This window comes from Roseateles sp. YR242, from assembly GCF_900109745.1.
Classification (GTDB): domain Bacteria; phylum Pseudomonadota; class Gammaproteobacteria; order Burkholderiales; family Burkholderiaceae_C; genus Roseateles.
The window spans coordinates 286473-386426 of the sequence record NZ_FOAV01000005.1 but is presented as its reverse complement, the minus strand read 5'-3'; the positions used below and the strand labels follow the sequence as shown (position 1 = coordinate 386426).

Annotated in this window: 122 protein-coding genes and 2 tRNA genes (1 of these 124 cut by a window edge); 82 read left to right on the top strand and 42 right to left on the bottom strand. The window is 65.2% G+C overall.

The genetic code is table 11. The features are described from left to right. Nucleotides 1-131: 131 nt before the first annotated feature. From BMY53_RS12995 to BMY53_RS12965, 8 genes are read right to left on the bottom strand one after another with little or no spacing between them, the layout of a single operon-like run. The gene (locus BMY53_RS12995; protein WP_143074060.1) at nt 132-1208 is read right to left on the bottom strand and encodes a site-specific integrase; all 1077 of its coding nucleotides are present in this window, start codon (nt 1206-1208) and stop codon (nt 132-134) included. Further along, the gene (locus tag BMY53_RS12990; RefSeq protein WP_092946887.1) at nt 1208-1468 is read right to left on the bottom strand and encodes a hypothetical protein; all 261 of its coding nucleotides are present in this window, start codon (nt 1466-1468) and stop codon (nt 1208-1210) included. The genes BMY53_RS12995 and BMY53_RS12990 overlap by 1 nt, the downstream gene beginning before the upstream one ends. Beyond that, a complete protein-coding gene (locus BMY53_RS12985) occupies nt 1461-1997 on the bottom strand; it encodes a hypothetical protein (RefSeq protein WP_092946886.1) in 537 nt (178 codons plus the stop codon). The genes BMY53_RS12990 and BMY53_RS12985 overlap by 8 nt, the downstream gene beginning before the upstream one ends. Continuing rightward, nucleotides 1994-2176 carry a Lar family restriction alleviation protein gene (locus BMY53_RS26805; protein ID WP_143074059.1) on the bottom strand — a complete coding sequence of 61 codons (183 nt, stop codon included), beginning with the start codon at nt 2174-2176 and terminating at the stop codon, nt 1994-1996. Before BMY53_RS26805 ends, BMY53_RS12985 begins: the two co-directional genes overlap by 4 nt. Continuing rightward, nucleotides 2166-2399 (bottom strand): hypothetical protein, encoded by a 234-nt coding sequence (locus BMY53_RS12980; RefSeq protein WP_255370174.1) that lies wholly within the window; start codon nt 2397-2399, stop codon nt 2166-2168. Before BMY53_RS12980 ends, BMY53_RS26805 begins: the two co-directional genes overlap by 11 nt. Then, nucleotides 2399-3523, bottom strand: a complete 1125-nt coding sequence (locus BMY53_RS12975) for a hypothetical protein (RefSeq protein ID WP_143074058.1) — start codon at nt 3521-3523, stop codon at nt 2399-2401. Before BMY53_RS12975 ends, BMY53_RS12980 begins: the two co-directional genes overlap by 1 nt. Before the next feature lies 1 nt (nt 3524). Further along, a complete protein-coding gene (locus BMY53_RS12970; RefSeq protein ID WP_092946883.1) occupies nt 3525-3752 on the bottom strand; it encodes a hypothetical protein in 228 nt (75 codons plus the stop codon). Nucleotide 3753: 1 nt separating this feature from the next. Continuing rightward, entirely contained in the window at nt 3754-4056 is a 303-nt protein-coding gene (locus BMY53_RS12965) for a hypothetical protein (protein ID WP_092946882.1), read from the bottom strand. Nucleotides 4057-4127: 71 nt separating this feature from the next. On the opposite strand from BMY53_RS12965, the gene BMY53_RS25940 reads away from it, so the two are divergent. Continuing rightward, entirely contained in the window at nt 4128-4328 is a 201-nt protein-coding gene (locus BMY53_RS25940; RefSeq protein WP_092946881.1) for a hypothetical protein, read from the top strand. Here the strand turns inward: BMY53_RS25940 and BMY53_RS12955 are convergent. From BMY53_RS12955 to BMY53_RS12880, 18 genes are all read right to left on the bottom strand, one after another. Continuing rightward, nucleotides 4319-4570, bottom strand: a complete 252-nt coding sequence (locus BMY53_RS12955) for a hypothetical protein (protein ID WP_092946880.1) — start codon at nt 4568-4570, stop codon at nt 4319-4321. The two genes, BMY53_RS25940 and BMY53_RS12955, sit on opposite strands and share 10 nt — an antisense overlap. Then, a complete protein-coding gene (locus BMY53_RS12950) occupies nt 4567-4749 on the bottom strand; it encodes a hypothetical protein (protein ID WP_143074057.1) in 183 nt (60 codons plus the stop codon). Before BMY53_RS12950 ends, BMY53_RS12955 begins: the two co-directional genes overlap by 4 nt. 5 nt (nt 4750-4754) lie before the next feature. Continuing rightward, nucleotides 4755-4883, bottom strand: coding sequence for a hypothetical protein (locus BMY53_RS26390; RefSeq protein WP_255370173.1), 129 nt, complete (start codon nt 4881-4883; stop codon nt 4755-4757). Further along, complete coding sequence (locus tag BMY53_RS12945; protein ID WP_092946878.1) at nt 4880-5659, bottom strand: hypothetical protein; 780 nt, start codon at nt 5657-5659, stop codon at nt 4880-4882. Before BMY53_RS12945 ends, BMY53_RS26390 begins: the two co-directional genes overlap by 4 nt. Next, complete coding sequence (locus tag BMY53_RS12940; protein ID WP_092946877.1) at nt 5656-5943, bottom strand: hypothetical protein; 288 nt, start codon at nt 5941-5943, stop codon at nt 5656-5658. Before BMY53_RS12940 ends, BMY53_RS12945 begins: the two co-directional genes overlap by 4 nt. Then, nucleotides 5940-6518, bottom strand: coding sequence for an HD domain-containing protein (locus BMY53_RS12935; protein ID WP_092946876.1), 579 nt, complete (start codon nt 6516-6518; stop codon nt 5940-5942). Before BMY53_RS12935 ends, BMY53_RS12940 begins: the two co-directional genes overlap by 4 nt. Next, on the bottom strand, nt 6515-7876 hold the full coding sequence (locus BMY53_RS12930) for a coiled-coil domain-containing protein (RefSeq protein ID WP_092946875.1): 1362 nt from the start codon (nt 7874-7876) through the stop codon (nt 6515-6517). The genes BMY53_RS12935 and BMY53_RS12930 overlap by 4 nt, the downstream gene beginning before the upstream one ends. 10 nt (nt 7877-7886) lie before the next feature. Beyond that, complete coding sequence (locus BMY53_RS12925; RefSeq protein WP_092946874.1) at nt 7887-8762, bottom strand: hypothetical protein; 876 nt, start codon at nt 8760-8762, stop codon at nt 7887-7889. Continuing rightward, nucleotides 8759-9622: an ERF family protein gene (locus BMY53_RS12920; RefSeq protein ID WP_092946873.1), complete on the bottom strand. Its 864-nt coding sequence runs from the start codon at nt 9620-9622 to the stop codon at nt 8759-8761. The genes BMY53_RS12925 and BMY53_RS12920 overlap by 4 nt, the downstream gene beginning before the upstream one ends. Nucleotides 9623-9704: 82 nt before the next feature. Then, nucleotides 9705-10613: a hypothetical protein gene (locus BMY53_RS12915; RefSeq protein WP_092946872.1), complete on the bottom strand. Its 909-nt coding sequence runs from the start codon at nt 10611-10613 to the stop codon at nt 9705-9707. A gap of 42 nt (nt 10614-10655) precedes the next feature. Continuing rightward, entirely contained in the window at nt 10656-10784 is a 129-nt protein-coding gene (locus BMY53_RS26385) for a hypothetical protein (protein WP_255370172.1), read from the bottom strand. Further along, nucleotides 10781-10903: a hypothetical protein gene (locus BMY53_RS26380; protein ID WP_255370171.1), complete on the bottom strand. Its 123-nt coding sequence runs from the start codon at nt 10901-10903 to the stop codon at nt 10781-10783. The genes BMY53_RS26385 and BMY53_RS26380 overlap by 4 nt, the downstream gene beginning before the upstream one ends. Then, nucleotides 10900-11253 (bottom strand): hypothetical protein, encoded by a 354-nt coding sequence (locus BMY53_RS12910; RefSeq protein ID WP_092946871.1) that lies wholly within the window; start codon nt 11251-11253, stop codon nt 10900-10902. The genes BMY53_RS26380 and BMY53_RS12910 overlap by 4 nt, the downstream gene beginning before the upstream one ends. Before the next feature lie 7 nt (nt 11254-11260). After that, complete coding sequence (locus BMY53_RS25935; protein ID WP_177200855.1) at nt 11261-11422, bottom strand: hypothetical protein; 162 nt, start codon at nt 11420-11422, stop codon at nt 11261-11263. Nucleotides 11423-12123: 701 nt separating this feature from the next. After that, complete coding sequence (locus BMY53_RS12900) at nt 12124-12495, bottom strand: hypothetical protein (RefSeq protein ID WP_177200854.1); 372 nt, start codon at nt 12493-12495, stop codon at nt 12124-12126. 21 nt (nt 12496-12516) lie between these two features. Continuing rightward, nucleotides 12517-12804 carry a hypothetical protein gene (locus tag BMY53_RS12895; protein WP_092946869.1) on the bottom strand — a complete coding sequence of 96 codons (288 nt, stop codon included), beginning with the start codon at nt 12802-12804 and terminating at the stop codon, nt 12517-12519. Between the two features lie 98 nt (nt 12805-12902). Beyond that, nucleotides 12903-13109: a hypothetical protein gene (locus BMY53_RS12890; protein ID WP_092946868.1), complete on the bottom strand. Its 207-nt coding sequence runs from the start codon at nt 13107-13109 to the stop codon at nt 12903-12905. 494 nt (nt 13110-13603) lie between these two features. Then, nucleotides 13604-14230: a helix-turn-helix domain-containing protein gene (locus tag BMY53_RS12880; RefSeq protein ID WP_092946866.1), complete on the bottom strand. Its 627-nt coding sequence runs from the start codon at nt 14228-14230 to the stop codon at nt 13604-13606. A gap of 84 nt (nt 14231-14314) precedes the next feature. Between BMY53_RS12880 and BMY53_RS12875 the strand changes: the two genes are divergently transcribed. After that, complete coding sequence (locus BMY53_RS12875) at nt 14315-14554, top strand: transcriptional regulator (RefSeq protein WP_092946865.1); 240 nt, start codon at nt 14315-14317, stop codon at nt 14552-14554. Nucleotides 14555-14565: 11 nt separating this feature from the next. Here BMY53_RS12875 and BMY53_RS12870 read toward each other — a convergent pair whose 3' ends face one another. Next, nucleotides 14566-14787, bottom strand: coding sequence for a hypothetical protein (locus BMY53_RS12870; protein ID WP_092946864.1), 222 nt, complete (start codon nt 14785-14787; stop codon nt 14566-14568). A gap of 70 nt (nt 14788-14857) precedes the next feature. Between BMY53_RS12870 and BMY53_RS12865 the strand changes: the two genes are divergently transcribed. The 35 genes from BMY53_RS12865 (at nt 14858) to BMY53_RS12705 (ending at nt 38846) form a co-directional block, all read left to right on the top strand. Next, the gene (locus BMY53_RS12865; protein ID WP_092946863.1) at nt 14858-15343 is read left to right on the top strand and encodes a phage regulatory CII family protein; all 486 of its coding nucleotides are present in this window, start codon (nt 14858-14860) and stop codon (nt 15341-15343) included. A gap of 10 nt (nt 15344-15353) precedes the next feature. Continuing rightward, nucleotides 15354-15638, top strand: a complete 285-nt coding sequence (locus tag BMY53_RS12860) for a hypothetical protein (protein ID WP_092946862.1) — start codon at nt 15354-15356, stop codon at nt 15636-15638. Beyond that, nucleotides 15638-16780 carry a recombination-associated protein RdgC gene (locus BMY53_RS12855; protein ID WP_092946861.1) on the top strand — a complete coding sequence of 381 codons (1143 nt, stop codon included), beginning with the start codon at nt 15638-15640 and terminating at the stop codon, nt 16778-16780. Before BMY53_RS12860 ends, BMY53_RS12855 begins: the two co-directional genes overlap by 1 nt. 100 nt (nt 16781-16880) lie before the next feature. Continuing rightward, nucleotides 16881-17102, top strand: a complete 222-nt coding sequence (locus BMY53_RS12850) for a LexA family protein (RefSeq protein ID WP_092946860.1) — start codon at nt 16881-16883, stop codon at nt 17100-17102. Next, nucleotides 17099-17488, top strand: coding sequence for a hypothetical protein (locus BMY53_RS12845; RefSeq protein WP_092946859.1), 390 nt, complete (start codon nt 17099-17101; stop codon nt 17486-17488). Before BMY53_RS12850 ends, BMY53_RS12845 begins: the two co-directional genes overlap by 4 nt. A 157-nt stretch (nt 17489-17645) precedes the next feature. Next, nucleotides 17646-19664 carry a DNA cytosine methyltransferase gene (locus BMY53_RS12840; RefSeq protein WP_092946858.1) on the top strand — a complete coding sequence of 673 codons (2019 nt, stop codon included), beginning with the start codon at nt 17646-17648 and terminating at the stop codon, nt 19662-19664. Continuing rightward, nucleotides 19661-19870, top strand: a complete 210-nt coding sequence (locus tag BMY53_RS25445; protein ID WP_143074055.1) for a hypothetical protein — start codon at nt 19661-19663, stop codon at nt 19868-19870. Before BMY53_RS12840 ends, BMY53_RS25445 begins: the two co-directional genes overlap by 4 nt. Continuing rightward, nucleotides 19870-20619, top strand: a complete 750-nt coding sequence (locus BMY53_RS12835) for a DNA methyltransferase (RefSeq protein WP_092946857.1) — start codon at nt 19870-19872, stop codon at nt 20617-20619. Before BMY53_RS25445 ends, BMY53_RS12835 begins: the two co-directional genes overlap by 1 nt. Next, on the top strand, nt 20616-20906 hold the full coding sequence (locus tag BMY53_RS12830; protein ID WP_092946856.1) for a hypothetical protein: 291 nt from the start codon (nt 20616-20618) through the stop codon (nt 20904-20906). Before BMY53_RS12835 ends, BMY53_RS12830 begins: the two co-directional genes overlap by 4 nt. Next, nucleotides 20903-21769, top strand: a complete 867-nt coding sequence (locus tag BMY53_RS12825; protein ID WP_092946855.1) for a hypothetical protein — start codon at nt 20903-20905, stop codon at nt 21767-21769. The genes BMY53_RS12830 and BMY53_RS12825 overlap by 4 nt, the downstream gene beginning before the upstream one ends. Then, nucleotides 21756-22421, top strand: a complete 666-nt coding sequence (locus tag BMY53_RS12820) for a DUF6475 domain-containing protein (RefSeq protein ID WP_092946854.1) — start codon at nt 21756-21758, stop codon at nt 22419-22421. Before BMY53_RS12825 ends, BMY53_RS12820 begins: the two co-directional genes overlap by 14 nt. Next, nucleotides 22418-22624, top strand: coding sequence for a hypothetical protein (locus tag BMY53_RS12815; protein WP_143074054.1), 207 nt, complete (start codon nt 22418-22420; stop codon nt 22622-22624). Before BMY53_RS12820 ends, BMY53_RS12815 begins: the two co-directional genes overlap by 4 nt. Continuing rightward, nucleotides 22608-23537 carry a hypothetical protein gene (locus BMY53_RS12810; protein ID WP_092946852.1) on the top strand — a complete coding sequence of 310 codons (930 nt, stop codon included), beginning with the start codon at nt 22608-22610 and terminating at the stop codon, nt 23535-23537. Before BMY53_RS12815 ends, BMY53_RS12810 begins: the two co-directional genes overlap by 17 nt. Further along, nucleotides 23534-23746 carry a hypothetical protein gene (locus BMY53_RS12805; RefSeq protein ID WP_092946851.1) on the top strand — a complete coding sequence of 71 codons (213 nt, stop codon included), beginning with the start codon at nt 23534-23536 and terminating at the stop codon, nt 23744-23746. The genes BMY53_RS12810 and BMY53_RS12805 overlap by 4 nt, the downstream gene beginning before the upstream one ends. Further along, entirely contained in the window at nt 23743-24243 is a 501-nt protein-coding gene (locus BMY53_RS12800) for a recombination protein NinB (RefSeq protein WP_092946850.1), read from the top strand. Before BMY53_RS12805 ends, BMY53_RS12800 begins: the two co-directional genes overlap by 4 nt. Beyond that, on the top strand, nt 24243-24416 hold the full coding sequence (locus BMY53_RS25930; protein WP_177200852.1) for a hypothetical protein: 174 nt from the start codon (nt 24243-24245) through the stop codon (nt 24414-24416). Before BMY53_RS12800 ends, BMY53_RS25930 begins: the two co-directional genes overlap by 1 nt. Further along, nucleotides 24413-24817 (top strand): hypothetical protein, encoded by a 405-nt coding sequence (locus BMY53_RS12795; protein WP_092946849.1) that lies wholly within the window; start codon nt 24413-24415, stop codon nt 24815-24817. The genes BMY53_RS25930 and BMY53_RS12795 overlap by 4 nt, the downstream gene beginning before the upstream one ends. Continuing rightward, nucleotides 24814-25491 carry a recombination protein NinG gene (locus BMY53_RS12790; protein ID WP_092946848.1) on the top strand — a complete coding sequence of 226 codons (678 nt, stop codon included), beginning with the start codon at nt 24814-24816 and terminating at the stop codon, nt 25489-25491. The genes BMY53_RS12795 and BMY53_RS12790 overlap by 4 nt, the downstream gene beginning before the upstream one ends. 666 nt (nt 25492-26157) lie before the next feature. Then, nucleotides 26158-26856 carry a DnaJ-like cysteine-rich domain-containing protein gene (locus tag BMY53_RS12785; protein ID WP_092946847.1) on the top strand — a complete coding sequence of 233 codons (699 nt, stop codon included), beginning with the start codon at nt 26158-26160 and terminating at the stop codon, nt 26854-26856. Next, nucleotides 26853-27032 (top strand): hypothetical protein, encoded by a 180-nt coding sequence (locus BMY53_RS12780; RefSeq protein WP_092946846.1) that lies wholly within the window; start codon nt 26853-26855, stop codon nt 27030-27032. The genes BMY53_RS12785 and BMY53_RS12780 overlap by 4 nt, the downstream gene beginning before the upstream one ends. Further along, complete coding sequence (locus tag BMY53_RS12775; RefSeq protein WP_092946845.1) at nt 27029-27493, top strand: hypothetical protein; 465 nt, start codon at nt 27029-27031, stop codon at nt 27491-27493. Before BMY53_RS12780 ends, BMY53_RS12775 begins: the two co-directional genes overlap by 4 nt. Before the next feature lie 56 nt (nt 27494-27549). Continuing rightward, nucleotides 27550-27849 (top strand): hypothetical protein, encoded by a 300-nt coding sequence (locus BMY53_RS12770; protein WP_092946844.1) that lies wholly within the window; start codon nt 27550-27552, stop codon nt 27847-27849. Between the two features lie 2 nt (nt 27850-27851). Continuing rightward, the gene (locus tag BMY53_RS25925; protein WP_177200851.1) at nt 27852-27989 is read left to right on the top strand and encodes a hypothetical protein; all 138 of its coding nucleotides are present in this window, start codon (nt 27852-27854) and stop codon (nt 27987-27989) included. Next, nucleotides 27986-28312, top strand: coding sequence for a hypothetical protein (locus BMY53_RS12765; RefSeq protein ID WP_092946843.1), 327 nt, complete (start codon nt 27986-27988; stop codon nt 28310-28312). The genes BMY53_RS25925 and BMY53_RS12765 overlap by 4 nt, the downstream gene beginning before the upstream one ends. A gap of 1164 nt (nt 28313-29476) precedes the next feature. Beyond that, the gene (locus tag BMY53_RS12755) at nt 29477-29788 is read left to right on the top strand and encodes a hypothetical protein (RefSeq protein ID WP_092946841.1); all 312 of its coding nucleotides are present in this window, start codon (nt 29477-29479) and stop codon (nt 29786-29788) included. After that, complete coding sequence (locus tag BMY53_RS12750) at nt 29785-30069, top strand: hypothetical protein (protein WP_092946840.1); 285 nt, start codon at nt 29785-29787, stop codon at nt 30067-30069. Before BMY53_RS12755 ends, BMY53_RS12750 begins: the two co-directional genes overlap by 4 nt. A 294-nt stretch (nt 30070-30363) precedes the next feature. Beyond that, nucleotides 30364-30918, top strand: a complete 555-nt coding sequence (locus BMY53_RS12745) for a helix-turn-helix domain-containing protein (RefSeq protein ID WP_092946839.1) — start codon at nt 30364-30366, stop codon at nt 30916-30918. Beyond that, nucleotides 30905-32179 carry a terminase large subunit domain-containing protein gene (locus tag BMY53_RS12740; protein WP_092946838.1) on the top strand — a complete coding sequence of 425 codons (1275 nt, stop codon included), beginning with the start codon at nt 30905-30907 and terminating at the stop codon, nt 32177-32179. Before BMY53_RS12745 ends, BMY53_RS12740 begins: the two co-directional genes overlap by 14 nt. A 4-nt stretch (nt 32180-32183) precedes the next feature. Continuing rightward, a complete protein-coding gene (locus tag BMY53_RS12735) occupies nt 32184-33611 on the top strand; it encodes a DUF4055 domain-containing protein (RefSeq protein ID WP_092946837.1) in 1428 nt (475 codons plus the stop codon). Beyond that, complete coding sequence (locus BMY53_RS12730; RefSeq protein ID WP_092946836.1) at nt 33595-34707, top strand: structural protein; 1113 nt, start codon at nt 33595-33597, stop codon at nt 34705-34707. The genes BMY53_RS12735 and BMY53_RS12730 overlap by 17 nt, the downstream gene beginning before the upstream one ends. Nucleotides 34708-34714: 7 nt before the next feature. After that, entirely contained in the window at nt 34715-34960 is a 246-nt protein-coding gene (locus BMY53_RS12725) for a hypothetical protein (protein ID WP_092946835.1), read from the top strand. Nucleotides 34961-35116: 156 nt separating this feature from the next. Next, the gene (locus BMY53_RS12720) at nt 35117-35857 is read left to right on the top strand and encodes a DUF6651 domain-containing protein (protein WP_092946917.1); all 741 of its coding nucleotides are present in this window, start codon (nt 35117-35119) and stop codon (nt 35855-35857) included. A gap of 30 nt (nt 35858-35887) precedes the next feature. After that, nucleotides 35888-36853, top strand: coding sequence for a major capsid protein (locus BMY53_RS12715; protein WP_092946834.1), 966 nt, complete (start codon nt 35888-35890; stop codon nt 36851-36853). Between the two features lie 59 nt (nt 36854-36912). Further along, the gene (locus tag BMY53_RS12710) at nt 36913-37386 is read left to right on the top strand and encodes a hypothetical protein (protein ID WP_092946833.1); all 474 of its coding nucleotides are present in this window, start codon (nt 36913-36915) and stop codon (nt 37384-37386) included. A gap of 26 nt (nt 37387-37412) precedes the next feature. Next, complete coding sequence (locus BMY53_RS12705) at nt 37413-38846, top strand: SGNH/GDSL hydrolase family protein (protein ID WP_092946832.1); 1434 nt, start codon at nt 37413-37415, stop codon at nt 38844-38846. A 4-nt stretch (nt 38847-38850) separates the two neighbouring features. On the opposite strand, the gene BMY53_RS12700 is transcribed toward BMY53_RS12705, so the two are convergent. After that, nucleotides 38851-39048 (bottom strand): hypothetical protein, encoded by a 198-nt coding sequence (locus BMY53_RS12700; RefSeq protein WP_092946831.1) that lies wholly within the window; start codon nt 39046-39048, stop codon nt 38851-38853. Between the two features lie 61 nt (nt 39049-39109). Between BMY53_RS12700 and BMY53_RS12695 the strand changes: the two genes are divergently transcribed. The 25 genes from BMY53_RS12695 (at nt 39110) to BMY53_RS25920 (ending at nt 57638) form a co-directional block, all read left to right on the top strand. Beyond that, on the top strand, nt 39110-39601 hold the full coding sequence (locus tag BMY53_RS12695) for a DnaT-like ssDNA-binding protein (protein WP_092946830.1): 492 nt from the start codon (nt 39110-39112) through the stop codon (nt 39599-39601). After that, nucleotides 39601-39960 (top strand): hypothetical protein, encoded by a 360-nt coding sequence (locus tag BMY53_RS12690; RefSeq protein ID WP_092946829.1) that lies wholly within the window; start codon nt 39601-39603, stop codon nt 39958-39960. Before BMY53_RS12695 ends, BMY53_RS12690 begins: the two co-directional genes overlap by 1 nt. Beyond that, a complete protein-coding gene (locus tag BMY53_RS12685; RefSeq protein WP_092946828.1) occupies nt 39957-40340 on the top strand; it encodes an HK97 gp10 family phage protein in 384 nt (127 codons plus the stop codon). The genes BMY53_RS12690 and BMY53_RS12685 overlap by 4 nt, the downstream gene beginning before the upstream one ends. Then, nucleotides 40337-40768, top strand: a complete 432-nt coding sequence (locus BMY53_RS12680) for a phage tail terminator-like protein (RefSeq protein WP_092946827.1) — start codon at nt 40337-40339, stop codon at nt 40766-40768. Before BMY53_RS12685 ends, BMY53_RS12680 begins: the two co-directional genes overlap by 4 nt. Before the next feature lie 70 nt (nt 40769-40838). Beyond that, the gene (locus BMY53_RS12675; protein WP_092946826.1) at nt 40839-41483 is read left to right on the top strand and encodes a phage tail protein; all 645 of its coding nucleotides are present in this window, start codon (nt 40839-40841) and stop codon (nt 41481-41483) included. A 52-nt stretch (nt 41484-41535) separates the two neighbouring features. Beyond that, nucleotides 41536-41862 (top strand): phage tail assembly chaperone, encoded by a 327-nt coding sequence (locus BMY53_RS12670; RefSeq protein ID WP_092946825.1) that lies wholly within the window; start codon nt 41536-41538, stop codon nt 41860-41862. 68 nt (nt 41863-41930) lie between these two features. Then, nucleotides 41931-42191 (top strand): DUF1799 domain-containing protein, encoded by a 261-nt coding sequence (locus tag BMY53_RS12665; protein ID WP_092946824.1) that lies wholly within the window; start codon nt 41931-41933, stop codon nt 42189-42191. 24 nt (nt 42192-42215) lie between these two features. Continuing rightward, nucleotides 42216-45371 (top strand): phage tail tape measure protein, encoded by a 3156-nt coding sequence (locus BMY53_RS12660; protein ID WP_092946823.1) that lies wholly within the window; start codon nt 42216-42218, stop codon nt 45369-45371. A gap of 1 nt (nt 45372) precedes the next feature. Then, the gene (locus BMY53_RS12655; RefSeq protein ID WP_255370169.1) at nt 45373-45729 is read left to right on the top strand and encodes a hypothetical protein; all 357 of its coding nucleotides are present in this window, start codon (nt 45373-45375) and stop codon (nt 45727-45729) included. Further along, a complete protein-coding gene (locus BMY53_RS12650; protein ID WP_092946822.1) occupies nt 45726-46184 on the top strand; it encodes a DUF1833 family protein in 459 nt (152 codons plus the stop codon). The genes BMY53_RS12655 and BMY53_RS12650 overlap by 4 nt, the downstream gene beginning before the upstream one ends. A 2-nt stretch (nt 46185-46186) precedes the next feature. Further along, nucleotides 46187-46588: a hypothetical protein gene (locus BMY53_RS12645; protein ID WP_092946821.1), complete on the top strand. Its 402-nt coding sequence runs from the start codon at nt 46187-46189 to the stop codon at nt 46586-46588. Continuing rightward, on the top strand, nt 46579-51189 hold the full coding sequence (locus tag BMY53_RS12640; RefSeq protein ID WP_143074052.1) for a host specificity factor TipJ family phage tail protein: 4611 nt from the start codon (nt 46579-46581) through the stop codon (nt 51187-51189). Before BMY53_RS12645 ends, BMY53_RS12640 begins: the two co-directional genes overlap by 10 nt. Continuing rightward, on the top strand, nt 51186-51470 hold the full coding sequence (locus BMY53_RS12635) for a hypothetical protein (protein WP_092946819.1): 285 nt from the start codon (nt 51186-51188) through the stop codon (nt 51468-51470). Before BMY53_RS12640 ends, BMY53_RS12635 begins: the two co-directional genes overlap by 4 nt. Next, entirely contained in the window at nt 51467-52213 is a 747-nt protein-coding gene (locus BMY53_RS12630) for a hypothetical protein (protein WP_092946818.1), read from the top strand. The genes BMY53_RS12635 and BMY53_RS12630 overlap by 4 nt, the downstream gene beginning before the upstream one ends. 9 nt (nt 52214-52222) lie before the next feature. After that, on the top strand, nt 52223-52876 hold the full coding sequence (locus BMY53_RS12625) for a DUF4376 domain-containing protein (RefSeq protein ID WP_092946817.1): 654 nt from the start codon (nt 52223-52225) through the stop codon (nt 52874-52876). A gap of 137 nt (nt 52877-53013) precedes the next feature. Continuing rightward, the gene (locus tag BMY53_RS12620; RefSeq protein ID WP_092946816.1) at nt 53014-53271 is read left to right on the top strand and encodes a holin; all 258 of its coding nucleotides are present in this window, start codon (nt 53014-53016) and stop codon (nt 53269-53271) included. Continuing rightward, on the top strand, nt 53258-53716 hold the full coding sequence (locus BMY53_RS12615) for a lysozyme (RefSeq protein WP_092946815.1): 459 nt from the start codon (nt 53258-53260) through the stop codon (nt 53714-53716). Before BMY53_RS12620 ends, BMY53_RS12615 begins: the two co-directional genes overlap by 14 nt. Further along, the gene (locus BMY53_RS12610) at nt 53713-54147 is read left to right on the top strand and encodes a dATP/dGTP diphosphohydrolase domain-containing protein (RefSeq protein WP_092946814.1); all 435 of its coding nucleotides are present in this window, start codon (nt 53713-53715) and stop codon (nt 54145-54147) included. The genes BMY53_RS12615 and BMY53_RS12610 overlap by 4 nt, the downstream gene beginning before the upstream one ends. Further along, on the top strand, nt 54144-54476 hold the full coding sequence (locus tag BMY53_RS12605; RefSeq protein WP_255370168.1) for a DUF7220 family protein: 333 nt from the start codon (nt 54144-54146) through the stop codon (nt 54474-54476). Before BMY53_RS12610 ends, BMY53_RS12605 begins: the two co-directional genes overlap by 4 nt. After that, nucleotides 54473-54913: a hypothetical protein gene (locus BMY53_RS12600; protein WP_092946813.1), complete on the top strand. Its 441-nt coding sequence runs from the start codon at nt 54473-54475 to the stop codon at nt 54911-54913. The genes BMY53_RS12605 and BMY53_RS12600 overlap by 4 nt, the downstream gene beginning before the upstream one ends. Beyond that, nucleotides 54906-55094, top strand: coding sequence for a hypothetical protein (locus BMY53_RS12595; RefSeq protein ID WP_092946812.1), 189 nt, complete (start codon nt 54906-54908; stop codon nt 55092-55094). Before BMY53_RS12600 ends, BMY53_RS12595 begins: the two co-directional genes overlap by 8 nt. Beyond that, nucleotides 55076-56275, top strand: a complete 1200-nt coding sequence (locus BMY53_RS12590; RefSeq protein WP_177200850.1) for a helix-turn-helix domain-containing protein — start codon at nt 55076-55078, stop codon at nt 56273-56275. Before BMY53_RS12595 ends, BMY53_RS12590 begins: the two co-directional genes overlap by 19 nt. After that, nucleotides 56272-56514 (top strand): hypothetical protein, encoded by a 243-nt coding sequence (locus tag BMY53_RS12585; protein ID WP_092946810.1) that lies wholly within the window; start codon nt 56272-56274, stop codon nt 56512-56514. The genes BMY53_RS12590 and BMY53_RS12585 overlap by 4 nt, the downstream gene beginning before the upstream one ends. Before the next feature lie 103 nt (nt 56515-56617). Continuing rightward, entirely contained in the window at nt 56618-56839 is a 222-nt protein-coding gene (locus tag BMY53_RS12580; RefSeq protein WP_092946809.1) for a hypothetical protein, read from the top strand. A gap of 682 nt (nt 56840-57521) precedes the next feature. After that, nucleotides 57522-57638: transfer RNA gene (locus BMY53_RS25920), tRNA-Pro, on the top strand. A 197-nt stretch (nt 57639-57835) separates the two neighbouring features. Here BMY53_RS25920 and BMY53_RS12570 read toward each other — a convergent pair. Both BMY53_RS12570 and BMY53_RS12565 read right to left on the bottom strand, forming a co-directional pair. Next, complete coding sequence (locus tag BMY53_RS12570; protein ID WP_092946807.1) at nt 57836-58606, bottom strand: substrate-binding periplasmic protein; 771 nt, start codon at nt 58604-58606, stop codon at nt 57836-57838. Between the two features lie 102 nt (nt 58607-58708). Beyond that, nucleotides 58709-59740, bottom strand: coding sequence for an acyltransferase family protein (locus tag BMY53_RS12565; RefSeq protein WP_177200849.1), 1032 nt, complete (start codon nt 59738-59740; stop codon nt 58709-58711). A 578-nt stretch (nt 59741-60318) separates the two neighbouring features. Between BMY53_RS12565 and BMY53_RS12560 the strand changes: the two genes are divergently transcribed. The 5 genes from BMY53_RS12560 (at nt 60319) to BMY53_RS12540 (ending at nt 68456) form a co-directional block, all read left to right on the top strand. Continuing rightward, the gene (locus BMY53_RS12560; protein ID WP_092946805.1) at nt 60319-61686 is read left to right on the top strand and encodes an APC family permease; all 1368 of its coding nucleotides are present in this window, start codon (nt 60319-60321) and stop codon (nt 61684-61686) included. Between the two features lie 102 nt (nt 61687-61788). Beyond that, entirely contained in the window at nt 61789-62229 is a 441-nt protein-coding gene (locus BMY53_RS12555) for a DUF2946 domain-containing protein (protein ID WP_143074051.1), read from the top strand. A gap of 309 nt (nt 62230-62538) precedes the next feature. Beyond that, entirely contained in the window at nt 62539-64848 is a 2310-nt protein-coding gene (locus BMY53_RS12550) for a TonB-dependent receptor (protein WP_255370167.1), read from the top strand. A gap of 107 nt (nt 64849-64955) precedes the next feature. Continuing rightward, nucleotides 64956-66116, top strand: coding sequence for a PepSY-associated TM helix domain-containing protein (locus tag BMY53_RS12545; RefSeq protein WP_092946802.1), 1161 nt, complete (start codon nt 64956-64958; stop codon nt 66114-66116). 132 nt (nt 66117-66248) lie between these two features. Then, on the top strand, nt 66249-68456 hold the full coding sequence (locus tag BMY53_RS12540) for a PhoX family protein (RefSeq protein WP_255370166.1): 2208 nt from the start codon (nt 66249-66251) through the stop codon (nt 68454-68456). 135 nt (nt 68457-68591) lie between these two features. Here BMY53_RS12540 and BMY53_RS12535 read toward each other — a convergent pair whose 3' ends face one another. Continuing rightward, complete coding sequence (locus BMY53_RS12535; RefSeq protein WP_092946801.1) at nt 68592-69716, bottom strand: acyltransferase family protein; 1125 nt, start codon at nt 69714-69716, stop codon at nt 68592-68594. 294 nt (nt 69717-70010) lie between these two features. Between BMY53_RS12535 and BMY53_RS12530 the strand changes: the two genes are divergently transcribed. Together BMY53_RS12530 and infA are read left to right on the top strand one after the other, a co-directional pair. Continuing rightward, nucleotides 70011-70223 carry a cold-shock protein gene (locus tag BMY53_RS12530; protein ID WP_092946800.1) on the top strand — a complete coding sequence of 71 codons (213 nt, stop codon included), beginning with the start codon at nt 70011-70013 and terminating at the stop codon, nt 70221-70223. A gap of 178 nt (nt 70224-70401) precedes the next feature. Then, entirely contained in the window at nt 70402-70662 is a 261-nt protein-coding gene (gene infA, locus BMY53_RS12525; protein ID WP_092946799.1) for a translation initiation factor IF-1, read from the top strand. 92 nt (nt 70663-70754) lie between these two features. Here infA and BMY53_RS12520 read toward each other — a convergent pair whose 3' ends face one another. Next, nucleotides 70755-71519, bottom strand: a complete 765-nt coding sequence (locus tag BMY53_RS12520; protein WP_092946798.1) for a DUF481 domain-containing protein — start codon at nt 71517-71519, stop codon at nt 70755-70757. 509 nt (nt 71520-72028) lie between these two features. On the opposite strand from BMY53_RS12520, the gene proV reads away from it, so the two are divergent. From proV to BMY53_RS12480, 8 genes are all read left to right on the top strand, one after another. Next, the gene (gene proV / locus BMY53_RS12515; protein ID WP_092946797.1) at nt 72029-73303 is read left to right on the top strand and encodes a glycine betaine/L-proline ABC transporter ATP-binding protein ProV; all 1275 of its coding nucleotides are present in this window, start codon (nt 72029-72031) and stop codon (nt 73301-73303) included. 19 nt (nt 73304-73322) lie between these two features. Next, on the top strand, nt 73323-74534 hold the full coding sequence (gene proW, locus BMY53_RS12510; RefSeq protein ID WP_177200848.1) for a glycine betaine/L-proline ABC transporter permease ProW: 1212 nt from the start codon (nt 73323-73325) through the stop codon (nt 74532-74534). A 375-nt stretch (nt 74535-74909) separates the two neighbouring features. Then, nucleotides 74910-75959, top strand: coding sequence for a glycine betaine/L-proline ABC transporter substrate-binding protein ProX (gene proX, locus BMY53_RS12505; protein WP_092946912.1), 1050 nt, complete (start codon nt 74910-74912; stop codon nt 75957-75959). 186 nt (nt 75960-76145) lie between these two features. Next, nucleotides 76146-76910, top strand: a complete 765-nt coding sequence (locus BMY53_RS12500; RefSeq protein WP_092946796.1) for a LamB/YcsF family protein — start codon at nt 76146-76148, stop codon at nt 76908-76910. After that, nucleotides 76910-78658, top strand: a complete 1749-nt coding sequence (locus BMY53_RS12495) for a 5-oxoprolinase subunit B/C family protein (RefSeq protein ID WP_255370165.1) — start codon at nt 76910-76912, stop codon at nt 78656-78658. Before BMY53_RS12500 ends, BMY53_RS12495 begins: the two co-directional genes overlap by 1 nt. A 22-nt stretch (nt 78659-78680) precedes the next feature. Further along, nucleotides 78681-80474, top strand: coding sequence for an acetyl/propionyl/methylcrotonyl-CoA carboxylase subunit alpha (locus BMY53_RS12490; RefSeq protein ID WP_092946910.1), 1794 nt, complete (start codon nt 78681-78683; stop codon nt 80472-80474). Between the two features lie 170 nt (nt 80475-80644). Further along, complete coding sequence (locus BMY53_RS12485; protein WP_092946795.1) at nt 80645-81328, top strand: hypothetical protein; 684 nt, start codon at nt 80645-80647, stop codon at nt 81326-81328. After that, nucleotides 81325-82446: a hypothetical protein gene (locus tag BMY53_RS12480; RefSeq protein ID WP_092946794.1), complete on the top strand. Its 1122-nt coding sequence runs from the start codon at nt 81325-81327 to the stop codon at nt 82444-82446. The genes BMY53_RS12485 and BMY53_RS12480 overlap by 4 nt, the downstream gene beginning before the upstream one ends. A 120-nt stretch (nt 82447-82566) precedes the next feature. Here the strand turns inward: BMY53_RS12480 and BMY53_RS12475 are convergent, their stop codons facing one another. The 9 genes from BMY53_RS12475 to BMY53_RS12440 form a co-directional block, all read right to left on the bottom strand. Further along, on the bottom strand, nt 82567-83907 hold the full coding sequence (locus BMY53_RS12475) for a cytochrome-c peroxidase (protein WP_255370164.1): 1341 nt from the start codon (nt 83905-83907) through the stop codon (nt 82567-82569). A gap of 10 nt (nt 83908-83917) precedes the next feature. Next, complete coding sequence (locus BMY53_RS12470; RefSeq protein WP_092946793.1) at nt 83918-86797, bottom strand: TonB-dependent receptor; 2880 nt, start codon at nt 86795-86797, stop codon at nt 83918-83920. Nucleotides 86798-86882: 85 nt separating this feature from the next. Next, complete coding sequence (locus tag BMY53_RS12465; protein ID WP_092946792.1) at nt 86883-87833, bottom strand: FecR domain-containing protein; 951 nt, start codon at nt 87831-87833, stop codon at nt 86883-86885. A gap of 10 nt (nt 87834-87843) precedes the next feature. Further along, complete coding sequence (locus BMY53_RS12460; protein ID WP_092946791.1) at nt 87844-88350, bottom strand: sigma-70 family RNA polymerase sigma factor; 507 nt, start codon at nt 88348-88350, stop codon at nt 87844-87846. Next, nucleotides 88337-88507: a hypothetical protein gene (locus tag BMY53_RS25915; RefSeq protein ID WP_177200847.1), complete on the bottom strand. Its 171-nt coding sequence runs from the start codon at nt 88505-88507 to the stop codon at nt 88337-88339. The genes BMY53_RS12460 and BMY53_RS25915 overlap by 14 nt, the downstream gene beginning before the upstream one ends. 214 nt (nt 88508-88721) lie before the next feature. Then, on the bottom strand, nt 88722-90023 hold the full coding sequence (locus tag BMY53_RS12455; protein WP_092946790.1) for a TRAP transporter large permease: 1302 nt from the start codon (nt 90021-90023) through the stop codon (nt 88722-88724). Further along, a complete protein-coding gene (locus BMY53_RS12450; protein ID WP_092946908.1) occupies nt 90014-90445 on the bottom strand; it encodes a TRAP transporter small permease in 432 nt (143 codons plus the stop codon). Before BMY53_RS12450 ends, BMY53_RS12455 begins: the two co-directional genes overlap by 10 nt. A gap of 170 nt (nt 90446-90615) precedes the next feature. Beyond that, nucleotides 90616-91620 (bottom strand): TRAP transporter substrate-binding protein, encoded by a 1005-nt coding sequence (locus BMY53_RS12445; protein ID WP_092946789.1) that lies wholly within the window; start codon nt 91618-91620, stop codon nt 90616-90618. Between the two features lie 74 nt (nt 91621-91694). Further along, on the bottom strand, nt 91695-92528 hold the full coding sequence (locus tag BMY53_RS12440) for an NAD-dependent epimerase/dehydratase family protein (RefSeq protein ID WP_092946788.1): 834 nt from the start codon (nt 92526-92528) through the stop codon (nt 91695-91697). A 278-nt stretch (nt 92529-92806) separates the two neighbouring features. Here BMY53_RS12440 and BMY53_RS12435 point away from each other — a divergent pair, with 278 nt between their 5' ends. From BMY53_RS12435 to BMY53_RS12425, 3 genes are all read left to right on the top strand, one after another. Then, nucleotides 92807-93901, top strand: coding sequence for an acyltransferase family protein (locus tag BMY53_RS12435; RefSeq protein WP_092946787.1), 1095 nt, complete (start codon nt 92807-92809; stop codon nt 93899-93901). A gap of 265 nt (nt 93902-94166) precedes the next feature. Continuing rightward, nucleotides 94167-96152, top strand: a complete 1986-nt coding sequence (locus BMY53_RS12430) for an OPT family oligopeptide transporter (protein WP_092946786.1) — start codon at nt 94167-94169, stop codon at nt 96150-96152. 115 nt (nt 96153-96267) lie between these two features. Beyond that, nucleotides 96268-96344: transfer RNA gene (locus BMY53_RS12425), tRNA-Arg, on the top strand. A gap of 16 nt (nt 96345-96360) precedes the next feature. Here the strand turns inward: BMY53_RS12425 and BMY53_RS12420 are convergent. Then, entirely contained in the window at nt 96361-97203 is an 843-nt protein-coding gene (locus tag BMY53_RS12420) for a hypothetical protein (protein WP_143074050.1), read from the bottom strand. Nucleotides 97204-97324: 121 nt separating this feature from the next. Here BMY53_RS12420 and BMY53_RS12415 point away from each other — a divergent pair, with 121 nt between their 5' ends. Further along, on the top strand, nt 97325-98068 hold the full coding sequence (locus BMY53_RS12415; protein ID WP_092946784.1) for an SOS response-associated peptidase family protein: 744 nt from the start codon (nt 97325-97327) through the stop codon (nt 98066-98068). A gap of 81 nt (nt 98069-98149) precedes the next feature. Continuing rightward, nucleotides 98150-99954: the 5' portion of an ATP-binding protein gene (locus BMY53_RS12410; RefSeq protein ID WP_092946783.1), read on the top strand. It continues 922 nt past the right edge of the window; only the first 1805 of its 2727 coding nucleotides appear in the window; it begins with the start codon at nt 98150-98152; its stop codon lies beyond the right edge, outside the window.

Below are 99954 nucleotides of genomic sequence, written 5' to 3'. Positions count from 1 at the left end.
CTGCTTTGGGAGCAGAGGGTCGCGAGTTCGAATCCCGCCGCCCCGACCATCTATCTCATTGAGCCGAAAGGGATTTTCCCTCTCGGCTCAATTCTTTTGTGGGCCGATTTGTCTATCGAATCGGGGTGTGTCTATCGCACCGCTGAAGTCCTCCGGGCCTTCTTCCGCCGGATGTAGTCCGCGGTCTGCTGCTCGGTGGTGTGGTCCAGCAGCGTATTCGCCCCAGTAATTCCTTCGCTCTCGTCCTTGTCGGTGGCCGCTTTTGCGCGCAGGTCGCGCAGCATGGTGGGCGGCAGATTGGCTCGTGCGCGGGCCTTCTGCCAGGCCGACGACAGCGCCTCATACGTCCATGGCGTTCCATCCATGCCGATGAACAGGTAGGGCGTCACCACGCGCTGGTGTGCACGCTTCTTCCCCGCCTGGGCGTCTTTGATGGCCTTGAGGCGTTGCACCACCGCCTTCAGCCTTGAGGTCCACTCCACGATCACCGGTCGCGATGTGCGCTCGGTCTTGTCCCGTCGCACGAAGATCCCGTCCGCACAGACGTGCGGTTCATCTGGCTGCTCCGGATCCCGCTCAGCGCGCAGGCGCAGAAGCACTCCCACGTCCGCCCCGGTGAGGAAAGCCATCTCCAGGAAGCAGGCCAAGGTGATGCCGGTGGGTGTTCGGCGGCCGTTGGCGCCATACAGCCCAGCGATCTTCACTCGCCTGAGTTCGCTGTCGGTGATGTAGCGCTCCCGCGGTGCACTGCCCATAGTCGGAATCGCGGTGACCGGATTGCTGCCTGCCTTTCGGTAGCCCTTTAGCTCAGCCAGTTGGAAGATGCTGCGCAGCTGTGACCGGAACAGGTCATGGGTTCGGGCCATCTCCTGAAACGGCTTGAGGAACTCGTAGCAGTCCGGGGTCTCCACCTCGCCCGCGTTCAGGTCCTTGAAGCTCTCGGCGATGACAGCGGCCCGGCGCTTCTCGTCCACCTGGGTCTTCGCCGCATGCTTCGACATCACTTCATCCTCCCACTCCGACACCAGCTTGGGCATGGCATCCGAGCGGTCGCGCTTCCCCATCTCGTCAGCCAGCTTGCGATAGAAGGCGGGTAGCCCTTCCGTGACGCGCGTGAGCGGCACCCACACCGGTTTCCCTTCCTTTCGGTTGAGCCAGTAATAGCGGCCATGCTTCTCTGTTGTTCCTCTCACTGGGCCCTTGCCCATCAACGGCTCCCCACCTTGCGCTTGCCGGCGACTACCGGCGGCTTGACGCGGCCCCGTGGCGGCGAGGAATTGCCGCTGCACACCGCCTCGAAGTGCGGGCGCTCCAGCACCACCGAACCCGCGCGGAGATATGCCCTACTGAAGCCCCGAGTGTGCAGCTCGCGCAGCTGGTCGGCGGCGCGCTTGTAACGCGTGAGGTCCACCAGCTCAGCCTGTGTGAGGGTCAGAGGAGGGCGCTCGCCCTTTGGTTGCTCATCCATTCTTGTCTCCCTGGGAGACGATCACCGCGTCACCAGTCTGGCCGTCCTCGCTATAAGCGCCCCCCGCGCTTCGATACTTTCTTTCCGGAATGCGCGAGCGAATCCAGTCGTACAGCCTCAACTTGGACCGAGCCTCTTCCAGCGCCGCCTTCACGTAGTCGGCCACGGCAAAGGGGTTGCCAATGGCCTCGATCCACAGGGGCTCTGTCGGGGAGCCAGCGGGCGCGATGCCAGCCGCCTCCCGGCACGCCGCGAGTTGCGATCTGTAGCCGTCGCGTTCTTGCTGCGCCTCATCCAGCGCCGCCAGCAGGGAGCGGATGGCCTCTGGGTTGCAGGCGGCGATGTGGCGGCCGATGGCTTCCTTTTCGGCGGTGCTCGACCACGGTCCGGTGACGTGCGCCCAGAAGTGGTTGTAGCCCTGCGCGTTCAGCGAGTAGACGAAGGCGTCTTGATTCTCGGCTGTTTGCCACGGCGCTTGCGGTGGCACGTGGCTGACCGCCTGGCGGATCTTGGTGATGTGGTCGGTCATCCTTGCCCTCCTTCAGGCATTGCAGCAGCACGGCGGTTCCAGGCTTCCGCTGTATCTTCAAGGTGCTGCGTGTCGGCGTCAGGGCCTTCGGCGCCGCAGCGGCAGCAGAACATGTGGTGAGCGCAATGGACGATGTTGATGCCGCCACAGAACGGGCACGGCTTCAGGTCAGTTCCCATCGCTGCCTCCCTGGGTGCGTTGCTTGGCCCGCTCCCATGCCTGGACTTCGCGCGGCGTCATGAACGAGTAATCGTCATTGCCACATGTGGGGCAGACGCTTTGCGTGACGCTGACGCCGCCCAGAGTGCCTGGCACCTTGGCCAGGTCGGTCTCGAAGCCCCGCCACTTGCAGCGGGTTCGGCCGCATCGGATCGGCGCAGTGCCGTATTGAGGTAGTGCCATCACTCGCCTCCTTGGGTGGAGCGGAGGGCGGCGGGGTATGGCACTGGCGGGGACCAGCCGCGCGTCCCCATGATCCGCACCGCCTCGTCCAACTGGCGACGCATGTAGTCCGCATCGGCTCGCGTCAGGATGGCCTCAGTCAGGGTCTGCAATGCGGGGAATGCATCCTGCTCACCCGTGAGCGCAGGGGCGGCGGTGTAGACCGGGTACACCTTGAGCAGCGCGTCAAGCTCGGCACCGTAGCCGGGCTTTTTGTTGCCGTGGGAGTAAACCGGCTTGTGCCCGCCACCCATAGCGGGCCACCACGTGATCCATCCTTCAATTGCCGGCCGTGCCGCCCGGGGTTGCGGGGTGGTACGAAGCAGAGCGGCGGCCTGGGTGCAGACTTCTGCGTCCAGGTGATCCCACGAGTGATTCCTCGTGTAGTTGATCGCCATCGCGGCCAACTTTGCAGCGATGACCGCCACCGGCTGTGCCGCCTGGGGTTGCGGGGTGGCGAGTGCTTCATCACTCAATTCCAGGAAGATTCGGCATTGCTCCGAAAGGCTGGGGCCAATGTCATCACCGTGATACGACAAAATTTCGCCGATCAGAGAAACCCCGTGCTTCAGACTAGATTGGATGGTCGGCATCTGGTCAGGCGTGCGCATGTCCGGCTCTTCCTTCGCTTCGGCAGGGGCGGGGGAGGCGGCCACAAGGGGGATCGATTCCGGATCGTCGGCATAGAGCCAGTCGGCCGCAGTCTCGACCGTTGCTGTGCCTGGTGAGGGCCCACCATCGGCCCACCAGGTCACAACATCAAGGCCGGCGGCCGAGTGCTTAAGCCACTCAAGAACCGACGCGCGCATGTCTCCCACGGGGAATCCGATGCGCGGCACCTGGCCCGGCTCGCGCGAGATGAAGAAATAACGGAAGCCACCGGCAGGCACTGCCTGCGCTGCCAGAGCGGCGCGGACCTGCTCCAAGGTAAATAGCGGCACGCTTCGCTCTGCAGGGCTCGCGACAGGGATTGAGAACGCGGTTGCGGTGTGCTCACCGTGGCTGAACTTCTCCAGGTCTGACGGATACATGTGAACGTTGGAATCGTCTTCCGTCAGCCCTGCGGCTTGTGTGGTGTCGGTCATGTCAGTCCTCAGCAGGCTCATGGGTGGCTTCAAAAATATCCGGCTTGCAGGGGTAGTGCTCGCCCTTCACGCCAGTGATGATCCAGTCGCCCGGGGTGACGATGTGTCCTCCCTCAAGCGTCGGACACCAGCCAAACGGAGCATCAGCCTTGAGGACTGCCGGATGGTCACCGTCCTTGAACCATTGCGCTGCTTCGATCACAACGGGCTTCTTGCGAAACTTGCTCATGTCATTCCCCTTTGATGCCGTGGGCGTGCTCGGCCCAGCGGACAGCCTTGCGCATGGTCTTGTCGGTGCACGGGCAGAAGGGGTTGTCTGTGCTGAACGTCTCTTTGCGCCCCGCCTCGATCTGCTCATCCGTCAGCGGCCCGCGCGCCTCTTGCTGGCGGTAGGCGGCGAGGGCGTCTCGGGCCGCGATCAGGCGAGCCCGGTCTTCGTTGCGCTCGTCCTTGGAAAGCGGAGTACCCGCCCGGCAATAGGCTTCATCCAGCCCCCGTAGCGCCTCCGCCAGTTGCTTCTCAATGGTGGTCATGGCTGCTCCTGTCGCCCCGGCGTCCGAGGCGGTTTGAATAGAATGGGCGATCAACTTCACTGGGGGTTTGTATGGACCAGGAAGGATGGGAGGCCGCAGTGATGGCTGAGGCCACGCCCAGCGGCAGATTTCGTCCGGTTCTCGTGATGTCGCGCGTTGATGGCGCCGAGGTGTCGGACGTTGCCGTTCCGTTGGAAGGTGAATACGACGACCGCCTGGCCGCCGAGGAGGCGGGGAAGGACGCTTTGGCCGCGATGGTTCGTCATTGCTGAGCGTCCTCGCGAAGTGCTTCATCAATTGCTTCGCGGAGCGCCAGCAGGCTCTCCCGGGTGTGGAGCGAGATGCTCTGAGCAGGCTCGTGCACACCCTCTTCCGTGGTTGCAGCCGAAGAGATGATGAGACCAGGCTGGCGGCGTGCGATGGTCGGCGTATCGGGCGCGTTGCGCCGCCAAGTCGCGACCAGTCCGTAAAAGCCCAGCACCTTGGCGCCGGTGATGAAGGGGTTCGCGCTCATCGCTGCTCCTGCTGCCCGGGCATTGCCCAGGCGCTTCGTGTGTCGATACGGTCCCCGTTGGCGAGGTAGAAGGAGGAGGTGTCGTCGTCCTCTTCCTGGTCGGGTGCGTGGGTGGGGAGGTCGTCGACTTCCTCCCAGCGGGGTTGGGCCTGGGCCCTGAGGCGTGCTCGGCGTGACATGGCGATCACCCGGCAATAGCGACCATGAGGCCACCTGCCAGAACCCAGCCCGAGTACTCCACCTTGAAGTAGAGGCCGGCCATGCCGAGAGCCACCAGCGCGATGGCGAGAATTGCCTGTACGACCTGCTTCATGCTGGCACCTCGGCGCTGGTCTTCAGTTGCGGGCGGGCGCTGTCGGCGGCGGCAGCCGCGGCGGCCTTGGCCTCAGCTTCCTTGCGTTGACGTTCATCGCTCTCGGCGTGCATCGAGGCGACAAAAGCCGGCAGAGGGTCGGTAGGCATGTCGTCATCGCGCATGGGCATCGTCAGGACCAGGAAGTTCGGGGCCGACGGAAAGCGCGTGAGGACAATCCCGCCGTCCTTATGGGTCCAGTGCCTGCAGCCATTGAAGCGGCTGTCAGCCGCCAACTTGGTAGCCCTGCCGATGGCTTCGACATACCGTGCAGCCACGCAGCCCTTGAGGCCCGGTTCGAGGCTTTCCGCCAGGCGTGGGATCACCCTGGAGACATCCGGAAAGTTCCCAGTGACATCTGGCGACCCCGATTGGATGAACGTCTCAAGGCCGTCAGCTTCGGACCAGTTTTTGAGCTCTTGCCCGACTGATTCGATGACCGTCAGGCGGTCATTCTTGAGACCGACGAATGCTGCGCGCGGCTTCTTCGCAGCTGCGATCAGACCCTTGCTGCAGGTGAAGATCCGGCGGCGGTCCGTGCGTCCTTCCTTGCAGTAGGCCGCGGCCAACTGGTGCCCGTTGGTGGCGGCCACAATTACGCCGCCGTCCGGGTGGGGCTCCACCGCGAAACCGTTCAGGTAGTAGCGGATGTCGTGCTCCGCGCGGAACGGTGCCACGAAGGCAAAGGCTCGGGCCGGGAAGAACACCGGCGGGTTGGTTTCGATGCTCGTGCTCATGCTGCCCTCCTTGCCTTGGTGAGTTCGTCCGCGATGGCCAGTGACCGCCGCCGGATGAATGCGGGGTCCCGGCCTTCCGTTTCGCCGTGGATGAGCATGCCGACCGTAGACACCAGCAGAGCGGCATCGTGGAACGTGGCGCCGATGGGCGCGGCCTGGTCGGCCGGGAGGATGGGCCCGTTGATGCCCTTCGGTGCACGCTGGGCTTTCACCGCCACCCAGACCGCCAGGAAGGAGATCAGGGTGTTGATGGACACCAGCAGGGCGATGGTGGTGGGGGTCATGCGGCACCGCCATTCAGTTGCTCGAAGCGCTGCAGGAAGGCTCGCTTCGCCTGCTCAGGCACCCAGGGGCGAATGCGGCGCTCCAGCGGCTCGATCCCTTCCAGCATCGTCCACACATGGCCTTCACCGGTGCGCATGAGGTCTCGCTGTTCGGTCTTCAGCAGAACCAAGTCGGCATGCTTGATGCACGGCGGCAGCTTTGCATCCAGACCGAAGCGAGTTAGCACCGCAGCTTCGACGCGTTTCTCGATCGCCTTGTAGTCCGGCAGCAGCATCTTGAGCGGCTTTGCAACGTCACCGATGAATGCCTCGGCGGCGTCGTGAAGCAGGCCCTCCAGCGCGAATGCCGGCGGAACCGTGTAGCTCACCAGCACTGAATGCTGGGCCACGCTGTAGAACTCCCGGCAGTGGCCGGTGAAGCGGCAGATGTTGGCCAGGCCGTGGGCGATGTCCTCAATGCTGAAGACCGATTCTTCCGGACGCTCGAAGCTGAAGTAGTTGCCTGACGCGGTCAGGATCGTGGGGCCGCGCACGCCGGCCACCAGGGCCGGGCGGTCTTGCAGGGCGGCGCTCATGCTGCCTTCCCCAGGCTCACCAGAACGCCGGTCTTCAGGAACCGATCGGATCCGATGTCCAGCAGCTTGATCAGGTCCGATCGCTTGAACAGCGTCGCTGCGCCGCGCTTCACCCCCACCAGGCCCAGAGAGGCCATGCCGGCGGCGTCGATCTTGAATGGGCGAATCTCGGCGTTGATGTCGTTCATCGTCAGCGTCGGCTCCTCCACCAGTTCGGCGGTCGGCTGGCGGACCTGGGTCACGGGCTCAGCCACCGGCACGATGGCGGGGCGCGCGGCTGCTTCTTCAGCCTGCCGGGCGGCCAGCGCTTCCGCTTCGGCGGCCTCGCGCTCGGCGATGTCTGCCAGTCGGGCGGTCTCCTCCGCTTCCTCGCGGCGCAGGGCGCCGGGCAGGGCGGCATTCAGGTGCTCCAGCACCAGGGTGTGCTTCTGCTGTGCTTCCTCCAGGCGGTCGCCGAATGTGTCCACGCTGGGGGCGTTGGAGCTGGCCAGCAGCACGGCGGCGTTGATCTGGGCCGATGCAGTCTGCTCGGTGAAGGTCAGCAGCCGATCAAACTCGGCGAAGCGAGCGGTGACGCGGGCGGCGAACTCCTCGGCCTGGCGCAGCTTGGCCAGCCGCTCCGCTTCAAGCGCGGCCTGTTGGGCGGAGATCTGACGCTGCTGCTCTGCCAGTCGCTCGGCGGCCTCAGCCTGCTCCCGGGCAACCCGGGCCTGCTCCTCGGCCACTTGGCGCTGGCGCTCCGCCTCTGCCTCCTTCGCCTCGGTCTGCTCCAGCAGGAACTTCAGGGAGGCGATGGTCTCGGCCCGGGCGGTCGCGGCATCTTCGGCGAACTCCTCCCAGGCGGCCGGGTCGATCTCGATCCCTTCCACGGCAGCCACAGCATTGCGGACCCTCTCTGAGGGCAGGCCCTGAGCCCGGGTGAGGCATGCGCGGATCTTCTCGATGGCGGACCGGTGGGCGGCCACGCGCTCCGCTTCGATACGGACCTTCTCGGCGCGGATGGCTTCCTTGCGGGACTCTTCCGCCTTGATCTGCGCATCGATCGGCTGCTCCAGCTCCAGGATCTCGCCGGTGATTCGCTTGGCCTGCGCGTCAATGACCTTGCCCATTTCCAGCACTGGCGCTTTGAAGGCTTGGCGCCTCTTCTCAAGGTCGTTGCGCAGCGTCACCAGCTCCAGGCGGGCAGCGCGGGCGGCCTTGTCGCCTGCGGTCGTAGTCAGGTCGAACTGCACGTCGGCGTGACGCTTTCGCAGGTCGACCAGGGCCGCTTCGGTCTTGCTGAACTGGACGACAGCCTTGCCGTCCGTGATGTCTGCGCGGTCGATCAGTTCGTCCGCGACTTCAATGGTTTCGCTCATTGGGTGCTCCTCAGAAGTCGTCAAGGGATGCGAGCGCTTCGGCCACAGGCTTGGGCGCGCGGATGGGGGTGGCGGGTGCTGCGGGCGCCTTCGGCTCTTCCCATGGCGCGGGGTGGCCCGCGGCGGCCATGGCGGCCAGCTCGGCCGGGTCGGCGTGGGCGCGGTCGAACTCGTCCACCACCTGGCGGTAATAGCGGCGCGCGGCCTGCACCTTGTCCTGGATCAGTGCCTCCAGCGCGCGGTCCCGCATCACCGTCCAGGTGGTCCAGCGATGGCGCTCGGCGATGTGGTCCACGAAGTGCAGATGCTGCGGTTCCAGGCCGATGTACTCCTCAGGCGTGCTCACCAGCACGTAGTCCACGCTCCAGGTCTCCGCGTCCCACAGCGCCATGTATCCACGCATCTGCCATTCGTAGCCGCTGTCGTAGCAGTCGGCCAGGACGATGGGCATGGACTCCATGGAGTAGGGTGCCTTGATGTCCCGGCCGTGGCCCAACGGGGCGTCGAAGATGTCGCATTCGCCGCTGATGAGGCCGTTGTTCCTGCGCTCGCCGTTCTTCACCAGCGGGCGGCCGGTCAGGCGGGCCAGCAGGGCGATGCACTCCTCCTCCACGGCGCGGCCCTTCAGGATCGGACGGGTCTCGATGTCCGCCGGCTCGAAACCGTAGATGGCCTCGCGCACCAGCTCGCGGACGTGAGTCTTACCGCCGGCCGACAGGCTGTGCCGGCGCGCGTGCTCCAGCAGCGCCTTCTCCTCGTCGGTGCGCTTCGTCTTGGCGATCACAGCCTTGACCTCGGGGGTCAGGTAGAGCGGGTCCAGGTCGGCGTTCTCCGGCTTCGCCATCAGGCGGCCGATGCTGCTGCAGCGGACGATGAGGTCGCTCATTGGGCCTCCCCGTCAGCGCGCCGGGCGGCCTTGCGCATGTCGCCGAAGTCCTTGCTGAGTTCGGCGCGGTCCGTATCCGTCAGCGAGCCCCACCAGGCGGTCAGCTTCTTCATGCCCTCCAGCGCGGCGGCGCGGCCGGCTGCGCGCAGCTCCTCGCCATGCTCGGACTCGGCCTCACCCTTCTGCTGGCGGGCATGCTTTGCCTCGTCGTCTTCGCCACCTGTGGGGGTGCCGGTGATGGCGAGCATCGACTGGCGCTTCAGGTAGGTGCAGGTCGACTGCGCGTTCTGGGTCGGGGAATTGACGCTCTGGGTGTCGGCGGGCCCGTCCAGCGCCAGTTCGTCGCGCCCGCCGGCTCGGTGCGTCAGGATGCAGACGACCCACACCCACGGCGTGCGGACCTCTTCCCCGTTCCGGGTCTCGGTCTTCGATCCGAACTCTTCCTTGTGGCGGATGCCAAAGCCGTGTTTTGCAAGCGCCGGCTTGATCAGGTTGCAGGCCACATCGAATTCGGCCTGGGCGAAGGAACCGCCGCGCCCACGGTCCACGTGCTTGGTCTTCGGGACAATGATGTTCTCGCCGGTGAAGCCCACGAACGCGGCCTCGAATGCGATCTCCTCGGCCCGCTTGATCTCCTGCTGCTGCAGCTCACGGTACCGAAGGTTCATTTGCATCAGGCGCTCCAAGCGCTCGATGTCCTTGTCTCCCGCCTCCATGGCGACCTGCAGCAGGTCTGCCGGCGTGACGGCAGCGCGCGGCTGGAGCGCTACGGCGGCGGTTTGTTGCAGCGCGGGCACCTGGGCGCCCGGCAGCGGCTGCAGTTCGAGCACGGGGCTCGCTTCCTGCGCGATTGCGTTCATTGCTCTCTCCGTTGAAAAAGGTGGGGCGGCCTTGGCTCCACGCGTCAGCGCTTCAAAGCCTCAGCGGCGCCCCGGTGAGGGGTCAGATATGGCAGTCCACGACCGTCAGCGGCGTGTCGTCCGGCAGCGCGTCCAACATCTCGTTCACCTTGGCGTTCCAGTCGGCCTGAGACTCGGCGTCGGTGGACATCCCGAACCAACCCATCTCGCCCTTTGCGATCCATTGCCCGTCTTTCACGACGGCATAGAGCACGGATGCGCGATCACGGGCCTGCTGTATGAATTGATCGCGGGGCGTCGCGTATTGATCAACGCTGTGGAGCGGATAGTCGAAGACCTTGCGCATGCCTTGAACGGCCGGCTGCTCACCGTAGGCGGCGCGTGCCGCATCGATGTTCCCTTTGTGCTCCACGTCTCGCATCTGGTCCCACGAGATCCAGGTCGCCTCGCCTCGCGCGGCTGCCGCTTTATCCCAGTCGGCGGCGGCTTCGGCGCCGGCCTCATCCCGCATGCCGCTGAAATCGACAGCCCCCTTCGTCGTAACGTCGGCACGTCCGGGTCCGCTATTGGCGCAGGAGCCCATGATCCCAGGGCGCCCAACTTCTCCATCGGCGCCATGACGCAACTTCAGGAAGCCACTCCAACGCCCGCCGACGACCCACCAGTCCCAAGTCTTGTTGGGGTTGGTCCGGTTCACTGCCTTCACCAGTTGTCCGCTCTTGACAATGGCGTAGCCGAACTTGTGTTCGCAGTCGTCACCCGCCTTGTCGACCTCCGATTCGTCGGCGACGATCTTGTCTTCGAGTCCGTGGTAGCCGAGAGCATCCTCCAGTGACAGAGCATCGTCACCAGTCATCAGCCCACGAATTTCTTCGGTGACATCGACGTCTTGGACGTACTCATCGTTCTTGCCCGTGCACTCGAATTCGTGATATGGCGCAAGTTGCTTCTCGACGTCATTGCCGATGACGAGGACTCCGAAATGACTCATGTGGTTCTCCAGTGATGTGATAGCGCCTCAGCGCCGGGTGATTCAGGTCAGCATTGCCGGCAGAGCCAGCATCAGGACGATCAGCAGAGCTGCAGCGAAGGTGCCGCCGATGCGGGTGAGGGATCCGATTGCTTCGGTAGCGATCGGGTCGAGGTGGTCGGGGCCGCTCATTTCGCTGCCGCCGTCAGCACCAGCACAAGGTGGGTGCCGAAGATGGTGCAAAACACGATGGCGAGGCCCAGACCCAAAGCGCGGGCGGCGCTCATCTCGTCACTGCGGCGGCGGGTCATGCAGCCTCCGGTGCGGGCGAGGTGGGGGCGGGGCCCACGCGGACGATCTGGCGCGGCCCGGAGTAGACGGGCAGGGCGGCGGTGCGCAGGATCCGCTCTTCCTCGATCTGCAGCGTGATGGCCCGCACGCGGCTGGCCTGCTTGTCCAGCGCGAGCTGCATCTGGTCCCGAGCCTGCTTGGCATCGAGCGCGCGCTGCAGGACCTCCAGCCTCTTGGTGTGGGACTCAGTCGCGGCGGCCTCAGCCATCAGCGCGTCGAAGAGCGCGCTCTGTTCGTTGACCAGGGTGATCTGCATGTCCAGCGTGCGCTTCTCGCTGGCGAGATCGTCTTGGAGGTTGGTGACTTCCATGACCGCCTCACAGAGCCGACTTGGCCGCGAAGTGCACCGCCTGAGCGCGGGCTCGGCGCGACGCCACACGGGCGGGCTTCGGCGCTACGATCAAAGGGAAGCCCAGCGGGTTCGCCCGGCGCTGTTGCTTGGCCTTCGCGGCGGCTTCGAAGCTGAGGATCTGTGCCATCTGGGTTCTCCTGAACGCGTTGAGGGATGCGTTGGGGAGAAATTTAGCGCAACGCTAAACAGTTGGCAATAGCGAAACGCTAAATTTTTGAGGGGGTAAAAACTATGAGATGGATGCGATGCCTTGTGCCGGTGGCGTTTGCCGCTTTGACACTCGGGGGCGGGGCGGCTCACGGCCAAGCCAAGGTCTTTGGGCTGGCCCTGGGCGAAAGGCTCCCCACGCTCCCGAGGTGCCCGGATGACGTTAGTCAACAGCCGAAGGAGATGTGCGTACGGTCGGGGGACGGTTGGACGTGGGTGGTGCAGCCGGCGGGGAGGTATCCGGCCTGGGCTGATTACGTTTCCATGCGGCTGTCGCTGGGGCCGTCACGCCGCGTTGATGAGCTGCTGCTTAGCTTGCACCCCGGCACAAAACCGGCGGAGGTCGTTGAAAGCCTCACGGCGAGGTTTGGCAGGCCAGTCTCTGCGCTCCAGGACCGGGATCTCCGCGTTTGGCGCTGGCGCGGCGAAGGGATCGCAGCGGGGCTCGTGTGTTCTTCCGGCTGTCGCCTGGAGTTCCAGTCGGCCGACGCGCTGCGGGAGCAAGAGGAGCGAGCTGCGGCAAAGAAACGGGTGGACCAGGGGCGTCTCACGACGCCTTGAATGCCTCCCAAGAATGAGAAAGCCCGCTTTAGGCGGGCTCAGTCTTGCGTGGAAGCTGACCTATGCGGCGCGTTTATGCGGCAGCTGGGGGGCGTCAGACAACCCCGATGCCGCTTCGTCGGTTGCCGGCGGTTCCTTTTCTTGGCGATGCGTCTCAGCGGCGCCGGCAAGAAGTTGCTTCATCTCTCCCTCAACCCAACGGCAGATGGCGTCGCGCATCAGCGGTTGGTACCCAACGCCATAGATCTCCGCGATGTCCTTGTACGCCTTGATCGTGCTGCGGGGGATGCGGATCGAGATCGCTTGAAGCCCAAGGGCCTCATCAATTTGCGCCTCAAGTTCTGCCGGCGCGCGTTTGGCGTGGGCCTTACTTGCACCGAGCTGGCCAGATTCCCAAGCCTCCGTGGTGCCTCGGATTGCTTCGTTGGTCATAACGGACTCCCATCCGGTTATTCACTTGCCCACTTCGTCATAGATGCTGATCGCATCTGCGTCGGCGGTGTACGCTGATTTCAAGTGGGCGTTTCCGTCAATGAAGATGAAAATGACCTTAAGTTGCCTTCCTTTGTTAGTGGGTGCAACGAACCAGAGAGTTGCTGGATCAGTCTGATGGTCTTCACGTCCATCAATTAGGTAAGAGCCGCACTTATTTTCAAAGGCCTGCTCCACCTCCCTACGCTCCACGTGGTGCTTGTCTCGAAGCTTCGTCAGGACAGATGCCGAGATGATCAGCGGAAGCATAGGACCCTCAGTGTATATACAAACTGCCAAGGCGGGCAATAGAAGCGGCGCCGGCATGGTTGATGTTTGCGAAGTTTTTGCGCTGTAGTTGACCGTTGTCAGGGTCGGCGGCGGCGGGGCGTTGGGGCGGGGAAGGTGATCGGCCCGTTCATCGTGAACGCGAAATTCTCAATGTTCCCCGCGATGGTGACGCCAGGCAGCTTGCCTGCTGCGTCCCGGATCTGCCGCTGGGCTCCCTCGTCTTTCACCTTGGACAGGATCTTGTCGATCACGTCGTTGCCGGTTGGCTGTTCGTTGCTGTGCATTGCTGTTTTGCTCCCATGAGCCCCCATGATCGCGAGGCCCCAGCAAACAGTGATGTAGGTGAAATCCCTAGTGCTTCCCATGTCGGGATTCTGGCGGCGAATCCGTTCACCGTACAAACTCGCCCGCGAGTATCAGAAGTAACAAAATTAAAACGGCGACGCGGAATAGGTGCTTGACCCACCAGCGGCGGTCATGCGCGCACCCTGAGCACACGGTGGAATGGGGCCAATTGAGCGTTCCGCACCCCTCAATCTTGCAGGCCACGGCCACGCTGGCTGGTGGCTTCTTCAAGGGGTGGTAGATGATGTCGCCCTCAGCAGTCATCGCGAACTGAGTGACTTCCGTCTGGATGGTGATGGGTGGGGGAGGGTACTTCTGGGGCATGGCACCACAGCATTGGCGCGAGGTGTCACTTTTATTAGTTCTCGCCGATGCTGCCTTACAGCTATCCCCCTTATGTGTGTGGCGTCATGGACACCACACCCCGATCAAATCACGCCCGCACAGGCTCTGTGCGTGCGGATTTCGCGCGAGCCTGAGCAACGCGGTCGGAATACACCCTATCTATGTGGTCCACGATGGTCTTCGGGTCCACAAGTTCACGCTCAAGGTGGAGTTCCGTCAGCAGCTCCACCGCTGCATCTCGCCAGGTCGGAATCGGTGAGGGGGCAGGAGCCACAGCCCCGCCTAATGCTTTCGTGGCGGCAGACCGTGCCAGGTTGCTGTCTGGATATTTAGCCAGCTCCTGGAGCACCACGCCAATGTGCGCGCGTTGCTCGGCCGACTGGCTGGTGAGCCAGGTCGCCAGGCCATCAATATCGATGATTCCCGCTAGCCCGGCCAGGGGCGCGGCGCGGCTTCCGACTTGCGCCCCTGTTTCCTCCATCACCACCGGCTGATCCATCCAACCTTCGGGTTTCGGGAACCGCAACTCAATCTCGCGAACGGTGCTGCGATCCATTGAGCGAGGCCGCCCGGTCTTGGAGTCCTTGGAGCCGTTGATCCATTGGCTGATCTGCGCTGGCGACTTTCCTATGCGCTCCGCCAGGGCCCGTTGGCTTCCCGCCTCATTCGCCAGTAGCTTGAGCCTGGCGCGATAGATCTCTTCGATCAGTTGCATCCCGGAATTGTTTAGCGGGTTGCTAACGGAAGGAATTCGCGTATCGCTATTGACAGAATTTAGCGCATCGCTAAACTTTAGCGCATGCACCTCTCCGACTTCTTCGCCCAGGAACATGGGGCCCAGGCCAAGCTGGCCAAGGCCACCGGAATCCCCGCCCCCCTCCTGAGCCAGTGGGCCTCCGAGGACAGGCCTGTGCCGCCGGTGCGGTGCGTCGAGATCGAGAGAGCCACAGGTGGTGCCGTAACGCGCCGAGACCTGCGCCCCAAGGACTGGCGCGAGATCTGGCCCGAGCTTGCGGACGCCGCAGAGCAGGCCGCCTGAGCCATGAACGCTCATCGCCTCAATTCCTGGACCTTGGCCATGTATTCCGCCGCGTACTCCTTCTCGACGGCCGTCTTGATGCGGCCGATCCAGAAGGACAGCGACGCCCCGGCCTTCTCCCATTCAGAGATCCCTCCCTCCTCAGATCCCATCCGCGTCTTGACGCCGCGGCTGCCTGAGGTTTTTCCCCGGGCCTGACCGCCCGGGGGTTTTTCTTCTTGCTCCCTGTCCATGGCGTGAATGGTCGGACAGGAGCGGCCTCGATTCAACGTTTTCCCTGCGAGCGAAACAACGGAGTCCCGTATGAACGTCACCCGAGCCCTCCAGCGTGCTGTGAAGGAATTCAAGCTGGGCACCAAGGCCTTGGCAGCAGCAATGAGCAATGGCCGAGACAAGATCATGAGTGACGTTGTCCTCATGGCGAAGGTCAATCCGGACCGGACCGATACCCACTGCAGCCCTCAAGAGATGCTCCAGATCATGGACATCACGGGCGACCACGGCGCCCTCTTCGAAATGGCCGAGGAGATGGGCTACGTCCTTCTCAAGAACCCGCTGGCGGGCCAGGAGCCGGGCGAGTGCTCGAAGCACCTCGTGTCCTGCATCAAAGAGTTCGGCGAGTTCGTGGAGACGGTGAGCAGTGCAGCGGCTGACAACGACATCACGCACAACGAGCTCAAGGACATCCACGGCCGGTGTGCGGACGCGCAGGCCGCGATCCTGAAGCTGCAGGCCTGGGCCGAGGCCCGCCACGAGCAATCCAAGCCGGCGCGTTTGCGCGTGGCCTGAGGAGGTCGCCATGTGCTTCGCTCAACGCAAAGAGGCCGTCTCGCAGTTCCTGGCACTGGACATGGTGCCGCGCGCTGACGCAGTCGTCGCCGTAGCCCATCAGTTCGGCGTCACCACCGACGAGGTGTGCGTGGCGATCGAGTCCGCAGCCGTCTGCCAATTCCTGTGGGCCCTCCGCGAGGCCGATGTGCCGCCGCGTGAGGTGCTCTACGCCACCGCCCGCCATTTCCGCTTCAGCGATGCCGACCTGCAGGCGGCCATCGACCGACACACCGAATCCGTGGAGGCCATCTGATGTTCAAGCAGCTCATTTTGTACCGCATCGGCGCCGACTGGTCGCCGAATGCTGATCTGTTCCAGGACTCGCTGGAGCGTGACTGCTTCGCGCCCTGTGGCGCCACGCAGGCGCTGTCGGCTGGCTGGGTGTCGCCGCGTGGAGAGGAGGGCGGCGCGCTGTTGGAGCAAATCGACGGACATTGGCTGCTGAGCCTGCGCCTGGAGAAGCGAATCCTCCCTGGCGCCGTGGTGCGCGAGGTGGCGGAAGAGCGCGCCGAGCAGTACTACGACGAGACCGGCCGCAAGCCGGGGAAGAAGCAGCTGGCGGACATCAAGGAGCAGGTGGTTCTGGACCTGCTGCCGCAGGCCTTCACCACGAAGTCGCACCTACGGGTTTGGATCTCGCCGGCCCTGCGGCTGGTGATGGTGGAGGCGGGGAGCATCAGCAAGGCAGACGAACTCATCAGCCTACTGATCAAGGCAGACCCGTCGCTGAACCTGCACCTTCTGCAGTCCGCTGAATCGCCAGCTGCGTGCATGGGCGCCTGGCTGATGGACGGCGTGCCGCCCGAGCACTTCGTGATTGACCGCGACTGCGAGTTGAAGGCCGCCGACGAGATGAAGTCGGTAGTGAAGTACGGCCGCCACAACCTGGACCGCGATGACGTGAAGGCCCACCTGATGGCCGGGAAGATGCCGACGCGGCTGGCGATGACCTTCAAGGAGCGGATCAGCTTCACGCTGACCGACACCCTGCAGATCAAGGGAATCAAGTTCCTGGACGTGGTGTTCGACGGCCGGGACAAGCCCGCCAAGGATGAAGCCTTCGACGTTGACATGGCCCTGGCCACCGGCGAGCTGTCGCAGCTGATCCCTGCGCTGATCGACGCGCTGGGTGGGGAACTGGACTTCGCGGGCCAGTCCCAGAAGGTCGCCGCTGAGGACGCGCCAAAGTCCGCGCCAAACCCGTCCCCATCGTTGGATGAGATTCTGAAGCTCGCCCGCGTGCGCGGTTATCTGACCCGCGCCATTCTGATGACTGCCTTCCAGATGGGCGAGAGCCGCGCCAGCACGGTTCTACACAACCTGATGGAGGTGGAAGTGATCTCACTCCCAGACGAGTCATTCAGGTTCCACCTGCTCGAAAGGGAGTCGCCATGACGCGCCTTCTTCACTGGGTGGCCGGCGCGATCACCGCGATCTGGCTTGGCATGAGCTGGCTGGCAGCCGAGCTGCTGGCCGATGACCTGGAGGACTGGGAATGACCGTCGCAGTCACCGACACCCAGGCCAAGGTGCTCGCGTTCATCCGCCAGTACCGCACCACCAACCAGATGCCACCCACCTGCGTGGAGATCGCTCGGCACTTCAAGTGGCGCTCCGTGAATGCAGCCCACGAAATCCTCCGCCGCCTGGAAAAGGCCGGCGCCATCCGACTGATTCCGGGCGTTCCCCGGGGCATCTTCGACCTGGAGACCGTATGAACGCCACATTTGCAGAGGCGACCACCGGCGTCGCCTTCGCCCTCACATTGTCCAAGCGGCAATGCAACACCCTTCTTCGCCTCAAGGCGCATGAGGACCGATTCGGCAAGCCCCAGTACGGCGCCACCTTCTCGCAGATCCGTGAGAGCGGCAGTTTCAATCCTGAGTCTCCGGCAAACATCAACATCGTTCAGGGTGACTCCCTGCGCGGGCTTCGGGACCGCGGCCTGGTGTTCTGGTTCACCAATCACAAGGGGGAGCCAAACGGCTTTGGCGGCCTGACGCGTGCCGGTGAGCTGATGGCTGAAGTGCTTCTGGAGGCTGGGATGACCATCCAGACCACCAACACTCTTTCGGTTCTCAAGCGGCTGGAGCGTGCAGCATGAGCATCCCGACACCACGCGAGCCGGAAGACCGGTTCCGGTTCCCTGTCCCGGCGCCCGCACATGCCCCGGCGCTCGCCACCACCCCGCCCGCGCCCGAGTTGGTGACGTTGTCGCCTCCCTGTGCGCACTTTGCGCGTCCGCTGGGAGGCAAGCCCGCATGAAGCGAGACGCCTTCACGATGCCGCTGGACCTGGGCCGCGAGCTGATCATCGACAACTTCGCCGGCGGCGGTGGTACGTCCACCGGCTTGGAGCAGGCCTTCGGCCGTCCGGTGGACATCGCGATCAACCACGATCCTGAAGCACTGGCGATGCACGCCATCAACCATCCGCGCACGCACCACCTGTGCGAGAGCGTGTGGGATGTGAACCCGATCAAGGTCACGAAGAACCAGCCGGTGGCGCTGGTGTGGCTGAGCCCCGATTGCAAGCACTTCAGCAAAGCCAAGGGCGGCACACCGGTGGCGAAGCACATTCGCGGCCTTGCCTGGGTCGGGATGCGCTGGGTCGCGCTGACGAAGCCCCGCGTGCTGATGCTGGAGAACGTCGAGGAGTTCCAGGACTGGGGCCCGCTCATCATCGAAGCGGACGGCACCGCCCGGCCGGACCCCGCCAAGAAGGGCAAAACCTTCGAGTCGTTTGTCCGCCAACTGCGCCAGCACGGCTACGCGGTGGAGTGGCGCGAGCTGCGGGCGTGCGACGACGGCGCGCCGACGATCCGCAAGCGCCTCTTCCTGGTGGCGCGCCGCGACGGCCTGCCGATCCAGTTTCCGGACCACCAGTTCGGCAAGCCCACCTCCGCCGAGGTGCAGGCCGGGCGGCGGCAGGCTTGGCGCACCGCCGCCGACTGCATCGACTTCAGCCTCCCGGCCCTGAGCATCTTCGGCCGCAAGAAGGAGCTGGCCGAGAACACACAACGCCGCGTGGCAAAAGGTTTGTGGCGTCACGTGCTCACCAGTGCATCCCCATTCATCGTGGGGGTTGGGGGGCGAATGGGGCAGTCGCCGGAACGGAGCGTGGAGCAGCCGCTGCAGACGATCACATCGAAGGCGGATTCGTGCGTAGCTGCGCCGGTACTGGCGCCGTTCCTTGGTGACCAGTCGCGTCCGGCGGAGGGGCGTACTGCGGCGGCCAATGAGCCGATGCGCACCGTCTGCGCCCAGGTGAAGGGTGGTCACTTCACGGTGATAGCTCCGGCGCTGGCGCCGATGCGCGGCACCAGCGAAGCGCACATGGGCGGGCACAGCGTCGGAGATCCGCTGTCTACGGTTTCGGCGGGAGGTACCCATCACGGCCTGACCGGTGCACACCTGATCACTATCGGCTACGGCGAACGGCCTGGACAGGAACCTCGCACGCACCATGTCGGGCACCCGCTCGGAACCGTGGTGGCCGGGGGGATCAAGCATGCAGTCACCATGGCCCATCTGGTGGACATGGGGCACGGCGAAGGAAAGTGCGGCACGAAGCGTTTCAGCCATGGGGTGCGAGACCTGGGGGTCCCTCTCAACACCGTGACCGCCAGTGGCGCAACGAGTGCGCTCGTCGCAGCCTGCCTGGAGCAGGCCAATGGCGGCTTCTATGACGGTGACGGCCGGGCCGCGAATGAGCCGCTGAGCACCATCACCGCCGCCGGCAGCAACCAGCGCCTGATCACCGCCTATGCCGTGAAGTACTACAGCAACGGCGGCCAGTGGCAGGACCTGGATGACCCGATGCACACCATCCCGACCAAGGGCCGGATAGGTGTGGTTCAGACCATGCAGGTCCCGGCCGCCAGCCTGGCGCCCGAACACGCCGAGCGCGCCCGCCAGTGCGCCGACCTGCTGCACAAGTACCTGCCTGAGCACTTCGCAGAACCGGCCGAGATGGTCACGGTTCACCAGCGCGGCCAGTGGTGGGTGCTGGTGGACATCACCCTGCGCATGCTCAAGCCGCGCGAGCTCTTCAACGCCCAGGGCTTCCCGGCGGACTATGTGATCGAGGAGATCCCGGACCCGGCCCAGCTCTTCAAGGAAGGCATCCAGGCGGCCGATCCGCTCAAGGTTCCGCGCATCCCGTTGACGGCGACGGCCCAGGTGCGCATGTGCGGAAACAGCGTGAGCCCGCCTCAGGCGCGGGCTCTGGTGGAGGCCAATTTTCGTCACGAACACCAGATCTATCGGGAGGCAGCTTGAACGCATTCAGCACCAACTACGTCCCGGTCATGCCCGGCCCCACCGCCAAGGAGCGTGCCGCAGCCGTCACGAGTCGAAAGCTGGCTGCCATGAATCAGGCGAAGCTGGACCTGCACGGGCCATCTCCGGCGCCGACCCTTACGGCGGCCCAGAAGCAGGCCGGTCGGGACAAGGACCGCGCCATTCGCGCTGGAAGGAGGGTGTGATGGTCGAGACTGTGGTCATCGGTCGCGCCACGCTCATGCTGGCCGACTGCATGGAACTGTTGCCGGACTTCACGGATGGGTTCTTCGGCCTGGCCGTGACCGATCCGCCGTATTTCGATGGACCGAACAAGGCTGGGTACTACGGCAAGGGCTATTCGAGCCTCGGGGTCCCTCGGGCGAAGCACTACGACTCGCTGGAATCCTGGGAGATCCCGGGAGCAGAGTACTTTGACCATCTCAAGCGGGTGGCGCGCGACCAGATCATCTGGGGCGCCAACCACTTTGCCGACCGCTTCAACAGCGCGTCGCCAGGGTGGATCGTTTGGGACAAGGTCAACGGGGCGAGCAGCTTCGCAGACGCTGAGTTGGCCTACTGCAGCGCTGACGCTGCGGTTCGCATCTTCCGCTACGTGTGGAACGGCATGCATCAGGGCCAGTACGGCGGGGACAAGAGCCGGAACGAGTCCCGTATCCACCCCACGCAGAAGCCGGTGGCGCTGTACGAGTGGTGCTACGACCGATATGCACGTGCTGGACAGATGATCCTCGACACGCATCTGGGAAGCGGCTCCAGCGCCATCGCCGCCAACAACCGGGGCTTCGACTTCGTCGGGATCGAGAAGGACCCGGCCGTGTTCGCCAAGGCCTGCGAGCGGGTGGCCGCGGCCCTGCAACAGCGCCAGTTGTTCGAGATGGCAGATCAACCCCGGCCGGAGCAGGCCGACCTTCTGAGAGGGATCGCAGCATGACGCACGACACGGCAGAAACGTCCCTCCGCGCTTACTACGAGATCGCCCAGGTGGACCTCTGCGCCAGCGAGCGCAAGGTGCTGAAGGCGATGGTGGTGGGCCAGCTCTATACCCGCCGGCAGCTGGAGCAGCTGACCGGCATGCGCTCCGGTCCTGTGTGTGGCAGGGTGCACGCGCTCCTGGAGAAGGCCCTCATCGAAGTGGTGGGGGAGAAGCTGTGCCCGGAATCTGGCCGTCCGGTGGAGGCCTTGCGCCTGGTGGCCCAGCAACTGGAGCTTGCCCTGTGATCGTCGATCCCGATTTCCTGGACCACTGGCGCACCGGCTGGCTGGTGGATGAGTTGGGCGGCGACAAGTTCGCGCCGTTCTACCTGCTGCGCCTGTGGGGCCATTGCCAGACCCGCAAGGCCACCCAATTCACCATCCCGCCGCAGGGCGTGAAAGGCATCTGCAAAGCCGAGTGCAGCGCCGAGGACCTGGAGCGCGCGTTGATCACCTGCGGCTACCTCGCCCGCGTCGGTGACACCGTTGAGGTGCTGAAGTGGGCTGATCAGAACGCCTCTCTCATGGCCGCCTGGGACAACGGATCAAAGGGCGGAAGGCCGAAAAAGAACCCGCCAGAAACCCATGGGAAACCCATGGGAAACCCGCCGGCTACCGCTGGGCAACCCATGGGCAACCCAGAAGAAACCGATAAGACAAGAGAAGATAAGACAGGAGAAGAGGGGAACAAAACCCCCGCCGCTGGCGCGCCGGGAGCGAGTGCTTCGGGGCCTTCCGGCAAGGGCTACACGGCCGAGTTCGAAACCGCCTGGGCGGACTACCCGGCGCGGGCTGGTGGCAACAGCAAGGCCGACGCGTTCAAAGCCTGGGAGGCTCGCCTCAAGTCCGGCGCAACCGCCGAAGAGCTGACCGAGGGCGTCCGCCGATATGCCCGGTTTGTGGAGCTGTCACGCACCGAACCTCGGTTCGTCAAGCAGGCCGCCACGTTCTTTGGGCCTGGCCTGCATTACCAAGACAAATGGACGCCGCCAGTCGTTCCGGCTCATCACGTTGGTGGGGCGCAACCGCAGTCCCGTCAATCAGCCCTTGAATCCCGCAACGCCGCCACAGCGGCCCGAGTCCTGGAGAAGCTTCATGCAGCCGGATGAATACCCCAAGTTCCTGGAAGTCCTGACGGGCGTCCATGATTTCTACGGCAAGGACATGTCCGACTTCGCCGCCAGCCTGTGGATCGAAGCGATGAAGGCCTTCGAGCTGCAGCAGGTGACGAAGGCGCTGACCGGCCACCTCATGGACGCGGATCGGGGGCAGTTCATGCCCAAGCCTGCCGACATCGTCCGCCAGCTGCAGGGTACGCAAACAGACCGGGCCCTGGTGGCCTGGGGCAAGGTTTCGGCAGCTATCGGCCAGGTCGGCGCCTACAGCGACGTGGTGTTCGATGACCCGCTCATCCATCTGTGCGTGGTGGACGCTGGTGGCTGGCCCAAGGTATGTCGGACGACCTACGAGGAGCAGAGCTACCTCCAACACCGATTCTGCGAGGCGTATCGGGCCTACGCTCGCCGAGGAGAGTGCGGCGAATACCCAGGCCGCCTAACGGGCGCTGGGAGCGGCAGAGACGATTTTGCCAAGCGCGGCATGCTGCCTCCACCTCCGGTGTTGGTCGGGGACAAGGACCTGGCCCGGCTGGTGTTGTCCGGTGGGACTGTCGCCCGGCTCGCTGCAACGGTGGCTGTGCTGACGCTGCCAGACCTGCGCCCGGCGTCGAACGACCCGCAACAGCCAGGGAGGGCCGCATGAGCATTGTCTTGAACCCGTGCATGGGTGGCTGGTGCCAGCTCCGTGAGGAGTGCGCCAACTACCACCAGTCGGCAGTCATGGTCATCGGAAAGCCTCACGACCGTCTATGCGTCAAAGGTGAGGACGGTGTGTCCGAGATCGCCATCGTCAAGCCCATCAGTCAAATCGAACTTGAGGACCAGCGCTATGGAAAAGCAGCCTGACCACCGGACACGACGCTCCCCCGAGACCCTGAATCGGATCATCGCTCCGCTTGCTGGGCGACCCCAGGGTGTCACGGCCAAGGAACTGATGGCGGATGCCGCCATGGACCACGAGCGGGCCTATTCGTGCCTGCACCTGCGGTTGAAGTCCGGCATGTTGGTGTGCCGGCGCGGTACCGAGGGTGGCGGGGTGGTTACTCGGTTCTGGACCGATGCCGCGTTGGCCGAGGTCCACCAGTTCGAGGCCGCGCCCAGGTCCACCTTATGGGATTCCATCATCGCCAACCTGGGCCCCGCAGGATTGATCACTCAAGACCTTGCTGAGCTACTCAAGATACCAGCATCGCCGCTGGCGCAGGACTGCCTGAAGATGTTCAAGAAGGGCATGATCGGGCGCGCCGCGGATCTGTCCGCCTACGGCCGCCCGGTGTTTCGGTACTTCCGCACCCAGGATGAAGCGGACGCGTGGCAGCGGCTTCCTGGGAACTCGGTCACGGAGAAGATCAGGCTGCGCGACCTGGCTACGGCGGAGCGGCGGCGCGAGAGGCGGGCGGTGCCGCCCAAGCCGAAGCCCATTCGGTCGCTGAAGCCGGCCAAGCTGCCAAAGCCCCCCAAGGAGCCGGCGCCGCCGAAGGCGCCAAGGGTTGTCCAGCCCAAGGCCGCCGCGCCGGCCAAGGCGTCATTGCCGAAGGCGGCGAGGGTCCGCGAGCCGAAGGTCATTGCCACCCCGCCAGCCCTGCAGCCTGGCCAGCCCATCATCACCGAGCAGACCAAGATTACCCGCATCAGCACGCCGTTGGGCCGCTACGAGGTGGAAGGCAGCCGCGTGATCGGTGGCTTCGGCTCTGGGCGAATCGGTCACTACGACCGTCCCGCCAGCAACTGGGCTCAGGCCGTGGCGGAGGCAGCATGACCTACCCACGCAAGGAGATCCGCGAGTTCTGCCAGTCCAACCCGGGCGCCAGCCTGACGGTGGATGCCATTCAGAGGCGGTTCAACGTCACCGAGCGGGCGGCGCGCGCGATCGTGGCGCAGCTGCGCGATGAAGGCCTGCTGGCCAGGGTGGAGCCCACCTACATCGTGACCAAGCCCAGCAAGTATCCGCAGAAGGTGCCGGCATGATCTACGCCCGACTACCCAATACCTTTGAGGGGCACAGCGCAATCCTGCACGCGTGGAAGCAGATCAAAGCCATGCTGAGGCTGAACCAGCGGCCCATGATGCTGATCGCCTATGAGGAGCAGTCCCTCCAACAGCAGCACACCTACCACTCCGCCCTGAAGGACCTGGCCCGCGATTGCCTGCTGGGCGGAGAGCAGCGCGACGCCGAGACCTGGAAACGCTCCACCCTGGCGGCTTTCTATGAGGCCACTCGACAGGACCCAGAGTTCGCCCCGATGTGGCAAGCCATGGAGGTGGTCTCCGTGCCGAGCATGGACTGCGTGGGGTTCCATCTCTACAGCCCAAGGTCTCGCGTGTTCCCCCACCCGCTGGCTGGGGCCTACCTGGCGTTCCTGCACGAGACGGGCGACGCACGCGGGGTGAAGTGGAGCCCCACCAGCCTGGGCCGCCAGGAGGCTGCCAACGACGCCAGCGCTTCGCAGAGGGAGGCCGCGTGATGGCTGAAACCGAGAAGGAGCAGCGCACGCGCCTGGCCGCCGGCCTGTTGGGTTGCCAGCCGGCGCAGGTCCAGCACCAGGTCCGAGCCATGGACCAAGTCCAGCGCCAAAACCTCACCGACGCGGTGGACTGGGTGGCGGACTACGAATCAAACGAACGGGAGGCAGCATGAAACCACGATTCTTCAAAAAGCTGTGCAAACGCGCGGCGCCGCTCTGCATCGCGTTGGATCCGAACCTGAAGGGCATCGAGTTCGTGGTGCGTGAGAAGGGCGGTCATGACGGCTGGAATGGCGCAGGCTGTGGCGATGAAACTGCGGTGTTGAAGGGGACGCCCGGCTTCGGCGGCTTTTCTGGATACTACGAGCCGGAATGGTGGGATGACTCGGCGTGGTCGATGCTTTTCGATCAGGTGTATTGGGCGGTCGGAGAGTTCGACCCCAACGACGAGGAGTGCCCGTATCCGCGTTGGCCGGCGAGGATTGACCCACGCGACTGGCGGCAGGTGATCGCAGAGGCGGAGCGGATGATCCTCGCCAACGAGCGCGCGCCGGCGCCGGGGCCCTACGTATGAAGCGCAGCGTGCCGATGAAGCGAACACCGTTCAAGGCCCGGCCGCCTGAGGCTAGCCAGCAGCCCGGCAAGAAGCCGGTGAAGTGCAAGGCGCCCGGCTGCCAGAACCGGTTCGTCCGCCGCTCGATGACGCATAAGGCCTGTGGCCAGGAGTGCGCGGCCGTGCTGGGACGGCTGGCGAACGAGAAGGCGGCGGCGCGGGCGGCGTTGGAGGACCGCAGGCAGACCCGCGCACAGCTGGAGGACATGAAGACCGTGCCGCAGCTGAAGAAGGAAGCCCAGGCCGCCTTCAACAAGTGGGTGCGCCTGCGCGATGCGGGACGCCCCTGCATCTCTTGTGGCGCCCCACCACCGAACCTCACAAAGCTGCATGCCGGCCGGGATGCCGGCCACTACCGAAGCATCGGCAGCGCTGACCACCTCCGTTTCCACGAGGACAATTGTCATGCTCAATGTGTGAAGTGCAATCAGTGGGGTGCCGGGATGGCGGTGGACTATCGCCTGGGTCTGATCGCCCGCATCGGTGCAGCGCGAGTGCATGCGATTGAATGCAGTAATGCGGCAAACAAATGGACCCGGCATCAGTTGCGCGAGATCAGGGAGATTTATCGAGAGCGCACCCGTCTGATAGAGAAACGCTCGGCGAATGATGCGATGCTGCTGGACGCTGCTTAGGCCGAAGTGACAGATATTTGATAACGGCCTGATCCGCTTCAGGGTCGTTGTCGACTTGCGATTTTATGTAGTTGGAGACCGCAATATTAAGCACCGCCGTAGCGGCATCTCGCTGGTAAGAGTACGATTGTTTGGAACACTGAGTGGCGTCAGTAATTGACTCCCAGTGGGTGTTCCACTTGCCTCGTTCTTGTGCGATCGTACTCCCGGAAAGTGTCGCTAGCAGCGAAATAAGCTCCGTGGCCGCATCTGACCGCTCGGGCGGTATATCGGTGCGCTCAGTGCAGGCCTTATAGCCATATTCAATAGCCCCGATGAGATCCTCGTCTGCAAATGCGTTAACTGCCATGGGTAGGTGCTTCATTGGATAACTCCATTAATGGATGAGTCTCCACAATAAATCAATAGTTCAAGCTTTGAAAGAGGTGCAAAAAAGTCCCAATAATTGGTGTGTGATCACGTTGTGCATACCTCTGGAAGATTTGAGCGTCATTCAATGAAAGTTCTGGCTAAGGCTGCTTGCAATGGGCTGCCGTTGCCACCATAATGCGTGCGCGTCCCGCTACTACACACAAAGCAACAAGGCCGAAGCGGCGGCCCCTGGATGGGAATCCAATCCTTGGCTCTTCAATGAGTCGGGGCCGAATTCCGTACCTGTGGGACGCCATGAGCCTCACCGAAGAGCGATACGCTCGGGCCACCCGGTCCAGCCATCTTGAGGTAGCCGCCGACCAGCGCGGCGACATTGACAGCATCATTGCGGCCGGCGGCGCTGATTCACTCGGCGTCATCCTCGCGCGAGTCCGCGCTGAGTGGGACGGTCAGGCCGGCGAACTCGCCCTTTACCAGCAAGCCCAGGCTGATCAGCTGAGGCAGGCCCGCGAGCACGCAGACCTTGCGCAGCGAGCGAAGGACGACGATGTAGCTGCCGGCCACCGCGACGCCGTCGTATTCCACACCCAGCAGGCCCAGCGCGAAGCCATCACCGGCCGCGCCATGGTGATGATGAACATGCCGACGCTTCGGATCGCGAAGCAGGCGCTACTGGGCTTCGCTGTGAAGCAGGCACTGGTCAAGAAGATCAACACCGGCGACGACGCCGCGCTCTTCGCCATGCTGGGCAACGTCCTCGACACCTGGGTAGACCGCAAGTGCCACCACTGCGGCGGGCGCGGCTTCAATGGCGGGTACCGCCAGCCACAAGTCCACTGCCGCCCATGCCGAGGCACCGGCAATCGCCGCATGGCCACCCTCAGCGAGAACCCCAACCTCCACGGCTTCGGCCTGTGGCTGTTGAACGTGCTGGACTCCAAGGCCCAGGGGGCCATGGGGCAGATCAACCGCAAGACGAGGATCAACGCATGAAACGCTTCTTCGAGTGGGGCGCGGAATATTTCGTGGAATGTTTGGTGCTGATCGCTGCCATCGCGATCCTCCTGGCAGCGCTCTTGGGCGAAGGCCCCCGGGGGTTCTCGGCGGCCTGCAAGGAGGCGGGCGGGGTCCCGGTCCACGACGGTCGCCAGATGGTGTGCATCAAATGAGCGAAGGGACATGGCGCCAGGCCTTCGACCTGCTTTGCGACGAGCAGATCGGCTACGGCATGAGCCGTAAGGTGTTCAGCAGCAAGATCCTGCCGGACTGCGTGATTAAGGTGGAAGAAGCTGCCGGTCGGTTTCAGAACATCGTGGAGTGGGAGACCTGGAACCGCGTCAAGGGCACCGAGCACAGCCGCTGGTTTGCTGCCTGCCGCTGGATCAGCCCCAACGGCGCGATCCTCATCATGGAACGGACCAGGCCGCCGGCCCCGGGCGAGTTCCTGGACAGGATGCCGGCCTACCTGTGCGACTTCAAACGCACCAACTACGGCATGGCACGGGCGGAAGGGCGCCACCCGGGCGAACCCGGCAAGGATTGGCTCGTTTGCCACGACTACGGCACCAACCTGCTTTTCGAGAACGGCATGACCAAGCGCATGCACAAGGCGGAATGGTGGGACGCCTGAGACCACTCCACTGACCACCCAACACAACGCGCCAGCAGTGCGCATGAAAGGAAACCATGTCCCAACACTTGAATCTTGACCGCAGCCAGCGCGAATGTGGCGGCGAGGCATCCCGCCGCCTACTGGGTCCCGAAGGCTGGTTGGAGCCTGGCGTCACTTGCGCCAAGCCTGATCTGAAGACGGAGGTGCATCACCTGCTGAAGAACCACAGCGCCGCCGAGGTGGTGAAGGCCGTGATGCAGGAGGCCGCCCACCGGATCGAGGACGCGGAACGCCAGCAGAAACGGGCGACCGAGGATTACAACGGTGCCATCCTGCAGGCGATGAACAACAAGCCGCAGAACCGCGGCTGCTGATCATGCGCGACCTGCCTGCCAACATCTTCGCCGGCTGCTTCGTTGCAGCCATGTGTGTCTTCCTCCCGTTGGTGATCTTCTGCCTGCTGGTGGCGGAGGCGTGGCGGGCCCTGGTTTCCCATGCAAGGATGCCCAAATGAAGAACGGTCGCGCTCAGTGCAAAGACATACCGGATCGGCCCATACTTGAATTCCTCACCGATCTGGGCAGCTTCACCAGCCATGACGGACGTGTCGTGCGGTGGCGGTCGGCAATACACTTCAATCTGTCGCGCGACGACAGCTGCCACGCACCATCCGTGCGCGACGCGATGCCGCCCGATCTCCCGCAGCGTTTGGTACTAGCGAAAATGAACATGCTCATCCGCCGTGGCCTTGTGGACGGCTGCGCCTGTGGGTGCCGGGGAGACTTCCAGATCACCGAGAGAGGTCGTGCGATGCTGACGAACCAGGCGGCCGGATGACGACGCCACTAGATGAGTTCAGGGGGAAATTGGATGCTGAGGACCTTCAGTCCTTCGACGCATGGTGCGCTCGGCAGGCGGCGGCGGGGCGCGATCCACGGCAGATGAGCCCGGACTTCTGGCCGGTGCTCCCCAGTCAACTCCGGTCCTTCGCCAAGATCGCCGGGGTCGGTGACGAGGTCGCGGATTCCATCGTGGCAGCCACAAACCAACGCCCGAAACCCAACGATTGAGAAAAGCGTGCCGAAAGCGGAACGCTTTCAACACGACTCGAAAATGATCCGATAGAGTTCGCTCATTCCACCGCCAACCAGCGTCCGTGACGCTCAAGCCGGCAAGTCCGGCAGACACTAGAGGGATAGGCGCGTCTGAACACATAACCGCGACAGCCGGCCCTGCAGTTTGAGGGCGAAGTTCGGCACCAGGGGAAAAGCCTGCGGGGTGGCGCCCGCGAAGCCCCTGAAGTCTCGACAGCCCGAGCATCCGAGGAAGCGCAAGGCCAGCGCCTGCTTGCAGGACCGCGCCGATGACGGAGCCGGTGAGAGTACGCCTGACATGCTGCTGTCTGACACCCCGGAAAGACGGGGATCCTCAAGAAAGAGCGCGGCAGAGCAAAACTGCAACGGCCAGCGGGACCAGTCATCCGAGAGACTGCCGCCACTGGGGCGACCCAGGTACGAGAGGGCGTGATCCGCTCTTTTTCTTGAGGGTGTATGCGCAGGCTGATGCGCTGGAGAGCGTTGAGGACCCGCGAGCCTCTGTAATCGACATGAGTCCATGCCGGAGATCAGTACCGGCCACCCCCAACACACAAGCCCGCCCGGCTCACGCTCGGCGGGCTTTTCTCATTTCCCGATCAACGGGGGAGAGCTCCCTGCGCCCAAAGGGCTTCGGCCTGAGTGAAACATGAGACTGCCCCCGCCCATGAGGGTGGGCCAAGGGGCGGCACAGAAGGGCACACAGTAACTCCCCCACCCATTCACGCCACACCGTGGCAGCGGCCCCGCCGGATTCAAGTGGGAATTGGCGCCACCCCACGACTTGATCGCAATAGCCCTGCCGCAATGGCGCCGGACGAGAGTAACCGGCAACCTCAAAGCCCGGCCGCGTGACCTCGCCATCCGCGCGCACTTCATGAATCGGTCGCTTGTCGGCCGGGCACCTATGAACACACCCATCTTTGACCGCATCTGCAAGCTGGCCGAGGCGAGAAACCGAGGCTGGATCCGCGCCGGGGATGTCATCCCCTGCCGGGTGATCGCAGACGGGGTGGAGTTGACGGGTGTTCGCGCAGTTCACCGGAAGTCGGGGCGCCTCCAGGTGGTGGACAACCCGATCCGCCTGGACAAGCACCGCAAGCGTGTGCTGTTCCGGACGCTGCACGCAGGCCACATTGAACTGGTGCAGATCAAGAGTTCCGCTATGGCCAGGACCTCCAGCGGTGAGCCGCCGCGATCAGTTGAAAGAACCCGATGAAGAATCGTTCCGTCTTCCTGTCGCTCGCAGTCGCTGCCGTGGCTGCCATCTCGTCCGCTGTCCACGTGGTCGCCACGTCGGCGCGTGCCGTTTACCGGCTGGCGGTGGACTACCTGACCTTCCACGTCTTCACCGCCACCAGCATGGCGCCCGGCAAGGCCGAGGTGGTCGCCCCGACCGCCCACACGAAGCTGAAGGCCGCGGACCAGTACCGCATGCGCATGGCACGCCGCGAGACCCCGACGCTCACGGACAGCTGGCGGATGTGTCCGAGCATCTGACCGCTGGAACAGGAGCCGCCTCGTGCGGCTCTTTGCATTGGGCCCTGAAGGACCCAGCGCAAAGGGAAGCGCCCTTCATTCCACTCAGCAGACCAGTGGCCGGCCAGGCGCAAATGTGGCCGGATAGCTCCCGCGATGCGCTGCCCACCGGCCCGATGGCCGTCGCGCAAGAAACCTGCAAGGCAGCAGACAGCAGCACCCAGCGGCATGAAGCCGTAGAGCGCCGCCGGCGGGGAACCGCTGGAGCACGGACCTGATGGGCGCAACCCCGTCCGAAGGGAGAAGGAGTCGGACATGGGACGACCGAGCAAGCTCACCGAACAGCAGTGGGCGGAGATCCAGAAGAGGCTGTTGGCTGGCGAGAAGGCTGCCGACCTGGCCCGAGAGTTCAAGGTCAGCAAGACCCGGATTAGCGAACGCTTTTCCGAACGAAACGGAACGGTAAAAGCCGTTGCGAATCAAATAGTTGAGGCCGATGCGGCTCTGCGCCGATTGCCCGTTACGGAACAGATCGCCGCCCTGACGCTCGCCGACGAGCTGAAGGCGATAAGCAAGCACCTCGCCAGCGCCGCCAAGTACGGCGCCGCCACCGCGCACCGTCTGTCCGGCATCGCTCACGCCAAGGTGCAGGAGATCGATGACGCGGCTCCGCTGGATGACGAGAGCCGCGGTGCGCTTCGCGACGTGGCGGTCCTCACGAAGCTGGCGAACGACTCGGCAGAGATCCCGATGAGCCTCTTGCAGGCCAACAAGGATTTGGCAAAGGAGATCAACCAGCAGGCCAAGCCAATCCCGCAGCGCATCACTGTCGAGGTGGTGGACGCGAGCAACCCAGATGCCGAAACTTAACGTCCCCCAGGCCCAGTTCCTGCAGCTGGACCGAAAGTACAAGGCGCTGGTCGCGGGGTTCGGATCCGGCAAGACCTGGACGGGCTGCGCGGACCTGTGCAAGTTCGCGTGGGAGTGGCCAGGCGTCAATGGCGGCTACTTCGCGCCGACCTACCCGCTGATCCGGGACATCTTCTTCCCGACCATGGAGGAAGTGGCGTACGACTGGGGCTTAGACGTCGAGATCAACCAGGGCAACAACGAGGTCCACGTCTACGCCAACGGGCACTATCGCAACACGGTGATCTGCCGCTCGATGGAGAAGCCGGCCAGCATCGTGGGCTTCAAGGTCGGCAAGGCGCTGGTCGATGAACTGGACGTGATGGTCAAGGCCAAGGCGGAGCACGCCTGGCGCAAGATCATCGCCCGGATGCGCTACAACGTGGACGGGCTGCGCAACGACGTGAGCGTGACCACCACGCCCGAGGGCTACAAGTTCGTCTTCGAGCAGTTCGTCAAGCAGGTGCGGGAGAAGCCGGGGTTGGCGGCCATGTATGGGCTGGTGCAGGCCAGCACCTACCAGAACGCGAAGAATCTGCCGGCGGACTACATCCCGTCCCTGCTGGCCAGCTATCCACCGAACCTGATCAAGGCGTACATCCGCGGCGAGTTCGTCAACCTGGCCAGCGGCAACGTCTACGCCAACTTCGACCGGAAGCTGAACCACACGGACGAAGAGATCAAGCCGGGCGAGCCGCTTCACATCGGCATGGACTTCAACGTCATGAAGATGGCGGCCGGCGTGTCCGTGGTGAGGGGAGGGGAGCCACGGACCCTTGGCGAGTTGGCCAAGGTGCGCGACACCCCCGAGATGGTCAGGCTCATCAAGGAGCGATACCAGAGCAAGGGCCACAGCATCTCGGTGTATCCGGATGCCAGCGGCCAGAACACCAGCAGCAAGAACGCCAGCGAATCGGATCTGTCGATCCTTCGAGCCGGCGGCTTCAACGTGGTGGTGAACGGCACGAACCCTGCGGTCAAGGACCGCATCAACTCCGTCGAGGCGATCCTGCTGAATGCAGAAGGCCAGCGGCGGTGGAAGATCAACACCCGCCTGTGTCCGGTGACCACTGAGTCGCTGGAGCAGCAGGCCTGGGACGACAAGGGTGAGCCCGACAAGAAGACCGGCCACGACCACATGAACGACGCCAACGGCTACTTCATCGTGAAGAACTGGCCGGTTGTCCGGCGCGCCGCATCGTCCCACGCACTTCGCATGTGAGCCTATGGCACTCAAGGTCAACGAAACATCCACGCTGGTGGACGCCATGCGTAAGGTATGGCGGCTGGTGTCAGACCTCATGGGCGGCACCTCGACCATGCGTCGCGCCGGCCAGGCACGCCTGCCCAAGTGGCCCGGCGAGGACGACGACGCTTATTGCAAGCGCCTGGAAACGTCCACCCTGTTCCCGGCCTTCTCGGAGACTGTGGAGAGCCTGTCGGCCAAGCCGTTCTCAAAGCCCATCACGGTTGGTGACGACGTGCCGGAGGCGGTTCAAGGGTTCTTCTCGAACATTGACCTTGAGGGGCGCAAGCTGGACGTGTTCGCTCACGAGGCCATGGTCCAGGTGATGTCCAAGGGGCTGAGTGGCATCTTGGTTGAGGCGCCAAAGCGGGATGAGTCGGTACGCACGAAGGCTGACGAGGATGCCGCCGGCATTCGCCCGTACTGGGTGCTCATCAAGCCCGAGCAGATCCTGGGATGGCGCAAGCAAAAGGTCAACGGCGTCTGGAAACTGTCCATGCTGCGCCTGCTGGAGCAGGTGGAGGAGGCAGACGGGGACTTCGGTACGACCACCGTCGAGCAGGTCCGCGTCCTTGTGCCCGGCGCCTGGTCAATATATCGAAAGGCCTCGGCCCGTGGGCGTAGCGGCTGGGCGATCTTTGACCAGGGCCGCACCTCGCTTGACTACATCCCCTTTGCTGTGGCCTACGGCAAGCGGGACGACTTCATGTGCGGGTCGCCGCCTCTGCTGGAGGTGGCACACCTCAACATCAAGCACTGGCAGAGCCAGAGCGACCAGGACAACATTCTGCACGTCGCCCGGGTGCCGATCCTGGCGCGCACTGGGGTTGATCAGCGCATGGACGAAGACGGCCGGCTGCGGGCTGCGGAGTTCAAGGTAGGTGCAGGCACGCTGAACGACCTGCCGCAGGGCGCGGACTTGAAGTTTGTGGAGCACACTGGCAAGGCCATCGACTCCGGCCGCCAGTCTCTGCAGGACCTGAAGGACGAAATGCGCCAGGCCGGCGCTGAGTTCCTGGTGCTGGAGCAGCAGGTCGAGAAGTCCGCCACGCAGACCAGCTCCGAAGACTCGGTGGCCATGTGCAAGCTGCAGCGCATCGCCAACGGCCTGCAGGACACGCTCAACTCTGCCCTGCAGATGACGGCCGACTTCATCAAGGCAGGCGAGGGCGGCTCAGTCAAGCTGTTCTCTGACTACGGCGCCCGGACGATGGTGGAAGCCACCGCCCAGCTGCTGTTGACCTCAACGACGGCCGGCAAGATCAGCGATCAGACGTATCGGGATGAGTTGCGGCGCCGCGGCATCCTGTCTGCCGAGGTCACGGAAGAGGACGAGAAGGCTCGGCTGGAAGAGCAGGGCCCACCCCCGGGTAGCCTGACGGAGCCGGGCAATGGCATCGGCGAATGACTGGCTGGCAGATGAGGCCGTCGCCCGAAGCATCGACATAACGAAGTACTCCAACTGGCTGGCTGCTCGGCTTCTGGCGATCCTCAACAGGGCCGACGCCAGGTTGATCGCAGAACTGGAGGTGGCACTGGGTGACCTGGATGCTTCCAACTGGTCTGTGCAGCGCCTGGAAGAGCTGCTGAGCTCGGTTCGGACGCTTAACGCGCTGGTCTATGACCAGATGCAGCAGGAGCTCGTGAAGGACCTGAGGGGACTGGTGGAGACAGAGGTGGGGTTTCAGCGTGAGACGCTGACCCATCCGCTACCCGACACCCTGGCGGCGCGGTTCAACAGCGTGTCCATCGAACAGGTGCACGCTGCGGCCATGGCCAGGCCTTTCCAGGGGCGTCTTCTGAAGGAGTGGGCGGCCAGCCTGGAGAGCAACCGCATGACACGCATCCGTGACACGGTGCGGATGGGATATGTGGAGGGAAAAACGGTCTCTCAGATCGTCCGGCAGATTCGAGGGACCAGGGCCCAGAACTACCAGGACGGCATTATCGAGATCGACCGCCGGCATGCCGATTCGGTGGTGCGCACGGCGGTGGGACACACTGCCGGATACGCCCGGGACCAAGTGCTGGCGGCCAATGCGGACCTGCTGAAGGCTGAAGCCTGGCGGGCCACGCTGGACAACAAGACCAGCCAGCCCTGCCGCATCCGCGACGGGTTGCTGTACGAACCAGTGACGCACAAGCCCATCAAGCACAAGGTGCCATGGGAAGCTGGGCCCGGGCGGCTTCACTACTGCTGCAGGTCCTGCTCTTCGCCGGTGCTCAAGAGCTGGAAGGAGCTGGGCGGCGAGGATGTGGCGGACTGGACTCAGGGCCAGCGTGCCAGCATGGACGGCGCGGTGCCGGCGGATACCACGTACAAGGAATGGTTCGAGCGCCAGGGCGCTGATAGACAGGCGGAGATCCTCGGCCCAGCCCGGGCGAAGCTCTACCGCCAGGGCGATCTGCCGCTGGAGGCCTTCAGCAACAACAAGGGGCAGATGCTCACCCTGGAGCAGTTGAAGGAGCGGCAGCCAGCCGCATTCAAGGCTGCCGGCTTATGATTGCGGCGTGACGCTGAAGCTTGTGCCGCCCACCCCAAAGCCCGAAGAGACGCCCGCCGAGAAGGTGCGGCGCCGGGTCCGTGAGGCCGCGCCGCGCCATCAACTGGTTTGCCGCCGCTGCGGTGCCAGCGAGTTCATCGAGACGCGCGTGGGTGTCCAAGTCTCACCGGCCGGCAAGCCGGTGGGCGGCGCCAAGGCGCTGATCTGCCTTCACTGCTTCGTCAAACGAGGGGAGCGAGTAGAAGCCCCCTGACCACACCACAAGGCCCGCCCCGCGCGGGCCTTTTTCATTTCTGAGCCGCCCCAGGCAACTGCGGGCGGCTTTTTTCATGTCCAAAACGCGGATGCGGAGTAGGGCGGACCGTCCCGGATGGGGCACACCAACTGGCCGGATGGCCTCAAACGCACCATGAAACTCAAGCTCGACGACAAAGGCAATGTGGTTGTTCAGGACGGCAAGCCCGTCTATGTCAAGGACGACGGCAGCGAGGTCGCATTCGATGTGGTTGGCACCACCAACACCATCAGCCGCCTCAACGCCGAGGCCAAGGGCCACCGGGAGCGCGCGGAAGCCGCCGAAGGCAAGCTCAAGTCCTTCGACGGCATTGAGGACCCGGAGGCCGCGAAGAAGGCACTGGGCACCGTCGCCAACCTGGACGCCAAGAAGCTGATCGAAGCGGGCGAGGTCGAGAAGGTCAAGGGCGAGATCAAAGCCGCCTACGAAAAGCAGTTGGCGGATGCCAACAGCGAGACCGAGACCTTGCGGGGGCAGCTCCACGGCCACATGGTCGGCGGCTCCTTCACCCGCTCCAAGTTCGTGACCGAAAAGCTGGCCATCCCGGCCGACCTGGTGGAGGCGCGCTTCGGCAAGCACTTCAACGTGGTGGATGGGAAGGTCGTGGCGACTGATGCCAACGGCAACAAGATCTATTCGGCCTCGAACCCAGGCGAGCTGGCGGACTTCGATGAAGCCCTGACCACGATCGTCGGCGCCTATCCACAGAAGAACCAGATCCTGAAGGGTTCAGGCGCTGCTGGCGGCGGCTCGGGTGGTAGTGGTGGCGGCAAGTCTCAAACGAAGGGCGACTTCGGCGGCAGCAAGAGCGAACGCGTCGCTGCGATCAACGCCAAGTTCAGCCTTCCCTCCTAAAGCACCTCTCCATACCCTGAAAGGGACCCCATGCTCTCTCAAATGCAAGTCTTCAACGACTTCATCATGCCGGCGACCATCGAAACGCTGGCCCAGATGGTGGACAAGTTCAATGCCGCATCCAGCGGCGCCATTCAGCTGACCACTGAAGGCTTCACCGGCGACTTCCTGCAGGAGTCGTTCTTCGCCAGCATCCACGCAGCCCAGCGCCGAGTGAATCGCTACGGTGCGAATGCAGCAGCGACGGTGACGGACCTGAGCCAGCTCAAGTTCTCTGCCGTCAAGGTCGCCGGCGGCTTCGGTCCGATCCGCTTCGAGCCCTCGCAGCTGACGTGGCTGAGCAAGCCCACGGCTGAAGGTATCGAGGTGGCCAGCCGCAACTTCGCCGAGGCGATGCTGCGCGACCAGCTGAACACGGCCATCGCCGCTCTGGTGGCCGCGATCCAGAACCAGGCCGCCGCCACCAACGATGTCAGCGCAACCGCCGGCATCAGCTACAGCGCGTTGAACGGCGCGCACGCCAAGTTCGGTGATCGCTCCAGCGACATCGTGGCCAACGTGATGACCGGCGCGGTCTATCACAAGCTGATCGGCCAGAACCTGACCAACGCGCAGAACCTGTTCAAGGCCGAGGGCGTGACCATCGTGGACATCCTGAACAAGGCCGTGATCGTCACCGACGCCCCGGCCCTGTATGCCGCTGGCACGCCCAACAAGCAGAAGGTGCTGGGCCTGGCCTCCGGCGCGGCGGTGGTGTTCGACGGCGGTGACGTGATCTCGAACATCGAGACCGTCAACGGCAAGGAGCGCATCGAGACCACGATGCAGGTGGACTACACCTTCGGCCTCGGCATGAAGGGCTACACCTGGGACGAGGCCAATGGCGGCAAGTCGCCGACCGACGCGGCCCTGGCCACCGGCACCAACTGGGACAAGGTCGCGACCGACATCAAGCAGACCGCCGGCGTGATCGCCATCGGCGACGAAGCCAAGTAATCGGTTCCTGACCGCCACACAAGCGGGGCTTCGGCCCCGCTTTTTCATTTGAGGCCCACATGTCCCAAGAAAAGCACGCCATCTGGTACGAGCCGCACCCGGTCAGCCCCGAGCGCAAGGCCGCCATCCGCTCCTTCGGCTTCCGGATCCTGGATGCCGACTTCAAGCCCACCGACTACGAGAACCCCGACGTTCCCGAGCTGCAGCTGGCCCCCGAGCTCCGAAGCGATGGCCCCACCGTGGCTGAGTTCGTGGCTGCCGGCTACCTCGCAATCGACTACCCGCCCACCGGTTACACGCCGGTCAGCACGGCCGAAGAGGTGTCGCAGGTCATCGCGGACCAGCAGGCCCAGGTGCAGCAGGTCCCGGCAAGCGATGAATCCGCACTGGGCCAAGGCGCTGACGAAGCGCAGCAGGTCGAACTGACCGCCACCCAGATCAAGGACCTGCTGACCGCCAAGGGCATTGCCTTCAAGGGCAACGCGTCCCGCGAGTCGCTGTTGGAGCTGCTCAACGCCGCTCCCAACGCCTGACCCAACACCGCTGAGGTAGACCACCCATGCCCACCGTTTCTCAAGGCTCATCCCAGACCCTGAACCTCGGCCCGACCGACGCCTACAAGGTGAGCGTTGCAGACGGTGGCGAGGCGTATGTGGACCTTCTGGCCGGCGCGCCCGGATCGCCCTACCAATCGCCGCGCCTGCGCTCACCCACGGATTCCAGGCAGTTCGGTCCCTACGGCGTACCGGCCGTGGTTCGGGTTCGCTCACAGACTGGCACCACGACCTACGAGCAGGTCGGCCAGCAGCTGGCGCTGCGCCAGGACGCCGTCTCCAAGAAGATCACCAACTCGCTAGGCGAAGAGGTGGTGGTGAGCGGTGCTGCTGCTTCGAGCGGCGGCCCCATCGCAGCCTTGCGCACCTGGTATCAGGCGGTGGCAGGTCGAGACTACGCAGCCGCAAAGATCGTCGGCATCGGTGATTCCTGGATGGAGTACCGCACGGCCACGGCCTTCGGCCGCCAGTGGACGCAGCTGCTGCCCAAGCGCCTACGCGCCAAATACCCCACGGCCGGCATTGGCTCGGGCGGCGGCATCGGCTACGTGCCGATCCAGAACGTCAGCATCTTCGCGCCCTACACGAACCCCTGGGTTCTGGCGGGCGCGCCTGCTCAGAACTTCACCAGTGGCGGCCTGGGTCTCCGGTACAACATTTTTGGCGCAGCCGGGCAGACCGCAACCATCACCTTCACGGGCACGCATGCGGTCATTCACTACCTGAAGGCCTCCAGCACTCGTGTCGGCTACTACAAGGTGGACGGCGGGGCCGCGGTGACGTTCGAGACCAACAACGGTGCGATCTCTGACAACGGATACGTCACGATCGGCCCACTGGTCTCTGGCCAGCACACGCTTGAGGTGGGGTGGTCGTCTGGTGGCCAGGTCTACATCGCTGGCGCTGCGTTCTACGACGGCGATCTGAACGCCGGCATTCAGTTCTACGAAGGTGGCCATACGGCATTCCGGACGACGGACTACCTGGCCGTGCCCGCCCTGGATGCCCGCATCGCCACCATCGGCCCGCACCTGCTAATCATTGCCCTGGGCCAGAACGATTTCGCGCAGGGCGCCGGGCTGTTCATCAGCGCCGCCCAGTACAAGGCCAACCTGGAGACCTACATTGCCCGACTGCGTGCGGCGGGTGTGACGGCCTCGATCCTGCTCATGACCAGTGCGGACACCACACTGATCAAGAACGCAGGACAGACCAGCAACTGGTCCGACTTCGTGCAGGCGGCCAAGGACATCGCCGCCGCAGATACGGGCGGCCCTGGGGGTGCTTCGGGCGTGGCCCACATCGCCCTGTCCGACTCTGGCCGCATCCCAGCATCGCCTGGTGTGGCCGGCGGCCTGTGGGCAGATGCGGCGCACGGCGGCGACGTGATCCAAAGCTGGATCGCCGACATCCTGGTGCCGCCGCTGTCGATGGCCTGACTGATCAGCGCGGCGGCGCGGAAGCCGGCGGCGGAGGCGCCTCGGCCCTGGCCAGCTTCTCAGGGGGGTGCTGGCCGTAGCCCAGCACCGCCAGCAGGCCGACGAGGGCCGCGCCGATCAGCCCATGCCGCCATCCGAATCCTCCAAGCCACGGATCCACCAGTGGCTCCCGATCTTCAATCCCTGAATCGTTTTGTTGCATGCGCCGATTCTCATCGGCCGGCATCAGCAATCCCACCCCCTCGGGTGGGGGAGAAAGCCATATGGCCCTTATCGTGGAAGACGGCACCGGCCTGGCCGATGCCGAGTCCTACGCCAGCGTGGCGGATGCGGACGACTACTTCACCAAGCGCGGCAACGCGGCATGGCCGGTGATCACCACCGACAAGAAGGAAGCGCTGCTCCGCCAGGCCACGGAATGGCTGGGCGGCTACACCGGCCGCTGGGCTGGCTGCCGGGTGAAGACCACCCAGGCGCTGGACTGGCCCAGGTCCAGCGTGCGCGTGGATGGCGTGACGTTGGCCTACGACAAGGTTCCCGTCGCCCTGGTGCGTGCTACGTGCGAGCTGGCCGTGCGTGCCAGCGCTGCGACCTTGACCGCCGATGAGGGCGCCCAGGTGAAGAGCGAGACCGTGGGCCCGATCGAGACGGTCTACGCCGACGGCGCCCGCCAGCAAACCCGCTACCCAGCGGTGGAGATCCTGGTGGCCCCGCTGCTGCGCTCTGCAGGCGGCATTCGACTGGTGAGGGCCTGATGGGATTCGACTACGCCAAGACCGCGGCGACCGTGCTGCGCCTGCTGGCTCGCTTCGGCGCGCCGACCACTCTGAAGGTGAAGACCGGCCAGGTCTATGACCCGGCCACCGGCACCACCACGGCCACCGAGACAACCTACCCCTGCACCGCCTGCAATACCCAGGCGGAGCGCAGCTATGTGGACGGCACGCTGATCGGTGATGGTGCTCGCGTCTTCCTGGTCGCACCCCAGGGCATTCCCGAGCCCAAGCCCGGCATGAAGCTGGTGTGGCAGGGCGCTGACCTGGCGGTGACCATCTGCAAGCCCTTGGCTCCGGCCGGCGTGCCGGTGATGTACGAGCTGCAGGTGAAGGGATGAAGACCGGTTGGTCCGTCCCGCTGGACAAGCTGGTGGAGAAGACCAAGTTGGACCTGGAGACGGTGGCGCGCAAGACCTCGCTTCAACTGTTCAGCTCGGTGATCAACCTCTCGCCGGTGGATACGGGGCGATTCCGCGCCAACTGGAATGTTGCTTACGGGACGCCTGATCGCTCGGTCGGCCAGTTCACCGACGCCACCCGGGCCCAGACCGAGGCAAGCAAGGCCCTGACGCTGGAGCTGGGCGGCGTGATCTACATGACCAATTCGCTCCCCTACGCCAAGCGCCTGGAGCACGGTTGGTCCAAGCAGGCCCCCACCGGCATGGTCCGCAAGTCCGCGCTCATGTTCACCCGGTTCGTTAGGAAGAACTCCCGATGAGCAACAAGATCATCCGCGCCGCCTTCGAGACCCGGCTGGCGGCCTGGGCGGCGGCGCAGGTCCCGCCGATCCCGGTGGCCTATGAGAACGGGGGCGACTTCACGCCGCCTTCCGACCGATCCCGCTACGCCCACTGCTACCTGATGCCGGTGGATCTGGACACCCAGACCGTGGACATGAAGCACCTCGTGTTCGAGGGGCTGTTCCAGGTCACGCTGTTCATGCCAGCCGGTGAGGGCAATGGACCCACCGACGACCTGTGCGAAAGCCTGGCCACCACCTTCAGTCCCACCGCGCCGATGGTGCGCGCAGGCCTGCCGATCTTCATCACTCGACCCATGGGCCGCCGCAGTGGCGACCCGGAAGACGGCTACTTCGTCGTTCCTGTTTCCTGCGCCTACCGCGCTGACACCTACCCCAACACCTGAATCCCGCCCGTCTCGGGCATCGCACCAAGCCGCCTTCGGGCGGCTTTTTTCATTCCCGAAAGGCAATCCCATGGCTGTTTCTCTACCCAACGGCACCACCTTCGCGATGGCGAGCGGTTACGGCACCGCCATCGTCATGAGCGATGTGTCCAACGCGACCGAGGCTGTCGCCACACTCGCCGCCGGCCACGGCCTGGTGGTTGGCGACTACGCCGAGGTCACCTCGGGCTGGTCTCGCTTGACTGGCCGGATCATGAAGGTGAAGGCTGTGGCGACGAACCAGGTCACCTTCGCCAAGCTGAACACCTCGAACGTCAACAGCTACCCGGCCACACTCGGCGCCGGCACTGTGCGCAAGATCACCGGCTGGACTCCGATCCAACAGATCACCAACACCAGCAAGGACGGTGGCGAGCAGCAGTTCGTCACCTTCCAGTTCCTGGAGGCGGACTCCGAAGGCCGTATCCCGACCGTCAAGAGTGCGTCCGGCATGACGATTCAGATCGCGGATGACCCCGATTTGCCCGGCTTCGCGCTGCTGCAGTTGGCCAACGACGACCGCCAACCGCGCGCCCTCAAGGCGGCCCTGCCGAACACGAAGGAGATCCTCTACAACGGCTATGTGGGCTTCGATGACAACCCGTCGATGACGCCCAACGAAATCATGGCCTGCCCGATGACCCACTCGTTCGTCGGCCGCCCGCACCGCGTCTAAGCCACCTTGAGCCCGCCTGAGCGCGGGCTCTTTTTATTCCATAGGAGACCCTATGAGCACCCCAAAAGTCAGCCTTGATCCGAACCCGACCTTCCGCAAGGAAATCGTCATTCCCGGCCCCGGCGGCCAAGAGCTGAAGTTGGACCTGGAGTTCCGGCACCGCGACGTGGATGAGCTGAAGGAGTTCATTGCCGGTGAGAAGGCCGTGGGCCGCTCGGATGTCCAGTCGATCCTGGAAGCCGTGGCGAACTGGCACAACTGCACCGAGGAATTCAACGAAGCGTCAGTGGCCAAGCTGGTGCAGAAGTGGCACTCCGCCCCGGGCGTGATCGCCGCCAGCTACGTGCACGAGCAGACCGGAGCCCGGTTGGGAAACTGAGGGAGGCCGGCCGGCGCCGGTGGCTCGCGCCGCCGACCCCTGAAGAGTTGGAGGGTCTCGGCCTTGAGATGGAGGACGTGGCGGCGGACTACCAGGTCGTCCTGTGGCCCAGCACCATTGAGTCCTTCTACATCTTCACCAGCCTCGATGACCAATGGCTTTGCGGCCCGGCCGGCCTCTACGCCCTCAACGCCCAGTCGATCGAATCTGTCTTCCGCATGAAGGGCATTCCGCGCAGGCGGTGGCCGGAGCTGTTCGAGGACATCCGCGAACTGCAAGCCGGCGCAATGCAGGCCATGGAAGAGAACCGACCCAAGAAGCCCCAGTGATGGGGCTTTTCTCATTGGACACGCATGGCTGACGAAATCACCACCCTTGGTCTAGGCGTCGATACCTCACAGGTGAAGACGGCCCAGAAGGACCTGGACCAGCTCACCGGGCACGGCGACAAGGCCGCCACGATGGCCGAGGCGCTGGCCAAGGCCATGCGCGATGCCGGCCAGGCGTCCGCTGCCGCCATGGATCGCCTTGAGCGTGCCGTGCGCGACTCCACCACAGCCACCACGGCCCTGGCCGCTGCCATGGGCCGCACCCGGGTGGCGAACGAAGGTATGGCCGAGTCGTCGGACAAAGCCGCGTCGGCCGGCGACCGCCTGGTGGATTCACTTCGCGACCAGGTAGCCACCTTCGGCAAGGGCGCCGAGGACCTGCTCCGGTACCGGGCCGCTCAGGCGGGCGTGGCCGCCGAAGCGGCTCCGCTTATCCTGCAACTGGAGAACCAGCGCGCAGCGCAGCGCGATGCTGCAACATCAGCACTGGCGGAGGCCCAGGCCCAGAGGGAAGCCGGCCAGGCCAAGCTCGCCGCCCAGCGCCAGCAGGACAGTTTCCTGGATTCGTTGAAGACCCAGGCGGCGACTTACAAGATGTCCACGGCCGAGGCTCTGGCCTACCGGGCGGCGCTGTTGGGTGTTTCGGAGCAAGCGGCTCCGTACATCAAGCAGCTGGAAAGCGCGAAGGATCAGACGCGCAAGTTCGGCCAAGGCGCCAAGCTGACCGCGCAGGAGGCGCAGCAGCTCAGTTTTCAACTGAACGACCTGTTCGTTCAGATCTACTCCGGTGGGTCACCAATGACTGCGCTGGTGCAGCAGGGGTCTCAACTGAGCGGCACCTTCGGCGGGCTGAAGAACACCGCCGCCGCGCTGAGCACGGTGTTCACGGGAACGCGCCTGCTGCTGGGTGGGTTCGCCGCCGGCATCGGCGCGCTGGCGATGGCCTACTACCAGGGCGCCCAGCAAAGCGAGGACTTCCGCAAGTCAATCATCCTGACGGGCAACGCCGCAGGCGTGACCGAAGGGCAGTTCAACGCGATGGCCAAGAGCGTGGCCAACGCGGCGAACGTGAGCCTGGGGAGCAGCCGCGAGATCCTGCAGGGCCTGGTGAGCACCGGCCAACTGAACGGGGACGCGCTGAAGGCATCCGCCCAGGCGGCCCAGCTCTACGCCAAGGTCACCGGCGCCTCGAACGAGGAAGTGGTGAAGACCTTCGCCGGCTCCGCTGAAAGCGTGTCGCGCTTCGCGGCGCAGATGAACAAGAGCTACAACTTCCTTGACGCTGACCAGCTGAAGTACATCCGTCGCGCGGAGGAACAGCAGAAGGGCGACGAGGCCCTTGTGTTCGTCATGGGGAAGCTCAGCGAGCGGTTGGACGCGACAGCCAAGAACGTGGGGTACCTGGAGCGCGCGTGGAACTCAGCCAAGACTGCCGCCGGCAACTTCTGGGACGCGGCGAAAGGGGTGGGGCGCGCTGACACCACGGACGACCTGATCGCGGATGCAGAAGCTCGCCTGAAGGCGCTGGACAGCCGTAGGTCCAACAATCCCGCCGCCACTGCAGCACGCCGCGAGGCTATCGAGTCCGAGTTGGCGGCCCTGCAGAGGGTTAAGCAGGTCAGCGAAGAGACGGCAAAGCAACAGGCCGAGAGCGTCGAAACCCAGCGCGTCAAAGACACCCTGAACCTGCGCCTGGAGGCGTCGCTCAGTCGGCAAGTGAAGTGGGCGCGAGCGATTGATGATGCCAACAAGCTCGCTGATAAGGCCAACGCCACGCCTAACGAACGCAAGGCGCTGCTCAAGAACATCAACGACGAATACGACCCCGGCGCGCAGGCGGCGCGCTCGGCTTCGGCCGTCTCGGACATCCAGCGCAGCCTGTCGGCGCTGACGGCCTCCTACCAGGATGCCGAATCGGTCTTGGAGACCACCCGCCAGGCGGGCCTGATCAGTGATCAGCAGTACTACGACGCCAAGCGGGCATTCATCGACCTCTACCGCCAGGCCCAAGTGAAGGCGCTGGGCGACGAGAACGGGCAACTTCAGCAGTCGATGAAGCGGGACAACCTGACCACCGCCGACCGCTTGAGCCTGCAGGGCAAGATCAAGGACAACCTCGCGCAGATCAACGAGATCAACAACAAGGCCGCCGCATCCACGGTCAACCTGGGGATCCAGCAGAACTCCGCCGCCGCTGCGGCAAAGAAAGCCTACGCCGAGGCGCGACAGTCCGCTCAGGACTACCTCGACACACTGACGCGCTCGCAGGACCGCGAGCTGCAGCTGATGGGGGCCGGTGACAAGGCACGCCAGCGCGAGCAGGGCCGCAACCAGATCAGCGACCGCTACGACGACCAGATTCGCCAACTGGAGAACAACAAGAGCCTGTCGCAGATGCAGGGTCGGTTCGATTCGAACGCGCAAAAGCAGTACGACGACCAGCTGGCGCTGATCAAGGAGTTTCGCGAGAAGGCGCTCGGCGAGTGGGACAAGTACTACGACGCCCGCCTGGCGAAGGAAAGCGACTGGTCTGTGGGCGCCGGCGAGGCCATGACCAACTATGCGGCGAACGCCAACAACACCGCCGCCCAGGCCCAGAAGTTCTACGAAAACGCCTTCTCCTCGATGGAGGACGCGTTGGTGAATTTCGTGATGACCGGCAAGCTGGACTTCAAGTCTCTCGCGAACTCGATCATCAGTGATCTCGTGCGGATCATGATCCAGAAGCAGATCACGGGCATCTTTGGCGGTACCGGCGGCAGCGGGGGGGTGCTCTCGATGGCCGGAAGCTTCTTCCACGGCGGTGGCGTGGTCGGCACAGACTCTCCGGCCCGCACCCGCTCGCTGCCGGCATCCACCTGGGCAGGGGCCCCGAAGTTCCATAGCGGCATGCTGGCCTCGGACGAATACCCGGCCATCCTTCAGAAGGGTGAAAGCGTTCTGACGGCGGCTCAGATGCGCGCCATGGGCGCTGCGTCATCCAGCGGGTCCGGCGGTGACGTGAAGGTCGAGGTCTACAACCAGACCGGCAAAGCTGCGAACGCCGAAGCCACCACCCAGCAGCAGCCGGACGGCTCTACGCTCGTGAAGATCCTCCTGAAGGAGGTGGCCAACGACATGGCGTCGGGCGGCATCACGGCTCGCGCAACCCAGGGCCGCTTCGGCCTAAAGACCAACTGATATGGCCGCACTCCCTTCCTATGTCGGTGTCACGCTGGCCAACACCAGCGAGGACTTTGACCCCGAAGTCATCTCCACCCAGATGGAACGCGGCCTGGACAAGACCAGGCTCGGCAACACCAGGGTGGTGATGAAGGTCACGGTCGGCCTGCTCTTCAAGAGCCGGGCCGACACCGTGGCCTTCGATGACTGGTACTTCAACACCATCGGCCGCATCGGTTGGTTCGACTGGTTCGACTCGCGCTACCAGGTGACCCGGTCGGTTCGATTCGAGGGCGGGAAGCTGGGCGCCCTGACGCCTCTGGCTGGGCGCTTCGAGGTGGCCAGCCGCACCGCTGTTCTGGAGTTCCTGCGATGAGCCTCCGAGAGAACAATCAGCGCGTCACCAACCCTGGCGGCTCAATCGAACTGCTGGAGATCACGAACCCTGGCTTCTCGGAGCCGATGCGGATTGCCAACAACTCGGAAGACGTGGCCAGCCAGGGCGTGACGTACGTCGGCGTCAACTTTGGCTTCACCCTGCCGGAGGACGTGAGCGGCAGCGCCCCGCGTATGCAGCTGACGATGGGCAACGCCGGCACCAGCATCACCGATGAGCTGGAGCGCATCACGCCCGGGTCTATCACCATGGCCCGGCTGATCATCATCGACCGCAGCGAGCCGGACGTGCAGGAGAAGGTGTTCAAGATGCCGATCTCCAGCGTGGTGTGCACGCCGTCCGCCGCCACGGCCACGGCCGGGTGGGACGAGATCATGCGCCAGGCGGCCGTCAAGCAGATCGCCAACCAGCACACGCTGCCCGGGATCTTCTGATCGTGCGGGCCCAGGATCTCGACCGCTTCTGCGGTCTGCCTTACTGCGCGCGCTCGATGGACTGCGCGGACCTGTTTGTACTGGTCCAGCGGGAGCTGTTCGGCAGAGCCGCTGAGCTCGCCGGCACCCGGCCACGCCCACGCCGGCAGGCTGACCAGGCCGCCCAGTTGGTCGCCCACACCGCGGCCCTTGGTCGCCGGGTGGATGCGCCGCAGGACGGCGACGCCGTGTTGATGCTGGATTCCGGCCAGAGCACCCCGGGGCACATCGGCACCTACTTTTTCTTGGCATACGAACCGTGGGTGCTTCACACCTCCCACGTCATCGGCGCCAGTCGCATGCATCGCCTTCACGAGCTGCCGGCCTACGGCCTTCGTGTTGAAGGGTTCTACAGATGGAATTGAACACCGCAATGGTGGGCGGCGCCCCGGCTGAACTGCTGGACCCGCCGGCCCCTGGCCGCCTCATCGTCACGCCGCATCCGGTGCTGCTGGAAGGCCAGCGCAACGTCCCGGCGGATCTGCAACCAGGTGAGAGCCTGGAATCGTTCCTGGAACGCCACTTGGATGGCATCGGCTCTGGGGCGTGGTCCGTCTCCATCGGCGGGTATGAGGTGCCGCGTGCGCTGTGGTCCCGTACCTGGCCCAAGCACGGCCAGGTCATCGCCTGCAGGGCCTCGGTGCAGAAGAGCGCGCTGAAGTTGGTGGCTATCGCGGCGCTGGTGTATTTCACCGGTGGTATCGCCCTTGCGGGCGGAGCGATGGCCTTCGGCGGCTCCATGCTTTCGGTTGGCCTCGTCGTGGCTGGCGCGGCCATCATCAACAAGGTTCTGACACCGAAGGTTCCGAAGGCCGGCAGTGGGACGGCGAAGGAGGTGTACAGCCTCTCCGACCAGCGGAATTCGGCGCGGCAGAACGAGCCCATCGGCGTGCTGCTGGGCGAGATGCGTGTGACGCCGGACCTGGCCAGCAACCAATACACGTGGTTCCAGAGCGATGACCAATACCTGGCCAGCACGCTGCTGGGCGGGATCAACGTCGCGAGCTATTCGGATCTATCGGTGGGCGACACGCCGCTGTCCAACTACAGCGACGTGACGGTCTACACGAACGGCTTCAGTGGCATGCCGAGCGTGCCTGTTCCGCTGTACAGCAACGCCGACACGATCGAAGGCGCGCTGCTGGAGGACACCCAGGAGTGGGTTACCCGCACCAGCAGCGTTGACTCGCTGCAGCTCCAGATCGATCTGGAATACAGCCTCTACAAGTCGGGCGAGGGCCTCTCGCTCGCGTTCCTGATCGTGGAAGCTCAGTACCGTGCTGTCGGCACGTCTTCCTGGCTGCCGTTTGGTCGTGGCACCAGCGGCACGCCCGGCAACTACTCCTATTCGAACAAGTCCACCGAGCTGCGACGCACCACCCTGACCCAGGTGGTGGACCCTGGCCAGTACGAGGTGCGCATGCGCCGCGTAAACGGCATCAACGACAGCAACACCACCCGGACTGCCCAATGGACCTACCTGCGCAGCATCCAGCCGGACTCCACTGATTATTCGGACTGGGGTCGCATCGGCATCAAGATCAAGGCCACAGGCCAACTCAACGGCACGCTGGATACCGTCCGTGCCACGTTCCATCCCCGGCCACTCCCGGTGTGGAACGGAACGGCCTGGATCAACGCGACGACCCGGGCCGAGGGCATCAGCAACCCAGGGGCGCTGATCCTGCTGGTGCTGCGCGGCGTCCGAGATGCGGCAGGGAACCTGCAGTTCGGCATGGGCATGTCGGATGACCAGATCGGCTTGGATGGCCTGAAGGGCTTCATGCTGCATTGCGCGGCCAACGGCTACACCTATGACCGTTGGATCACCGAAGCGATCAGCCTGAACGACCTGCTGGAAGAGATCGCGCTTGCCGGCATGGGGCAGTTCATGTGGCTCAACGGGTCGTCCCCCACCGTGATGTGGGCGGCCAACGGCCAACCGCTTGGCGGCGTGGTCAACATGGCCAACATGACGCGCGGCAGCTTCCAGGTGAGCTACACGCTGACCAACGCGGCCGACGGCATCGAATACCAGTACCAGGACCGGGACAAGGACTTCGAGACCGTCACCCTGCGTGTCACGGCGCCGGGCGTCACCACGATGCTGAACCCGGCCCGGATCACCGGTGTCGGTGTCACCACCGAAGCGCATGCCGCCGTCCTGGCGCGGTACCACCTCGGCCAGAGCCTGTACCAGTTCAAGGACATCAGCTTCGGCGCTGACATCGAGCACCTGGACTACCGCCGCATGTCCATGCTGAGCCTCAGCCACGACATGACGCAGTGGGCCCACGGTGGCCGCCTGGTCAGCGCGTCGCTGGTTGGTGGGGTGATCTCGCTGGAGCTGGACCAACCGGTGCCCGCGCTGCCAAGCCGCTTCGTCGGCCTGCGCGTGCCTGGCGAGGTGGATTACCGCGTCTTCGGCGTGCAGGCCTTCACCGGCACATCCGATGTTCTGACGCTCACGGGCTCCTGGCCCGATGGTGTGGCGTTCCCTGGAGACACCAGCGGCAACCCCGCCCATGACACCCTGTGGTGCTACGACGTGAAGGCCACGCCTGGCTATCGGGTGCGGGTGGTGCAGATCGAGCCAGAGCCGGACCTCAAGGGCGCCACGGTCCGCGTGGTGCCGGAGAGTGACGAGTTCTGGACCTATGTGCTCACCGGCGCATACCAGCCTGCGCCTGTCCAACCGGCCAACCCGCAGTTGGACCCGCCGGTGGTGTCCAACATCCGCGTGACCTCCCAGACCAACACCCAGGGCAACACCGAGTGGGTGCAGCTCAATGTGGCCTGGGACTGCAGCGGCGAGGTGGAACACTGCCAGGTCTGGGGCACCATCGACGGGCAGGAGCAGCGCCTGCAGGACGGTGCTGCCGTGGGCAACCGGACCAGCTTCCGGATCGACACGAACGGCTCCTGGCTGATCAAGGTGGTGCCGTTCGATTCGAAGGGCAGGGCGGGCGCCTCCGCGTCCGTGCTGTTCCTGACCGACGCCCTGGACGCGCCACCGTGGAACGTGGACCAGTTCGCGTTGGACGATTTGGTCGCCGGCATCCGCCGCTTCCGCTTCGGCTACAGCGAGAGCAAGCCACCGGCCTATGCCGGCGTGCAGATCCGGTACCGCGCCGGCCTCACGCCAGTGTCGGTGGATGACTGGGCTGACATGACGCCGCTGGGCGCCGCCTCGGACATCTACACCGGTGCCGTGGAGACCACGCGCCCGCCCGCTGGTGCCTGGACCTTCGCATGCCGCGCCATCACCACGGCGGGCGTACTGGCGGAGGGTGTGGCCCAGTTGTCGCGGACCCTGACGGAAGCCTTCAGCGACATCATTGCGGAGGACCCGACGCCGCCCCCGACGCCGCAGAACGTGGAGGTGGCGGCGGGCTTCTCGAAGCTGATCATCACGCACGATACGCCCACCTATACCGCCGGCCATGGCCACAAGAAGACGAAGGTCTACGGGAAGGTTATGGCGGCCGGCGACCCACTGCCGGTGTTCGCTGATGCCTCGCCGCTGCACGAGTTCACCGGCCCAATCACGAGCTACCCGGCGCCGCTGGGCACAACCCTGCGCCTGTGGCTGACCTGGGTCACGAACGACGACGTGGAATCGCTGGTGCCGGCCGGCGGGGACAACGGCATTGCCGTCACCACCGGAAAGATCGGCGGCCAGGACTTGGCGCCACTCGCGGTCACTGCTGCGGCGCTCGCGGCCGATGCAGTGAACCTGGGCTCGGATAAGGTCACCGGCACGATCACAGACCCGGCCCGCTTCGGCGCGCTGGCGGTCGGCTACACGGTCACCCAGTACCTTCTCGCGACAGAGGGGTACATGGCGGCTCTGTACGTAGACAACGCGCAGATCAGCTCGCTGTCGGCCGACAAGATCCTGGCCGGCGCCCTGGCGGTGGGCCGATACCTCCGAAGCACGAACTACGTCGCCAACAACAGCGGCTGGAACATCGGTGCTGACGGCTCCGCCGAGTTCAGCAACGTGCACATCCGTGGCACCAGCACCTTCGACGGCCAGGTGACGATGCGGAACCCGAACGGGTCGATCGCCTTCCAGTCTGGGGTGGTGAATCTCGACTCATCGCTGGTCAACCCCTCCAATGGCTGGCTCAACAGCAGCAATGCCAGCAGCGCGAACCTGATCCCCAACTCGGACCAAACCTCGTCAGTGACGATGGCCTACGGAAACACTGTGGCCGGCAGCATTGATGTGGGCCTGCAGTACGCCTCAAACTTCTGGCCTGACACCTACACGCTGCACGGCACCGGAACCCGCAACCTGACGATTCACCAGGCCACCAACAATGGCACGGGGGACAACGGCGTGGGTGCGGACATCTACCCGCTGGGGGCGTGGGACCTGGCCCACTCCGTCCCTGTTCTGGCCGGCCAGCGCTATTGCATGTCGGTCTATTTCCAGGCGCACCGCTGCTGCGGCGGGGTTGGAATCCAGTTCTTCGCAGTGGATGGCAGCTTCATCTCCGAAGCCTACTCGGGCGCCACGTTGCCGGCTTGGCCGGCGATCACCAACGCCGACGACATCAACGCGTACAAGCGTCCCTTCGTCTTGGCGTCGGCGCCGTCCAATGCCGTGTACATGCGGCCCTATGTTCGGAAGCACAACACGCTCAGTGGCCAAGGGCTCACCGATTCCTGGTTCTGGCTGGCTGCGCCGCAACTTGAGGCGGTTGGCGCGACTGCGACAGGCCCAGGGGCCTACAGCCCAGGCCCTTCGCTGATCGCTGGGCGGCTCACCGAAGCGGTCGTTGCCACCTACATGGATGCCGCGGTGATCGACGCAGCGCACATCAAGCGCCTGTCTGCGACATTGATCTCTACGGGCATCAACGGCGGCACCGCCAGCGGCATCCAGATCGCTCAGAACCTGCTGTCGATCTTCACCGACACGAATGCCCAGATCATCGACCTGGGGAAGCTGGCATGAGCGAGTTCGGCTTCCGAGTCCGCAACGCGGCAAACCTAGCGGTCTGGTTCGATAGCCGCGTGGCCACCGCCGGGGTGTGCCTGGACTTCATCAACGAACCCGCAAACGCTGCTGGCTACACCAGGACCTACCCCACCTTCGTCGGCCGCACGGTCCGGATGGTGAGCATGGACCTGAACGGTGCAGTGGGTGGGGCGGCCGTTGATTACGCCCTCGGCTATCCACGCCTGACCGTGGGCACGTCGGCGTTCCCGCAGTCATTCATGCTGGTGGTTTCATGAGCACCTTTGGCATTCGGATCAAGACTCCGGGCCTGGGTCTGCTGGTGGCCAGCGACGGCTTTGGCTTGAACTACATCGGCAAGGCCTCGTTCGTCCAGGACGAGGTGGCGCCGGATATGAACGGGTTGAGCCCGGGCGGCGGAACCAAGCCGACATTCAAGCGGTACCGGATCGTCACGGCTTCGCCGGTTGTGGTGCCGTTCCTGTCGCTGTCCACTCGGTGCTGTGGCGTGGCCAAGATGACCAGATCTGGCAACACCTGGGACTTCGTGGTGTTCAACCAGGACGCCAGCAATGTGGCCGCGCCCATCGACATCTACTGCTTCGGCCGCCCCACCACGCACTCCACCTACGGCATGCGGATCCGGCAGAACGACGGCGTGACGCTGGCCTATGAGTTCGGGCTGAACCGCAACCTGATGTTCGCCGGCGTGGTGGACCTGGCCGCTGGCGTGAGCTCCGCAACGATCCCTTCCGGCATCGTCACCCCGGCAGTGATGGGCTTCGCCCTCGGCTTCATTGACCCGGCTTGGGTGCTGGTGAACGCGGCGCGCAACCAGTGGCGGGCGGATGCCTACATCCACGGATGGACGCTGAGCGGGACTGTCATTGCGCGGGCCCAGCGACAGCAGCGCGTGAACGGCGACGTTGTGGAGTACGGCGCCGGCGAGAGTCCCGGCAACGAGAACTACACCGGCCGTGCTGTCACGGCTTTCCTTATCGACGCGAACGGCCTGACCTGAGGAGGAAGAATGCCGATCCTGAAAAACCTGAATGCGCCCAACGGCGCTCAGTGCACGCTCCACCAGGTGCTGCACGTCGAATCCAACATCACCCAAGCGCCCGAGGTGCTGCTGGTGCGGTTGGCCAGCTACGTCACCGAGGACAACCTGTCGGCGGAGCAGCCGGCCTACCACTGGTCGCCGCTGCTGGTCCCGTTCCTCGGTCTCAATCCCACTGACTTCTTTGGCAGCATTGAGCAGGTGCTGCTGGCCGCATCGGACTCGCCGTTCGTGGGCGGCAGCCAGATCGCCGCAGTTGGCGACCTTCAGAAGGCAAGAGACCGGCGCTGGGCTCAGATCAAGCAGCTGCGCGAGGCCCACGAGTTCGGCCCACTGACCTGGGATGGTTCCGTGTTCGATGCCGATGAGCGGGCGCAGCTGCGCATCATGGGCGCGGTGCAGTTGGCGGCCCAGGCCGTGGCCGCTGGCCAGCCCTTCAGCATGGACTGGACCCTGGCGGACAACAGCATTCGGACGCTCAGCGCTGCAGACCTGATGGCGCTCGGTGAAGCGCTGGGCCAGCAGGTGGCCAGCGCGCACGAGACCGCCCGACTGCTGCGGGAGGCCATCGACGCGGCGGCAACTGTGGCAGAAGTGCAGTCCATCGACTGGCCTACAACTTAAGCATTCCGTTTTCGGCACGCTTTCAAGCGCGATCGCCGCAGGCGCTGTAGGCTTCGGTCCGTTCAAGGCTCACCCTCAATCTGGGGGTGGGCCTTTTTGTTTTGGCGCCGTGCGCCGCACCACAGAAGGGTTCCGCCATGGGCGACAAGACGGACGGCGCGGTGAGCGCATTCGAAGCGGCGGTGGCCGCGAGCGGCAGCAAGGTCACCTATAGCGGTGCCGGCGCTGCCGTGGCAGGCGGCCTGAGTTCCAACGACCTGGTTGCCCTCATCGGCTTGCTGATCGCCCTGGGTGGCTTCGTCGTCAACTGGTACTACAAGCGCAAGCACTACGAGCTGGCCGAGCGGCAGGCGGGCGGCGGCGGGAAGCTGCCGGAATACGATGAGCAAGCCTAAGGCGCTTGCGGCGGCAGGAGCAGCGGCGCTGCTGCTTGCCGCGCCAGTAGTCATGGTCTCCGAGGGGCTTCGGACTGAGCCATACCGCGACCCGGTCGGGATCCTGACGGTCTGCTACGGCGAGACGCACGTGCAGATGCGCCCGTACAGCCCGCAGGAATGCCGGGACATGCTTGGCGATTCGCTGGCTCAGCACTGGGCCGGCATTGCCGCCTGCGTGCCTGCGGATGCACCTGACCACGTCAAGGCTGCAACCTTGTCCTTCGCGTACAACGTGGGCGCTTCGGCCTTCTGCAACTCCACCATGTCCCGCAAGCTGCTGGCCCGCGACTATGCGGGCGGATGCGCGGAACTTTCCCGATGGACCTATGCCGGCGGCCAGCAGTTGCCCGGCCTGGTGAAGCGCCGTGCGAATGAGCGCGCACTGTGTGAAGGACGCGCATGAGCGAGAAGCCCACCAACCCCAAGGATGCCGTTGGTATCCGCAAGGTGCCGATCTCCTGTCTACCCGTCCGCGTGCTGTGGCGCGTGGGCCTGGCCATGATGGAGGGGGCGTTGAAGTACGGTCGCCACAACTACCGCGCCGCTGGCGTACGGGCATCGGTCTACTTCGATGCAGTGGTGGGGCGACACCTGCTCTCCTGGTGGGAGGGGCAGGACATCGATGAGGAGTCGAAGCTCCATCACATCGATAAAGCCATCGCCGGCCTGATGGTTCTGCGCGACTCGATCCTTCAAGGGAACTGGGAAGACGACCGACCGCCGCGCCAGGACCTGGACTTGAGCGACCTGAACGCACATGCCGGGATGCTGCTCGACATGCATGCCGACAAGAAAGTGCGCCATTTCACCATCGCCGACACGGAGGCCCCATGAGCACCCTCATCGCATGTGGGCTCGCCAGCTTCGTGTTCGTGGCGCTCTTCACCTGGCGGGCCTACACCCGCGCGCCAGGTCCGGGCCAGTCCCCGCGCAGCGCCATCGCGGAGGCGTGGGTGAACATCGCGGTCGGCTTCGCGTTCAACTTCATTGCCAATTTCCTGATCCTGCCGCTGATCGGCGCGCACCCGAGCGCGGCCCAGAACTTCTGGATGGGCTGGGTCTACACCGCAGTCTCCATCGTCCGTCAGTACGCGATCCGCCGGTGGTTCAACGCGCACCTTGTGGCGCTGTCGCGGCGGCTGGCCGGGGAGGGTGGCTCATGACCTGGTCAACTCGAATTCTGATCGGGCTCGTAGCCCTGATGCTCGCCTTCGCGGCGGGCATTCGCTTCCACATCCATTGGGCGGAGGGCAAAGCCGCTGCCAACCGGGCGCAGGCCAGCGAAGAGGCCAGAAAGGTAGAGCGCACCAATGCTGTCTCCACGATCCGCCGCATGGACAACTTTGCGCAGGCGCAGCAGCGTAATGCTGCTGCCGCTCTGCCTGCTCGCTCTGACCTTGAGCGGGTGCGGCACAGTCTCGACCGCATCGTGTCCGCCCCCGCCCCGGCCGCTTCCGCAACCTGCGGTGCTGACCCAAGACTCGCCGGACTCGTTGAGCTACTCCGAGAGAGCGCGGGCCTGGTTGAAGAAGGCCCGCGACACCTTGAAGAGCTACGAGCCCAACGAGACGCACTGAGCAAGGACCCGGACCATGAGTGACCGCACCTGCAGCGACTGCAAGCACTACCGGCCGGCGCCGACCGACAGCGCCACGGTGGCGGAGTACGGCGAATGCCGGGCCCACCCGCCCACTGTGATCGTGATCGGGGATGAGCCGGTGTCCGAGTTCCCGGCCGTCAATGCGGATGAGGGCTGCGGCGAATGGGAGCCCAAGCAATGACCCCGGCGGAGTTCGACCTACTCACCGAATTCGCCACTGCGCGAGAGCGAGAGATTCTGGAAGCGGTCGCGCTGCACGGTACCCAGCGGCGGGCGGCGGAAGTTCTGGGGGTCAGCAAGAGCGCCGTGAGCAATGCCTTTGACCATGCGCGCAAGCGGGCGGCCCGCAAAGGGCATGCGCCGGGCCACTTCGTCAGCGGCGTGGCGCCGGGCTACCTGATGGGAAAGGTGACGGTCCAGCGCGCCAAGGATGGCGCCGTGGAGCGGACCTGGGAGCGGCAGTCGCCGGAACAAGCCGCCCAGCAGGAGGCGCTGCGCGCAGGGCTGGAGGCCATGGCCGCCGAGCTGCCGCGCGTGAAGCCTCGCCGACCGGCAGCCAATGACGACGCCTACAGCTCGCACCTCATGGCCTGCTACCCCATCGGGGATGCGCACATCGGCATGATGTCCTGGCCAGAAGAGACGGGCGAGGCCTGGGACCTGAAGCAGGCGGAGCGGCTGCACTGCACGGCAATGGCCCGCCTGGTGGAAATGGCGCCTGCCTGCGAGGAAGCCGTGGTGGTGAACCTCGGCGACTTCCTCCACGCCGACAACATGGAAGGCGTCACCACCCGCAGCGGTCACCGCCTGGACATGGACAGCCGCTACGCCAAGATGGCGCGCGTGGCCGTCCTGACCCTGCGGACCATGATTGACACCGCCCTCACGAAGCACAAGCGGGTGCGCGTGATCAATGCGGTGGGAAATCACGACGACACGGGCTCCCTGTGGCTGAGCATTTGCCTGGCCCACGCCTACGAGAACGAACCCCGGGTGGTGGTGGATGCCAGCCCGACCCCGTGCCACTACATCCGCCACGGCGCCACGCTGGTGGGCGTCCACCACGGCCACAGCATCAAGCCGGAGCGTCTGCCTGGCGTGATGGCGACCGACCGGGCCGAAGACTGGGGCCAGACCCGCCACCGGTACTGGTGGATGGGCCACGTGCATCACCAGTCGGTCCAGAAGGACCACCCCGGGGTGTCGGTGGAATCCTTCCGTACCCTGGCAGCAAAGGACGCCTATGCGACCTGGGGCGGGTACCGGGCGCCGCGCGACATGAAGGTGATTCTTCTGCACGACCAACACGGGGAGGTGGGCCGCTACACGGTCACCCCTGAGATGCTGGCGGAGGTCGCGTGAAACGGTCGAACTGCCTGATCTGGGCGGTCTGCCTGTACCTCAGGCGCCGACGCAAGGGTGATGCCAGCATCTACCTGAGCGTGCGCCGGTCCAGGTGGGGGCGCTTCCCGCATTTCCTGGTGATGCGCCAGCGGCGCGACGGCCTATTCCGGGCGGTCAGCTACAAGCCGATCCACCCCCAGGAGAAGAAGCTGCCGCCGCCGGTTTTCCGTGGCCGCAGCCGCTGGGGCGACCTGTAGGTAAAACTCGCTCGACCGCCTGAGGCAAGCATTCATGTCCCCTGAATTATCGTAATACGCGAAATCTCTTGCCTACTCAGCATTAGCGTATTACATTAATTCCATGGACGGCACGGTGCCGGCCAGCAACAGGGAGATCAGAATGACCAATACCTACCGCGCCGCTTTCATCGCAGCTGACGCCGACTCCACCGGCGGCGGCATCGTCCTGACCACCGAAGAGCAGGCCGGCCTGCCGGATGCTGAGCTGCTGGCCGCCGCGCGGGTTGTGGCCGAGGAGGTCGGCGCTGAAGGCGAGATCGTCATCGGCGACTGGCGCGAATGAGCGGCGCTATCGAGGAGCCAAAGCGCAGGGGCAGGCCGCCCCGGCTGGCTCCTTCAGAGACCACCAAGCCTCGGACGGTGCGTCTGAACGAGGCGCGATGGGAGAAGCTCCAGCGGCTCGGGAGGGACTGGCTGGAGGCTGCCATAGATCGCGCGAAAGAGCCGGGGTAGGCTAGAGCCTCCCGGACCTGATTGCCGCATTGACCCCTAGTCGCTCGATCACTGCCTGAGCCTCGCTTGGGTCGGCCGTGAGGCCGAAGCCAGACGGCGCCAGAATCCCGCTCCGGTCCCTGCATTCGGCGTACACGCCGTGGGGCAGTGCCGCACGCTGCCCCAACTCGCGGATCTTCACCAACCGGTCCCGCTCGGCCTCGATGCGCACCTGTACGGGAGAACGGTAGCCGACCGCCTCCGGCGGCCAAGCGCTGTCGTCTGAGCCAGGCTCCCTGCGCCAATGAGCACACCCATTTCTGGGCGTGGCCACGACCGCGACAAGATTCGGGTTGACACAAACGCCGTGGCCGTTCTCGGCCATCAGGTAGCCGAACCAATGGCAGTGCCAGCAGGGAGTGGGGTCTGGGTAAAAGTTCGAGCCGCCTTGCATACTGTATGTTTATACAGCATTGGGGCGATAGAGGACCGAAAAGGCTGTCTATCGAAGAGCCGCAAACCGCGATAAAAAGGGGGGTGAAGCGCCGCCATTCCGATAGACAGTTGCGGCACCTTGCCCGATGGCTGTTGAACTTCGCACCTGCTTTGGGAGCAGAGGGTCGCGAGTTCGAATCCCGCCGCCCCGACCATCTATCTCGCAGAGCCGACTGGGTCACCCCAGTCGGCTTTGTTTTTTGGGCGGGCCACGCCAGCAGCAGCGTGCTGCACACCTCAGGCGGGCTCAGCAGCCTCGCTGTCCGACGGTTTTTCTTCAACCTTCGGTCAGCCGAGCGCGTTTCTTGACGACCAGGCCGGCAAGCAGGGTGTTGAGTTGATCTGCAGCGGGTCAATTGGCGCTGTTCCCCAACCCGAATCGGTCGGCCACCCGCTTGTAGCGCCCATCCCGCCGAAGCTTCTCCAGCGCCGCGTTGAAACGCTCCAGCAACGGCCCGGTCTCGGGGAAGCGCTTTGACGTCATCAGGTAGTTGAAGCCGACATGCAGTGGCGTCTCCAAGGTGTGAAAGTTCTTCGCCTCACGCGGTGAGAACAGCCTCGGGATGAGCGACCATCCCACCGTGTCCACGGCAGCGACGAAGTCCACCCGGCCCGCAAACAGCTTCTTGAAGTTCTGCTCCTCACTGACGGCAGCGTCCATCTGGATGCCTGCGTCCCGCAGCAGTTGCTCGTAGTAGTAGCCGCGCACCCCGCCAATACGGAACCTGCGCAGTTCTGCGAGCGCGGAGTAGCTGGCTACCGGCGGGGCCTGATCACCGGGAGCGTAATAGAAGAGCTTGGTCTTCTTCGCGTAAAGCGGCGCGGAGAACAGGCATCTTGCCTCCCGTTCCGGGGTGGGGACATAAGGCACTGCGCCCCATACGGCGAGGTCGTCCACGGCCGCCTCGCAACGCTTCCACGGCATGTAGCGGAACTCCAGCGCCGCGCCCATCTCCGGGCCGATCTCGTCGAACAGCGCGCCCAGGAAGCTGTCCTCGCTGCGCGCACTGGCGTAGGGCGGGATCTCACCCGATGCCACCAGCAAGGTGCGGGGCAGTGGTTGTCCTGTAGCGGACAGGCATCCCAGGGTTCCAAGGGTCAGGACGCCTCTGCGAGTGAGCATGGAGCAGGCCTTTCACCATCCGAACGGATCGGCCCATGATAGGCCGCGTTCAAAAGGCCCCGGTCCCTTCAGGCGTGGGATCTCACGCGATGCCGGCCATCCTCAGGCATTCGACGAGTGGGTCGTCCCAGCTGCCTGGGACACCGCCGAAGGTTCTGGCCGTGCCGGCCGTTCTCCCAGCGCCCAATGGCCAAAGGGCACGCGCCGCAAGGTCGCCGTCAGCGCGATGGACCCTGCCAGACCGGCCACCATGCCGGCCGCAAACAGCGTCGGCACATCATGGATGTTCAGGGACCGCAGCGCCATGCGTGCACCCGCCGCAAACACCGGGTGGAACAGATAAATCCCGAAGGACCAGGCGCCCAGCCAGGCCAGCCAGCGCACCTCCGGCTTCAGGCGCAGCAGCAGCAGGCAAGCACACACGCTGACCAGCAGCCGCTGCAGACCCGGGTGATTCGCGACCGGTGGCGTGGTCATCGCCCACAGCAGCACCAGCAGCGCGACCATGCCCGCGAGAAGGCCGGGCATGACCCAGGGCGCAAAGCGGTCCAGCTGGAATCGGTGTGCGGCCACGCCGAGCAGGAAGAAGGGGAAGAGATAAGCCGCGCCATTCAAACCGAAATAGACCGGCAGCGGCACCCAGCAGTGCACCACCACGGCGGCCACCAGCCACACCGCTGCGAAGCGCTTCGGCGTGGAGAGCCATTCCAGGCGTTCCATCAATGCCGTGACGAGGAAGATCAGAAACAGCGCTTCAAGAAACCAGTAGTGCGCCACCGGCACCGTGTGCAGCAGCCACCAGTTGTAGTCGCCCTCTTTGTTGGTGCCGTCAACGAAGTTCTGCAGCAGTGCAAAGCCAGTGCCTACGATCAGCATCGGCAACAGCAATCGGCGCATCTTGCCCTTCGCAAAAGGCGCGATGTCACCCTTGAGCGGCCGGCGCGCATAGACCATTCCGGAAAGGAATGAAAACAATGGCATGCGGATCAATGCCAGCCAATTGTTGAGCTGACTGGCGGGATGCTCTGCGGGCAGGCGCAACCCCGCAGCACTGCTATCGCCGATGACGTGATAAGCCACCAGCAGCAGGCAGGCGAGTCCGCGAAGCGTGTTGATCGACAGGCCACTGGACAAAGCGACTCCCCTGGTTGGTACGGTAGATGGAAGGGTGGATGTAATGGCCCATGAAACTGGCCCATGAAACTGGCCCGTGAACTGGCCCATGAACTGGTCATGTCAGCGATCGGTGCAAGCAAGCTCTGCGCCAACTTCTCGCGGCTGGAGAGTTGCCGAGCTTCTGCATGTCCATCCTAGTCGCCCTTCATGGGGACTTGCTGCTGATGAATGGGACATGCAGTGCGCAGCGCGCACTGGGGTCCCTTAATTAGCAGTTTGCCGAAGTCGCGGTAGATCAGTTTTTCAAATCTCCCACTATGTCAACATTGATTCCCAAATCGAATGTGGGCTAACGAACGTTATCGAAGCAGTTCCAGGTTCACGGCAGTCAGCCGGCGGCCAAAGTCGCCAAGGTGAAAGCGGGTCGGCACCGCGCTCGAAATCCCCGGTTTGGTTTCAGACGTCTTGTTCATAAGCTCATGCCGTGGCGGCGCCACGACGGGCTGGGTTCTATGGGACCGTATTCCCCGGGTTCCCCATTTGTTCCCCGTTTGTTCCCCCTTTAGGATCGCGCGTCCTGCCGATCCCTCCCGTTCATGACCGCATCCTCTGCTGACGCTGCTAGCGTTGATTCCACCGCCGGCCAGCCGCAGCGCATCCTGGATGTGAGGCACGCCGTTGCGCTGTGCGTGGGCATGGTGGTCGGCGCTGGCATCTTCAAGACCTCGCCCATGGTGGCGCAGGCGCTGAGTACGCCAGAGCAGCTCTACCTGGCCTGGGCCCTCGGCGGCGTGCTCTCGGTCATCGGCGGCCTGTGTTTTGCGGAACTGGCGGCGGCCTTTCCCGATACGGGCGGCGACTATCACTTCCTGCGCCGCGCCTACGGCCATCGTTTGGGCATTCTCTTTGCGTGGTCCCGCTTTGCGGTCATCCACACCGGCTCGATGGCGCTGCTGGGGTTCGTGTTCGGAGACTACCTGGCCCAAGTGGTGGACCTCTCGCCATGGCTGGGTCCGTATGCCAGCGCCTGGATGGCGGCCGGCCTGATCGTGCTGCTCACTGGGCTGAACCTGCTGGGCGTGCAGGTGGGGCTGGGCACCCAAGTGGGTCTGACCACGCTGGTGCTGGTGGGCCTGCTGCTGTTGGGCCTTGGTGCCGGCGCCCAGCAATGGCAGGGCCATGCACCGGCGCTGCCGCATACCGGTGCGGCCGTGCCGGACTGGGGCCTGGCCATGGTGTTTGTTTTCCTGGCCTATGGCGGATGGAGCGACGCGGCCACGCTGTCGGCAGAAATCAAGGACGAGCGCCGCGGCATCGTGCGGGCTCTTCTGCTCGGCCTGGGAATCGTGATGGCGCTCTATCTGCTGGCCAACTGGGCCTATGTGCGTGTCCTGGGCTTGTCCGGCCTGGCTGCGAGCCCGGCCCCTGCGGCTGAACTGATGCGCGTGGCCTTTGGCCGGGGCGCCGAGCTGCTGATGGTGGGCGTGGTCACGTTGACGGCCCTTTCCGTGATGAATGCCATCCTGATCGCGGGCCCTCGCACCACCTACGCGGCTGCTCGGGACCTGGCGGCCGAATGGCGTCTGGCCCACTGGAACGCCCGGCGGGGCACGCCCAGCGTGGCGGTGATGGCCACCAGTGCCGTTGCGCTGGTGCTGGTCGCCTTCGGCGCCGTGACTCGCGGCGGCTTCTCCACCATGGTGGACTACCTCTCGCCGGTCTACTGGTTCTTCATCACGCTCAGCGGTCTGGCGGTCATCGTGCTGCGTCGGCGCGAGCCGGATCGCCCCCGCCCGTTCCGGGTGCCGATGTATCCGCTGTTGCCGCTGGTGTTCAGCGGCTGCAGTGCGTTTGTGCTGTGGTCCAGCCTGGTCTATGTGAAGGCGGGCGCCATCGTCGGCGTGGTGGTGCTGGCGCTGGGCGCGCTGATGCTCTGGGGGCATGGTCGTCTGCGGACGCGGTAGCCGGATGCGGCGTTGTCCGCCTGCGACGCGCCATGCCGGCCTGGACAATTCGTCCAGGGGCCGGGAGCCTTGTGCCAGCCATGCCTTGCCTACAATGCCGGCATGACTGCCTCGCGGCTTCTCTTCAAACGCCTCGCCTGGATCGTGTCCTTCACGATCCTGCTGGGTGCGTTGTTGCCGTCGCTGTTGCAGGTCATGGGGGTGCAGGTCATGGGGGTGCAGGCCACGGCGTCGCAGGCCATGGGGTCGCCGCAGGCGAGCGGCTTTGCCGAGATTTGCTCCGCCGCAGGCGCCACCATGGTCCTGCTGACCGGCGAGGCGGCGGATGCTGACCACGGCAAGTCCACCCCCGGCAGTTCCTCGTCGATGAACTGCCCGTGCTGCACGCTTCATCACGGGGCGCCGTCGCTGCCCCCGTCCGCGCTGGTCTGGGTGCCGCCCGCCGCCCTGCGGTTCGAGGCGCCCCATCTCTTCCTGCAGTCGCCCCGCCCGCTGTTCGCGTGGGCGCCGGTACTCGCGCGCGGTCCTCCTTCGGCGGCCTGATCGCTTTGGCGCCATCGGCGCTTATGGACGCTTACGGGCGCTTACGGGCGCTTATGGCGCCTCTGGCATCGTTTCGCATCGCTTGGCAACGCGTGTCGCGTTGCCCGTTGCTGGCGCTCACGCCACCCGTTCCCGCAGGGCATCCCTGCGCCGGGTGCATCCCTCGCCGTCATCCGGTCGTCCGCCCTCGCAGGTTCACTTCTCGCGCCCGTTCGTTGGCAGGGGAGGGCCCCAGGGTGAGCCGTGTGGAGCCACCCGTCCCGGTGGTGCCCGGCCGCGACGCGCAGGCAGAACCTGTCAGGACCTTTCATGAATTTCCCCAGAACCGCGCTGTCGGCTGCCCTCATGCTGGCAACCCCAACCGTCTTCGCCCAGGAGCCCGCCACAACGGCGGCTTCCGGCACCTCGGTAGCCAGCACCCCGGCAGCCAGCACCCCGGCAGCCAGCACCCCGGCAGCCAGCACCATTTCGCCGGGCACGTCTCACACACTGGACCGCGTTGAGGTTTCAGGCATACGGGACCGGCTCCAGCTTGATGCACCGGCCCCCACGGCCAGCCGCCTGGGCCTGTCGGCCCGGGAGACCCCCGCCACGGTCCAGACCCTCACGCAGGAGGATCTCCAATTCAAGGGATTGCGCACCGCACGGGAGACCTTCGCCGACATCCCCGGGGCGATCGCCGGAAACGTTCCCGGCAATCCTGCCGTGGTCATGATGCGTGGTTTCTCCGGCAATGCCGTGTCCATCCTGCAGGACGGCGTTCGGGTGTCCACCTCCACCGTGGTTCAGCGCGACACCAATACCTGGCACTTCGATCGCATCGAGGTCATCAAGGGGCCGGCGTCGGTGCTTCATGGCGAGGGCGCGCTCGCGGGTGCGATCAACAAGGTGACACGCAAGCCAGCGCTGGACGGGACCTACGTTGATGCACTGCTGAGCGGGGGCAGCTTCAACACCAGCACCATCGCCTTCGGTGCCAATGTGCAGATGAACGAGCAACTGGCGGTGCGCATGGACGTGAGTCAGCTGCAATCCGACAGCCTCTACGACGTCGACAACAACCACACCCGCGCCCGTGGGCTGACCGGCAGCGTGCTGTTCAAGCCCACCGAACGCCTGTCCATACTGGTGGCTGTGGACCACTACGCGGACCGCTATGACAGCACCTATCAGGGCGTTCCGCTGGTTCAGGCCAGCGTGGCCAAGGACCCCAGTGGCATCCTGCAAAGCGCCAACGGCCTGGTGATCGACAAGGCGCTGCGCCATCGCAACTACAACCCGGATGGTGCCTATTCCAATGCCGAGGAGACCACCCTGCGCTCCCGCCTCGATGGGGCCCTGGGCGGCGGCTGGACCTGGAACGCGGACCTGACCGCCTACACCGCCAACCGCGCCTTTGTGCTGAGTGATACACAGACCTTCGTCGCGCCAACCGCCAGTTTCCCCGGCGGCAGTTTCAACCGCACGCTTCAGCGCTTCTATCACGACCACCAGTTCTGGAATGCCCGCACGGCCATCGCCAACGACACCACGCTGGCGGGCTTGCGCAACCGCTTCACGGTGGGCGTGGAATACAACCACACGGATTTTTCGAGCCTGCGGCAGAGTGCGCCTTCCAGTGCCGTGGCGGCCGTGGACCCCTGGCATCCGGTGGTGGGGAGCTTCCCCACCGGCAGCAGCGTCTACACGGCGGGCAATCTCAACTACGACTCCGTGCTTCAGACCCGTTCGGTGTTTGCCGAGGACGGACTCAAGCTCGCACCCGAGTGGCTGCTGGTGGCCGGCCTGCGCTACGACGACATCGACCTGAGCCGCACGGTCACCAACTACAACGCGAGCACCGATCCGGCGCAGGTGGGGGCGGTGCAGTCGGCACGTCCGCAATACCACCCGCTCTCCTGGCGCCTGGGGAGCACCTACGACCTGAGCAGGACGCTCACGCTCTATGCGCAGGCCACGTCCGCTGCGGTGCCCGTGTCATCGATGCTGTTGCAGTCCATTGCCAACACCAGCTTCAAGCTGACGCAGGGGCGGTCGGCGGAAGCCGGCTTCAAGGCCACGGCCCTGGACCATCGGTTGTCGCTCACGGGTGCAGTCTTCTACATCCGCCAGACCAACATCCTCACGCGTGATCCTGCGGATGCTTCGCTGACCGTGCAGGGTGGCCGCCAGTCCTCGCGCGGCTTGGAGCTCAATGCGGTGGCGGTGCTGACGCCAGCGCTTTCTCTGGGGGCGGGGTTGGGTTATGTGGATGCGAAGTACGACAAGCTCATCGAAGCTGGCGGGGCGGTGCGCACCGGCCATCGGCCGATCAACACACCGACCTCCACAGCCAACGCCTTCGCCAGCTATGCCGTGCCCGGCACCCCGCTGACGCTCAGCGGCTTTGTGCACTACGCCGCCGGCTTCTACACGGACACCGCCAACAGCATCCATGTGGATGGCCACACCACGCTGGATGCGTCCATGGCATGGAAGACATCCCGGGACACCACCCTGACGCTGCGTGGCCGCAATCTGACCAATGCCTTCTACGGCGAGTATTCCGGGTACCCGACAACCAACGTCTACCTTGGTGCACCTCGGAGCGTGGAAGTCTCCTGGCTGGCGCGGTTCTGATCATGCAGCGCCGTGCTCGCTTTGCCGCTCGGTCTGTGAGGATCGCTGCGTGGATCTCCACGGGGACCGCTGCGCGGAGCTCCGTGCAGGCTTCCATGCGGCCTTCCATGCGGCTTCCCACGCGGTTCTCCCTCCGCTCCTTCTTTCGCCGTCTGCACCTGTGGCTGGGGTTGAGTGTCGGCTTGTTGTTCGTGCTGATGGGCCTGACTGGCTCGGCCCTGGTGTTCTACGAGGACATTGACCGTCTGCTGCACCCGGCGCTACGCGTGTCAGCGCCGGGCGCCGCGCCGGGGTGGGAGGACCCGGTGTGGGACCGGGCGTTGTCCACCGTGAGGGCCCGGTGGCCTGACCGCACGGGCGCATGGCGTTTCGAGGCCACAGGGGTGCCGGGCCCCATTCCCGCGCGCTACCAGGCGCCCGGCGAAGGTCATCACGGGCGCCGCGTGATGGTCTGGTTGACGCCGGACGGCACACAGGTGCTGCGGGAGGCCACCTGGGGGCGCTACGCCATGACGTGGATCTACGACCTCCATATGGAGCTGCTTGCTCATGCGCCGGGGCGGGCTTTTGTGGGCTGGTCCGGCCTGGTGATGCTGGTGCTGCTGCTCTCCGGCCTGTGGGCCTGGTGGCCCAAGGGCGGCTGGGCCGCGGCCTGGCACTTCAAGCGTGGCGCGGTGCCCTCCCGGCGGTTGCGGGACATTCACAAATGGGCGGGCCTGCTGTCGCTCCCACTTCTGCTGATGCTGGTGGCTACCGGCACGATGTTGGCGCTGCCCGAGCCGAGCAATGCCGTGCTGGCGAGGACGGTGGGGGCCGTTGCAGCGAGCGTCAGGGCACCGGTGGTGGCGCCTTCCTCGGCCATGGCCCCCGGCATCACGGTGGCTCAGGCGCTCGCCGCTGCGCATCGGGTGATGCCGCAAGGCCGGTTGGCGTGGGTGGAGGCGCCCGGGCAGGGCGCTTTTATGGTCCGGGTGCAGCAGCCCGACGACCCCAGCTTCCGCTTCCCCCACAGCCATGTCTTTGTGGACCCGTTGGACGGCCACATCCTCGCGGTGCAGGACCGCGAGCGGTTCGGACCCGGCAATGTGGTGAACAACTGGCTGCATCCGCTGCATGACGCATCGGTCGGAGGCTGGCCGCTGCGCGTCCTGGTTTTGCTGATGGGTTTGAGCCCGTTGCTGCTCTTCATCACCGGGCTGCTGCGCTGGTGGATTCGCCGGCGCGCGGGCAGGCCGTCGCCGCAGCGGGGTGGTCCGCAGGACGCCTGAATGCGGTACATCGGTTTTTCCGATGCTGACCCGTGGTGATTCCTGGGGGTCCAAAAGCGCCATTGTCACGGCGGGTTCATGAAGTCTTTCGAGACTGCGCCGCTTGGAAACAGTCCTTTGCGGAGACTTCACATGAGCATGCAGCCAGGCGTTTGCCCAGCAGCCAACGAGTACGACGAAGATGCCATCGTCAACCCTTCGGCCAACCCGACTTTCGACGAGATCCTGGCCGCCCGCCTGAGCCGCCGTGTGGCGCTCAAAGGTGGCATCAGCACCACGGCCGCCGCACTGCTGGGTGGTTCCATCCTGAGCGCCTGCGGTGGTGACGGGGGTTCCGACGAAGCGCCGGCTCCCGCACCGGCACCGGCCCCCGCAGCCGCGCCCAAGCTCGGCTTTACCGCCGTGGCCAAAAACAAGAATGACCTGGTGACGGTGGCCGAGGGCTACAACGTGAGCATCCTGCATGCCCTCGGCGACCCCATGCACTACGGTGACGAATCCTGGAAGGACAACGGCACCGAGACGGCCGACTCCTACAACCGCCGCATCGGCGACGGCCATGATGGCATGTACTACTTCGGCCTGTCCGATGCCGGCGCCTACCAGTCCGACCGCTCCGACCGCGGCCTGCTGGCCGTCAACCACGAGTACGTTGTGGCCCCGTACGTGCTGCACGCCGCTGGCCGCTCCGCCGGTGCCGCCCGCAATGCGGCGGAAGTGGAAAAGGAAATCTATGCCCACGGCGTGAGCATCGTGGAGGTGAAGCGCACCGCCGGTGTGATGGCCATGGTGCGTGGCTCCAGCTTCAACCGCCGCGTGACCTCCGCCACCACGATGGACATCACCGGCCCGGCGCGCAGCAACGCCCTGCTGACCACCAAGTTCAATGCCGCCGGCCAGCAGACCCGTGGCACCAACAACAATTGCGCCAACGGCTACACCCCCTGGGGCACCTACCTGACCTGCGAGGAGAACTACCTCAACGTCATCAGCCGCGCGGCGGGTGATGACGCGCTGCGCAGCGCCAAGGAAGTGGTCAGCCTGGCACGCTACGGCCTGCCGCAGAATCGCAAGAGCCCCTATCTCTGGGAGACGGCGGGTGCGGACGATCTGTACGCGCGCTGGAATTCGTCGGTGACCGGCGCCACCGCCGCTGACGACTATCGCAACACCATCAACACCTTTGGCTGGGTGGTGGAAATCGACCCCTTTGCCCCGAGTTCGGTGCCGGCCAAGCGCTCCGCACTGGGCCGCTTCAACCACGAAGGTGCGTGGCCCGCACCGGCCGTGGTCGGCCAACCCATCGTCATCTACATGGGTGACGACTCGCGCAATGAGTACATCTACAAGTTCGTCTCCAAGGCGGTCTGGGACGCTGCCGATGTGGGCAAGGGCATGGCCGCTGGCGCCAAGTACCTTGACGAAGGCACCGTCTACGTCGCGCGCTTCAACGCCGACGGCAGCGGCGACTGGCTGGAGCTGACCTACGGCAAGAATGGCCTGGACGCGACCAACGCGGCGTATGCCTTTGCCGACCAGGGCGATGTGCTGATCAATGCCCGCCTGGCCGGCGACAAGCTGGGCGCGACGAAGATGGACCGCCCGGAATGGGGCGCGGTGCACCCCACCACGCGTGAGGTCTACATGACCCTCACCAACAACAGCAACCGTGTGGCCACCACCGCCACCCCCACCGGCAGCCAGCTCAAGCCGGATGCGGCCAACCCGCGCTACTACGAAGATCTGAAGGGCACCACTTCGCAGAAGGGTAACCCCAACGGCCACATCATCCGTTGGCGCGAAACCACGACGGATGTGACCAAGCTGACCTGGGACATCTATCTGTTCGGTGCCCAGGCGGATGCCGCATCGGACGTAAACCTTTCCGGTCTGAGCGATGTCAATGACTTCTCCAGTCCGGACGGTCTGTACTTCGACAAGCGCGGCATGCTGTGGATCCAGACGGACGACGGCGCCTACACCGACATCACCAACTGCATGATGCTGGCGGCCGTGCCCGGCAAGGTGGGGGATGGTGGCGTGGCCGTGGCGGCCGGTGGCACCAGCACGATCAAGGGCGCCAATGCCACGGCCGATTCCGTGCGTCGTTTCCTGGTCGGCCCGAAGGAGTGTGAGATCACCGGCATTGCCATGACACCGGACAACAAGACGCTGTTCTTCAACGTCCAGCATCCGGGCGAGGAAACCACGCCCGATTGGGCCGCCATCACCTTCGGCAGCTACTGGCCGGCCAACCAGGCCGATGCCACGGTGAAGAAGCGTCCGCGTTCGGCCACGGTGGTGATCACGAAGAAGGACGGCGGGGACATCGGCATCTGAGCGTCGTCCGCCGACACTGACCGTCCTCACGAAAGATCTGGGCCCGCCCCGGCTTGCTGCCGGGGTGGGCCCTTGTCCTTGAAACGGGTGACGACGACGTCGGCCGTCCGGGAGCCACTGTGCTGGCTGTCGGGCTCAGGCGGTGGCCGCCGGCACGGCCACCGGCCGTGGCGCCTTTCGCCGACGCAGCCAGGCCACCATCGGCAGTTCCACAAAACGGCCGATCAACCCGCAGCCGATGACCGCCACCACCACGGCGGCGGCGAAGATCACCACCTCCGGCAATGCCGTATACAGCCCGGCCTTGACCAGTACGGTCAGCAGGATGTTGATCAGCAGGCAGTGGGCGAGGTAGAGCGAGTAGGAGGCCGCGCCCATCTGCACCAGCCATGCCGGCACCTGCACCGGCCGGCGTTGCTCCATCGCCACCAAGGTGGCCAGGATGGCCGCAGAGACCAGGCCCAGGGCAACCCGCCCTCCGAAGGCGTGCGGGCCTTGCGGCCCCAGTCGCTCATACAGCACCGCTGCCACCAGTGCGACGCCCACTCCCCAGCCCTGCAGACGCAGCAGCGGCAATGGCGCCCGCCGGGCCATCAGCCCGGTGGCCACGCCCATCAGGAACTGCAGGCAGTGCGGGTCCCCCAACTGCAGCGGTAGCTCGCCCGGCGTCAGGTCAAAGGCCTGGGCGACCACCGCCACGGCCCACAGCCCATAGAGCACCAGCCCGCCGCGCAGGTGCAGCAGCAGGAGGCAGAAGCTCAGGTAAAACAAAACCTCGAACTGCAGCGACCAAGCCACACCCACATACTTCGGTTGCTCGCCTCCGATCCACAGCAGCAGTGTGCCGGGGAGGTCCTGCGCGCCAAGTTCGGACACGGGCGTTCGCCCGGATAGTGCTCGTGCCACGATGGAGGGGCCTGCCGTCAGGGCCAGCACCAGCCAATAGATGGGAAACACCCGTACAAAGCGCTTCCAGAGATAACCAGGCCACCGCCGCGCGCCGTGCCCCAACTCGCTGCGATGCACAAAAGTGATGATGAAACCGCTGAGGACGAAGAAAAAGTCCACGCCCACGTAGCCGAAGTCGAACAGGCCCCCCAGCCCCACATGCCCCGAGAAATGCGGCACACGCATCAGATGGGTGGCGTGCATGAACACCACGGCCAGCGCTGCAAACGCCCGGGCGGCCTCGATGGAGGCGAGCTTGGGTGAATGGGCGGTAGGGGTGGGCGGCGATGGCGGAAAAGGGGTTGCGGCCATGGTGGTGTGGCGTTCAGCCTACGACTTTAAGACGGACAACCCTGCGGACGGTGGGCGTGCACCCCCAGATCACGGGGAGATATCTCCCATCTGTGATACATTCCGGCCCATAGATTCGCACAAGACCGTTCTTCCAAGGTCTTACTGCAGCCCCGCCGGGTCTTTACTGACCCCTTCGCGAGCGGCTCGCTACAGCTTCACCCCCTGCTGATTGCTCTTGAGTGTGTCTGTCTTCGCTTGGCCAGGTGGCCGGGCGGAGTGTTCCCATCCATTCCAATTAATAAAGGAAACATCATGACGACTCAAACCGGCACCGTGAAATGGTTCGACGACGGCAAGGGCTTTGGTTTCATCACGCCCGCTGACGGCACCAAGGACCTGTTCGCCCACCATAGCGAAATCCGCAACAACGGCGGTTTCCGCACTCTGGCCGAAGGCGCCACCGTGGAATTCGAAGTCAAGGAAGGCCCCAAGGGTCTGCAGGCGGCCAACATCCGCCAGCTCTGAGCCCTTCGGGTCTCAGCCGAACGGGGCGCGGTGAAACGCCCCGGCCTCTGAAGCCGCGTCAAGACGGCTATTGCCGAGCCGCAACATTCATTGCATCGGCCTCCCTTCGCTCAGGCGGATTCGCGGCATCATTGCCGTGGGCTGCCCAGCGCGGAGGCCTCTACAAAGAAGGACCCCAATGGCCAAAGAAGAGCTGATCGAGATGCGTGGCACCGTCAATGAGGTGCTTCCTGATTCCCGCTTCCGCGTCACGCTGGAAAACGGGCATACGGTGATCGCCTACACAGGCGGCAAGATGCGCAAGCATCACATCCGTATCCTGGCTGGCGATGCCGTGACCCTGGAACTGTCGGTTTATGACCTCTCCAAGGGCCGGATTACATTCCGTCACCTGGAGCGTCGTGGACCTCCTCCGTCGGGTGGTGGCAATCGTCATTGATTGACCAGGATCGCCATCAGGCGGTCCCCCAGATGGACAGCAGAACAGCCCGGTTTTCACCGGGCTGTTTTTTTTCGCCTATCAGGTGGTCATCAATCGATCCGGAACGACACCCCGGTGATGAACAACGTGTCCCCCCGCTTCAGGCCGGGGCCCGGATCGCTGTCGTACCGGTGAGAGATCGTGGCCGTGAGGCTGAGCCGCTTGGTCATCGCCACGGACAGCGCCGTGTCGAAGGTGGCCCGGTATTGGCCGCTGTTGCGCAGGTCCGGCAAATAGGTGAGCTTCTGGCGGAAGGTGGTGGTGTCGGAGAACTTGTGCGTCGATTCTTCTGCCAGCAGCACTTCCGTGTTGCTGTAGCGGTCGCGCGTGCTGCCGTCATCCGTGACCTCTGGGGTCAGGTACTTTTCCCGTGTGTAGCCCACACCAGCCGACAGATCGAAGGTGAGGTCGTCCCGTCGGATGACGTGATAACCCAGGCCCCCGCCCACCGAGGCGCGTGAGGACAGGTTGGCTGGCTCATCCCTCAGGGCGTCGAACTGACCGAAGCCGAAGACTTTCGGGGTCAGGTCTCGCTGGTAGTTCGCACCGGCGGACAGGCGTTTCTCGGCATCCGTGTCGTCGTTGTCGACATAGAGCCCCCGTGCATTCAACGTCAGTTTGTCACTGGTGGAGGCCTTGACCGCCTCGCCGCTGAGGTTGATGGTGGTGGACTTGCTGTTGCCCGTGGCCACACTGGCGCCTGCCGTGAACAGGGCTCGCCACTCACCGTCATTCTTGACGGTCACCTGGGCCCAGGAGGCGAGGGGAGCAGCAGCGAGGCAGGCAGTGGCAACAAGCAGGCGCGATGGCGGCATGGCGGGTCCTTTCAGGAGCGTTTTCGATGGCGCCCCCCAGGCAAGTCCCGCTCCCGATGCCCTTCGAAGCCTTACGCGTACGGCGGTGTGGTAAGGTTACGGTCTGCAAACAGATCAACCACGCACGTTGATCGGGCCCTGGCACTACTCGCGGATCCATGAATCCCGTCGCGGTGCAGGGCTCCCGCCGCCGGGCCTCCATTTGCCGTGTTCCCACGGTCGGCCCGGTCCCTCCGGCCAGCCCTCTCCAAGAGACGGGCGGCCCCCATGCCACGCCAGGCTCCTCCAGGCAGCGCCCCTTGACCAGGCCCGTTGTCTGCACCGTGAGCCCTCGGCGGGTGCTGGTTTCGTTGTATTCGTCGTCAGTACCCGCCGGCAGCCGTTGAGGCCCGCCAGCGCCGCCGTGCGCATGTGCCGGCAGGCCGCACTCATCGACTGATGGCGTGATCGCCGCTGGGCCCTTGCTCGGGTCCGCGAACGTTCATCACTGCACGAAAGGAGTCTCGGCCATGGCGAAAGGCATTCTCATCGACCACGTCTTCAAGGTTTTCGGCGACCAGCCGGAACAAGCCGTGACACTGGCCCGGGAGGGCATGTCCAAGCAGGACATCCTGGCCCGCACCGGCCAGTCCATTGGCGTCTTCGACGCCACGTTCGAGATCCAGGCTGGCGAGATATTCGTCATCATGGGCCTGTCGGGGTCGGGTAAATCCACGCTGGTGCGTCTGCTCAATCGCCTGATCGAACCCAGCGCCGGTCGCATCGTGATCGATGGCGAGGACATCAACACCCATTCGCCTGGCCGCCTGCGTGCCTTGCGCCGCAAGGACATCAGCATGGTGTTCCAGTCTTTCGCGCTCATGCCGCACATGACCGTGCGGGACAACACCGCCTTTGGTCTGGAACTCTCTGGCGCGGACCGCCAGCACCGTCTGGCGCAGGCCGACCTGGCCCTGGCGCAGGTGGGCCTGGCAGGTTGGGGCCACAAGTATCCGGACGAGCTGTCCGGCGGCATGCAGCAACGCGTGGGTCTGGCCCGGGCGCTTGCAGCCGATCCCTCCATCCTGCTGATGGACGAAGCCTTCTCCGCGCTCGACCCCATCATCCGCACCGAGATGCAATCCGAGCTGCTGCGCCTGCAGCAGGTGAAGCGCCGCACCATCGTGTTCATCTCGCATGACCTGGATGAAGCCATGCGTATTGGCGACCGCATCGCCATCATGAAGGACGGCCATGTGGTGCAGGTGGGCACGCCGGACGAGATCCTGCGCAACCCGGCCAACGACTTTGTGAGCAGCTTCATCCGGGGCGTGGACACAGCCGCCGTGTTCAAGGCGGCCGACATCGCCCGGCAACCCCTGACCCTTGTCTCCGAGCACAGCAGCCGTGGCGCGCGGGCCGGCCTCAAGACGCTGGAAGACCAGGACCGCGAATTCGCCCATGTGGTCAGCCCCTCGCGCCGTTATCTCGGCACGGTCTCTGCGGATTCACTGCGCGCCGTGCTGGACGGCCATGTCGGCCCGCTGGGCCTGCAGCACGCCTTCATCGAGGGCCTGACCCCCATCGCCGCGGATGCGCCGGTGGCCGAGCTGTTCGGCCAGGTGGCGCAGTCGCCCTGTGGGGTGCCGGTGGTGGATGCCGATGGCCGCTTCCGTGGTGCCATCAGCAAGACCACGTTGTTGAAGTTCATGGACCGGGACACCCCGCCCATCGAGCCCACGCCTGCGCGCGACAGGGTACATGCGGCCTCTGCGGCCCCAGCCGCCAACGCCGTTGCTCACTGAAAAACACCGAGGAGGCCCGATGAACGAGACCACGCTGACTGAATTGACCCCCTTGCCCAGCTTGCCCGCTCTGCCGATGCCGCCCGCATCCGAAGCGATGATGGCGCCCGTTGTGCCCCAGGCGCCAGCGCTGGACCCGTGGGAGGCCCTGTCCCAGGCGCCCGATCCCGCGGCCACCAGTGCATGGCTGGATGCGCCGTCCCAGGCAACTGCCGCGTTGGACCCGCAAGCCACCAGCTCGATCGGCGACCAGTGGCACCAATTGCTCAACGGCTCGCTACCCATTGAATCCTGGATCAACACCGGCCTGGCCTGGGCGGTTGAACATGGCCGGCCGTATTTCCAGGTGGTTCGCCTGCCCATCGACGGCACGCTGAACTGGGTGCAAGGCCTGCTGACCAGCCTGCCGTCCCTCGCGATGATCGCGCTCATCGGTCTGCTGGCGTGGCAGTTCGCGGGCCGCAAGCTCGCCACCGGCACCACCGTGGCGCTGCTGATCGTGGCGGCGCTGGGCATCTGGCCGGAAGCGATGGTGACGCTGTCGCTGGTGCTGACCTCGCTGCTGTTCTGTCTGTTGGTGGGCCTGCCGATGGGCGTGCTGCTGGCCAGTAGCGAGCGTGCCGAACGCATCATGCGTCCCATCCTGGATGCCATGCAGACCACACCGGCTTTTGTGTACCTGGTGCCTGTCGTGATGCTGTTCGGCATCGGGAATGTGCCGGGCGTCATCGTCACCATCGTGTTTGCCATTGCGCCGCTGGCGCGCCTGACCAACCTCGGCCTGCGCCAGGTTCGCCTCGATCTCATCGAGGCGGCCCGCGCTTATGGGGCATCGCCCTGGCAGATGCTGTGGAAGGTGAAGCTGCCGCTGGCCATGCCGTCGATCATGGCCGGCATCAACCAGGCGCTGATGCTCTCGCTGTCAATGGTGGTGATCGCTTCCATGATCGCCGTGGGAGGCCTGGGTCAGATGGTGTTGCGCGGCATCGGCCGGCTGGACATGGGGTTGGCCACCATTGGCGGCGTGGGCATTGTGATCCTGGCCATCACGCTGGACCGCCTGACGCAGGCCCTGGGCCGCACTGCCCGCAGCGCCGGTCAGCGCTGGTGGCACGGCGGTCCTGCTGGGCTGCTGCTGCGGGCGATCCAGCGCTGGGCGCGCCCGGCCGGTGACGCGGCGGCCCTGCCGCAGCCGCAGACCAAGCCGGTCGCGGTGGCGTCCCGGGCCTGACCCCCGCGTAACGCCGAAGCACCACCCCAAACACCACCCCGAAACACCACCCCGAAACATAGCGCCGACGCACAACACCGACGCACAACACCGACGCACAACACCGACGCACATCGCCGAAACGCCAACCCGAAGCACAACGCCGAGGCACCCAGGTCCTGGCGAAGTCTTCGCGTCCACCGCTGCTGCCGTTGCTGTTGCTGTTGCTGTTGCTGTTGCTGTTGCTGTTGCTGTTGCTGTTGCTGTTGCTGTTGCCGTTGCCGTTGCTGTTGCCGTTGCTGCGCTGAAAGGAGATCCCCCATGTTGACCTTCCGACCTCGAGCTGATCTGTTCGCCCGCGCAAGCCGGTGGTGCCCCACGCGCGTGCTGGTGGGCATGATGACGAGCCTGGTGGCAAGCCTGATGACTCTCTCCCTGGCGGGCGCCGCGTCCGCCCAGGTCTTGCCCGGCCGGGCCTTACCCGCCCAGGCCTTGCCCGGCCAGGGCATGACCGTGCAGCCGCTCAAGAGCTCACTCGCCGAGGAAGCCTTCCAGACCCTGCTGGTATCCCGCGCGCTGGAGAGGCTGGGCTACACCGTTCTGCCGATGAAGGACCTGGAGCCCGCCACCGAGCACCTGGCCATTGCCAATGGTGACGCCACGTTCACCGCCAGCCACTGGCAGCAACTGCATGCGGACTTCTACCGCAACAGCGGTGGCGATGCCCGATTGGCACGCTTCGGGCCTTATGCCCAGGGTGCCGTGCAAGGTTATCTCATCGACCGCAAGACGGCCGAGGCCCACCACATCACGCGGCTGGACCAGTTGCGGGAGCCGGCCATCGCGAAGCTCTTCGACACCGATGGGGACGGCCGCGCCGACCTCACCGGCTGCAACCCCGGCTGGGGCTGCGAAGCGGCCATCGAGCATCACCTGGACGCCTACCAGCTGCGCGGCACCGTCACTCACCGGCAGGGCAGCTACACCGCCCTGATGGCCGACACCATGGCCCGTTTCAAGGAGGGCAAGCCCATCCTGTACTACACCTGGACGCCTTACTGGGTGAGTGCGGTGCTGCGCCCGGGCGCGGACGTGGTGTGGCTGCAGGTGCCGTTCTCCGCCTCCCGCGATGGGGTCACGGACACGCGCCAGCCCAACGGCAAGAACTACGGCTTTGTCGCGGATCAGGAAGAGATCGTGGCCAATCGCGCTTTCATCGATCGCAATCCGGCGGCGGCTCGTCTGTTCGAGGTGATGCGTCTGCCCATCTCTGATATCAATGCGCAGAACCAGCGCATGAACGACGGTGCGAATTCCGAGCGGGATATTGCGCGCCACACCGATGGCTGGATCCGCGCTCACCAACAGATGTTTGATGGGTGGATCGCGCACGCGCTGGCGGTCGGCACTGCCACGGCCGGGCCGGCTGCGGCGTCTGCGCGCTGAGGTCGCCCACAGGCGCATGCGGAATTCCTTGCCACGCCACAGGTGGCAGGCATGGGAACCTCTGCATAACGCCTCGCGGGAGTGATGCAGAACTCCCCTTGGACGGGCCTATGCTGCGGATTGTTGAACAATCCACTCACATCGCCCCCATCCAGCAGCCGCGCACGGCAGGAGTTCCGCATCGCCATGAACATCGATCTCAACAGCGACCTGGGTGAAAGCTTTGGCGCTTGGCGCATGGGCGACGATGCGTCCATGCTGGCCGTGGTCAGCAGCGCCAACGTGGCCTGCGGTTTTCATGCCGGGGACCCGGCGGGCATCCTGGCCACCTTGCGTTCGGCGGCTGCGCAGGGCGTCTGCATCGGCGCGCATGTGTCGTACCCGGACCTGGTGGGTTTCGGCCGACGCAACATGGACATGTCCAGCGCCGACCTGCAGGCCACCGTCATCTACCAGATTGGCGCCTTGCAGGGCCTGGCCGCTGCGGCCGGCACACGGGTGCGATATGTGAAGCCGCATGGCGCGCTCTACAACTTCATCGCGCACGACCGGCGGCAGGCCGACGATGTGATCGCTGCCGTGAAGGCGCTGGACCGGGCGTTGGGCCTGGTGGTGCTGGCGGGTTCCGCGTTGGCCGGCTGGGCGCGTGAGGCCGGCCTGCACACCATTGAGGAAGCCTTTGCCGACCGGGGCTACCGGGCGGACGGGAGCCTGGTGCCGCGCAACCAGCCTGGCGCCGTCCTGCACGACCCGGAGGCGGTGGCCACCCGCATGCTGCAACTGGCCCGCGAGGGAACGGTCACCGCCGTGGACGGCAGCATCGTGCGCATTGCCGCCGACTCGATCTGTGTCCATGGCGACAGCCCGGGCGCGGTGGCCATGGCGCAACGGCTGCGCGAGCGGCTGACGGGCGAGGGCATCACGATCCGATCATTCATGGATGCGGCCTGATGATGAACGTGCCATCGGCAGCGCCCGGGCTGCGACTGTTGCCCGCTGGCGACGCGGTGCTCGTGGAACTGGCCGACCTGCCACAGACCCTGGGCCTGCTGGCCTCGTTGCAGGCCGAGCCCGTGGCCGGTCTCGTCGAGATCGTGCCCGGCGCCCGCACGCTGCTGCTGACGCTGGACCCGTGGGTGCTCACCCGCGAGGCACTCGCCGCAGAGCTGGCCCGCCGCCCGCTGGACATGCGCAGCGCGCAAGCCGGGCCCCGGGTGGACATCCCCGTGTTCTATGACGGTGAAGACCTGGCCGAAGTGGCCACGCTCCTCAAGATCACGCCGGCGGAGGTGGTCCGCCGCCATACCGGCAGCGACTGGTTCGTGGCGTTTACCGGCTTTGCGCCGGGCTTCGCCTACCTGACGGGCGGGGATGAACTGCTGCGCCAACTGCCGCGCCGGGCCTCACCTCGAACACGTATTCCGCCAGGTGCCGTGGCAGCGGCAGGGGGCTTCAGCGGGGTGTACCCCAAGGCCAGCCCTGGTGGTTGGCGGTTGCTGGGGCAGACACCCCTGTCGATGTGGGATTTGCAGCGAAACCCACCCGCCTTGCTGCAGCCTGGGCAGCGCGTCCGTTTCGTGGATGCCGGGCCCCGCCTTGGGGTGTTGCCACCGGAGGTCGCCAGCCAAGACGCCATGGCAGCAGCTGTGCGAACACTTGACCTGCCTGCGAGGCCGGCAGTTCCGAACGGCATCGGCCCTGACGCGCCATTCGCCACCGCTGCCGCCACCCCCACTGCTACGGTGAACCCGGTGATCCGCGACGCACCGTCTGAAGCACAACAAGGCCCTGGCATCGAGATTCGCAACGCCGGCCTTCAATCCCTCCTCCAGGATCTGGGCCGGCCAGGCCAGGCCGGGCAGGGCGTCGCGGCTTCCGGTGCCATGGACCGTGGATCCCTGAAGGCCGCCAATCGACTGGTCGGCAACCTGCCCGCAGCGGCCTGCATCGAGGTCGCTCTGGGGGGCTTCGAACTGGTCAGCCAGGGCGACATCGTCGTGGCGGTGACAGGCGCCGAAGGTCCGCTGACCCTGATCGCACCGGACGGCCGCCGTCTGCCGCTGGACCGCCATACGCCGCAGGCGCTCTCTCATGGCGACCGGCTGCTGATCGGTGACCCGACCACTGGCGTGCGAAGCTACGTCGCGCTGCGCGGCGGTGTGGCGCTGCCATCCGTGCTGGGGAGCCTCTCTTATGACTCGCTCGCTGATGTGGGGCCGGCGCCGCTCCAGGCGGGCGATCGCCTGCTGCTGAACTCGGCACCCGCAGGGGCCGTGGTCGGCCACCCGGAGCCGCCCCAGGCCGCCTGGCCCCGGGCTGGCGACGAAGTGACATTGGACATTCGCCTGGGGCCCCGTACCGACTGGTTCACGGCCGAAGCCGTCGAGACGCTGACCGCGCAGACCTGGACCGTCACCCCGCAATCCAACCGTGTGGGCTTGCGAGTGCAGGGCGCGCGGCCCCTGGCGCGCGCCATCACGGCGGAGCTGCCCAGCGAAGGCACGGCGCGAGGCGCCATCCAGGTGCCTGCCAGCGGCCAGCCGGTGCTGTTCCTGGCCGACCATCCGCTGACCGGTGGTTATCCGGTCATTGCCTGCATTGCGCCCTGGCACCTGGACCTTGCGGGCCAGATGCCGGTGGGCACGCGTGTGCGCCTGCATGTCGTGGCCGGTTTTGAACCGGTCGTTGTCCCTCGTTGAAACCCCGGTTCCGCCCATGTCCATGAAGAAGGTTCTCATCGCCAACCGTGGCGAGATCGCCGTGCGCATCATCCGCGCCTGTGCCGATTACGGCGTGACGTCGGTGGCCGTGTATGCCGACCCGGACATCGACGCTCTCCATGCCCGCATGGCCGACGAGGCGTTGGGACTCGGCGGCCAGCGTCCGGCCGAGACCTACTTGCACATCGGCAAGCTGATCGATGCAGCCCGACGCAGTGGCGCCGATGCGGTGCACCCGGGGTACGGATTTCTCTCCGAGAACGCCGCCTTTGCCCGCGCGGTGCTGGCGGCGGGCCTGACCTGGATCGGCCCGCCCCCTGCCGCCATCGATCAACTGGGGGACAAGGTCTGCGCCCGGCGGCTGGCCCTGGAGGCCGGCGCGCCTTTGGTGGCCGGCACGCCGGGGCCGGTGACCAGCGCGGACGAGGTGGTGGCGTTTGCCCGCCAGCACGGCCTTCCCATCGCCATCAAGGCGGCCTTTGGTGGCGGCGGCCGGGGTCTCAAGGTGGTCTGGAAGATGGAAGACGTAGCCGAGCAGTTCGCCTCGGCCGTGCGCGAGGCCACGGCAGCGTTTGGGCGTGGCGAGTGCTTTGTGGAGCAGTTCCTGGATCGACCGCGCCATGTCGAGGCGCAGGTGATGGCCGACACGCTGGGCCAGGTGGTGGTGCTCGGCACGCGGGACTGTTCCCTGCAACGGCGCAATCAGAAGCTGGTGGAGGAGGCGCCCGCGCCTTTCCTGACGGATCAACAGCGCGAGCGCATCCACAAGGCTGCCCGCGATGTCTGCCGCCGCGCGGGTTACGTGGGCGCCGGCACGGTGGAGTTCCTGCTCAGTGCCACCGGCGCCATTTCCTTCCTGGAGGTCAATACCCGCCTGCAGGTGGAGCATCCGGTGACGGAGGAAACCTGCGGCCTGGACCTGGTGGTGGAGCAACTGCGCATTGCCGATGGCCTGCCACTGACGCTCACCGAAACGCCGGCGTCTCGTGGCCACGCGATCGAATTCCGCATCAACGCCGAGGATGTGGGGCGGGGTTTCCTGCCAGCACCCGGGCCGGTGTTGGTGTTTGACGCGCCATCCGGCCCCGGCGTGCGGGTGGACAGCGGCGTGGCTGCGGGCTCGGTGGTGCCTGCGGCCTTTGATTCGCTCATGGCCAAGCTCATCGTCACGGGGACGACCCGTGGGCAGGCGCTGGCCCGCGCGCGGCGCGCCTTGGCGGAATTCCGCATCGAAGGTGTGCCGAACGTGCTGCCGTTCCATCAGGCGGTGCTGCGCCATGCGGACTTTCTCGCTTCCAACGGCTTCAGGGTCCATACGCGCTGGATAGAAACCGACTTCGCCACCAACCTGTCGGCAGCCACGCGGGTGGCGCCACCGCTGCAGGAGCCGTTGCAGCACATCAGCGTCGAACTCAACGGCCAGCGGATGCGCCTGGGGCTGCCCGCTGCGATGCTGCGCGGGCTGGCGCCAGGTTTGGACGGTGCCACTGCCGATGGTCAAGGCGCCACGGAGGAAGCGACCGCCGTGCAACCCAGGGACGACGCAGCCATCGCCGCGCCCATGAGTGGCGTGCTGCAGGCCTGGAAGGTGGAGGAGGGCGCTGACGTGGCCCCCGGCCAACTGGTTGCGGTGCTGGAGGCCATGAAGATGGAGACGCCGGTGCTGGCGCATCGCGCAGGGCGCTTGTCCCGCTTGGTGGAGGCCGGCGCGCAGGTCGTCGCCGGAGCGGTCATCGCTTCCCTGGGGAAGCTCTGCACCACGCCTCGCGGCCGAGATGATGCAGAGTTTCCCTAGGCTGAAAACACACTCGCACTGGATCCCTCTTCCTGGGTGGGTCTACCTCACCACAATGAGGGTAGACCCTGGGGCGCCGGGGATGGGTGGGCTTTCTACACTCGCACCCCAGCGGCTTGATTTCGCACATGTTCGATGCGAAACGAGACTGCCCTAGCGAGGGAAAATCCATGTTCCGTACTGTCACCATCGCCGCGATGGTTGCCCTTGTTGCGCTCACCGGTTGCGCAACCAAACCCCAACTGCCGGTGGCCCTGAAGGCCGAGACGCTGGCCCCGCAAGCCCGCGTTGGTGTGGCGCTCACCGCCATTCCCACTGCCGACACTTACCTCCCGGGCGCAGGCTGCCTTCTGTGTCTGGCCGCAGCGTCGGTGGCGAATTCCTCGCTGACGACGCACACCAAGAGCCTGTCCGCCGACGATCTGGGCGCGGTGAAGGCGCAGGTGGTGGAGTCGCTGAAGAAAAAGGGTGTGCAGGTCGTCGCCATCGACGGCGTGTTCGACCCGACCAAGTTCCCTGAACTGCCGCGCGAAGTGAACCTGTCCAACCGCGACTACCGTCGGCTGCAGGAACAGTACAAGATCGACAAGCTGCTGATCATTACCGTGGAAGGCGTGGGATTCCAACGCAACTACGCGTCCTACATTCCCACCAGCGATCCACGCGCCTGGGTGAAGGCCACCGGCTATGTGGTGGACCTGCGCACCAACGCCTATGACTGGTGGCAGCCTGTGGAAGTGTTGCGCCCCGCGCAAGGCAAGTGGGACGAGCCACCGCGTTTCCCTGGCCTGACGAACGCCTATTACGAGGCGATCGAGCTGGCCAAGGAACAGCTGCTGCAGCCGCTGCAATGAAGCGCCTGGCCTCGCGATTCATGGCCGAGGTCATGAAACGGTGGTGGATGCCGCACTGCGCCGGGCTGGCCTTGTGGGGAGCGGCCGGCCTTGCGCAGGCGCAGGATCAGCCCCACCTGCCTGCGGCACCACTGGCGCTGCAGGCGCCCGAGGCAGCCCGAGCGCCGCTGCAGACGCTGGCTATTCGGCTTCCACCTGAATCCGTGCTTCGCTTTCGCGGGCAGTCCGCCAATGAGAAGTCGCAGGGCAACGCCGGCGCCATGATGTATGCGGCGCCTGGCGTGGCGGGCCTGCTGGCAGGCGTGCTGGCGCATGCACTGATCAACGACGGTGTCCGCTCGGCCCAGCGCAAGGCTGAAGAGGAGGCGGCCGATGCCGTGCTCAAGCCCTATCGCCCGGTGTTGGACCAACTGCTCTGCGCGGAGGTGCTGGCCCAGGCGATCGAGGCTGCACAGCTGTCCCAGCAAGCCCGTGTCGTGCCGTCCCAGGAGGCGGCAGATGCCGACTGGACCTTGCGTATCGCACCCGTGTTCTTCATGACGATGGATCAGCGCGCTCTCCTTTTGGACGCCGAGATCGCGGTGGAGAAGGGTATTGGCAGCGACCCCGTGTGGACGCGCCGGGTGCGTCTCATGTCACCCGCAACGCCATTGGCCGCCGCGCCGCATTCGCCCTGGCTGGACGAAGACGGCCGGCGCCTGCGCCGCTCGGCGATGACGCTGCTGGCACGAGCCTACCGCCTCGCCATGGACGGTGCCACGCAGGCGGGGGCTTCCAATGGTGAAGGCGGCGCCGAACGCACTGTTCGATTCTGGGAAGGTGGCACCAAACGCTTTGAGCGTGGCGCGGTGCTCAAGCGTGACGACTGCGGGTGGGCACTGGTTCGCAATCTGCGTGGCGAACTGCTCTCCGTCTCTCTGGTAGAGGGGGCGGGCACGCCGCCGCTGTCGGCGCCCGGCGAGGCTTGTGTGGTCCAGGAGGCTGCCGCGGCCCCGGTGCCCGCCGCCCCCGCTGATACGGCAGCGGTGCCCTCGCCAATGCCAACGGCACCCGCACCCCCAACGGCACCCGCACCCCCAACGGCACCCACACCTCCACCGGCGAACGTCGGCGTTTGATTGGCGTTTGATCGGCGTTTGATCAGCGCCCGTCCTGGATCGGAGAGCCGGCCGATCCGCAGGCGAATACCTCCCGCGCCGCAGCTTACTGCGCGCGGGCGCTTGTGCTGAAGGGCGCGTCTACAGCGCCCGCAGGAAAGCCTCCAGATCCTGCAGCTCCCTGGCGTTGAGCTGGATTGGCCGAATCAGCGGCGACGGTGGAATGGCCATCAACCCTTGCGCGTTCTTCGGCGGCTGCGGCATGCCGGCGTTGTAGTTTTCAAGCACCCCTCGCAGCGTCGGCGTGAGCCCGTTGTGGAAGTACGGCGCGGTGCGGCTCACGCCGCGCAGAGACGGCGTCCGGAATGCCCCGGTGTCCTCCACCTTGTGGGTGACCGCCTGGCGACCCAGGTCCTGCAATCGGCGGCCCAGTGCGCTCATGCCGATCTGATGGAACTCGTGCTGGGTGAACGCCGGGCCGCTGTGACAGTTCATGCAGCGGGCCTTGGTGCGGAACAGGTGCAGCCCACGCAACTCCTGGTCGCTCAAGGCGGTGGGCTTGCCTTCCATGAAGTCGTCGAACCGGGTGCGAGGCGCTTCGATGCGGCGCTCAAAGGCCGCCAAGGCACGGCCCAGGCGCTGCAGCGTGACCTCGCCATCCCCGAACACCTCTGCAAATCGGCGCGGATAGTCGGTCTCACGGTTCAGACGTTGCTGCAGCTCGTTGAGGTCCATGGCCATCTCCAAGGGATTGGCGATGGGCAGCAGGGCCTGGCTCTCCAGGTCCGCCGCGCGGCCGTCCCACATCAGCTGCGGCACCAGGGCCACGCCCAACAGGTGCGGCGTGTTGCGCGGGCCGACCTGGGCGTCGTGGCCCAGGGCCAGCCGCCGGCCGTCGCTGAAGCCTAGATGTGGCGCATGGCAGCTGGCACAGCTGATATCGCGGCCCCTGGAAAGGCGCTGGTCGAAGAACAGTTGCTCGCCCAGGGCCACCATCGCGTTTGCCTGGGCCGGCAAGACCGGGCGCCGGCCCAGTTCCTGCCAGGACACACCAGCGTCCACCTGTGGTGCTGGCCATTCCTTCGGGACGCTGCGATAGACGCGCAGCAGGCAGTCGCGATGGCGGTTGGCAGAAGCGTCCGGTGCATCGCCGCCTACCGTGAGCGCGCTGGCAGCCGTCGCAGAGGGTGTGTCGCCCGAAGCATGGGTGGACGCGCCAGCGTCACGCCGTGCAACTGGCCTGGCGCCGTCTCGCGCACCAACGCTGGGTGCAATTGCAACGGCCACGAGCAGGTTCCGGCAGTCCGCGAGCGTACTCGCGGACACCGCGGCGGCCATGCCGGCTTGTTCTTCGCCAGCCGCACTGACCACGCCGGCCGCCCCCCATGCGATCGACCCACCCAGCGCCGCACACGCCACGGCCGACAACGCCAGCAGGCGCCCCTTCGCTCCCCGGCGGGGAGCATTTTCAAGCTCAGCCACTCACATCACCTCAGAAGTCGTAGCCGATTTCAAGGGCCACGCTGCGGCCTCGTTCATAGGTGGCGTAGGTGTTGCTGACGGTCGTCTTGTTCTTGCGGTTGGTGATGTTCTCCAGCGTCAGCTTCACCTGCAGGCGCTGGTCGGCCCGTACACGGGGCTCCCAGAGCAGGCCGGTGTCGATGGCCAGCGAACGTGGCAGGTCGGTACGCTCGTAGACGTCCACCGTCGTGCCCTGGTAGTCCGTGGTGCCATTCGCCAGGATCTGCTGGTAGCGGTCGCGGATGCGCAGCAGGTTGGTGATGGTGAGGTGGTAAGCCGGCAGCGTGCTCATCGCGCCCAGGCGCAGCGTCCAGGGGCGGTTGTAGTTATCGGCCGGGATGTCGGAGTAGTTCATGAACTGGCCGTCGTACTTGATGATGACGTCGTTCAGCTTGTCGGAGGAGTAGTTGTCCGCGTAGGTACTGTAGTTGGAGCGGATGTCGCTCTTGTTGACGGCGAACCACCAGCGCGTGGCCACGGGCCCTGTCTTGATGGCGGCGGCATTGGACCAGCTCAGGGTCCAGTCCTTGGTCGTGCTGCGGCCGTCATTGCTGTAGATGTAGCAGGTGCCGCCATTGCAGTCGGTCTGCTTGCTGACCACCCGCTTGATGACCTGGTCCTTGCCGTCGCGTTGCGTGAAGCGCAGGCTCAGCGGGCCGCCCAGCCAGGCCGGCTCAAACACCATGCCGGTGGTGAGCTCGTCGTCATGCGGGGTCTTCATGCTTTCCAGGCGGTTCAGCGGCAGCGCCTGTGTGCCGGTGCCCCAGGTCAGCGTGCCGCTGCGGGTCTGGGTGACCAGCAGGGTGTGGATCTTCTCCTGCAGCGCAAAGCCGAAGAGGCTGCGGCCGTCATAGCGGTTGGCCCCCACGTCCAGTGCCAGTTGCTCATTGGGCAGCCAGCTCAGCGCCAGGCGCGGAGCCGTGGACACGTCCTTGGTCAGCGAGTCCCGGTCGGCTCGAACACCGGCGCGCAGTTTGAACTCGCGCCAACTGATCTCGTCTTCCGCATAGGCACTCCACGAATCGCTGTCCAGCGAGAAGCTGCCGGCGTTGTAGGTCATCAGGCGAGTGAAATACTGGCCCACTGTGCGGTTGATGCTGGCGGTGGCCGAGCAGGCCTGCGTGTCCTTGCTGCCATCGGCCAGCTCGCAGCGCGAGATGGCGCCTGTGGTGGGGAGGTTGGCGACAGTCAGGTAATAGCGCTGCGCCTTCAGGCGTTCGTATTCGGCGCTTTGATGACGCCATTCCAGGCCGGTGGCGACACGGTGCCGGGTGGCGCCCAGTTCAACCGGCTTGAGCGCCGCCTTGAATTTGTAGCCCACCGTCTTCAGTCGCTGATCCACATCGCCCCAGGCGCCTTCGCCGCTGGTGGCATTGCTCTCGGCCGAGTCGCCCCAGTTCTTGTCCGTGGACCAGCGCCAGTTGCGGTAGTAGTCCGCATCACTGCGGCGGGACTGGTCCACCGTGCTGTAAGAGAGCTGGTTGGTCAGCGTGACCGGCTCGAAACGCGATTCCCACCGCCCGGAGAGGTTGATGCCGCCCGTGTTGATGGTGTAGTCGCTGTTGCGGTAGTCCTCGATGAAATAGGTGTTGTCCGCTGGGGCGTAGACCAGGGTGAGGTCGGCCTTGTGCACGCCGCCCGTGGGCGTGAAGTCGGTCTTGACGACCAGCGTGTCCAGCACACGGTGCTGGGTGACTTCTCGGCTCTCTGTGGTGCCGGTGTTGTCGGAGCTGAAATGCCGCAGCGGGATGTCGGACTGCCGCCGCACCGCGCTCACCAGCACACCCCATTGCTCGCTGGGCCGGGCTTCCAGGGTGGTCTTGTAAGTCCACTTGCGGAAGTTGGGCTGCAGGTCGGCGGTGGAGGAGTCTTCAAACGCTTCCTGGCGGGCCGGGTCGATGAACAGATGGGTCCATTCCGACGAGGTGTAGCCGATGGCCACGTTGCCGCCAAAGCGCTTGCGCGCGGAACAGATGCTGGCTTCCACCACGCCGCCGGTAAAGCGCCCATGCTCGGCGGAGACGTTGGAATCCCGCACGTTCACCTCGCACAGGATGCTGCTGTCCACCGCCAGCGCCTGGGAGGCACCCGGAACGAACTCCGGGCTGGTGGGGGTGATCTTGTTGCCGGGGTCCAGGTCGTTCATGACCGAGACGCCGTCCAGAAGGATCTGGTTCTGGTAGGGCTTGGCGCCGTGGATCGAAATCTCGGCGGGGGCGATCTCGCCGCCGGTGTAGGACGAGAGCTGGTCCTCGCTGTACTGGATGTTGGGGTTGAGCTTGAGCTGGCTGGTCAGGTCGCCGTTGATGGCCGGCATGTTGCGGATCATGGCCCGGTCCAGGCCCTCCACCGTCTGCAGCGGCTTGCCCTTGACGGCCACCCGGGGCAGATGCTGCAGGCGCAACTCCAGCGTGTCGGCATCGTCCGCATCGGCCTCCAGCCTGGTGGATGCCGGCCGGCGCTTGAGCAGCACGCCCCCGGCATTGGAAGACACCACCTCCAGCGGCGTTCCGGCCAGCAACACGGTGAACCCGGCCATGACGTCATAACGGCCGTTGAGGCCCTGGCTCTTCAGCCCGCGCACGAGGCCGGCATCAAACACCAGCACCACCCCGGCTTCAGCGGCGTAGCGGTTCAATGCATCGGCCAACGGCGACGGCGGGATGTCGTACTGGCGCGCCTGTGCGGCTGGCGCCACGGCGGCGGTACGCGGGGCGGGATCACCGGCCGCTTGCGCGGACAGCAGGCCTGCACCCAGCATCGCGGCCAGCAGCGGTGGGAGGGTACGCGCCGGGCGGCGGGTGTTGGCGGTGCGCAGAGGCTGGAGGAGGGGCAAGCGGCGGTCGTTCATGGTTCGGTGCGGTTCACTGACCCATGGAGGCCGAACGAGAAATGCAAAAGGACAACGCCGATAAAAAATCTTCAAAGAATCTTCTTCATCGCGCGCGCAGATGAAGCACCTCGCCACGGCGTTCCAGCCGCAGCCCCTGTTGATCGGCCAGGGTGGCCAGCGATCGTTCCGGGTCGGTCACCAGGAAGGAGCCGGACACCCGCACGCCCGCAATGGCCGGGTCGCAGAAGACGGCCACACCGGACTGGCGTTGCAGCGCCTGCAGGAACTGATCCAGGGGCTGCTCCAGCGCCACCAGCACGCCCCGCGTCCAGGCTTCATCCGCGAAGCTGGCCGGGCCGGGCGTGTCGGTGCCACCATGGAAGAAACGCAGACGCTGTCCGGCTTCCACGCGGATCGGGAACTTGGCATCGGTAGCCAATACCTGCACCGCATGGGCCTGCACGGCCACCACGGAGCTCTGGTCGTCCTGCGTCAGGGTCAGGCGTGTGCCCAGGGGCGTGATCTGGCCGTCACGCGCCAGGATGCGCAGCGGACGCTTGCGGGCGTCCTGGCCAGTCTGCAACTGCAGCGCACCCTGGGCGAGCTGGATGGCGCGTTGTTGCTCACCGTAGGCGATGCCGACCCGGGTCTCGGGGCCCAGCAGCAGCTTGCCGCCATCCGGCAAGGCCAGCTCGCGACGCTGGCCGGGGCCGGTGGCCACCCAGTCCACCGGCGTGGCGGCCGGCAGCAGGTGGCGGTAGAGCAGGGCGCCTACGGCGATGGCCCCCAGTCCGGTGAGCAAATGACGGCGGTTGACACGGCGCGGGCGGGTCAGCGTCTGCGTGGTCTGCGTAGGGGCCTGGGCCAGCAGGTCCTTCAGGCGCTCGACCCGCTGCCAGGCGGCGCGGTGCTCGGCCGACTTGTCATACCAGGCCTGCCAGCCGAGGCGGTCGGCGCACGACGGGTTCTCGGCGCTCAGACGCAGATGCCAGTCAGCGGCTTCCTCCAGATGCTCGCGGCTGACGCCGGTGGAATTCACGACAGTGCTGCCCATGGGCGTCGACTCACAAATGCAGCAGGCACTGAACGGTGGCCTTGTGCATGTACTTCTTGACGCTGCTCACCGTCACGCCCAGATGCTCGGCAATGCGGGCGTATTCCCATCCGTCCAGTTGCGCCAGCAGGAAGGCTTCGCGGACCTTGGGGCCCAGTCCATCCAGCATGCGGTCCAGCGTGAGCAGTGTCTCCACGATGATGGCCCGCTCTTCCGGCGACGGATGCAGGTCGACGGACAGGACCGCCAGCGCCTGCAGGTAGGCCCTTTCCAGGTCCTGCCGGCGGAAATGGTCGACCAGCAGGCCCCGGGCAATGGTCGTGAGGTAGGCCCGTGGCTGGGCCAGCGCGGGTGGACGTTCGCCCGCCTGCAACAGTCGCACGAAGGTATCGTGCATGAAGTCCGCCGCGCGGTCCGAGCCAGCGCCCAGGCGGTGGCGCAGCCAGTCCGTCAACCAGGAGCGGTGCTCTCGATAGAGGCCCTCATGTGTCAGCACCGCCGGCTCAGCCCAGGACATGGGATGGGGCGCCGTCACCGATGTGGCGTGTGCGCATGCTGATGGTGGTGCTGATGGCGCGGCCGATCGCGGGGCCGATCGCGCGTTCAGGGGAGCGGCAAAGGCTGGCTTGCGGGCCGGGGCGAACCCAGGCCGGCCATGGAGGACCGAAGAACATGACGGAATCCGAAAAGGGAGGGCTAAGGAAAGGCCTCCGGCTGGTCCGTCAAATGCGGTTGGCTGTGCCCAATGCGGTCAGATTGTAGGGCACCAGATAGGAATTGTTCTCATCTTCGTGGTGCGCATGCAACCCTCCGCCCGACGGCGGCCCACTGACTCGGGAAAGCCGCGGGTGCCTCGGAGAAGACGGGGCGCCACCGGCGCGCCCGGGCTCAACCCGCTGCGGGCCGGAACAGGTTGGGTAGCCAGAGCGAGAAGGCCGGCACGTAGGTCACCAGCATCAACGTCACCCCCAGCGCCCCATAGAACGGCAGGATGGACCGCATCACCTGCCCCACGGAGACCCCGCCAATGGCGCAGCCCACGAACTGGGTGACGCCCACGGGTGGTGTGTTCAGCCCCAGCGCGCAATTGATCAGCATGACGATGCCGAATTGCACCGGGTCCATGCCGAACTGCGCGGCGATGGGCAGGAAGATCGGGGTGCAGATCAGGATGGTGGCGGCCATGTCCAGGAAGGTGCCCAGCACAAACAGCAGCACGTTGATCATCAGGAAGATCACCCAGGGCTCGGAGCTGACGGCCCGCATCATCTCGCCGGTCTTCTGTGGCACTTCATAGAGCGCCATGAAATAACCGAAGGCGGACGAGATGCCGATGAGGAACAGCACCACGCCGGTGGTTTTGCAGGCCTTGGCACAGGCCTTCAGAAAGTTCTCCCAGCTCAGGCTGCGGTAGGCCAGCACGGTGACCAGCAGTGCCCAGAACACCGCTGTGGCGGCGGATTCGGTGGCGGTGAAGATGCCCGAGAGGATGCCCGCCAGGATGATGACCACCACCAGCAGCCCCGGCATGGCGCCCAGCAGCGCGATCAACACTTCCTTCCAGCCCGGGAAGCTGCCGTGGGTGCTATAGCCGCGCTTGACGGCCACGTAATAGGCGGCCGCCAGATTGCAGATCGTCAGCAGCAGCGCGGGAATCACGCCGGCCAGAATGAGGCTGAACACACTCACCGAGGCAATGCCGGTCGTGGCCAGCGTGAAGATGATGAGGTTGTGGGAGGTGGGCATGAGCGCCCCCACCAGGGCCGCGTGGGTGGTGACGTTGACGGCGTAGTCTGCGTCATACCCCTCCTTCTTCATCAGCGGGATCATCACCGAGCCCATGGCCGACACATCGGCCAGTGGCGAGCCGGCCACACCGCCAAACAAGGTGCAGCCCAGCACGTTGCTCATCCCGAGGCCACCGCGCACATGGCCGACCAGTGAATTGGCGAAGCGCACGATGCGGTCGGCGATGCCGCCATACAGCATCAGTTCCCCCGCGAAGACAAAGAACGGAATCGCGAGGAAGGAGAAGATCTGCATGCCGCCGACCATCTTCTGGAAGACCACCGCCACCGGCAGCCCGGCATACAGGATGGTGGCCACCGAGGAGAGGCCGATGGAGAAGGCCACCGGCACGCCCAGCACCAGCAGCAGCGTGAAACTCACGAGCAGGACAGTCAATTCCATGAGGGCACCACCTCTTCATGGCGGATCAGCGCCACGATGTGTTCAATGGAGAACAGCACGATCAACACGCCAGCGATGACCAGCGCCAGATAGTCCAGGCCGACCGGCAGACCCAGCATTGGGTCCAGCTCGTCCCACTTGAGGCGGGTCCAGAGCCATCCGCTCCAGGTCATCAGCGCGCCGAACAGGCCCACCAATGCATGGATCAATACTTCCAGCTTGAGGCGCCAGGTCTCGGGCAGCAGGGACACCAGCGATTCCAGGCCGATGTGCCCCGCATCCCGCACCCCCACGGCCACGCCCAGCGCGGTGACGTAGAGCACCAGTTGCAGCGCCAGGCCTTCCGCCCAGGTCGGCGTGTTGTTGAACACGTAGCGGCCAACCACCTGCGCCTGCACCGCCACGATGATGGCGATCAACATCACCACCGCCGTGATGAGGCTGGCCTTGGACAGCCAGGCGCACACCCGCGTGTAGGGGTGCCGGGCGGCGGGTGCTGCCGCGTCGGGTGTGCCCGCCACGCCGACGGGCGGTGACGGGTCCACCGCAGGCGCCACCGGGCTCAGCGCGGCGCTGCTCGATGCGGCGGCACTCACTGGGTGTCCTGAACCGCCTTGACCAGGCGCTGCAGGTCCGGCGTGCTGATGAACTTGGTGTAGACCGGTGCCATGGCGGCCTTGAAGGCGGCCTTGTCCACATCGGTCACGATTTGCGAACCCGCCTTGACGACCAGGTCCTTGTCCTTGGCCTCCTGCTCATCCCACTTCTTGCGCTGGAAGGTGACGGATTCCTTGGCTGCGGCGCGGAACAGGTCCTGGTCGGCCTTGCCCAGCTTGTCCCAGACGACCTTGGAGATCAGCAGTACCTCCGGCGCCATCGAATGCTCGGTGACGGAATAGAACTTCACCGCTTCGTAATGCTTGAAGCCGGCGTAGGAGGGGATGTTGTTTTCGGCGGCGTCGATCAGGCCGGTCTTCAGCGCGGTATAGACCTCGCTGGCTGGCATCGGCGTGGCGTTGGCCCCCATGGCCGAGGCAATGGCCACCCACAGCTCGGACTGCTGCACGCGGATCTTCAGGCCCTTGCTGTCCGCCGGCGAGCGCACCGCCTTCTTGGCGTAGATGGAGCGGGAGCCGCTGTCGTAGAAGGCCAGGCCGATCATCCCCTGGGACTCGCAGCCCTTCAGGATCTCCTCGCCCACCGGGCCGTCCAGCACCTTGCGCATGTGGGCGACGGAGTCGAACAGGAAGGGCATGGTGGGCACCAGGCTCTTCGGGCAGATGGAGTTCAGCGAGCTGATGTTGACCCGGTTCATCTCCAGCGCGCCGATCTTGAGCTGGTCCAGGGTCTCCTTCTCGGTTCCGAGCGCACTCTTGTTGAAGACCTTGATCTTGTATTTGCCGCTGCTGCGCTTGTCCAGCAACTCGCTCATGTACTTCACGGCGGCGACGGTGGGGTAGTCGTCGCTGTTGTGCACATCGGCGGAGCGGAACTCCGCGGCCAGCGCGGATGAGGCGGCGGTGAGGGTGAAGGTCAGGGTGAGGCCGAGGGCGAGTGCCCGGCCAGCCGCCACAGCGGCCGTTCCAGTCTTCTGCATCGTCGTTGTCTCCAGTGGGTTTCTTATAGGAATGGATTCGAGGATGACGGCAACCATCGGGGAGGGACGCGGGATCAGCCGGAGCCCGGCGCCTCGAACGGCCCGACGTCCAGGAAGATGCCGCCCTGCATTCGCGCCATCAGGCTGCCCGCAGGGAAGACACGATCGCCGACCTGCTCTCGCCATGCATCGGCACTGTCCTGGGGGCGATAACCCAATTGCGCCCAGCCGGCGTCTGTGTACCAGCGGGCGGGGTTGTCGGAGATGGCGTAGGTGACCAGGCAACCAACGTTGGGCGTGGTGAGCGAGGCAGTCACCAGGCTGAACAGGTCACGCGGGCTGATCCACGTGGAAAGCCCGCGCCGGTCGGGAGGTTCGGGCAGGCAGCTGCCGATGCGCAGGCAGACCGACTCGACACCGTACCGGTACCAATAAAGCTGTGCCATGCCTTCGCCAAACAGCTTGCTCACCCCGTAATAGCCGTCCGGGCGGGGCGGGTCGGTGGGTTCCAGCATGTGGCCCTGCTCGTAGCAACCGGTGACGTGGTTGGAGCTGGCAAAGACCACACGCTGCGTGCCGGCCAGCCGTGCGGCTTCGTACAGATGGAAGACGCCGTCCAGATTGACACGGGCGATCTGCTCATACGGGGCTTCCACCGAATGGGCACCCAGGTGCACCACCGCATCCACCCCGGCCAGCAATTGCTCCACCGCTTGGCGGTCCGTGAGGTCGCACGTGCGCTCTTCCTCATGCGCGGCCAGGGGCGTGCCCAGCGGCTGACGGTCGCTCAGGACCAGGCGGCGGCAAATGGTGCCCAGCGGCGCGCGCAGCAACCGCCCGACCGTTCCGGCGGCACCCGTGAGCAGCAGGGTGTTGATGGTGGGGTGGTCAGGCGAGGGGCTGGTCATGTAATTTTTAAAACAGCGTTTCAGGCGAAGTGTGCAAAACCACCGGCAGGCGAGCAAGTGGTTTTTGATGGGGGGTAACCCAGGCCCCGGTCATCTGTTCGCACCGCCGCTGCCCGCTTCGCATCTGCGGGCCCGACTGGTCTTGTCCCCTGAATCTGGCGGCCGGTCTGCGTGGTGCACCGCAGCAAATCGTCTTCAATGTTTGTTAATGTTGAAGCCGATGTTTCCGGCGTCTGTCATTCTTGGCAACCGGAACCCCAAGGCGTGGGAGGCCCGCGGTGCTGAACCAGGATGCAAAGCGATATGTGGTGCTGGATGGCATGCGTGGTGTGGCGGCTGTGTGCGTGGCCGTGTTGCATGCCAGCCAGTTGCTGAAGCTGGGCTACAAGCCCTTCCATGCCTCGCTGGCGGTGGACTTCTTTTTCTGCCTCAGCGGCTTCGTGGTGGCCTTTGCCTACGACCGCAAGCTGCCCACCATGTCCATGCAGCGCTTCTGCGCGGTGCGGCTGATCCGGCTCTACCCGCTCATCGCGTTTGGCATTGCCCTGGGGTCGGTCGTGTTGCTGGCGGCGCTGGCGCGTGGTGACCTGGCCTGGAAGCAGACCCTGGTGCTGATCGGCTCGGCCTTGCTGCTGCTGCCGATGGGCATGAAGTACCAGTTCCAGGCTTATCCGGTGAACAACCCGATCTGGTCCTTGTTCTTCGAACTCTTTGCCAACCTGGCCTACGGCCTGCACACGAAGTTCGGACAGCCGCTCAAGCGTGGCGCGGCCGTGGCCATCGTGGTGGCGTTGGGCGTCGCGTTGGCGGGCGCCGTGGTCCTGCAAAACGGCGTGGACCCCATCGGCTTTGATGGCCCGCGCAACTTCGTGCTGGGTTTTGCACGCGTGGCCTTCCCCTTTGCCGTGGGTGTCTGCATTTGTCGCAGTGGCATCCATCGGCGCCTGCCGCGGCTGCATTGGATGTGGCCGCTGTTATGCCTGGTGGCCATCCTGATGTGCCCCTTCTGGCGGCATGAGCCGGTCTTCGACCTCATCTGCCTGCTGGTGCTGCTGCCCCTGATCGTCGCCTTCGGCGCGGCGTCGGACGCGGCGCCAGGCAGCGCCAGCCTGCGCGGGCTGGAATGGCTGGGGGTCATGTCCTACCCCTTCTACCTGGTGCATGAACCCATGCTGCGCCTTGCGCGTGACCTGGACTTCACCGATGTACCCAAGGTGCTGGTGGCGATGGGTGCCATGGCCTTGGCCGTGGTGCTGGCGCAGATGGCGCTGACCTTCTATGACGAGCCGCTGCGTGCCGCGCTGATGCGCCGGCTGCGCCGACCGCCCTCAGGCCAGGGTGCGGGTGGGGTGCTTCAACAGCCGACCCCTTGATCCGCTGCCCGTGCGTCAAGGGCGGCAACCGCCCGCGCTTGTGAACAAGCATGGCTGCCTGGTGTCGAATACCTTGAACTTGCGTTGCCATCGCACATCAAGGCCGTCTGGATCCTCTAACTAGGTGGAAACCCTGGAGCGTTGGAGATGTCAGGCCTATGACGGGCTGGGACAATGCGCGCTGTTTTTTTGTTTCAAAAGAGCGTCCTTTCTGGTCACGAGCCTGAAATGGCACGTAACCGACGGATGTGAAGGATCGAGCAGCATGGCGCTACACCACTTGACGGACGAGCAGGTCCGCACCTGGACGCGAGGTCAAAAGGACGAATGGTGGTTCAAGAACGTCTTCCGCGGTGACATGGCGCAGCTGACGCTGCGCTCCGGCATGACGGGTTTCATTCTGGGCGGCATCCTGGCCGCCACGTCGCTGTACATCGGCGCCAAGACCGGCATCAGTGTGGGCGTGGGCCTCACCTCGGTGATCCTGGCCTTTGCCATGTTCCGGCTGCTGCACCAGATGGGCTGGGCGGACGACTACACCATCCTGGAAAACAACTGCACCCAGTCCATCGCCACGGCGGCGGGTTATGTGGTCACGCCGCTGATCTCCAGCCTGGTGGCCTACATGCTGGTGGTGGACCGCATCATCCCGTGGTGGCAGATGATGATCTGGATGGTGCTTATCGCCGTGACCGGCGTGCTGGTGGCCTTCCCGATGAAGCGGCGCTTCATCAATGAAGACCAATTGCCATTCCCGGAAGGCCGTGCCTGCGGGGTGGTGCTGGATTCGCTCTACACCGGCGAGGGCGGCGAAGGCCTGTACAAGGCGGCGCTGCTGGCCAAGGTGGCGGGGCTTTCCGCCTTCTACCAGGCCATCGTCAGCGATGGCTGGATGAAGCTCATCCAGTTCAAGCTGCTGCGCATGGACCAGTGGGCCGGCATGAAGGAGCCATGGGTTCTGCATGACCGCCTGGACGAGTACTACTACGCCATTGCCGTCAAGGCGGAGCTGTGGATCCCCAAGATCATGGGCGTGGACTTCCGCGTGCTGGGCCTGCGCCTGACGCTGGATGCAGCCATGCTGGGCGTGGGTGGCCTGATGGGCATCGCCGTGGCCACCAGTTGCCTGCTGGGTGCCTTTGTGAACTTCGCCGTGCTGGCGCCGATCATGATCAACGCGGGGGACATCATCCAGCGCGTGGGTCCCAACGGCAGTCTGGTGCCCATCTCCCGCGTGGAGATTGTCAACCAGTGGTCGATGTGGTGGGGCGTGGCGATGATGGTGGCGGGCTCCGTCACCAGCCTGCTGGCCAAGCCGGACATCTTCACCAGCGCGTTCAAGTCGATCGCTGGCCGCAAAAAGAAGGAAGCTAACGGCACCGATCTGCTGGCTCACATCGAAGTGCCGTTGTGGATTTCCTATATTGGTGTGCCGGTGTTTGGTGTGCTGTCCGCCTGGACGGGCCACCTGTTCTTCGGCGTGCCGATGCTGATGGCGCTGGTGTCGTTGCCGTTGATCTTTGTGCTGACGGTGATCTGCACCAACTCGATGGCGCTGACCTCGTGGACGCCCACGGGTGCGCTGTCCAAGATCACGCAGTTCACCATGGGTGCCATCGACCGGTCCAACCCGGCGAGCAACCTGGTGCCTGCCGGTATGACCGCGGAGATTTCCTCCAACGCGGCCAACCTGCTGTCGGACATCAAGCCGGGCTACATGCTGGGCGGCAAGCCGCGCCATCAGGCCATTGGCCACGTCATCGGCATCTTTGCGGGCGTGCTGGCCTGCGTGCCGTTGTTCTATCTGCTCTTCGTGCCGAAGAACGCCGAGGGCGTGCGCAGCACGTCCACCATCATCTCCGACCAGTTCGCCATGCCGGCGGCGGTGCAGTGGAAGGGTGTGGCGGACATCATTGCCAACGGGCTGCACAGCCTGCCGGCGTCCGCGCTGATCACGATGGGCATTGCGGCCGTGGCGGCGGTGGTCATCGAGGTGCTGCGCATGGTCACGCGCGGCAAGTTCCCGCTGTCGTCGGTGTCCATTGGCCTGGGCGTGGTGCTGCCGCCTGAGTCCACCTTCTGCATGTGGGTGGGCGCGATGATCTTCTTCGTGATGGCGAAGGTCTACAAGACGCCGGGCACGGCGGGCTGGCGCCGTTGGGTGGATGGCTGCGAGCCGATCTGCGCGGGCTTGATCTCGGGCGCAGCCCTGATGGGCATCGGTAACGCGATCGTCAATGTGTTGATCTGATGCATTGATCTGATCGGCCAGCCGCCTCCCGGCGGCATGGCACAATTCGGGCCCTCTGCCGGCATGGGAATGCTGGGGAGGGCCTGATGTTTTTTCAGGTGCTGATGTCTTCTGTCTGCCCGTAGCTCAACTGGATAGAGCAGCTGCCTTCTAAGCAGCAGGTCGGGGGTTCGAGTCCCTCCGGGCAGGCCATTTCAGCGGGCGGGTTTCACCCACCCACACCTCTCCCCCCAGTCTCATCAGACACCTTGCTCACGGCCTGCCCCAGAATTTGCCAATGGTCCATCTTGGCGAATGAATCCTCATGGGTACGCAGCTTGATGCGCAACACGTCCTGCCGGCCTTGCCGCTGAGCGCGCTTGTCTGCGGTGGTCGCTGCGGCGATGCTGGTGCCTACCCGGCTGATGGCGCTCTCATACGCGAACTTCATGTTCGGGCGCCAGATGAGCGCATCCACGTATCGCAAGGTGCTCACCAGCATGTCGTCACTGGCGCGATTGCCGCCTGCCCCCGTCCATTCCACGCGTTGCGTGGCGACCTCCAGTGTGCGGCGCAGCGCTTCGCAGAGTCCGTCCAGCTGATGGTGATGTTCTGCGGCACTGTCTGCCTGGTTCAACAGCAGTGGCTTGCGCGGGTCAATCCACGGCAAGGTAAGTCCGCCCAAGGGGCAGCTGGATCCCGTGGCGCCCATGACGCCGAGCCCGAAGATCCTCTCCATTTCGGCGATCGCCTTGGGCGATGAATACAGCTTTGGCATGGGCTGCCCGTCGATCTTGATGGTGCAGGGCACCACATGGGCATAAGGGTTGTCCGCGAGGCCGCCCATGATCTGGTACATCGCGGCATTGATCCGGATGGTCGGGGCGCTGCGGTAACGGTTCTGCAGAAGCAGCACATGCGCAACCACCAGCATCACGTGGTAGTACTGCAACCACGCACTTTTGCTGGCCAGGGCCTCCAGATCCACCGCCGCGCACAACTGGTCGTTGAGGAACTTGCCGTTCCTCTGATCGGTGGTGCTGCCGAATTTGCGACCTTCAATGACGCTCATCTTGGTGTCCCCCAAGGGTATGGCAAAGGCGAAACTGCGGGCATGTTAAGAAAGACCCCCGGGTAGCGTCCGATGACTTTCGTCATTCACGCCGCCCAGCCGAACGCCACGGGAGGCTCTGATGTGCAACCTCTACCACATGACACCGAAGAACGACCTGGAGGTCTATGTCCGGCGACATCTGAGCAAACTGTGGCTCCCGGAGCAGGACCCCACCCGGCCGTTCGTCGGGCCGTTTGACACGGGGCTGTTTCTGCGAGCCGGCCAGGGAGACAGTGAACTGACCGGCGCTCTCGGCCAATGGGCCTTGATCCGGCCAGGCGCATCTGCCCGCAAGGACATGATGCAACCCAAGCCCGTCCCGGGAAAGAAGGCGCCAGCGCCGCGCCCCCGCACCACCAACAACGCCAGGTTGGAAACGGTGGCCACGTCCCCCACCTTCCGTGCGGCCTGGAACGAGGGCCGCCGCTGCCTCATCCCCGCCCAGTGGTATCAGGAGCCCAACTGGGAGACGGGCCGCAACATCTGGTGGCAGTTGCGCCGTGCGGACGGGTTGCCCTGGATGCTGGCCGGCATCTGGAACGAGTGGGTGGACCCGATGACCGGCGAGGTGGTGCCCAACTATGCGATGTTGACCTGCAACTGCGATGGCCATCCGTTGCTGGGCCGCCTGCACAGGCCCGACGCGCGCCTTCCCGCCGAAGCGCAGGACAAAAGAGCCGTCATGCATCTGGAACCCCACGAGTGGGACGCCTGGCTGCGCGGCTCGGAACCCCAGGCCAGGGCCTTGCTCCGTACCCGGGAGCCTGCGTTCTTCGATGCGCAGGACGCCCACAGGACCGATGCACTGCTGGCCCAGCCTTGAGTTGGGACTGATCCAACCATCTGAAGCGCGGGCACGCCACTTGCTTCGTACACGGTACAACAACGCAGCGCAGGGGACATCATGGCTCAGCCGGTAAGACCTGGCGGCACCGCTGCGTCGAGCTTCCTGCTGACGCGTCTGGTGCTCATCGTGGCGGCCGTCGCGGCGCCGTTGTTGCTGCTGCTGGTCGTCACCTTGCAAGCCGACCGGCGCGACGCAGAGAAAGAGGCGTTTGGGGCTCTGAAAGGCCGTGCGGACAAGGCGGCCGAAGAGGTCTATGACATCCTCGAACAGGCCGACCACCTGCTGATGTTCATGGCGTCCCGTCCCGGTGTGCGCAAACTCGATTCCGGGGCTTGTCAGAACCTGATGGGTGGGCCGGGTTCTCTCTCCAACTCGGCCTATACCAACCTCGGGCTGCTGGCGCCCAACGGCAGCATGGTCTGTTCCACCAACGCCAAGCCCGGCCTGGTGGACTTTTCCGGCGAGGCCTGGTTTGTGCAGGGCATGGCCGCCGCCGGCTTGTCCTTGAGCAAGCCGCTGCGCGGGCCGATCAGCCAGCGGATGGTCTTGTATCTCACGCGCCCGGTCACCAATGAAGCTGGCCAGCGTGTCGCGCTGCTGGCGCTGGCGCTGGACCTGGCCTACGTCAATACGAAGCTCGCGCCCCTGCTGGATGGTCCGGACAGTTCGGTGGGTATTCGGCAGGGCCAACGCATCTTCCTGACCCGGCTTCCGGAGCCGGAACGATGGATGGGCCAGGAAGTGCCAAAAACCCTGCTCGACGCGCCCGAACTGGCCTCCGTGCCGGTGCGCGTCGGCGTGGGCGTCTCCGGCTCGCCCCGTGCATTTGCGGTCACGCCGATGAAGAAATACGACCTGGAGGCGATCGCGGGCATGCCGTCGGACTTCGTTTATGCAGACGCCAATGCACAGGCGTTGCACGGTGCCGCCGCAGCAGCTGCTGCCATTGTGCTGGGCGTCGGTGCGGCTGTGTTCTTCGCCCGTCGCTTGACCGCGGCCCTGCGCAGCATCACCGACACGGCCAGGGCCCTCAGCGCCGGCGCCACCAACGTCCGCGCCGACACCGCGCTACCCGGTGAATTCGGCGAGGTCGCCAGCGAGTTCAACCGGCTGATGGACCGCAACGACCAGAAGGCCGCCGATCTGCGCACCTCCAATGCCCATGCCGTGCGCGTGCGGCAGATCTACGAAACGCTCTCGCAGACCGGCCAGGCCATTGCCCACCGGGTGTCCGGCGCCGGCCTCTTCCATGTCGTGTGTGACGTGGCCACACGCGCCGGCCTTGCCACCGACGCCCGCGTGGTGGTGGCCACGGCGCAAGGCCTGCGCACGGAAGTCATCGCGCCGGCCGACGGGACGCAGGGCCCTCAGCCGGAGGGGGCCGGGCAGACGCCCGATGCCGTGCCGCTCCACCTGGTGGTGGAAGCGGTCGAGTCGGGGACGCCGCGCCACGCCGTTCACGCCGATGCGGGCTGGATTGCCGTGCCGTTTTCCACGAGCGGTCGTCCTGCGGGCGCGATATTGATGCGGGTGAGCGAGGGCGCCATGCTGGACGACGAGACGGCTGGGCTGATGACGGAGCTGGGGCGCGACATCTCCTTCGGGCTGGACCTGGAGCGGCACAGGGAAGCGGAAGCGGCACTGAGTGCCGCAGAAGCGGCCAACCTGGCCAAGAGCACCTTCCTCTCCCATGTCAGCCATGAGCTCAAGACGCCCTTGAATGCGGTGCTTGGATTTGCCCAGTTGGCCAGATCCACGCCGTGCGCCGAAGCGGATTCGGAGGTTCGCGGCTCCCTGGATCAGGTGCTGGCTGCGGGACGCCAGCTGCGACTCATCATCGATGACCTGATGGACGTGTCGCT

Excerpts from the sequence above, each read along its gene's own strand:
- BMY53_RS12540 (WP_255370166.1), top strand. The coding sequence starts at position 66,249 with ATGAGCATGCAGCCAGGCGTTTGCCCAGCAGCCAACGAGTACGACGAA.
- BMY53_RS12715 (WP_092946834.1), top strand. The coding sequence starts at position 35,888 with ATGCTCTCTCAAATGCAAGTCTTCAACGACTTCATCATGCCGGCGACC.
- BMY53_RS26390 (WP_255370173.1), bottom strand. The coding sequence starts at position 4,883 with ATGAAGCAGGTCGTACAGGCAATTCTCGCCATCGCGCTGGTGGCTCTC.
- BMY53_RS12805 (WP_092946851.1), top strand. The coding sequence starts at position 23,534 with ATGACCTACCCACGCAAGGAGATCCGCGAGTTCTGCCAGTCCAACCCG.
- BMY53_RS12420 (WP_143074050.1), bottom strand. The coding sequence starts at position 97,203 with ATGAGCGTCATTGAAGGTCGCAAATTCGGCAGCACCACCGATCAGAGG.
- BMY53_RS12845 (WP_092946859.1), top strand. The coding sequence starts at position 17,099 with ATGAACGCCACATTTGCAGAGGCGACCACCGGCGTCGCCTTCGCCCTC.
- BMY53_RS12490 (WP_092946910.1), top strand. The coding sequence starts at position 78,681 with ATGAAGAAGGTTCTCATCGCCAACCGTGGCGAGATCGCCGTGCGCATC.
- BMY53_RS25940 (WP_092946881.1), top strand. The coding sequence starts at position 4,128 with ATGGACCAGGAAGGATGGGAGGCCGCAGTGATGGCTGAGGCCACGCCC.
- BMY53_RS12910 (WP_092946871.1), bottom strand. The coding sequence starts at position 11,253 with ATGGAAGTCACCAACCTCCAAGACGATCTCGCCAGCGAGAAGCGCACG.
- BMY53_RS12450 (WP_092946908.1), bottom strand. The coding sequence starts at position 90,445 with ATGTTGATCGCCATCATCGTGGCGGTGCAGGCGCAGGTGGTTGGCCGC.
- BMY53_RS12560 (WP_092946805.1), top strand. The coding sequence starts at position 60,319 with ATGACCGCATCCTCTGCTGACGCTGCTAGCGTTGATTCCACCGCCGGC.
- BMY53_RS12555 (WP_143074051.1), top strand. The coding sequence starts at position 61,789 with ATGACTGCCTCGCGGCTTCTCTTCAAACGCCTCGCCTGGATCGTGTCC.
- BMY53_RS12465 (WP_092946792.1), bottom strand. The coding sequence starts at position 87,833 with ATGGGCAGCACTGTCGTGAATTCCACCGGCGTCAGCCGCGAGCATCTG.
- BMY53_RS12840 (WP_092946858.1), top strand. The coding sequence starts at position 17,646 with ATGAAGCGAGACGCCTTCACGATGCCGCTGGACCTGGGCCGCGAGCTG.
- BMY53_RS12620 (WP_092946816.1), top strand. The coding sequence starts at position 53,014 with ATGGGCGACAAGACGGACGGCGCGGTGAGCGCATTCGAAGCGGCGGTG.
- BMY53_RS12925 (WP_092946874.1), bottom strand. The coding sequence starts at position 8,762 with ATGAGCGACCTCATCGTCCGCTGCAGCAGCATCGGCCGCCTGATGGCG.
- proV (WP_092946797.1), top strand. The coding sequence starts at position 72,029 with ATGGCGAAAGGCATTCTCATCGACCACGTCTTCAAGGTTTTCGGCGAC.
- BMY53_RS12735 (WP_092946837.1), top strand. The coding sequence starts at position 32,184 with ATGGCACTCAAGGTCAACGAAACATCCACGCTGGTGGACGCCATGCGT.
- BMY53_RS12770 (WP_092946844.1), top strand. The coding sequence starts at position 27,550 with ATGTCCCAACACTTGAATCTTGACCGCAGCCAGCGCGAATGTGGCGGC.
- BMY53_RS12955 (WP_092946880.1), bottom strand. The coding sequence starts at position 4,570 with ATGAGCGCGAACCCCTTCATCACCGGCGCCAAGGTGCTGGGCTTTTAC.
- BMY53_RS12700 (WP_092946831.1), bottom strand. The coding sequence starts at position 39,048 with ATGCAACAAAACGATTCAGGGATTGAAGATCGGGAGCCACTGGTGGAT.
- BMY53_RS12675 (WP_092946826.1), top strand. The coding sequence starts at position 40,839 with ATGGCTGTTTCTCTACCCAACGGCACCACCTTCGCGATGGCGAGCGGT.
- BMY53_RS12945 (WP_092946878.1), bottom strand. The coding sequence starts at position 5,659 with ATGAGCACGAGCATCGAAACCAACCCGCCGGTGTTCTTCCCGGCCCGA.
- BMY53_RS12975 (WP_143074058.1), bottom strand. The coding sequence starts at position 3,523 with ATGACCGACACCACACAAGCCGCAGGGCTGACGGAAGACGATTCCAAC.
- BMY53_RS12930 (WP_092946875.1), bottom strand. The coding sequence starts at position 7,876 with ATGAGCGAAACCATTGAAGTCGCGGACGAACTGATCGACCGCGCAGAC.
- BMY53_RS12855 (WP_092946861.1), top strand. The coding sequence starts at position 15,638 with ATGTTCAAGCAGCTCATTTTGTACCGCATCGGCGCCGACTGGTCGCCG.
- BMY53_RS12935 (WP_092946876.1), bottom strand. The coding sequence starts at position 6,518 with ATGAGCGCCGCCCTGCAAGACCGCCCGGCCCTGGTGGCCGGCGTGCGC.
- BMY53_RS12665 (WP_092946824.1), top strand. The coding sequence starts at position 41,931 with ATGGAGGACGTGGCGGCGGACTACCAGGTCGTCCTGTGGCCCAGCACC.
- BMY53_RS12860 (WP_092946862.1), top strand. The coding sequence starts at position 15,354 with ATGTGCTTCGCTCAACGCAAAGAGGCCGTCTCGCAGTTCCTGGCACTG.
- BMY53_RS12655 (WP_255370169.1), top strand. The coding sequence starts at position 45,373 with ATGGCCGCACTCCCTTCCTATGTCGGTGTCACGCTGGCCAACACCAGC.
- BMY53_RS26385 (WP_255370172.1), bottom strand. The coding sequence starts at position 10,784 with ATGAGCGGCCCCGACCACCTCGACCCGATCGCTACCGAAGCAATCGGA.
- BMY53_RS12920 (WP_092946873.1), bottom strand. The coding sequence starts at position 9,622 with ATGAACGCAATCGCGCAGGAAGCGAGCCCCGTGCTCGAACTGCAGCCG.
- BMY53_RS12895 (WP_092946869.1), bottom strand. The coding sequence starts at position 12,804 with ATGCTTCCGCTGATCATCTCGGCATCTGTCCTGACGAAGCTTCGAGAC.
- BMY53_RS12880 (WP_092946866.1), bottom strand. The coding sequence starts at position 14,230 with ATGCAACTGATCGAAGAGATCTATCGCGCCAGGCTCAAGCTACTGGCG.
- BMY53_RS12785 (WP_092946847.1), top strand. The coding sequence starts at position 26,158 with ATGAGCCTCACCGAAGAGCGATACGCTCGGGCCACCCGGTCCAGCCAT.
- BMY53_RS12985 (WP_092946886.1), bottom strand. The coding sequence starts at position 1,997 with ATGACCGACCACATCACCAAGATCCGCCAGGCGGTCAGCCACGTGCCA.
- BMY53_RS12810 (WP_092946852.1), top strand. The coding sequence starts at position 22,608 with ATGGAAAAGCAGCCTGACCACCGGACACGACGCTCCCCCGAGACCCTG.
- BMY53_RS12750 (WP_092946840.1), top strand. The coding sequence starts at position 29,785 with ATGAAGAATCGTTCCGTCTTCCTGTCGCTCGCAGTCGCTGCCGTGGCT.
- BMY53_RS12790 (WP_092946848.1), top strand. The coding sequence starts at position 24,814 with ATGAAGCGCAGCGTGCCGATGAAGCGAACACCGTTCAAGGCCCGGCCG.
- BMY53_RS12720 (WP_092946917.1), top strand. The coding sequence starts at position 35,117 with ATGAAACTCAAGCTCGACGACAAAGGCAATGTGGTTGTTCAGGACGGC.
- BMY53_RS12755 (WP_092946841.1), top strand. The coding sequence starts at position 29,477 with ATGAACACACCCATCTTTGACCGCATCTGCAAGCTGGCCGAGGCGAGA.
- BMY53_RS12730 (WP_092946836.1), top strand. The coding sequence starts at position 33,595 with ATGGCATCGGCGAATGACTGGCTGGCAGATGAGGCCGTCGCCCGAAGC.
- BMY53_RS12965 (WP_092946882.1), bottom strand. The coding sequence starts at position 4,056 with ATGACCACCATTGAGAAGCAACTGGCGGAGGCGCTACGGGGGCTGGAT.
- BMY53_RS12580 (WP_092946809.1), top strand. The coding sequence starts at position 56,618 with ATGGACGGCACGGTGCCGGCCAGCAACAGGGAGATCAGAATGACCAAT.
- BMY53_RS12980 (WP_255370174.1), bottom strand. The coding sequence starts at position 2,399 with ATGGCACTACCTCAATACGGCACTGCGCCGATCCGATGCGGCCGAACC.
- BMY53_RS12415 (WP_092946784.1), top strand. The coding sequence starts at position 97,325 with ATGTGCAACCTCTACCACATGACACCGAAGAACGACCTGGAGGTCTAT.
- BMY53_RS12590 (WP_177200850.1), top strand. The coding sequence starts at position 55,076 with ATGGGAGCCCAAGCAATGACCCCGGCGGAGTTCGACCTACTCACCGAA.
- BMY53_RS12900 (WP_177200854.1), bottom strand. The coding sequence starts at position 12,495 with ATGACCAACGAAGCAATCCGAGGCACCACGGAGGCTTGGGAATCTGGC.
- BMY53_RS26805 (WP_143074059.1), bottom strand. The coding sequence starts at position 2,176 with ATGGGAACTGACCTGAAGCCGTGCCCGTTCTGTGGCGGCATCAACATC.
- BMY53_RS12535 (WP_092946801.1), bottom strand. The coding sequence starts at position 69,716 with ATGGCCGCAACCCCTTTTCCGCCATCGCCGCCCACCCCTACCGCCCAT.
- BMY53_RS12835 (WP_092946857.1), top strand. The coding sequence starts at position 19,870 with ATGGTCGAGACTGTGGTCATCGGTCGCGCCACGCTCATGCTGGCCGAC.
- proX (WP_092946912.1), top strand. The coding sequence starts at position 74,910 with ATGATGACGAGCCTGGTGGCAAGCCTGATGACTCTCTCCCTGGCGGGC.
- BMY53_RS12775 (WP_092946845.1), top strand. The coding sequence starts at position 27,029 with ATGAGCGAAGGGACATGGCGCCAGGCCTTCGACCTGCTTTGCGACGAG.
- BMY53_RS12550 (WP_255370167.1), top strand. The coding sequence starts at position 62,539 with ATGAATTTCCCCAGAACCGCGCTGTCGGCTGCCCTCATGCTGGCAACC.
- BMY53_RS12820 (WP_092946854.1), top strand. The coding sequence starts at position 21,756 with ATGCAGCCGGATGAATACCCCAAGTTCCTGGAAGTCCTGACGGGCGTC.
- BMY53_RS12605 (WP_255370168.1), top strand. The coding sequence starts at position 54,144 with ATGAGCACCCTCATCGCATGTGGGCTCGCCAGCTTCGTGTTCGTGGCG.
- BMY53_RS12520 (WP_092946798.1), bottom strand. The coding sequence starts at position 71,519 with ATGCCGCCATCGCGCCTGCTTGTTGCCACTGCCTGCCTCGCTGCTGCT.
- BMY53_RS12800 (WP_092946850.1), top strand. The coding sequence starts at position 23,743 with ATGATCTACGCCCGACTACCCAATACCTTTGAGGGGCACAGCGCAATC.
- BMY53_RS12870 (WP_092946864.1), bottom strand. The coding sequence starts at position 14,787 with ATGGACAGGGAGCAAGAAGAAAAACCCCCGGGCGGTCAGGCCCGGGGA.
- BMY53_RS12740 (WP_092946838.1), top strand. The coding sequence starts at position 30,905 with ATGCCGAAACTTAACGTCCCCCAGGCCCAGTTCCTGCAGCTGGACCGA.
- BMY53_RS12495 (WP_255370165.1), top strand. The coding sequence starts at position 76,910 with ATGATGAACGTGCCATCGGCAGCGCCCGGGCTGCGACTGTTGCCCGCT.
- BMY53_RS12850 (WP_092946860.1), top strand. The coding sequence starts at position 16,881 with ATGACCGTCGCAGTCACCGACACCCAGGCCAAGGTGCTCGCGTTCATC.
- BMY53_RS12765 (WP_092946843.1), top strand. The coding sequence starts at position 27,986 with ATGAAGAACGGTCGCGCTCAGTGCAAAGACATACCGGATCGGCCCATA.
- BMY53_RS12615 (WP_092946815.1), top strand. The coding sequence starts at position 53,258 with ATGAGCAAGCCTAAGGCGCTTGCGGCGGCAGGAGCAGCGGCGCTGCTG.
- BMY53_RS12950 (WP_143074057.1), bottom strand. The coding sequence starts at position 4,749 with ATGTCACGCCGAGCACGCCTCAGGGCCCAGGCCCAACCCCGCTGGGAG.
- BMY53_RS12445 (WP_092946789.1), bottom strand. The coding sequence starts at position 91,620 with ATGCAGAAGACTGGAACGGCCGCTGTGGCGGCTGGCCGGGCACTCGCC.
- BMY53_RS12710 (WP_092946833.1), top strand. The coding sequence starts at position 36,913 with ATGTCCCAAGAAAAGCACGCCATCTGGTACGAGCCGCACCCGGTCAGC.
- BMY53_RS12635 (WP_092946819.1), top strand. The coding sequence starts at position 51,186 with ATGAGCGAGTTCGGCTTCCGAGTCCGCAACGCGGCAAACCTAGCGGTC.
- BMY53_RS25915 (WP_177200847.1), bottom strand. The coding sequence starts at position 88,507 with ATGTTCTTCGGTCCTCCATGGCCGGCCTGGGTTCGCCCCGGCCCGCAA.
- BMY53_RS12830 (WP_092946856.1), top strand. The coding sequence starts at position 20,616 with ATGACGCACGACACGGCAGAAACGTCCCTCCGCGCTTACTACGAGATC.
- BMY53_RS12470 (WP_092946793.1), bottom strand. The coding sequence starts at position 86,797 with ATGAACGACCGCCGCTTGCCCCTCCTCCAGCCTCTGCGCACCGCCAAC.
- BMY53_RS12595 (WP_092946812.1), top strand. The coding sequence starts at position 54,906 with ATGAGTGACCGCACCTGCAGCGACTGCAAGCACTACCGGCCGGCGCCG.
- BMY53_RS12780 (WP_092946846.1), top strand. The coding sequence starts at position 26,853 with ATGAAACGCTTCTTCGAGTGGGGCGCGGAATATTTCGTGGAATGTTTG.
- BMY53_RS12500 (WP_092946796.1), top strand. The coding sequence starts at position 76,146 with ATGAACATCGATCTCAACAGCGACCTGGGTGAAAGCTTTGGCGCTTGG.
- BMY53_RS12430 (WP_092946786.1), top strand. The coding sequence starts at position 94,167 with ATGGCGCTACACCACTTGACGGACGAGCAGGTCCGCACCTGGACGCGA.
- BMY53_RS12745 (WP_092946839.1), top strand. The coding sequence starts at position 30,364 with ATGGGACGACCGAGCAAGCTCACCGAACAGCAGTGGGCGGAGATCCAG.
- BMY53_RS12970 (WP_092946883.1), bottom strand. The coding sequence starts at position 3,752 with ATGAGCAAGTTTCGCAAGAAGCCCGTTGTGATCGAAGCAGCGCAATGG.
- BMY53_RS12890 (WP_092946868.1), bottom strand. The coding sequence starts at position 13,109 with ATGCACAGCAACGAACAGCCAACCGGCAACGACGTGATCGACAAGATC.
- BMY53_RS12570 (WP_092946807.1), bottom strand. The coding sequence starts at position 58,606 with ATGCTCACTCGCAGAGGCGTCCTGACCCTTGGAACCCTGGGATGCCTG.
- BMY53_RS12705 (WP_092946832.1), top strand. The coding sequence starts at position 37,413 with ATGCCCACCGTTTCTCAAGGCTCATCCCAGACCCTGAACCTCGGCCCG.
- BMY53_RS12815 (WP_143074054.1), top strand. The coding sequence starts at position 22,418 with ATGAGCATTGTCTTGAACCCGTGCATGGGTGGCTGGTGCCAGCTCCGT.
- BMY53_RS12915 (WP_092946872.1), bottom strand. The coding sequence starts at position 10,613 with ATGAGTCATTTCGGAGTCCTCGTCATCGGCAATGACGTCGAGAAGCAA.
- BMY53_RS12640 (WP_143074052.1), top strand. The coding sequence starts at position 46,579 with ATGGAATTGAACACCGCAATGGTGGGCGGCGCCCCGGCTGAACTGCTG.
- BMY53_RS12795 (WP_092946849.1), top strand. The coding sequence starts at position 24,413 with ATGAAACCACGATTCTTCAAAAAGCTGTGCAAACGCGCGGCGCCGCTC.
- BMY53_RS12480 (WP_092946794.1), top strand. The coding sequence starts at position 81,325 with ATGAAGCGCCTGGCCTCGCGATTCATGGCCGAGGTCATGAAACGGTGG.
- BMY53_RS12990 (WP_092946887.1), bottom strand. The coding sequence starts at position 1,468 with ATGGATGAGCAACCAAAGGGCGAGCGCCCTCCTCTGACCCTCACACAG.
- BMY53_RS26380 (WP_255370171.1), bottom strand. The coding sequence starts at position 10,903 with ATGACCCGCCGCCGCAGTGACGAGATGAGCGCCGCCCGCGCTTTGGGT.
- BMY53_RS12650 (WP_092946822.1), top strand. The coding sequence starts at position 45,726 with ATGAGCCTCCGAGAGAACAATCAGCGCGTCACCAACCCTGGCGGCTCA.
- BMY53_RS12940 (WP_092946877.1), bottom strand. The coding sequence starts at position 5,943 with ATGACCCCCACCACCATCGCCCTGCTGGTGTCCATCAACACCCTGATC.
- BMY53_RS12455 (WP_092946790.1), bottom strand. The coding sequence starts at position 90,023 with ATGGAATTGACTGTCCTGCTCGTGAGTTTCACGCTGCTGCTGGTGCTG.
- BMY53_RS12660 (WP_092946823.1), top strand. The coding sequence starts at position 42,216 with ATGGCTGACGAAATCACCACCCTTGGTCTAGGCGTCGATACCTCACAG.
- BMY53_RS12695 (WP_092946830.1), top strand. The coding sequence starts at position 39,110 with ATGGCCCTTATCGTGGAAGACGGCACCGGCCTGGCCGATGCCGAGTCC.
- BMY53_RS25935 (WP_177200855.1), bottom strand. The coding sequence starts at position 11,422 with ATGGCACAGATCCTCAGCTTCGAAGCCGCCGCGAAGGCCAAGCAACAG.
- BMY53_RS12995 (WP_143074060.1), bottom strand. The coding sequence starts at position 1,208 with ATGGGCAAGGGCCCAGTGAGAGGAACAACAGAGAAGCATGGCCGCTAT.
- BMY53_RS12630 (WP_092946818.1), top strand. The coding sequence starts at position 51,467 with ATGAGCACCTTTGGCATTCGGATCAAGACTCCGGGCCTGGGTCTGCTG.
- BMY53_RS25930 (WP_177200852.1), top strand. The coding sequence starts at position 24,243 with ATGGCTGAAACCGAGAAGGAGCAGCGCACGCGCCTGGCCGCCGGCCTG.
- BMY53_RS12440 (WP_092946788.1), bottom strand. The coding sequence starts at position 92,528 with ATGACCAGCCCCTCGCCTGACCACCCCACCATCAACACCCTGCTGCTC.
- BMY53_RS12865 (WP_092946863.1), top strand. The coding sequence starts at position 14,858 with ATGAACGTCACCCGAGCCCTCCAGCGTGCTGTGAAGGAATTCAAGCTG.
- BMY53_RS12460 (WP_092946791.1), bottom strand. The coding sequence starts at position 88,350 with ATGTCCTGGGCTGAGCCGGCGGTGCTGACACATGAGGGCCTCTATCGA.
- BMY53_RS12610 (WP_092946814.1), top strand. The coding sequence starts at position 53,713 with ATGAGCGAGAAGCCCACCAACCCCAAGGATGCCGTTGGTATCCGCAAG.
- BMY53_RS12530 (WP_092946800.1), top strand. The coding sequence starts at position 70,011 with ATGACGACTCAAACCGGCACCGTGAAATGGTTCGACGACGGCAAGGGC.
- BMY53_RS12875 (WP_092946865.1), top strand. The coding sequence starts at position 14,315 with ATGCACCTCTCCGACTTCTTCGCCCAGGAACATGGGGCCCAGGCCAAG.
- BMY53_RS12670 (WP_092946825.1), top strand. The coding sequence starts at position 41,536 with ATGAGCACCCCAAAAGTCAGCCTTGATCCGAACCCGACCTTCCGCAAG.
- BMY53_RS25925 (WP_177200851.1), top strand. The coding sequence starts at position 27,852 with ATGCGCGACCTGCCTGCCAACATCTTCGCCGGCTGCTTCGTTGCAGCC.
- BMY53_RS12685 (WP_092946828.1), top strand. The coding sequence starts at position 39,957 with ATGAAGACCGGTTGGTCCGTCCCGCTGGACAAGCTGGTGGAGAAGACC.
- proW (WP_177200848.1), top strand. The coding sequence starts at position 73,323 with ATGAACGAGACCACGCTGACTGAATTGACCCCCTTGCCCAGCTTGCCC.
- BMY53_RS12600 (WP_092946813.1), top strand. The coding sequence starts at position 54,473 with ATGACCTGGTCAACTCGAATTCTGATCGGGCTCGTAGCCCTGATGCTC.
- BMY53_RS12545 (WP_092946802.1), top strand. The coding sequence starts at position 64,956 with ATGCGGCTTCCCACGCGGTTCTCCCTCCGCTCCTTCTTTCGCCGTCTG.
- infA (WP_092946799.1), top strand. The coding sequence starts at position 70,402 with ATGGCCAAAGAAGAGCTGATCGAGATGCGTGGCACCGTCAATGAGGTG.
- BMY53_RS12625 (WP_092946817.1), top strand. The coding sequence starts at position 52,223 with ATGCCGATCCTGAAAAACCTGAATGCGCCCAACGGCGCTCAGTGCACG.
- BMY53_RS12680 (WP_092946827.1), top strand. The coding sequence starts at position 40,337 with ATGAGCAACAAGATCATCCGCGCCGCCTTCGAGACCCGGCTGGCGGCC.
- BMY53_RS12690 (WP_092946829.1), top strand. The coding sequence starts at position 39,601 with ATGGGATTCGACTACGCCAAGACCGCGGCGACCGTGCTGCGCCTGCTG.
- BMY53_RS12485 (WP_092946795.1), top strand. The coding sequence starts at position 80,645 with ATGTTCCGTACTGTCACCATCGCCGCGATGGTTGCCCTTGTTGCGCTC.